This is a genomic window from Saccharopolyspora antiqui, from assembly GCF_052246905.1.
Lineage (GTDB): Bacteria > Actinomycetota > Actinomycetes > Mycobacteriales > Pseudonocardiaceae > Saccharopolyspora.
Genome location: NZ_JBQQBO010000008.1, coordinates 1 through 114,034, shown reverse-complemented (window position 1 = coordinate 114,034; position 114,034 = coordinate 1). Strand labels below are relative to the sequence as shown.

Annotated in this window: 106 protein-coding genes, 1 rRNA gene and 2 pseudogenes (1 of these 109 cut by a window edge); 52 read left to right on the top strand and 57 right to left on the bottom strand. The window is 69.2% G+C overall.

Features of this window, described 5'->3' with window-relative positions:
- The 3 genes from ACTWQN_RS15445 to ACTWQN_RS15435 form a co-directional block, all read left to right on the top strand.
- Positions 1–690, top strand: the 3' portion of a protein-coding gene (locus tag ACTWQN_RS15445) for a glutamate ABC transporter substrate-binding protein (protein ID WP_443204159.1). It extends 210 nt beyond the left edge of the window; 690 of the gene's 900 nt are visible here — the last part of the coding sequence; the start codon falls outside the window, past its left edge; it ends in the stop codon at positions 688–690.
- A gap of 249 nt (positions 691–939) precedes the next feature.
- Positions 940–1,590 (top strand): amino acid ABC transporter permease, encoded by a 651-nt coding sequence (locus ACTWQN_RS15440; RefSeq protein ID WP_443204158.1) that lies wholly within the window; start codon positions 940–942, stop codon positions 1,588–1,590.
- Positions 1,587–2,459, top strand: coding sequence for an amino acid ABC transporter permease (locus tag ACTWQN_RS15435; protein ID WP_443204157.1), 873 nt, complete (start codon positions 1,587–1,589; stop codon positions 2,457–2,459). The genes ACTWQN_RS15440 and ACTWQN_RS15435 overlap by 4 nt, the downstream gene beginning before the upstream one ends.
- Positions 2,460–2,560: 101 nt before the next feature.
- Here the strand turns inward: ACTWQN_RS15435 and ACTWQN_RS15430 are convergent, their stop codons facing one another.
- The 3 genes from ACTWQN_RS15430 to ACTWQN_RS15420 form a co-directional block, all read right to left on the bottom strand.
- Positions 2,561–4,015 carry a DHA2 family efflux MFS transporter permease subunit gene (locus ACTWQN_RS15430; RefSeq protein WP_443204156.1) on the bottom strand — a complete coding sequence of 485 codons (1,455 nt, stop codon included), beginning with the start codon at positions 4,013–4,015 and terminating at the stop codon, positions 2,561–2,563.
- 228 nt (positions 4,016–4,243) lie between these two features.
- Positions 4,244–4,609: an aromatic-ring hydroxylase C-terminal domain-containing protein gene (locus ACTWQN_RS15425; protein WP_443204155.1), complete on the bottom strand. Its 366-nt coding sequence runs from the start codon at positions 4,607–4,609 to the stop codon at positions 4,244–4,246.
- Positions 4,564–4,992: an FAD-dependent monooxygenase gene (locus ACTWQN_RS15420; RefSeq protein ID WP_443204312.1), complete on the bottom strand. Its 429-nt coding sequence runs from the start codon at positions 4,990–4,992 to the stop codon at positions 4,564–4,566. Before ACTWQN_RS15420 ends, ACTWQN_RS15425 begins: the two co-directional genes overlap by 46 nt.
- Before the next feature lie 17 nt (positions 4,993–5,009).
- Between ACTWQN_RS15420 and ACTWQN_RS15415 the strand changes: the two genes are divergently transcribed.
- Positions 5,010–5,177, top strand: coding sequence for a hypothetical protein (locus tag ACTWQN_RS15415; protein WP_443204154.1), 168 nt, complete (start codon positions 5,010–5,012; stop codon positions 5,175–5,177).
- Positions 5,178–5,315: 138 nt separating this feature from the next.
- On the opposite strand, the gene ACTWQN_RS15410 is transcribed toward ACTWQN_RS15415, so the two are convergent.
- The gene (locus tag ACTWQN_RS15410; RefSeq protein ID WP_443204153.1) at positions 5,316–5,933 is read right to left on the bottom strand and encodes a transporter substrate-binding domain-containing protein; all 618 of its coding nucleotides are present in this window, start codon (positions 5,931–5,933) and stop codon (positions 5,316–5,318) included.
- Between the two features lie 210 nt (positions 5,934–6,143).
- On the opposite strand from ACTWQN_RS15410, the gene edd reads away from it, so the two are divergent.
- Both edd and eda read left to right on the top strand, forming a co-directional pair.
- Positions 6,144–7,985: a phosphogluconate dehydratase gene (edd, locus tag ACTWQN_RS15405; protein ID WP_443204152.1), complete on the top strand. Its 1,842-nt coding sequence runs from the start codon at positions 6,144–6,146 to the stop codon at positions 7,983–7,985.
- 58 nt (positions 7,986–8,043) lie between these two features.
- A complete protein-coding gene (gene eda / locus ACTWQN_RS15400) occupies positions 8,044–8,667 on the top strand; it encodes a bifunctional 4-hydroxy-2-oxoglutarate aldolase/2-dehydro-3-deoxy-phosphogluconate aldolase (RefSeq protein WP_443204151.1) in 624 nt (207 codons plus the stop codon).
- 130 nt (positions 8,668–8,797) lie between these two features.
- On the opposite strand, the gene ACTWQN_RS15395 is transcribed toward eda, so the two are convergent.
- The 3 genes from ACTWQN_RS15395 to recA all read right to left on the bottom strand — a co-directional run bounded on the left by ACTWQN_RS15395 (position 8,798) and on the right by recA (position 11,304).
- A complete protein-coding gene (locus tag ACTWQN_RS15395; protein WP_443204150.1) occupies positions 8,798–9,457 on the bottom strand; it encodes an HAD family hydrolase in 660 nt (219 codons plus the stop codon).
- A 172-nt stretch (positions 9,458–9,629) separates the two neighbouring features.
- Positions 9,630–10,250, bottom strand: a complete 621-nt coding sequence (locus ACTWQN_RS15390; RefSeq protein ID WP_443204149.1) for a regulatory protein RecX — start codon at positions 10,248–10,250, stop codon at positions 9,630–9,632.
- Between the two features lie 13 nt (positions 10,251–10,263).
- Entirely contained in the window at positions 10,264–11,304 is a 1,041-nt protein-coding gene (gene recA, locus ACTWQN_RS15385; RefSeq protein WP_443204148.1) for a recombinase RecA, read from the bottom strand.
- A gap of 246 nt (positions 11,305–11,550) precedes the next feature.
- Here recA and ACTWQN_RS15380 point away from each other — a divergent pair, with 246 nt between their 5' ends.
- A complete protein-coding gene (locus tag ACTWQN_RS15380; protein ID WP_443204147.1) occupies positions 11,551–12,297 on the top strand; it encodes a DUF4383 domain-containing protein in 747 nt (248 codons plus the stop codon).
- An 84-nt stretch (positions 12,298–12,381) separates the two neighbouring features.
- Here the strand turns inward: ACTWQN_RS15380 and ACTWQN_RS15375 are convergent, their stop codons facing one another.
- Positions 12,382–12,576 carry a DUF3046 domain-containing protein gene (locus tag ACTWQN_RS15375; protein WP_443204146.1) on the bottom strand — a complete coding sequence of 65 codons (195 nt, stop codon included), beginning with the start codon at positions 12,574–12,576 and terminating at the stop codon, positions 12,382–12,384.
- 38 nt (positions 12,577–12,614) lie between these two features.
- Here ACTWQN_RS15375 and ACTWQN_RS15370 point away from each other — a divergent pair, with 38 nt between their 5' ends.
- Positions 12,615–12,746 (top strand): hypothetical protein, encoded by a 132-nt coding sequence (locus ACTWQN_RS15370; RefSeq protein ID WP_443204322.1) that lies wholly within the window; start codon positions 12,615–12,617, stop codon positions 12,744–12,746.
- Positions 12,747–12,751: 5 nt separating this feature from the next.
- Here ACTWQN_RS15370 and ACTWQN_RS15365 read toward each other — a convergent pair whose 3' ends face one another.
- Positions 12,752–14,572, bottom strand: coding sequence for an Hsp70 family protein (locus ACTWQN_RS15365; protein ID WP_443204145.1), 1,821 nt, complete (start codon positions 14,570–14,572; stop codon positions 12,752–12,754).
- Between the two features lie 166 nt (positions 14,573–14,738).
- On the opposite strand from ACTWQN_RS15365, the gene ACTWQN_RS15360 reads away from it, so the two are divergent.
- Complete coding sequence (locus ACTWQN_RS15360) at positions 14,739–19,310, top strand: ATP-dependent helicase (RefSeq protein WP_443204144.1); 4,572 nt, start codon at positions 14,739–14,741, stop codon at positions 19,308–19,310.
- A 29-nt stretch (positions 19,311–19,339) separates the two neighbouring features.
- Here ACTWQN_RS15360 and ACTWQN_RS15355 read toward each other — a convergent pair whose 3' ends face one another.
- From ACTWQN_RS15355 to ACTWQN_RS15345, 3 genes are all read right to left on the bottom strand, one after another.
- Positions 19,340–19,858, bottom strand: coding sequence for a GNAT family N-acetyltransferase (locus ACTWQN_RS15355; protein ID WP_443204143.1), 519 nt, complete (start codon positions 19,856–19,858; stop codon positions 19,340–19,342).
- Positions 19,859–19,943: 85 nt separating this feature from the next.
- On the bottom strand, positions 19,944–21,206 hold the full coding sequence (locus tag ACTWQN_RS15350; protein WP_443204142.1) for an MFS transporter: 1,263 nt from the start codon (positions 21,204–21,206) through the stop codon (positions 19,944–19,946).
- A gap of 35 nt (positions 21,207–21,241) precedes the next feature.
- Positions 21,242–22,009, bottom strand: a complete 768-nt coding sequence (locus ACTWQN_RS15345; RefSeq protein WP_443204141.1) for an SDR family NAD(P)-dependent oxidoreductase — start codon at positions 22,007–22,009, stop codon at positions 21,242–21,244.
- A 375-nt stretch (positions 22,010–22,384) separates the two neighbouring features.
- On the opposite strand from ACTWQN_RS15345, the gene ACTWQN_RS15340 reads away from it, so the two are divergent.
- From ACTWQN_RS15340 to ACTWQN_RS15325, 4 genes are all read left to right on the top strand, one after another.
- Positions 22,385–23,185 carry a DeoR/GlpR family DNA-binding transcription regulator gene (locus tag ACTWQN_RS15340; RefSeq protein WP_443204140.1) on the top strand — a complete coding sequence of 267 codons (801 nt, stop codon included), beginning with the start codon at positions 22,385–22,387 and terminating at the stop codon, positions 23,183–23,185.
- A gap of 123 nt (positions 23,186–23,308) precedes the next feature.
- Positions 23,309–24,124 (top strand): BtpA/SgcQ family protein, encoded by an 816-nt coding sequence (locus tag ACTWQN_RS15335; RefSeq protein WP_443204139.1) that lies wholly within the window; start codon positions 23,309–23,311, stop codon positions 24,122–24,124.
- 25 nt (positions 24,125–24,149) lie between these two features.
- Positions 24,150–25,661 carry an FGGY-family carbohydrate kinase gene (locus ACTWQN_RS15330; protein WP_443204138.1) on the top strand — a complete coding sequence of 504 codons (1,512 nt, stop codon included), beginning with the start codon at positions 24,150–24,152 and terminating at the stop codon, positions 25,659–25,661.
- On the top strand, positions 25,658–26,773 hold the full coding sequence (locus ACTWQN_RS15325; protein WP_443204137.1) for an aminopeptidase: 1,116 nt from the start codon (positions 25,658–25,660) through the stop codon (positions 26,771–26,773). The genes ACTWQN_RS15330 and ACTWQN_RS15325 overlap by 4 nt, the downstream gene beginning before the upstream one ends.
- Positions 26,774–26,872: 99 nt before the next feature.
- Here the strand turns inward: ACTWQN_RS15325 and ACTWQN_RS15320 are convergent, their stop codons facing one another.
- Complete coding sequence (locus ACTWQN_RS15320) at positions 26,873–27,643, bottom strand: maleylpyruvate isomerase N-terminal domain-containing protein (RefSeq protein ID WP_443204136.1); 771 nt, start codon at positions 27,641–27,643, stop codon at positions 26,873–26,875.
- Positions 27,640–28,086: an SAV_6107 family HEPN domain-containing protein gene (locus ACTWQN_RS15315; protein ID WP_443204135.1), complete on the bottom strand. Its 447-nt coding sequence runs from the start codon at positions 28,084–28,086 to the stop codon at positions 27,640–27,642. The genes ACTWQN_RS15320 and ACTWQN_RS15315 overlap by 4 nt, the downstream gene beginning before the upstream one ends.
- Before the next feature lie 317 nt (positions 28,087–28,403).
- On the opposite strand from ACTWQN_RS15315, the gene ACTWQN_RS15310 reads away from it, so the two are divergent.
- Complete coding sequence (locus tag ACTWQN_RS15310; RefSeq protein WP_443204134.1) at positions 28,404–28,973, top strand: GNAT family N-acetyltransferase; 570 nt, start codon at positions 28,404–28,406, stop codon at positions 28,971–28,973.
- Positions 28,974–29,067: 94 nt separating this feature from the next.
- Here the strand turns inward: ACTWQN_RS15310 and ACTWQN_RS15305 are convergent, their stop codons facing one another.
- Entirely contained in the window at positions 29,068–30,747 is a 1,680-nt protein-coding gene (locus ACTWQN_RS15305; RefSeq protein WP_443204133.1) for a DUF885 domain-containing protein, read from the bottom strand.
- A gap of 95 nt (positions 30,748–30,842) precedes the next feature.
- Here ACTWQN_RS15305 and ACTWQN_RS15300 point away from each other — a divergent pair, with 95 nt between their 5' ends.
- The 3 genes from ACTWQN_RS15300 (at position 30,843) to crtI (ending at position 34,307) form a co-directional block, all read left to right on the top strand.
- Complete coding sequence (locus tag ACTWQN_RS15300) at positions 30,843–31,511, top strand: DUF3153 domain-containing protein (RefSeq protein ID WP_443204132.1); 669 nt, start codon at positions 30,843–30,845, stop codon at positions 31,509–31,511.
- 202 nt (positions 31,512–31,713) lie between these two features.
- A complete protein-coding gene (locus ACTWQN_RS15295; RefSeq protein ID WP_443204131.1) occupies positions 31,714–32,841 on the top strand; it encodes a polyprenyl synthetase family protein in 1,128 nt (375 codons plus the stop codon).
- Positions 32,841–34,307: a phytoene desaturase family protein gene (gene crtI / locus ACTWQN_RS15290; protein WP_443204130.1), complete on the top strand. Its 1,467-nt coding sequence runs from the start codon at positions 32,841–32,843 to the stop codon at positions 34,305–34,307. Before ACTWQN_RS15295 ends, crtI begins: the two co-directional genes overlap by 1 nt.
- Positions 34,308–34,366: 59 nt before the next feature.
- Here the strand turns inward: crtI and ACTWQN_RS15285 are convergent, their stop codons facing one another.
- Entirely contained in the window at positions 34,367–34,732 is a 366-nt protein-coding gene (locus tag ACTWQN_RS15285) for an Rv2175c family DNA-binding protein (RefSeq protein ID WP_443204129.1), read from the bottom strand.
- Between the two features lie 171 nt (positions 34,733–34,903).
- Here ACTWQN_RS15285 and pknB point away from each other — a divergent pair, with 171 nt between their 5' ends.
- Together pknB and mptB are read left to right on the top strand one after the other, a co-directional pair.
- Positions 34,904–36,874 (top strand): Stk1 family PASTA domain-containing Ser/Thr kinase, encoded by a 1,971-nt coding sequence (pknB, locus tag ACTWQN_RS15280; protein ID WP_443204128.1) that lies wholly within the window; start codon positions 34,904–34,906, stop codon positions 36,872–36,874.
- A gap of 310 nt (positions 36,875–37,184) precedes the next feature.
- A complete protein-coding gene (gene mptB, locus ACTWQN_RS15275) occupies positions 37,185–38,759 on the top strand; it encodes a polyprenol phosphomannose-dependent alpha 1,6 mannosyltransferase MptB (RefSeq protein WP_443204127.1) in 1,575 nt (524 codons plus the stop codon).
- Between the two features lie 54 nt (positions 38,760–38,813).
- On the opposite strand, the gene ACTWQN_RS15270 is transcribed toward mptB, so the two are convergent.
- The 6 genes from ACTWQN_RS15270 to ACTWQN_RS15245 form a co-directional block, all read right to left on the bottom strand.
- On the bottom strand, positions 38,814–40,202 hold the full coding sequence (locus ACTWQN_RS15270; protein ID WP_443204126.1) for a class II 3-deoxy-7-phosphoheptulonate synthase: 1,389 nt from the start codon (positions 40,200–40,202) through the stop codon (positions 38,814–38,816).
- An 80-nt stretch (positions 40,203–40,282) separates the two neighbouring features.
- Entirely contained in the window at positions 40,283–40,759 is a 477-nt protein-coding gene (locus tag ACTWQN_RS15265; RefSeq protein ID WP_443204125.1) for a pyridoxamine 5'-phosphate oxidase family protein, read from the bottom strand.
- A gap of 64 nt (positions 40,760–40,823) precedes the next feature.
- A complete protein-coding gene (locus ACTWQN_RS15260; protein ID WP_443204124.1) occupies positions 40,824–42,287 on the bottom strand; it encodes an MFS transporter in 1,464 nt (487 codons plus the stop codon).
- A 199-nt stretch (positions 42,288–42,486) separates the two neighbouring features.
- Positions 42,487–43,512 (bottom strand): 6-phosphofructokinase, encoded by a 1,026-nt coding sequence (locus tag ACTWQN_RS15255; RefSeq protein WP_443204123.1) that lies wholly within the window; start codon positions 43,510–43,512, stop codon positions 42,487–42,489.
- A gap of 411 nt (positions 43,513–43,923) precedes the next feature.
- The gene (locus tag ACTWQN_RS15250) at positions 43,924–44,424 is read right to left on the bottom strand and encodes a polyadenylate-specific 3'-exoribonuclease AS (RefSeq protein WP_443204122.1); all 501 of its coding nucleotides are present in this window, start codon (positions 44,422–44,424) and stop codon (positions 43,924–43,926) included.
- Between the two features lie 45 nt (positions 44,425–44,469).
- The gene (locus ACTWQN_RS15245; RefSeq protein ID WP_443204121.1) at positions 44,470–45,228 is read right to left on the bottom strand and encodes a lysophospholipid acyltransferase family protein; all 759 of its coding nucleotides are present in this window, start codon (positions 45,226–45,228) and stop codon (positions 44,470–44,472) included.
- A gap of 184 nt (positions 45,229–45,412) precedes the next feature.
- On the opposite strand from ACTWQN_RS15245, the gene ACTWQN_RS15240 reads away from it, so the two are divergent.
- Entirely contained in the window at positions 45,413–46,180 is a 768-nt protein-coding gene (locus ACTWQN_RS15240; RefSeq protein WP_443204120.1) for an alpha/beta hydrolase, read from the top strand.
- Entirely contained in the window at positions 46,177–46,632 is a 456-nt protein-coding gene (locus ACTWQN_RS15235; protein ID WP_443204119.1) for a DUF308 domain-containing protein, read from the top strand. Before ACTWQN_RS15240 ends, ACTWQN_RS15235 begins: the two co-directional genes overlap by 4 nt.
- 74 nt (positions 46,633–46,706) lie before the next feature.
- Here ACTWQN_RS15235 and ACTWQN_RS15230 read toward each other — a convergent pair whose 3' ends face one another.
- The 5 genes from ACTWQN_RS15230 to ACTWQN_RS15210 all read right to left on the bottom strand — a co-directional run bounded on the left by ACTWQN_RS15230 (position 46,707) and on the right by ACTWQN_RS15210 (position 50,596).
- The gene (locus tag ACTWQN_RS15230; RefSeq protein WP_443204118.1) at positions 46,707–47,651 is read right to left on the bottom strand and encodes an ROK family protein; all 945 of its coding nucleotides are present in this window, start codon (positions 47,649–47,651) and stop codon (positions 46,707–46,709) included.
- Complete coding sequence (locus ACTWQN_RS15225; protein WP_443204311.1) at positions 47,645–48,016, bottom strand: hypothetical protein; 372 nt, start codon at positions 48,014–48,016, stop codon at positions 47,645–47,647. The genes ACTWQN_RS15230 and ACTWQN_RS15225 overlap by 7 nt, the downstream gene beginning before the upstream one ends.
- 14 nt (positions 48,017–48,030) lie before the next feature.
- Positions 48,031–49,248 carry an ArsA family ATPase gene (locus ACTWQN_RS15220; protein WP_443204117.1) on the bottom strand — a complete coding sequence of 406 codons (1,218 nt, stop codon included), beginning with the start codon at positions 49,246–49,248 and terminating at the stop codon, positions 48,031–48,033.
- A gap of 49 nt (positions 49,249–49,297) precedes the next feature.
- Positions 49,298–49,744 (bottom strand): SRPBCC family protein, encoded by a 447-nt coding sequence (locus ACTWQN_RS15215; protein WP_443204116.1) that lies wholly within the window; start codon positions 49,742–49,744, stop codon positions 49,298–49,300.
- A 63-nt stretch (positions 49,745–49,807) separates the two neighbouring features.
- Positions 49,808–50,596, bottom strand: a complete 789-nt coding sequence (locus ACTWQN_RS15210; RefSeq protein WP_443204115.1) for a metallophosphoesterase family protein — start codon at positions 50,594–50,596, stop codon at positions 49,808–49,810.
- A 253-nt stretch (positions 50,597–50,849) separates the two neighbouring features.
- Between ACTWQN_RS15210 and ACTWQN_RS15205 the strand changes: the two genes are divergently transcribed.
- Entirely contained in the window at positions 50,850–52,658 is a 1,809-nt protein-coding gene (locus ACTWQN_RS15205; protein ID WP_443204114.1) for an AMP-dependent synthetase/ligase, read from the top strand.
- A gap of 310 nt (positions 52,659–52,968) precedes the next feature.
- Here the strand turns inward: ACTWQN_RS15205 and ACTWQN_RS15200 are convergent, their stop codons facing one another.
- From ACTWQN_RS15200 to ACTWQN_RS15190, 3 genes are all read right to left on the bottom strand, one after another.
- Positions 52,969–54,258 (bottom strand): basic secretory protein-like protein, encoded by a 1,290-nt coding sequence (locus ACTWQN_RS15200; protein WP_443204113.1) that lies wholly within the window; start codon positions 54,256–54,258, stop codon positions 52,969–52,971.
- Between the two features lie 181 nt (positions 54,259–54,439).
- Entirely contained in the window at positions 54,440–55,411 is a 972-nt protein-coding gene (locus ACTWQN_RS15195; protein ID WP_443204112.1) for a C40 family peptidase, read from the bottom strand.
- 454 nt (positions 55,412–55,865) lie between these two features.
- Positions 55,866–57,227, bottom strand: a complete 1,362-nt coding sequence (locus ACTWQN_RS15190) for an NYN domain-containing protein (RefSeq protein WP_443204111.1) — start codon at positions 57,225–57,227, stop codon at positions 55,866–55,868.
- Positions 57,228–57,316: 89 nt separating this feature from the next.
- Here ACTWQN_RS15190 and ACTWQN_RS15185 point away from each other — a divergent pair, with 89 nt between their 5' ends.
- Positions 57,317–59,035: a DEDD exonuclease domain-containing protein gene (locus tag ACTWQN_RS15185; protein ID WP_443204110.1), complete on the top strand. Its 1,719-nt coding sequence runs from the start codon at positions 57,317–57,319 to the stop codon at positions 59,033–59,035.
- Between the two features lie 16 nt (positions 59,036–59,051).
- Here the strand turns inward: ACTWQN_RS15185 and ACTWQN_RS15180 are convergent, their stop codons facing one another.
- The 5 genes from ACTWQN_RS15180 to ctaE form a co-directional block, all read right to left on the bottom strand.
- Positions 59,052–59,477: a PPOX class F420-dependent oxidoreductase gene (locus ACTWQN_RS15180; RefSeq protein WP_443204109.1), complete on the bottom strand. Its 426-nt coding sequence runs from the start codon at positions 59,475–59,477 to the stop codon at positions 59,052–59,054.
- A gap of 116 nt (positions 59,478–59,593) precedes the next feature.
- Positions 59,594–61,246: a cytochrome bc1 complex cytochrome b subunit gene (gene qcrB, locus ACTWQN_RS15175; RefSeq protein WP_443204108.1), complete on the bottom strand. Its 1,653-nt coding sequence runs from the start codon at positions 61,244–61,246 to the stop codon at positions 59,594–59,596.
- Positions 61,243–62,370, bottom strand: coding sequence for a cytochrome bc1 complex Rieske iron-sulfur subunit (qcrA, locus tag ACTWQN_RS15170; RefSeq protein WP_443204107.1), 1,128 nt, complete (start codon positions 62,368–62,370; stop codon positions 61,243–61,245). Before qcrA ends, qcrB begins: the two co-directional genes overlap by 4 nt.
- The gene (gene qcrC / locus ACTWQN_RS15165; RefSeq protein WP_443204106.1) at positions 62,367–63,173 is read right to left on the bottom strand and encodes a cytochrome bc1 complex diheme cytochrome c subunit; all 807 of its coding nucleotides are present in this window, start codon (positions 63,171–63,173) and stop codon (positions 62,367–62,369) included. The genes qcrA and qcrC overlap by 4 nt, the downstream gene beginning before the upstream one ends.
- Positions 63,174–63,240: 67 nt before the next feature.
- The gene (ctaE, locus tag ACTWQN_RS15160) at positions 63,241–63,852 is read right to left on the bottom strand and encodes an aa3-type cytochrome oxidase subunit III (RefSeq protein ID WP_443204105.1); all 612 of its coding nucleotides are present in this window, start codon (positions 63,850–63,852) and stop codon (positions 63,241–63,243) included.
- A gap of 86 nt (positions 63,853–63,938) precedes the next feature.
- On the opposite strand from ctaE, the gene ACTWQN_RS15155 reads away from it, so the two are divergent.
- The 3 genes from ACTWQN_RS15155 to trpD all read left to right on the top strand — a co-directional run bounded on the left by ACTWQN_RS15155 (position 63,939) and on the right by trpD (position 66,256).
- Positions 63,939–64,358 (top strand): hypothetical protein, encoded by a 420-nt coding sequence (locus ACTWQN_RS15155; protein ID WP_443204104.1) that lies wholly within the window; start codon positions 63,939–63,941, stop codon positions 64,356–64,358.
- Positions 64,359–64,623: 265 nt separating this feature from the next.
- Positions 64,624–65,031, top strand: coding sequence for a response regulator (locus ACTWQN_RS15150; RefSeq protein WP_443204103.1), 408 nt, complete (start codon positions 64,624–64,626; stop codon positions 65,029–65,031).
- 166 nt (positions 65,032–65,197) lie between these two features.
- Positions 65,198–66,256: an anthranilate phosphoribosyltransferase gene (trpD, locus tag ACTWQN_RS15145; protein WP_443204102.1), complete on the top strand. Its 1,059-nt coding sequence runs from the start codon at positions 65,198–65,200 to the stop codon at positions 66,254–66,256.
- A 106-nt stretch (positions 66,257–66,362) separates the two neighbouring features.
- Here the strand turns inward: trpD and ACTWQN_RS15140 are convergent, their stop codons facing one another.
- The 3 genes from ACTWQN_RS15140 to ctaC all read right to left on the bottom strand — a co-directional run bounded on the left by ACTWQN_RS15140 (position 66,363) and on the right by ctaC (position 68,119).
- Entirely contained in the window at positions 66,363–66,647 is a 285-nt protein-coding gene (locus ACTWQN_RS15140; protein ID WP_443204310.1) for an Lrp/AsnC family transcriptional regulator, read from the bottom strand.
- A gap of 98 nt (positions 66,648–66,745) precedes the next feature.
- Positions 66,746–67,141, bottom strand: coding sequence for a cytochrome c oxidase subunit 4 (locus ACTWQN_RS15135; RefSeq protein WP_443204101.1), 396 nt, complete (start codon positions 67,139–67,141; stop codon positions 66,746–66,748).
- 42 nt (positions 67,142–67,183) lie between these two features.
- Complete coding sequence (gene ctaC, locus ACTWQN_RS15130; protein WP_443204100.1) at positions 67,184–68,119, bottom strand: aa3-type cytochrome oxidase subunit II; 936 nt, start codon at positions 68,117–68,119, stop codon at positions 67,184–67,186.
- A 268-nt stretch (positions 68,120–68,387) separates the two neighbouring features.
- Here ctaC and asnB point away from each other — a divergent pair, with 268 nt between their 5' ends.
- Together asnB and ACTWQN_RS15120 are read left to right on the top strand one after the other, a co-directional pair.
- Entirely contained in the window at positions 68,388–70,316 is a 1,929-nt protein-coding gene (gene asnB / locus ACTWQN_RS15125) for an asparagine synthase (glutamine-hydrolyzing) (RefSeq protein ID WP_443204099.1), read from the top strand.
- 108 nt (positions 70,317–70,424) lie between these two features.
- Complete coding sequence (locus ACTWQN_RS15120; RefSeq protein ID WP_443204098.1) at positions 70,425–71,186, top strand: SDR family oxidoreductase; 762 nt, start codon at positions 70,425–70,427, stop codon at positions 71,184–71,186.
- A gap of 144 nt (positions 71,187–71,330) precedes the next feature.
- Here ACTWQN_RS15120 and ACTWQN_RS15115 read toward each other — a convergent pair.
- Together ACTWQN_RS15115 and ACTWQN_RS15110 are read right to left on the bottom strand one after the other, a co-directional pair.
- Positions 71,331–72,620, bottom strand: a pseudogene (locus tag ACTWQN_RS15115) (alpha-amylase family glycosyl hydrolase); the annotation flags it as partial.
- Positions 72,605–73,627, bottom strand: a complete 1,023-nt coding sequence (locus ACTWQN_RS15110) for a LacI family DNA-binding transcriptional regulator (RefSeq protein ID WP_443204097.1) — start codon at positions 73,625–73,627, stop codon at positions 72,605–72,607. The pseudogene ACTWQN_RS15115 and the gene ACTWQN_RS15110, both read right to left, overlap by 16 nt.
- A 183-nt stretch (positions 73,628–73,810) precedes the next feature.
- On the opposite strand from ACTWQN_RS15110, the pseudogene ACTWQN_RS15105 reads away from it, so the two are divergent.
- From ACTWQN_RS15105 to ACTWQN_RS15085, 5 genes and pseudogenes are all read left to right on the top strand, one after another.
- Positions 73,811–74,503 (top strand): annotated as a pseudogene (locus ACTWQN_RS15105) (carbohydrate ABC transporter permease); the annotation flags it as partial.
- Position 74,504: 1 nt separating this feature from the next.
- On the top strand, positions 74,505–75,401 hold the full coding sequence (locus ACTWQN_RS15100; protein ID WP_443204096.1) for a sugar ABC transporter permease: 897 nt from the start codon (positions 74,505–74,507) through the stop codon (positions 75,399–75,401).
- A gap of 70 nt (positions 75,402–75,471) precedes the next feature.
- Positions 75,472–76,368: a homocysteine S-methyltransferase gene (gene mmuM, locus ACTWQN_RS15095; RefSeq protein WP_443204095.1), complete on the top strand. Its 897-nt coding sequence runs from the start codon at positions 75,472–75,474 to the stop codon at positions 76,366–76,368.
- A 132-nt stretch (positions 76,369–76,500) separates the two neighbouring features.
- Positions 76,501–77,691, top strand: coding sequence for a sialidase family protein (locus ACTWQN_RS15090; protein ID WP_443204094.1), 1,191 nt, complete (start codon positions 76,501–76,503; stop codon positions 77,689–77,691).
- 77 nt (positions 77,692–77,768) lie between these two features.
- Positions 77,769–78,506: an SAM-dependent methyltransferase gene (locus ACTWQN_RS15085; protein ID WP_443204093.1), complete on the top strand. Its 738-nt coding sequence runs from the start codon at positions 77,769–77,771 to the stop codon at positions 78,504–78,506.
- Between the two features lie 88 nt (positions 78,507–78,594).
- Here the strand turns inward: ACTWQN_RS15085 and ACTWQN_RS15080 are convergent, their stop codons facing one another.
- The 3 genes from ACTWQN_RS15080 to ACTWQN_RS15070 form a co-directional block, all read right to left on the bottom strand.
- Positions 78,595–79,791: a YncE family protein gene (locus ACTWQN_RS15080; RefSeq protein WP_443204092.1), complete on the bottom strand. Its 1,197-nt coding sequence runs from the start codon at positions 79,789–79,791 to the stop codon at positions 78,595–78,597.
- 131 nt (positions 79,792–79,922) lie between these two features.
- Complete coding sequence (locus ACTWQN_RS15075) at positions 79,923–81,386, bottom strand: alpha-amylase (protein WP_443204091.1); 1,464 nt, start codon at positions 81,384–81,386, stop codon at positions 79,923–79,925.
- A 144-nt stretch (positions 81,387–81,530) separates the two neighbouring features.
- Complete coding sequence (locus tag ACTWQN_RS15070) at positions 81,531–82,895, bottom strand: FAD-binding oxidoreductase (protein WP_443204090.1); 1,365 nt, start codon at positions 82,893–82,895, stop codon at positions 81,531–81,533.
- A 123-nt stretch (positions 82,896–83,018) separates the two neighbouring features.
- Between ACTWQN_RS15070 and ACTWQN_RS15065 the strand changes: the two genes are divergently transcribed.
- A complete protein-coding gene (locus tag ACTWQN_RS15065; protein WP_443204089.1) occupies positions 83,019–83,231 on the top strand; it encodes an RNA-binding S4 domain-containing protein in 213 nt (70 codons plus the stop codon).
- Positions 83,232–83,340: 109 nt separating this feature from the next.
- Here ACTWQN_RS15065 and ACTWQN_RS15060 read toward each other — a convergent pair whose 3' ends face one another.
- On the bottom strand, positions 83,341–83,706 hold the full coding sequence (locus ACTWQN_RS15060) for a HesB/IscA family protein (protein WP_443204088.1): 366 nt from the start codon (positions 83,704–83,706) through the stop codon (positions 83,341–83,343).
- A gap of 228 nt (positions 83,707–83,934) precedes the next feature.
- Here ACTWQN_RS15060 and ACTWQN_RS15055 point away from each other — a divergent pair, with 228 nt between their 5' ends.
- From ACTWQN_RS15055 to cobS, 4 genes are read left to right on the top strand one after another with little or no spacing between them, the layout of a single operon-like run.
- Positions 83,935–84,573 carry a DUF3043 domain-containing protein gene (locus tag ACTWQN_RS15055; protein WP_443204087.1) on the top strand — a complete coding sequence of 213 codons (639 nt, stop codon included), beginning with the start codon at positions 83,935–83,937 and terminating at the stop codon, positions 84,571–84,573.
- A 15-nt stretch (positions 84,574–84,588) separates the two neighbouring features.
- Complete coding sequence (gene cobU, locus ACTWQN_RS15050) at positions 84,589–85,134, top strand: bifunctional adenosylcobinamide kinase/adenosylcobinamide-phosphate guanylyltransferase (protein ID WP_443204086.1); 546 nt, start codon at positions 84,589–84,591, stop codon at positions 85,132–85,134.
- Between the two features lie 20 nt (positions 85,135–85,154).
- Positions 85,155–86,249, top strand: coding sequence for a nicotinate-nucleotide--dimethylbenzimidazole phosphoribosyltransferase (gene cobT, locus ACTWQN_RS15045; protein WP_443204085.1), 1,095 nt, complete (start codon positions 85,155–85,157; stop codon positions 86,247–86,249).
- A gap of 2 nt (positions 86,250–86,251) precedes the next feature.
- Positions 86,252–86,980: an adenosylcobinamide-GDP ribazoletransferase gene (cobS, locus tag ACTWQN_RS15040; RefSeq protein ID WP_443204309.1), complete on the top strand. Its 729-nt coding sequence runs from the start codon at positions 86,252–86,254 to the stop codon at positions 86,978–86,980.
- Between the two features lie 30 nt (positions 86,981–87,010).
- Here the strand turns inward: cobS and ACTWQN_RS15035 are convergent, their stop codons facing one another.
- Positions 87,011–88,114 carry a branched-chain amino acid aminotransferase gene (locus ACTWQN_RS15035; protein ID WP_443204084.1) on the bottom strand — a complete coding sequence of 368 codons (1,104 nt, stop codon included), beginning with the start codon at positions 88,112–88,114 and terminating at the stop codon, positions 87,011–87,013.
- Between the two features lie 155 nt (positions 88,115–88,269).
- Between ACTWQN_RS15035 and ACTWQN_RS15030 the strand changes: the two genes are divergently transcribed.
- Positions 88,270–88,566, top strand: coding sequence for a hypothetical protein (locus ACTWQN_RS15030; protein ID WP_443204083.1), 297 nt, complete (start codon positions 88,270–88,272; stop codon positions 88,564–88,566).
- 93 nt (positions 88,567–88,659) lie between these two features.
- Here ACTWQN_RS15030 and ACTWQN_RS15025 read toward each other — a convergent pair whose 3' ends face one another.
- Positions 88,660–89,409: a ribonuclease FAU-1 family protein gene (locus ACTWQN_RS15025; RefSeq protein WP_443204082.1), complete on the bottom strand. Its 750-nt coding sequence runs from the start codon at positions 89,407–89,409 to the stop codon at positions 88,660–88,662.
- Positions 89,410–89,418: 9 nt separating this feature from the next.
- The gene (locus ACTWQN_RS15020) at positions 89,419–90,666 is read right to left on the bottom strand and encodes an APC family permease (protein ID WP_443204081.1); all 1,248 of its coding nucleotides are present in this window, start codon (positions 90,664–90,666) and stop codon (positions 89,419–89,421) included.
- Between the two features lie 234 nt (positions 90,667–90,900).
- Here ACTWQN_RS15020 and ACTWQN_RS15015 point away from each other — a divergent pair, with 234 nt between their 5' ends.
- Together ACTWQN_RS15015 and ACTWQN_RS15010 are read left to right on the top strand one after the other, a co-directional pair.
- Positions 90,901–92,394, top strand: a complete 1,494-nt coding sequence (locus ACTWQN_RS15015; protein WP_443204080.1) for a leucyl aminopeptidase — start codon at positions 90,901–90,903, stop codon at positions 92,392–92,394.
- A gap of 101 nt (positions 92,395–92,495) precedes the next feature.
- Positions 92,496–92,996, top strand: a complete 501-nt coding sequence (locus ACTWQN_RS15010) for an OsmC family protein (protein WP_443204079.1) — start codon at positions 92,496–92,498, stop codon at positions 92,994–92,996.
- 200 nt (positions 92,997–93,196) lie between these two features.
- Here the strand turns inward: ACTWQN_RS15010 and ACTWQN_RS15005 are convergent, their stop codons facing one another.
- Positions 93,197–93,538 (bottom strand): oxidoreductase, encoded by a 342-nt coding sequence (locus ACTWQN_RS15005; RefSeq protein ID WP_443204078.1) that lies wholly within the window; start codon positions 93,536–93,538, stop codon positions 93,197–93,199.
- A 244-nt stretch (positions 93,539–93,782) separates the two neighbouring features.
- On the opposite strand from ACTWQN_RS15005, the gene lpdA reads away from it, so the two are divergent.
- From lpdA to ACTWQN_RS14975, 6 genes are all read left to right on the top strand, one after another.
- A complete protein-coding gene (gene lpdA, locus ACTWQN_RS15000; protein WP_443204077.1) occupies positions 93,783–95,153 on the top strand; it encodes a dihydrolipoyl dehydrogenase in 1,371 nt (456 codons plus the stop codon).
- Between the two features lie 54 nt (positions 95,154–95,207).
- The gene (gene sucB / locus ACTWQN_RS14995) at positions 95,208–96,950 is read left to right on the top strand and encodes a 2-oxoglutarate dehydrogenase, E2 component, dihydrolipoamide succinyltransferase (RefSeq protein WP_443204076.1); all 1,743 of its coding nucleotides are present in this window, start codon (positions 95,208–95,210) and stop codon (positions 96,948–96,950) included.
- A gap of 88 nt (positions 96,951–97,038) precedes the next feature.
- Positions 97,039–97,926: a TIGR01777 family oxidoreductase gene (locus ACTWQN_RS14990; protein WP_443204075.1), complete on the top strand. Its 888-nt coding sequence runs from the start codon at positions 97,039–97,041 to the stop codon at positions 97,924–97,926.
- A gap of 76 nt (positions 97,927–98,002) precedes the next feature.
- A complete protein-coding gene (gene lipB / locus ACTWQN_RS14985) occupies positions 98,003–98,734 on the top strand; it encodes a lipoyl(octanoyl) transferase LipB (protein WP_443204308.1) in 732 nt (243 codons plus the stop codon).
- 72 nt (positions 98,735–98,806) lie between these two features.
- On the top strand, positions 98,807–99,916 hold the full coding sequence (locus tag ACTWQN_RS14980) for a serine hydrolase (RefSeq protein ID WP_443204074.1): 1,110 nt from the start codon (positions 98,807–98,809) through the stop codon (positions 99,914–99,916).
- A 14-nt stretch (positions 99,917–99,930) separates the two neighbouring features.
- On the top strand, positions 99,931–100,422 hold the full coding sequence (locus tag ACTWQN_RS14975) for an ArsR/SmtB family transcription factor (RefSeq protein ID WP_443204073.1): 492 nt from the start codon (positions 99,931–99,933) through the stop codon (positions 100,420–100,422).
- 60 nt (positions 100,423–100,482) lie between these two features.
- On the opposite strand, the gene ACTWQN_RS14970 is transcribed toward ACTWQN_RS14975, so the two are convergent.
- Positions 100,483–101,427 carry an LLM class F420-dependent oxidoreductase gene (locus tag ACTWQN_RS14970; protein ID WP_443204072.1) on the bottom strand — a complete coding sequence of 315 codons (945 nt, stop codon included), beginning with the start codon at positions 101,425–101,427 and terminating at the stop codon, positions 100,483–100,485.
- 46 nt (positions 101,428–101,473) lie between these two features.
- Positions 101,474–102,073: a TetR/AcrR family transcriptional regulator gene (locus tag ACTWQN_RS14965; protein ID WP_443204071.1), complete on the bottom strand. Its 600-nt coding sequence runs from the start codon at positions 102,071–102,073 to the stop codon at positions 101,474–101,476.
- Between the two features lie 118 nt (positions 102,074–102,191).
- Here ACTWQN_RS14965 and ACTWQN_RS14960 point away from each other — a divergent pair, with 118 nt between their 5' ends.
- The gene (locus tag ACTWQN_RS14960) at positions 102,192–102,674 is read left to right on the top strand and encodes a hypothetical protein (protein ID WP_443204070.1); all 483 of its coding nucleotides are present in this window, start codon (positions 102,192–102,194) and stop codon (positions 102,672–102,674) included.
- On the opposite strand, the gene ACTWQN_RS14955 is transcribed toward ACTWQN_RS14960, so the two are convergent.
- Positions 102,658–103,458, bottom strand: coding sequence for a helix-turn-helix transcriptional regulator (locus ACTWQN_RS14955; protein ID WP_443204069.1), 801 nt, complete (start codon positions 103,456–103,458; stop codon positions 102,658–102,660). The genes ACTWQN_RS14960 and ACTWQN_RS14955 overlap by 17 nt on opposite strands.
- A 106-nt stretch (positions 103,459–103,564) precedes the next feature.
- Here ACTWQN_RS14955 and ACTWQN_RS14950 point away from each other — a divergent pair, with 106 nt between their 5' ends.
- From ACTWQN_RS14950 to ACTWQN_RS14940, 3 genes are all read left to right on the top strand, one after another.
- Positions 103,565–103,987: a VOC family protein gene (locus ACTWQN_RS14950; protein ID WP_443204068.1), complete on the top strand. Its 423-nt coding sequence runs from the start codon at positions 103,565–103,567 to the stop codon at positions 103,985–103,987.
- Between the two features lie 78 nt (positions 103,988–104,065).
- The gene (gene lipA, locus ACTWQN_RS14945) at positions 104,066–105,067 is read left to right on the top strand and encodes a lipoyl synthase (protein WP_443204067.1); all 1,002 of its coding nucleotides are present in this window, start codon (positions 104,066–104,068) and stop codon (positions 105,065–105,067) included.
- 157 nt (positions 105,068–105,224) lie between these two features.
- A complete protein-coding gene (locus ACTWQN_RS14940) occupies positions 105,225–105,959 on the top strand; it encodes a DUF4191 domain-containing protein (protein WP_443204066.1) in 735 nt (244 codons plus the stop codon).
- 85 nt (positions 105,960–106,044) lie between these two features.
- Here ACTWQN_RS14940 and ACTWQN_RS14935 read toward each other — a convergent pair whose 3' ends face one another.
- Positions 106,045–106,515 (bottom strand): RDD family protein, encoded by a 471-nt coding sequence (locus tag ACTWQN_RS14935; protein ID WP_443204065.1) that lies wholly within the window; start codon positions 106,513–106,515, stop codon positions 106,045–106,047.
- Between the two features lie 218 nt (positions 106,516–106,733).
- Here ACTWQN_RS14935 and glnA point away from each other — a divergent pair, with 218 nt between their 5' ends.
- On the top strand, positions 106,734–108,158 hold the full coding sequence (glnA, locus tag ACTWQN_RS14930; RefSeq protein WP_443204064.1) for a type I glutamate--ammonia ligase: 1,425 nt from the start codon (positions 106,734–106,736) through the stop codon (positions 108,156–108,158).
- A 126-nt stretch (positions 108,159–108,284) separates the two neighbouring features.
- Here the strand turns inward: glnA and ACTWQN_RS14925 are convergent, their stop codons facing one another.
- The 5 genes from ACTWQN_RS14925 to rrf form a co-directional block, all read right to left on the bottom strand.
- Positions 108,285–109,145, bottom strand: coding sequence for an SMP-30/gluconolactonase/LRE family protein (locus ACTWQN_RS14925; protein ID WP_443204063.1), 861 nt, complete (start codon positions 109,143–109,145; stop codon positions 108,285–108,287).
- A gap of 234 nt (positions 109,146–109,379) precedes the next feature.
- The gene (locus ACTWQN_RS14920) at positions 109,380–109,895 is read right to left on the bottom strand and encodes a GNAT family N-acetyltransferase (RefSeq protein WP_443204062.1); all 516 of its coding nucleotides are present in this window, start codon (positions 109,893–109,895) and stop codon (positions 109,380–109,382) included.
- A 21-nt stretch (positions 109,896–109,916) separates the two neighbouring features.
- Positions 109,917–112,958, bottom strand: a complete 3,042-nt coding sequence (locus tag ACTWQN_RS14915; protein ID WP_443204061.1) for a bifunctional [glutamine synthetase] adenylyltransferase/[glutamine synthetase]-adenylyl-L-tyrosine phosphorylase — start codon at positions 112,956–112,958, stop codon at positions 109,917–109,919.
- Positions 112,959–113,010: 52 nt separating this feature from the next.
- A complete protein-coding gene (locus ACTWQN_RS14910) occupies positions 113,011–113,763 on the bottom strand; it encodes a type 1 glutamine amidotransferase (RefSeq protein WP_443204060.1) in 753 nt (250 codons plus the stop codon).
- A gap of 132 nt (positions 113,764–113,895) precedes the next feature.
- Positions 113,896–114,012 (bottom strand): 5S ribosomal RNA (gene rrf / locus ACTWQN_RS14905).
- Positions 114,013–114,034 lie beyond the last annotated feature (22 nt).

Below are 114,034 nucleotides of genomic sequence, written 5' to 3'. Positions count from 1 at the left end.
CTGTTCGGGCTCAAGGGCCTCGACGGCGTGCCGCAGGGCTTCGATGTGGAGATCGCCAAGCTCATCGCGGGCAAGCTCGGCATCCCGCCGGAGCGGATCCAGTGGGTCGAGGCGCCCAGCAAGACGCGTGAAGAAGTGATCGAGCAGAACCGGGTGGACATGGTGGTGGCCACCTACACCATCAACGACGCCCGCAAGCAGCGGATCAGCTTCGCCGGACCGTACTACCAGGCCGGTCAGGACATCATGGTCAAGTCCGACAACACGCAGATCACCGGCCCGGAGTCGCTGCGGCCAACTGGCGCGAAGGTGTGCTCGGTGATCGGCTCCACCCCGGCTGAGAAGATCAAGGAGTACGTCGACGAGTCCAACCTGGTGCTCTTCGACGTGTACTCGAAGTGCGCCGACGCGCTGCGCACCGGTCAGGTGCAGGCGGTGACCACCGACAACGTGATCCTGCTGGGGCTGGTGGATCAGAGCGGCGGCCAGTTCAAGATGGTGAACAAGCTCTTCACCCAGGAGCCGTACGGCATCGGCATCAAGAAGGGCGACGCGAAGTTCTGCGAGTTCATCGACCAGACGCTCACGCAGGCCAGCCAGGACGGCTCCTACGCGAAGGCCTGGCAGTCGACCGCGGGCAAGGTCGCCCCGGAAACCCCACCGCTGCCGCAGTTGGACCCCTGCAGCTGACCGATCGCGAGAAGGGCCTGTCGCTGAACTCGTCTTGAGTGGCGGAACCTCAGACGCCGTCTCGACTCCGGATCCCCGACATCGTGCATGTCCGGGCTGACCTCGCGAGACGGCGCCTGAGAACCCGCGGCGGTGCAAGTGTCGTAGGTGGGCCAGGGGCTTCGCCGCTTCGAAGACAGACCAAAGACAGACACTAAGAGGGTGCTGACCGCGACGGACGGCACCCTCATCGCTTGGCCGGAGTGAATCGTGCAAGTCATCATCGACAACCTTCCGCTGTACCTCAACGGACTCGTGCGCACGCTGAGCATCTGCCTGTACGCCGGTGTGCTCGCGCTGGTCATCGGCATCATCGCGGCCGGTTTCCGGGTGTCGCCGCTGCCGCCGCTGCGCGCCACCGGGACCAGCTGGGTCAACGTGCTGCGCAACTGCCCGCTGACCGTGGTGCTGTTCTTCATGGCCTTCGGGTTGCCCGAGCTGGGTATCAACGGCTCGTACTTCTGGTTCGGCACCATCGGATTGGCGCTCTACACCTCGGCATTCGTGTGCGAGGCGATCCGCAGCGGCATCAACGCGGTGCCATCGGGGCAGGCCGAGGCGGCCCGTGCCATCGGGCTCACCTTCGGCCAGTCGCTGTCGCTGATCGTGCTGCCGCAGGCGGTCCGCACGGTCGTTCCGCCGCTGGGCAACGTGATCATCGCGATGATCAAGAACTCGGCGATCGCCGGGGCCTTCGGCGTCGGCGGTGACCTGTTCTCGGTCGGCGACACGCTGACCTCGGCACGCGGACTGGACGCGTTGCCGGTGCTGACCGGCGTGGTCCTCGGTTATCTGGTGATCACCATCCCGGCCGGGCTGCTGCTCGGCGTGATCGAGCGGAAGGTGGCGATCGCCCGATGACGAACGCGGTGCTCTACGAGACGCCCGGCCCGGTGGCCAAGCGCCGTTCGCTGCTGGCCAGCCTCGGCGTCGGCGCGTTGCTGCTGGCCGTGATCGCTTGGGTGCTGGTGCAGCTCGGCGCGCAGGGCCAGTTGACCGCCGAGAAGTGGGGCCCACTGCTCGACCCGACCAACGGCACCTTCGTGCCGCTGTGGAACCTGTTGGGCCAGGGCCTGGTCGCCACGCTCACCGCCGCGGTGCTGGCCATGGTGTTCTCCTTGGTCATCGGGACGTTGCTGGCGATCACCCGGGTCGTGAGCGCGCCCTGGTACCGCTGGGGCGTGGTCGGGGTGGTCGAGCTGCTGCGCGGTGTACCCGTGGTCATCGCGGTCTTCTTCGCCTTCCGGGTGCTGCCCTCGTTCGGGCTCGACCTGTCCGCGATGTGGTTCCTCGTCATCGGCCTGACCGCGTACAACTCGGTGATCATCGCCGAGGTCGTGCGGGCCGGGATCCTGGCGTTGCCGAAGGGGCAGAGCGAGGCCGCGTACGCGATCGGGCTGCGCCGCAGCCAGGTGATGACCTCGGTGCTGCTGCCGCAGGCCTTCCGGGCCATGCTGCCCGCGCTGATCAGCCAGCTGGTGGTGATCTTGAAGGACACCTCGCTGGGCTTCATCGTGTCGTACGTGGACGTGGTGCGGCAGGCGCAGGTGATCATCCAGAACCTGAACAACCCGATCCAGACCTACTTCGTGGTCGCGGTGCTGTTCATCGTCATCAACTACGCGTTGGGCAGGCTGGCCACCTACACCGAGCGGCGACTCAGCCGCGCCCGCAAGGGCAAGCTCGCGACGGTCGAGCTCCAGGACTCCGGTCTGGCGGCGGGCAACTGACCGGATTTCTTCAAGCGGAGGGCACCTTTGACCTTGGTCGAAGGTGCCCTCCGCTCATCGTCGTACCTGGAGAAGATCGCCGTAGAAGGCGAGTACCCGCGTCAACGGACATCGGCCCCGGCGGACAGCGATGCCGAGGGCTTCGAACGCCCGCTGACGAACAGCGATGCGATGAACGCGAGCACGCCGATGCCGCCCGCGACCACGAACGCGGTCCGCAGGCCCGCGCCATCGGGGGTGCCGGACGGGTCGGCGGCGGTGAGGGAGGCGACCGTGACGAACACGGCGATACCGAACGCGCCCGCGACCTGCTGGAGGGTGGCCAGGATCGCGCTCCCATGGGAGTAGAGGTGGTTGGGCAGCGCACTGAGGGACTCGGTCATCAGCGGGGTCATCATCAGCCCCAGCCCGGCCATGAGCAGGACGTGGACGCCGATCACCACGGCCAGCGGCGATCCCGGTCCTAAGGCGGCGAACAGCCACAGCGACACCGCCATGGCCAGTGCGCCGGGGATCACCAGCGGGCGGGCGCCGAAGCGGTCGAACAGCCGTCCCACCGGACGCCCGAGCAGGCCGAGCACCAGTCCGCCAGGGAGCACGGCCAATCCGGTGACGAAGGTGCTGGCGTTGAGGACTGTTTGGAGGTAAAGCGGCAGCAGGATCGCCCCGGCACCCATCAGGCACATGAACAGCAAGGCGCCCAGGACCAGCGCGACGACGAAGTTGCGGTTGGTGAACGGCCGCAGGTCGAGCAGTGCGCGGTCGTAGCGCTGCAAGCGGACCTGGCGCGCGACGAACCCAGCGAGGGAGGCGACCCCGACCACGATCGGGAGCCACGGTGCCACCTGCCCGCCGGACTCCCCGATGGCGGACAGTCCGTAGAGGACGCCGCCGAAACCGACAGCCGACAGCGGCACCGAGAGCAGGTCCAGCGGCACCGACCGCGTGTCGCTGTCCAATCGCATCCAGACCGCCCCGAGTGCCAACGCGAGAACCGCCAGCGGCAGCACGATCCAGAACATCCAGCGCCAGCCCAGGAAAGCAAGCACCGCACCACCGATCGTCGGGCCCACGGCGGGAGCGACGGCGATGACGATGGTAATCGTGCCCATCGTCGCGCCGCGTTTCTCGGGCGGCACGAGGCGCATCACCGAGGTCATCAGCAGCGGAACCATGACCGCGGTGCCGCACGCCTGGACCACACGCCCCACCAGCAGCGCCACGAAGCCCGGGGCGAGCGCGCTGAACAGCGTTCCCGCGCTGAACAGCGTCAACGAGGCGAGGAAGACCTGGCGCGGGGTGAAGCGCTCCAGCAGGAAGCCCGTAATGGGGATGACCACTGCCATCGTTAACAGGAAACCGCTGGTAAGCCATTGCACGGTGGCCGTCGAGACGCCGAGGTCGACCGTGAGGTCGCGCAGTGCCACGCTCAGGATCGTCTCGTTGAGGATCATCACGAAGGCCGAGGCGACCAGCACACCGATCAGCACGGGGGCTTGCGGTGCTGTGGTGTCGCGGTCCGAGTCCGCCGTCGCGGTACTCGCGGAGTCGATCATGGTGGAGCGCACCTCGCAGAAGTGGGTCAGGCTCGACCGCCGGCGCGGACCGCCGTTGAGCACAGGGTTGGAATACCGAGTCTGCTTACCCGGCGGCGAGTCGGCACGTGTTTTTCGCGGAGAGCATGCGAACTCACACCGGCGGCACGGGGACCGTACTGGCATTGCGCCTCTGCTACTGGATCCGACGGTGCGAGCGCGATGGCCGTTCAGGACTCATCCGCGGGATCAGGGGTGAAGGAGCTTTCCCCGAACGGCGGCCGAGGTGGTGGGGTCGGTGCCGCGCCAGGCCACCACGTCGTCGGGGCGGAGCAGCAGCCCTTCCCCCGCGTGCAGAAAGTCGACGTCGAGCCGATGAACCGGGCGTCCGCCCTGCTGCCAACGCCGCGGATCGTCGGCCACCGCGAGTGCCCATCCAGGACCACCCAGATCCACTGTGGACAATGTGTGGTCGGCGTCCAGCCAGCGGTGTGGGATTCGGGTGCCGACGCGTCCGGCCGGTGCGAAATCGGTGACCGGCTCGACCTCTCCGCCCTCCGCCGGGCCGCCTACGAGCGCTCCGGCCGGGTCCTGGAATCCGCCCGCAGCCAGCACGAACGGGTGCGCCAACGTCGGATCTGGCGCGGCTGCGAGCGGCTGCTCGACTGCTCGGCGGTGAACCAGCCCGCCGGGCGGCGCTCGGTGTCGTAGCTGTCCAGCAGCGCGGGTGCAGCGCTCCCGGACAGCACTGCGGCGAGCTTCCAGCCCAGGTTGTGCGCGTCGGCAATGCCAGTGTTGGCGCCGCTGGCGGCGAACGGCGGCATGACGTGCGCGGCATCTCCGGCCAGGTGCACCCGCGCCTGCGAGTAGCGGTCGGCAACGAGCATTTCCGGTTGCCAGGCCAGGACGCTCAAGATCTCCAGGTCCGACGCTGGCACCCCGAGCGCCGTGCGCAGCAGTGTCGGCCAGTCGCGATCGACCTCGCCGCCCGGTGCCATGAACACCCACCGCAGCGGTGCGCCCCTACCTGGCGAGGATCACCGCCGAAGGCAAGTACCCGCACTACATCCGGTGGGTCAACGAACCGAATTGCCTGGCCGAAGTGGTGACCTTCGAACAACAACTGGAATGGCAACTCGACGGCCTGCAAAACCTCGCCGACACCAACCGAAAACCCCGCTAGCAACGCCCGCACCACCACGGGGTTCACACGATAAGGGCCAGGTGAAGGGCACCTTTGACCGACTAAGCCGGTCAAAGGTGCCCTTCACTCATCACCTGAACGGAGCACCAGCGCGGGAACGGGATGGGCGGCCCGGTTCTAGCGCGGGGTGGCTTTGACTCCCGCGGCGCCCAGGGTTGCGTCGTAGGCGCGCTGCCACGAGCCGTCGGCGACCGCGGCGTCCAGCATCCGTTGCAGCTCCGCGGCCAGCATCCGGTCATCCGAGCTGATCACCAGGAACCGTCCGCCGTTGGTGACCACGTAAGGCCCGACCGCCGCCAACTGCGCTGTGTCGGCCGTGCCGCCCAGCAGCAAATCCACGTTGCCCGCCGTCACCGCATCCCGCAGCAACGTCGGCGGCAGCAGCCGGAACTGCACCTGCTTCAGCGGATCGAGACCGATGCGCTTGGCCAGATCGCGGGCGATCTCGACGTCGAAACCCCGGTACTCACCGGCTTCGTCGCGGGTGACGAACTGCGGCGCATCCGCCCGCACCCCGACCAGCAGCAGGCGCCGCTGCCTGATCTTCGCCAACGTCGGTGAAGTGTCCAACTCCACCGAATCCCCCACCGACGGAGGCGCACTCGGCGGCGCCGGTGCGGTCGGAGCGGGCCGGTTCTGCGGCGGCAGCGCATTCGGCTCGGGCGGCGGACTCGACGCGCAACCCGACAACACGGCGAGCGCGGACACCACCGCAGCGATCACGCGAATCCGCATGGCCCCTCTCCTCACTGCCGAACCAGCACCCATGATCGCGCACCCGGCACCGTGCCCGGGACCCGGATTCCCGCGCAGCTGTATCGATTTTGAAATCCAGACCGCACCCATTAGTGTGACTGCCGTCATCAGGCGCCAACGTCGTCGCCCGCATTTCAGGCAACACTCCCGGAATCGAACATGGCGGAATCGAACATGGCGGAGGCGAGCATGGCGTCGGCAATGCAGCACGTCGTCGAACAGGTCACCCAGCGCATCACCGACCGCAGCGCCGGAACCCGCACCGCCTACCTCGACCGCATCCGAGCCGCCGCGGCCGTCGGCCCAGCCCGCACCGAACTGCCCTGCAGCAACCTCGCGCACGGCTTCGCCGCATGCAGCGGCCCAGACCGGCTCGCGGTGCGCGGCGCCACCAAGCCAGGCATCGCGATCGTGTCCGCGTACAACGACATGCTCTCCGCGCACCAGCCCTACGCCGAATTCCCGGCCTGGATCAAGGACGCGGTGCGGGAAGCCGGTGGCGTCGCGCAGTTCGCCGGTGGCGTGCCCGCCATGTGCGACGGCATCACCCAGGGGCGCACCGGCATGGAACTGTCGCTGTTCTCCCGCGACGTCATCGCGATGGCCACCGCGGTAGCGCTCTCCCACGAGATGTTCGACGGCGCACTGCTGCTCGGCGTGTGCGACAAGATCGTGCCCGGCCTGCTCATCGGCGGGCTGTCCTTCGGCCACCTGCCGACCGTGCTGGTGCCCGCCGGGCCGATGCCCTCCGGGCTGCCGAACCAGGAGAAGAGCCGCATCCGGCAACTGTTCGCCGAAGGCAAAGCCAGCCGCGAAGACCTCCTGGAAGCCGAGTCAGCCTCGTACCACTCGCCCGGCACCTGCACCTTCTACGGCACCGCCAACTCCAACCAACTGGTCGTCGAAGTCATGGGCCTGCACCTGCCCGGATCGAGCTTCGTGCCACCCGGCACCCCGCTGCGCAAAGCGCTCACCGAAGAAGCCGCCCGCCGCGTCGTCCAAGGCGACTCGGACCACACCCCGATCGGCGAGATCGTCGACGAACGCGCCATCGTCAACGGCGTGGTCGCGCTGCTGGCCACCGGCGGCTCCACCAACCACACCCTGCACCTGGTCGCCATCGCCGCAGCCGCCGGTATCGAGTTGACCTGGGACGACTTCTCCGATCTATCCGCAGTCGTGCCCTCGCTGGCCAAGGTCTACCCCAACGGTTCTGCCGACATCAACCACTTCGCCGCCGTCGGAGGCGTGCAAACCCTCGTGGGCGAACTGCTCGACGCGGGCCTGCTGCACCACGACGTCAAAACGGTCGCTGGCCCCGGACTCGACCGCTACCGCCAACAACCGTTCCTCGAAGACGGCCAACTCGTGTGGCGGGACGCACCCGCGAAGAGCCTGGACCCGGACGTGCTGCGCGGCGTCGACGACCCGTTCGCACCTGACGGCGGCCTGCGGGTGCTCGACGGCAACCTGGGCCGATCGGTGATCAAGGTGTCCGCGGTCAGCGACCAACACCGCGCCGTGACAGCCCCAGCCCGGGTCTTCGACGACCAGCACGACTTCTCCACCGCATTCCAGGCCGGTGAACTCGACCACGACGTCGTGGTGGTGATCCGCAACCAAGGCCCGCAAGCCAACGGGATGCCCGAACTGCACGGACTGACCCCCGCGCTGGGCGTGCTCATGGACCGCGGCCACCAGGTCGCACTGGTCACCGACGGCCGGATGTCCGGCGCGTCCGGCAAAATCCCGGCAGCCATCCAATTGACCCCGGAAGCCAGCGCAGGCGGTCCGCTGGCCCGCGTCCGCGACGGCGACGTGATCCGGCTGGACGCCGACCGCGGCACACTCGAAGTGCTGGTACCCGACGACGAACTCGCCACCCGCGAGGACGCACCCGCCAACCGGGGCGCGCAGTTCGGCACCGGCCGCGAGCTGTTCGCCGCATTCCGACAGGCGGTCGGGCGCGCCGACCGCGGCGCCAGCGTGTTCACGCCCCTGCAGGCGCAACCCGCCGACGTGCCAGCATGACACCGAGGACCACCGCCGCAAGGCACTCGGCAAGCACCAGGGACGGACGAACCACCCCATGAACACTGCAGCTGACGTGCTGGATCTCGCCCCCGTCGTGCCGGTCGTGGCATTGGACGACGTCGCGCACGCGGTACCGCTGGCGCAAGCGCTGCTGCGCGGCGGAATCCGCACCATCGAGGTCACCCTGCGCACCCCCGCCGGACTGCCCGCGATCGAACGGATCGCCGCCGAGGTGCCCGACATGGTCGCCGGAGCGGGCACGATCACCGAGCCGGGACAGGCCAAGCAGGCCGCCGATGCCGGAGCCCGCTACCTGGTCACGCCCGGAACCACCGAGCGGCTGCTCGACGACCTCGACGCATCCGGCCTGCCGTACCTGGCTGGAGCGGGCACCGCATCCGAGGCGATGCGACTGGCCGAACGCGGCGCCACCGCGATGAAGTTCTTCCCCGCCGAGCCCAGTGGCGGTGTGCCGTTCCTGAAAGCGATCGCCGGACCGCTACCCGACCTGCGATTCTGCCCGACCGGCGGGATCAGCCCGCAGACCGCGCCGAACTACCTGGCACTGCCCAACGTCGGATGCGTCGGCGGATCGTGGCTCGCGCCGAAGGACCTGCTGGCCGCCGGTGACTGGGCCCAGATCGAACAGCTGGCCCGAGAAGCCGCCGCACTGCGCTGACCCCGCGCAGCAGGTCGGCCGACAGCGCATTTCCGCCGGGCACGTCGCTGCTCCCGCTGGCGCATCTGAAGGCGCTCCCGACCTGGGCACCTCCTCCGAATCGCGGTAGTCCCTGCCCCGCCAAGTCGGGTCAGGCGGCGATCATGGTCAGCGCTTCGGAAACCGAGTCGGCGACCGGGAATCCGGACGTTTCCAGCTTCTTGCGGTTCATCACGCCGGTGGTCACCAGCACGCAGCGGGTACCCGCCTGTTCGGCCGCGTGCGCATCGTCCAGCACATCGCCGATGAGCACCACGTCCTGGGCATCCAACCCCTGGGCCTCCAGGTGGTGGCGCAGGTGCTTGTCCTTCGATCCGCCGCCGATCTCAGCGCGAAGCCCGTCGACGCGATTGAAGAACGTGCCCAGCCCCATTTCGGTCACCAGCGGGACGAGCTCGTCGTGGAACCACATCGACAACAGCGATTGACTGCGGCCGGTACTCGCCCAATTCCGCAACGCATCCAGCACACCCGACGCAAGACCGCAGGTGTGCAGCAGTTCCCGATACGCGTCGTGGTAGAGCACATCGATGCGCGCCCAGTCCCGGTCGCCCAGCGGCCGTCGCAGCAGCCGCTCGTAGCACTGCAGCAGCGGGCGGCTGAACACCGCACGCCACTCCTCGATGTCGATGTGCTCGCGATCGAAGGCCGTGCAGACGCTGTTCACCGCCGAAACCACAGCGTGGTTGTCGTCGAGGAGCGTGCCGTTCCAATCCCACACGATGTGTCGCGCGTGAGCCAAAGCCGTCATGGGTGGTGACTCTACGAGCCCAAGACGACTTTCAGTACCATCGTCCCAATCTGAGAGACACGGCACACCGCCAAGCCAAACCCGCTGGGACGCCTTCTCGGTCCCAACCGATGCGCCTCGAACCCTGCGCGGTCATCAACGCGGAACGACCCACGCGTCCACTTTTGTCCCGTCACGGGGTTTCGAGATCGGGGTCCGAAGCGTCCTCACCGGAGCGCTCGATCTCTTCCCGCACCACTCGGAAAGCCAGGCCTTCGGCGTAGCCCTTGCGGGCCAGCATGCCCACCAGGCGGCGCATCGTCGCAGTCTGGTCCAAGCTCGTCATCGCGCGGAGCTTCCGCCGCACCAGCTCGCGCGCCCGCTCAACCTCCGCATCTGCATCCACAGTGGACAAAGCTGCCGCCACCAGTTGCTCCTCGACTCCTTTGCGGCGCAACTCGAAACCAAGGGCCTTGCGCCCGAGCCCCTGGTGCTGCTGGCGCGAACTCACCCACTCCTCGGCGAACGAGGCGTCATCGATCAGACCCGCATCGATGAATTTCTGCAGCACACCATCGGCGATGTCCTCGTCGATCCCCTTGCGCAGCAAGGCCTGCCGCAGCTCCGAGCGGCTGCGCGCACGGGCCGCCAGCAGCCGGTAAACCGTGTCGCGCGCCAACTGCTCGGGGTCGTCGGTCGGCTTGCGCGGCGGCTTCTCATCCGCCGCGCCATCCGCGACCTCGTCCATCGGGTGGTCGGGGAAGCGACCCTGGGCACCGCTACCCCGACGCGCACCGTCACCGTTCATCCGCACCAACGCTCCGGACTCAGAAGTCGACCGGCGCCGGTTCGGCGTTCTCCGCGTCCAGCGTCGCCCCGATGCCGAGCTTCTCCTTGATCCGCTTCTCGATCTCGTTGGCGACGTCCGGGTTCTCCCGCATGAACTTGCGGGCGTTCTCCTTGCCCTGGCCGAGCTGATCGCCCTCGTAGGTGTACCAGGCACCGGACTTGCGGATGATGCCCTGCTCGACGCCCATGTCGATCAGCGAGCCCTCCCGGCTGATGCCGGTGCCGTAGATGATGTCGAACTCCGCCTGCTTGAAAGGCGGCGCGACCTTGTTCTTCACCACCTTGACCCGGGTCCGGTTGCCGACCGCGTCCGAACCGTCCTTCAACGTCTCGATCCGCCGCACGTCCAACCGCACCGAGGAGTAGAACTTCAAAGCCTTACCACCGGTGGTGGTCTCAGGCGAGCCGAACATGACGCCGACTTTTTCGCGGAGTTGGTTGATGAAGACCGCCGTTGTTTTCGCGTTGTAGAGTGCTGAGGTCAGCTTTCGGAGGGCTTGGCTCATCAGGCGGGCTTGCAGGCCGACGTGACTGTCGCCCATTTCGCCCTCGATCTCGGCGCGTGGCACCAGCGCGGCCACCGAGTCGATGACGATGATGTCCAGCGCACCGGAGCGGATCAGCATGTCCGCGATCTCCAGCGCTTGCTCACCGGTGTCCGGCTGGGACACCAGCAGCGCGTCGGTGTCCACCCCGATCGCCTTGGCGTACTCCGGATCCAGCGAGTGCTCCGCGTCGATGAAGGCCGCAGTGCCGCCCAACTTCTGCGCGTTGGCCACAGCGTGCAGCGCCACTGAGGTCTTACCACTGCTCTCCGGGCCGTAGATCTCCACGATGCGGCCCCGTGGGTACCCACCGATCCCCAGCGCGACGTCCAGCGAGATGGAACCGGTCGGGATGACCTCGATCGGTGGGCGCGACTCGTCGCCGAGCCGCATGACCGACCCCTTGCCGTACTGCTTGTCGATCTGGGCGAGCGCGAGCTCCAGCGCCTTGCCCTTGTCCGGTGTCGCTGCCATCGGGGGTCCACCTCAGTCGAGTCGAACTGTCGTCGTCGTATCAGATCAGACGCTACGGGCAGGGACCGACAATCCGGCTCTGGGGTGCGGACGGTTCGATCCCGTGCCGCCCATCTTAGGCGAACGGATGTTCGATCATCTTCCCGACACGCCAACCCCGTCACCCGACCGTGTAACGGTGCGATCACCGATGCGGGGTGGACACTCGAAGGAGAAGTCGCCGCGGGCGCCTTGGGGGTGCCGATCATGCGCATGGACCGCTACCTTCCGCCCGACCATCCGCTGAGCCGGTTCTACCGCGTCGGGGCGGCCATCTTCGGGGCCTGCCTGCTGGCCTTCGGCGTGCTGGGCCTGGCCAACCAGGTACCGCTGTTCACCACCCGGGGCATCGACATCCTCGGGCTGTCCAGCAACGGCCTGCTCGCGGTGGTCTCGGTCGTGGTCGGCGCGATCCTGGTCGGTGCCGCGGCCTGGGGCGGGCCGGTCGCGTCCACCACCACCGCCGCGATCGGGGTGCTGTTCTTCCTGTCCGGGCTGATCAACCTGGGTCTGCTGGACACCCCGTGGAACCTGTTCGCCTTCAAGCTGCAGAACGTGGTGTTCAGCCTGGTCGCGGGCATGCTGTTGATGTTCCTCGGGTTCTACGGCCGGGTCAGCGGTGGGCTGCCGGAGGACAACCCCTACAAGCGCTACCGGCACCACGAACCGCCCGCCGAGGACGTGCCGGAGCAGCGGTTGGCCGATGAGCGGCGCATCGCCGAACTCGAACCGCTCTGCGAGGCCGAGGTCGCGGTCGCCGAGGGCCATCCCACTCCGCAGCAGGACCGGCTGGTGCGCTCGGCGGCGTGGCGGCACCTGCAGGAGGAGCGGCGCCGGGCTTACCAGCACTACCTGGACGCCGGGCGCACTCCCGAGCAGCAGATCAGCGCGCAGAACCTGTGGGCGGATTTCGAACCACCGAAACAGCAGCGGCCGGAAAAACCCGAGCCCTGACACCTCGGAAAGCGCGCGACGGAAACGTCTTTGGAGCCGAGACCGCGTCCGAGGTTCCGCCACCGCACCCGCGGAGCTTGTTCGTCAGCGTCGTTCGGCGGGTACTTCGAAGGCTTCGCAGACGGCCTGCCAGACCTCTTTGGTCGACAGCCCGGCGTCCAGCGCCTGGTCGACGGTGCGCCCGCCGAGGGTCGAGAACACGTGATCCTGGGAGAGCATCTCGGCGCGAACTCGGCCGAATTCCTCGGCCATGCGTTGGCGGAAAGCTGTGTGGCGCATCGACGACCAGCCTACGCGTCGCCCCGTACCCTGGTGTTGTGCTGCTGATGTTGCAGGCCGACCCCACCGGTTTGTCCACGCCGCTGGGGCAGGCGGTGATCGCGGCGGGGCTGCTGGCCGCGGTGGTGCTGGCGGTGCGGTTCCTCTGGGAGCACCGCAACCGCCGGTGAGCGCCTCAGGTGCCGGGCTGGATGGTGTCCTCGAACTCGTCGGCCATCTTGTTCGGGTCCAGTTCCTGCTTGTCGTTGGGTTCGAGCACCATGCCGACCAGCGGCCGGTCGTCGACGGTGAACACCAGGGTGCCGAAGTTGTCGCTGGTGACCGCTCGGTAGGTGCCGGAGAGGCCGTTGCCGCTCCACTGCGCCTCGACCTGGTCGCTGGTCACCCCGTTGAAGGTCAGCAGCAGGTCGGCGCGTCGCTGGGCGGCTTCCTGCGAGTCCAGTTGGGTGTAGATGATCTGGGTGCCTTCGTTGGGGTTGCCGATGGAGCAGGACACCACGGTTCCGCCAAGTTCCCGCAGGCCGGGCATGATGCGCTGCCAGCCGGGCGCGCAGTTGGAGTGCTCCGGCATGTCGCCGGCGAGGTTGCGCAGGCAGGCGGTGAAGCCCTTGGCGTCCTTGGTGCCGGGCTGTCGGCATTCGGCCGCGCTGGGTGTGCCGGGGGCGCCGGTGGTGCGCAGCACGATCGCGACGATGGCGACGAGCACCGCGACGGCTGCGACCGCGCCGAGGCCGATCAGCAGGTTGCGGTTGCGTCGGGAGTCGGGTTTGGCGGCTGGTGGTTGGAAGTGCGGTGGTGGTGCGACCACCGGGCGGGTGCGGACGGTGTCGGGTTCGCGGTATCCGGTTTGCGGTTGTCCGGTGTAGGGGATGCCGACCGGTCCGGGCGGTGTGTTGGGGCGGAAGTCCTGGGTCCACATGGCGGCGCCGTCCCGGGAGACGTGGTGGGCGCCGAGTGCGACCGCGGTTTCGGGCTGGTCGAGGGTGGTGGGCACGATCCGCAGTTGTTCGCCGATCAGGCTGGCGACCAGCGGTAGTCGGCTGGAGCCGCCGACGAGGTAGACCCCGGCGAGGTGTTCGGGTCCCATGCCGTTGGAGCGCAGCACGGCGGCGAGGAGTTCGACGCTGCGCAGCATGCTGGGTCGCACCAGGGCTTCGAGTTCGGCGCGGGTGACGAGCACGTCGCTGAAGGGTTCGGGCATCGGCACTTCGGTTTGCGGGTGCCTGGAGAGGGCTTCTTTGGCGGCGCGGACGTCTTCGCGCAGGGTGCGTTGGGCGCGTCGGTCGCCGGTGGTTTCCGGGCGCAGCAGTCGTTGCCAGCGTTGTGGGTCTTTGTTGGAGACCTGTCGTCCGACGTGTTCCAGCAGGGCTTGGTCGATGTCCAGGCCGCCGAGGTCGGAAAGGCCGTCTTCGGCGAGCACGGCGAAGCCGTTCTGGGTGGCGCCGACGATGGCGCAGTCGAAGGTGCCTGCGCCGAGGTCGTAGACGGCCAGTGCTTGGCCGGTGCCCAGGGCGCGGTCGGGGAACGAGGCGAAGTGCGCGGCGGCGGCGACGGGTTCGGGTACGAGGACCAGGTTGCAGTTGAGTCCGGCGAGTCGGGCGGCGGACAGCAGCACGTTGCGTCGGACGGTGCCCCAGCCCGCGGGGTGGGTGAGGCGGACTTCGTCGGGTTGGGCGCCACCGAGTTGTCGGGCGGTTTCTTCGGCGACCCGGTGCAGCACGGCGGCCAGTGCGTCGGTGACGGTGATGACGTTGTCGCCGAGCAGCAGGGTGCTTTCGTCGACGCGGCGCTTGGGGTTGGGTTCGAAGCGGGACGGGTCCAGTCGGGCGCGGCGTTCGGCGTCGCGGCCGACGATGATCGCGCCGTCTTCGGCGGCGAACACGGCGGATGGCATGGTGGCCGAGCCGTCGACTTCGACCACGCGTGGCGGTCGGCCGTGTGCGGACAGCACCGCGACGGTGTTCGAGGTGCCGAGATCCACTGACAGGACGCGCACCCGTTTCCTCCCACTGCCTACCACTGTTGATCCTTCTGGGTGGAATGCTGCCACGTCCGGCGCGGCGGTTTGCAGAGATCCCCCGCATTCGTCGGGTCGTGGCGCGTGGTGGCGCTCACGGTGCTGGCGCGGGCCCGGTGTCGGTGCGTTGGTCCAGCATGGAGGGGTGAGCGACGTGTTGGACCGCTTCTCCCCGGCCACCCGCGACTGGTTCCGCGGGGCTTTCGCCGCGCCCACCGAGGCGCAGCGCGGGGCGTGGGAGGCGATCGCCGACGGCGAGCACGCCCTGGTGGTCGCACCGACCGGCTCCGGCAAGACGCTCGCGGCGTTCCTGTCGGCGCTGGACAAGTTGGCCGTCGAAGGCGCGCCCGCGGAGCCGAGGCAGCGCTGCCGGGTGCTCTACGTTTCACCGCTGAAGGCGCTGGCGGTCGATGTGGAGCGCAACTTGCGCGCGCCGCTGGCCGGGATCCGGCAGGCCGCGCAGCGCCGCGGCAGCGCGCCACCGGACATCCGGGTCGGCATCCGCACCGGGGACACCCCGGCTGACCAGCGGCGTTCGTTCGCCCGAACGCCGCCGGACGTGCTGGTGACCACGCCCGAGTCGTTGTTCCTGCTGTTGACCTCGGCGGCGCGGGATTCGCTGCGCGGTGTCGAGACCGTGATCGTCGATGAGGTGCACGCGGTGGCGGGCACCAAGCGCGGGGCTCATCTGGCGCTTTCGCTGGAGCGGTTGGACGAGTTGTTGTCGCGGCCCGCGCAGCGGGTGGGGTTGTCGGCGACGGTTCGCCCGGTGGCGGAGGTGCGGACCTTCTTGGCGGGTGGTCGGCCGGTGCGCACGGTCCAGCCCGCGCATCCGAAGGAGGTCGAGGTCCGGGTCGAGGTGCCGGTGCCGGACATGGCGGAGTTGGGTGCGTCGACGGGTGAGGTCGAGGGTTCGGCGGCGGGTCCGCAGCAGCGCGCGTCGATCTGGCCGTCGGTGCAGGAGCGGATCCTGGAGCTGATCCGGCAGCACCGTTCGACCATCGTGTTCACCAATTCGCGGCGGCTGGCCGAGCGGTTGACGGCTGGGATCAACGAGCTCGCGGCCGAGGAGCCGGTGCCGATGTCGCGGTTCCCGGCGGAGGCGGTGGGTGGTTCGGGCATCGGCGGTGGTGCGCCGCCGGTGGTGGCCAAGGCGCACCACGGCTCGATGTCGAAGGAGCAGCGGGCGGTGGTCGAGGAGGAGCTGAAGTCGGGGCGGCTGGCTTGCGTGGTGGCGACCTCGTCGCTGGAGCTGGGCATCGACATGGGTGCGGTGGATCTGGTGGTGCAGGTGGAGACGCCGCCGAGCGTGGCTTCCGGGTTGCAGCGCATCGGTCGTGGCGGGCACCAGGTCGGCGCGGTGTCGCGGGGGGTGGTGTTCCCGAAGTTCCGGGGTGATCTGGTCGGTTGCGCGGTGGTTTCGGAGCGGATGGCCGATGGGTTGATCGAGTCGATCGCCTTTCCGCGCAATCCGTTGGACGTGTTGGCGCAGCACGTGGTGTCGATGGTCGCGATGGACAGCTGGCCGGTGTCGCGGTTGGCGGCTGTGCTGCGGCGGGCGGCGCCTTTCGCGGGGTTGCCGGATTCGGCGTTGCACGCGGTGTTGGACATGTTGGCGGGCCGTTATCCCAGCGAGGAGTTCGGTGAGTTGCGGGCCCGCATCGTCTGGGATCGGGTGAACGATGAGTTGCGGGCGCGGCCGGGCGCGCAGCGGCTCGCGGTGACTTCGGGCGGCACGATCCCGGATCGGGGGCTGTTCACCGTGACCACGCCGGGCGACGATGCCGCGGGCAAGGGCGGGGTGCGGGTTGGTGAGCTCGACGAGGAGATGGTCTACGAGTCGCGGGTCGGGGATGTCTTCCTGCTGGGCACTTCGGCTTGGCGGGTGGAAGACATCACCCACGACCGGGTCGTGGTGATACCGGCGCCGGGCGAGCCGGGTCGGATGCCGTTCTGGAAGGGCGATCAGCCGGGCCGTCCGCTGGAGCTCGGGCGGGCGCTCGGCGCCTTCGTCCGGGAGTTGACCGGCGCGGATGGCGCGGCGGCGCGGTCCCGCATCGCGGCCGCTGGGTTGGACGAGTGGGCCCAGGACAATCTGCTGTCCTATTTGGACGAACAGCGGCAGGCGACCCGGCACGTCCCGGATGACCGCACGATCGTGGTGGAGCGGTTCCGCGATGAGCTCGGCGATTGGCGGCTGGTGGTGCATTCGCCGTTCGGCGCCAAGGTGAACGGGCCGTGGGCGTTGGCCATCGGCGCGCGGATCCGCCAGCGGCGGGGGGTCGAGCCGCAGGTGGCGTCGTCGGATGACGGGATCGTGCTGCGGTTGGCGGATGCGTTGGACGATTCGGGCGCGGAGGTGTTGCCGACCGCGGAGGACGTGCTGCTGCCGCCGGAGGAAGTGCAGCAGGTGGTGACCGATGAGGTCGGTGGTTCGGCGCTGTTCGCGGCTCGGTTCCGGGAGTGCGCGGCGCGGGCGCTGCTGCTGCCGCGCCGGGATCCGCGTCGTCGTACGCCGTTGTGGCAGCAGCGGCAGCGGGCGGCGCAGTTGCTGGCGGTGGCGGCGCAGTACGAGCAGTTCCCGATCGTGCTGGAGGCGATGCGGGAGTGCTTGCAGGACGTCTACGACCTGCCCGGGTTGACCGAGCTGATGTCGCAGGTCGCGGCGCGGAAGGTGCGGGTGGTGGAGGTCGAGACGGCGACGCCGTCGCCGTTCGCGCGCAGCTTGTTGTTCGGCTACATCGGCATGTTCCTGTACGAGACGGATGCGCCGCTGGCGGAGCGGCGGTCGGCGGCGTTGAGCCTGGATTCGACGCTGCTGGCCGAGCTGCTCGGCTCGGAGGCGCTGCGGGAGCTGCTGGATCCGGCGGCGCTTGCGGAGATCGAGCAGCAGTTGCAACGGCTGTCCCCGCAGTGGCATGCCCGCGATGCGGAGTCGGCGATGGATCTGCTGCGGTTCCTGGGTGATCTGTCGACCGAGGAGGCCGAGGCGCGGGGTGTGCGACCGGCGTGGCTGGCGGATTTGGCGGAGCAGCGCCGGGTGCTGCGGGTGCGCATCGCGGGGGATCAGCGGTGGCTGCCCGTCGAGGATGCGGGCCGGGTCCGCGATGCGCTGGGGGTTGCGCTGCCGGTCGGTGTACCGGAGGCGTTCACCGAGCCGGTTGCCGATCCGCTGGGTGATCTGCTGATCCGCTACGCCCGCTGTCGTGGGCCGTTCACCGCCGACGCCGCGGCGCACCGGTTCGGGTTGGGGGTGGCGGTGGTGCACGGCGTGCTGGATCGGCTCACCGGTTCGGGTCGGTTGGTGCGCGGCGAGCTGCGACCGCTGGAGGCCGGTGGCGGCGGGGCCTTGGAGTACTGCGATGCCGAGGTGTTGCGGCGGTTGCGGCGGGCGTCGTTGGCTCGCTTGCGGGCCGAGGTCGAGCCGGTGGAACCGGCCGCGTTGGGTCGTTTTCTGCCGGTCTGGCACGGCATCGGCGCCCGGTTGCGCACCGCGCCCACGGTGGATGACGTGTATGCCGTGGTGGAGCAGCTCGCGGGGGCTCCGGTCCCGGCGAGCGGGTTGGAGTCGCTGGTCCTGCCCGCCCGGTTGCCCGGCTACTCCCCCGCGTTGCTCGACGAGTTGACCGCGACCGGTGAGGTCAGCTGGGTGGGTTCGGGTTCGCTGGCCGGTGGTGATGGTTGGATCGCGTTGGCGCCCACCGATGTCGCCGATCTGCTGTTGCCGGATCTGCCGGAGGAGCCGGGTTCGGATTCTCCGCTGCATCGCGCCGTGGTGTCCGCATTGGACGGTGGGGCGCTGTTCTTCCGGCAGTTGGCCGATCGTGCGGGCGCGGTGTTGCTGGAGCAGGGCGAGTCGGCGCCCACCGACGACCTGCTCACCTCGGCGTTGTGGGATCTGGTCTGGTCGGGGACGGTCACCAACGACACCTTGGCGCCGTTGCGGGCTTTGGTGTCCGGGCGCGGGGCGGCGCACAAGCCGCGCCGCAGCGCGCCGCGCGGTCGTTATGCGCGGTTGCGCGCTGGTCGGCCGTCGATGCCCAGTCGTGGTGGTCCGCCCACGGTGTCCGGGCGCTGGTCGCTGGCTCCGCAGCCTTCGGGTGATCCGACGCGGCGGGCGCACGCGCGGGCCGAGGCGTTCTTGGAACGGCATGGGGTGTTGACGCGTGGCGCGTTGGACGTCGAACGGGTCGTTGGCGGGTTTTCGGCGGTCTACAAGGTGCTTCGGGCCATGGAGGAGTCCGGTCGGTGTCGGCGCGGATATGTCGTCGAGGGTCTTGGTGCCGCGCAGTTCGCGGTGCCCGGTGCGATCGATCGGCTGCGCGCGATGTCCCGGGACGACGGCGACGGCGATGCGGTGGTGCTGGCCGCCGCCGATCCGGCGCAGCCCTACGGTGGGGCGCTGGAATGGCCTGCGGTGATGGGTGAAACCCGGCATCGTCCGGGGCGCAAGGCCGGTGCGCTCGTGGTGCTCGTGTCGGGCGCGGCGGTGTTCTACGTCGAGCGGGGCGGGAAGTCGTTGTTGTCGTTCACCGACGATGAGTCGGCTTTGCGCCGCGCCGCGGCGGGGCTGGCCCGCATCGTCCGGGACGGTTGGTTGGATCAGCTGGCGGTGCAGCGCGCCGACGGCGAGGGCGCGTGGGGGTCCCGTCTGGCGGCGGTGCTCACCGAGGCGGGATTCCGCGCCACTCCGAAGGGTTTGCGACTACGCGCCTGAGCAGCTGCGCGCCAGGCTGTGGCCGCCCGCTACAGCTGCATGAACGGCTCGGCGTAGCGGAATTCGCCGCGGATCGACGGCCGGTAGCTGGCCAGTGCGCGGACCTGGAAATGCGAGCCCCAGTCCGGCACCGGCGGTGTGATGCCGTAGGTCTCGGCGGGCTCGAAGCCGAACATCGGGTAGTAGTCGAGGTGGCCGAGCAGCACGACCATCGGCTCGCCGAGCGCATCGCCGCCGCCGAGCACCGCATGCATCAACGCGGCACCGACCCCCTGCCCCTGCAGTTGCGGCGGCACCCCGATCGGTCCGAGCGCCAGCACCGGGGTCTCGGCGACGTGGCCTCGGGTGCACACCACGTGTCCTGCGATCTCGCCGTCCCGCTGCGCTACCAGGGACAACTCGGGCAGCCAGGCATCGCCAGCCCGCAGCGCATCGACCAGGCCCACCTCGACCGGAACCTGACCCGGTGGCGTGGTCTTGGCGAACGCGGCCGAATGAACTGCGCGGATGGCAGCGACATCCGCGGGTGTCTCGCGTCGGATCAGCACGCGCCCACGCTGTCCCAACCGATCCGGAAGCGCAAACGATTTGTGCGGGCGGGTGGTGCTGCGGGCTGTGACGGGTCGTCCTCGCTCACGAGCTTTTGGCTTCGCGGCCCTGCTTCGGTGCGACGTACCAGATCGAGACGCCGACTCCGAGGTAGAGCAGGCACATGATCCACGACACGCCGACGTAGCCGATCGCGCCGGTGAACAAGGCCACGATCAGCGGTCCGGCGAGGGTGGACAGGCCCGCTCCCAGGTTCAGGATCGAGATCGCGGCACCCTTGTTGGACTTGACGAGGTTCGCGGTCACGGCGTCGAGGGGGATGTACCCGGCCATGCTGACGCCCCACGCGGTGCCAGCGATCAGCAGTGCCCAGTAGTTGTGGCCGAACAGTTGCGGGACGTAGAAGAACGCGATGACCGAGACCGCGCCGCCGAAGCCGCCGACGATGGAGATCGTCCGCTTCCAGCCGATCTTGTCGCCCGCGTGCCCGAAGACCAGGTTGAACACGATGTTGAGCAGGAAGATCGTGCCCCACACGCTCAACCACTCGGATGTGCTGTACCCGAGATCGGCGAGGTAGAGCGGCATGAAGATCGGGAACGCGAATTGGGGGAGCGTGTTGATGATGCGGATGACGAGCACGAGCAGCAGCCGCGGTTCCGCTTTGATGATCGTGACCAGCGATGCCAGGTCCTTCCACCGGCTGCCGGTGCTCGCGTGTCGGGGTTTCACGTCGTCGCGGTTGAGGAAGATCATCGCGAATGCGCCGAGTGCCGCCCACAGCAGAGTGGACCACAGCGTCGGGATGTTTCCGAAGTAGCGGATGAAGACGTCGGATCCGTAGGCGCCCACGACGCTCATCCCGCCGGCGAAGGCGAACCAGAACCAGCCGTACGCCGCGCTCATCCGGCTCGGTCGTGCTCGGTATGCGATCCAGACGAGGAAGGAGTAGGAGAACAGCGGATAGCTGAACCCCTTGATCGCGTAACCGGCGAACAGCGCCCACACGGCGTGCTGCTGCACCCCCACGCCGACGAACAAGCTCGTGCCGACCGCGAAGAAGACGAACGCGGCGAGCATCGTCTTCTTCGCTCCGAGGACCTCGAAGAGCACTCCGGAGAGCCAGGAGGCCAGCGAGACGCAGACGCCGTAGGTGGAGAACACGGCGGCGACGACGCCCAGGCTGATCCCCTGGGCGACCAGGTAGGGGCTGAGCCAGCTGACTTCGAGGCCGGTTCCGATCATGAACAGGAAGATCCCGAGGAAACCCCAGGAGATCTTCTTCGGGATCCCCGCTCTTTCGAGGACGGATCGCGGTGCTTCTTCAGCGGAGGCTGTGGTGGTCACGAGCAGCGCCAATCTTCGGGAGTTGGGTCCGCGGGCTACTGCGCTGTCCAGCCACCGTCTGCGGGCAGGATTACACCGGTGAGGTAGCTCGACTCGTCCGATGCGAAGAACAGGGCGATGTCGGCGATTTCCTCGGGAGTTCCCATGCGCCCCAGGAGGTTGTTGGAGAAGTGGGCTTCGTCCTCGGGGGTCTTGATCGCGTCGGCCATCATCGGGGTCCTGATGGATCCGGGGCAGATGCAGTTGACCCGCACGTTCTTTCGGCCGTAGTCGACGGCCCACACGCGCGTCAGCGCGACGAGTCCGCCCTTGGACGCCGTGTAGGCATCCGCGCCGGGCATTCCGACGATCGCGTTGATGGATGAGTTGTTGATGATCGACCCGCCGCCGGATGCGATCATGACCGGAAGGACGTGCCGGGTCACGTTCGCGGCACCGTCGAGGTTGATTTCGAGGATCTTCCGCCAGTGCGCGACGGGTGTGTTCAGCACCGAGGTCATCGTGTAGGTGTCGTTGGACGAATACCCGATACCGGCGTTGTTGAACAGCACGTCGAGGTGGCCGAATCGCTGGTGCACGGCGGCGATCGTGTCGGCCACGGCCTGTTCGTCGGAGATGTCGAGCTGGTAGAACGCGGCGGTTCGTCCCGCGTCGACGAGCTCGCGCTCCATGGCGGCGCCCTGTTCGCCGTCCCAGTCCAGCAGGGCGACGGATGCGCCCTCTTCGGTGAACCGCCGTGCCGCGGCGGCGCCCTGGCCGCTTGCCGCTCCGGTGATCACAGCGACTTTGCCGTGGAGTCTCATCCGTCGGGTCCTTTCGGGGTGGTGCTCGTGGGGCCTGGTGGTCCCGCGGTTCTCGACGCCTCAGCTGCGCCTGGCGCGTCCGGTGCGTCGGAATCTTGAAAACCTCGTGTTGTGAAATCACATTCGATGCTAGCTCGATGTAATCGGATCTCACAAGGGCCTGTCCGCGTCCCGCGTTGTCGCCAGCCCCTACGTCCTGCTCCGACTCGAATCTTCCCTGATAGGAAGAAGAAATTCGATAGACTGGACGCCGCCGAGAGGCAGGGCTTACCACTACGAGCCAAACAGCGCTAGAATGTGAGAAAATCACATCAGGCGCTCACTGCCCCACCGGCAGCCGGGGCGACGTCAGAGGAACGGGATGGAGAATTCGCGATGGCCGTCGATGCCAGCGAGCGCCAGAGACTGATCCGCGCGCAGGTGCTCGCGGAGGGCGAAGTCGAGTTCGGCGCCCTCGCGGCCGAGTTCGGCGTCTCCGAGATGACGATCCGCCGCGATATCGATGTTCTGGAGTCCAAAGGTGTGGTGCGGAAGGTGATCGGCGGCGCGATCGCCGCCGGGAAGGCCGCCGAACCGCCGTTCGAGGCTCGCGCCAATCTCGAAGCGGCCAGCAAGCAGCACATCGCCGAAGCCGTCGTCGCGCGGCTGACCACCCACGAGACCGTGATCCTGGACAGCGGCAGCACCGCCCTCGCCGTCGCTCGCGCGATCCGCGGCGCCAACCTGGAGCTGACCGTTGTGACACCGAGCATCCTGGTCGCCCTCGAACTGGCCGACGAGCCCGGCACCACGGTGCTCCTCGCCGGTGGGCTGGTCCGCCCCGGAGAGCTCAGCCTGATCGGCGCCGAAGCCATGGAGGCCTTCGACCGCTACAGCTGCGACACCTTCGTGATGGGCGTCGCGGGCATCGACGCCGAGCGCGGCTTCACCGACTACCACCGGGAGGAGAGCGCGGTGAAGCGGGCCGCGATCCGAGCGGCCGATCGGCTGATCGTCGCGGCCGACCACACCAAGTTCGGCCGCACGCACCTGGTCAACATCGCCGCCCTGGGGGCAGCGGACATCCTCGTCACCGACGGTGCCGCGCCCGAAGACGTCAGCGCCGCCGCAGCCGGTTCCGGCGTCGAGATCGTCACAGCGTCGACCACTCGGGTTCCCCGGGGTCTCGCGACGTGACGGCCCTCGGGTGCAGAGGGCTGAAACCGGTCGCCGCCAGGGCTGGACCGCCGACCAGCGCAACCCGCAACCGCGCACCCCGGTGCGCAGCAGTCGTCCCTAGGAAGAGAAAGCACGAAACCCATGACAACCTGGCTCAACGACGTTTTCGCCGCCCCCAAGCCGATCATCGCGATGCTGCACCTCTCGGCGCTGCCGGGCGACCCGGGCTACGACACCGAGGCGGGCATTTCCGCCATCGTCGACCGCGCCAAAGGTGAACTCGCGGCGTTGCAGGCCGGCGGGGTCGATGGCGTGATGATCTCCAACGAGTTCAGCCTGCCCTACCTCACCCAGACCGAGCCGATCACCGCGATCTCGATGGCGCGCATCATCGCCGAACTCCTCCCCGACATCGCCATCCCCTACGGCGTCAACGTGCTCTGGGACGGCCGCGCCTCCATCGACCTGGCGGTCGCCACCGGTGCGCAGTGGGTTCGGGAGATCTTCACCGGCGTCTACGCGAGCGACTTCGGCCTGTGGAACACCAACATCGGGGAGGTCGCACGGCACCGCCACCGCATCGGCGCGGACGACGTGAAGCTGCTGTTCAACATCGTTCCCGAGTCCGCGCAGTACCTCGCCGACCGCAGCCTGCAGTCCATCGCGGAGACCACCGTGTTCGCCGCACGCCCCGACGCGCTCTGCGTCTCCGGGCTCACCGCGGGCGCTCCGACCGACACCCAGTCGTTGAAGATCGTCAAGAATGCCGCCGGGAACGTACCGGTGTTCGTCAACACCGGGGTGAAGGCGCACAACGTCGCCGAACAGCTCGCGATCGCCGACGGCGCGGTGGTCGGCACCTACTTCAAGGAAGACGGCGTGTTCGAGAACCGGGCGAGCCTGGCCCGGGTGCAGGAACTGATCGGCGCGGTCCGCGACTTCCGCGCCACCCTGTAGCAACCCAACGAGCGGGGAGCTCCCGATGAGTGTTGTGCTCGGCGTGGACATCGGCACGTATGAAGCCAAGGGCGTTCTCGTCGATGAGGACGGTCGGATCCTCGCGCAGCATCGACGTCCGCACCGCGTCGCGGTCCCGCGACCCGGCCACCTGGAGCACGACCCGGAAACGGTGTGGTGGGGCGGATTCGTCGACGTCGTTCGCGCGCTGCTGGCCGAGCACGAGCGGACCGCCGGTGACCTCGCCGCGGTTTCCGTCAGCGGCATCGGGCCGTGCGTGCTGCCCATCGACCGCTGCGGTACGCCGCTGCGCAACGCGATCCTCTACGGGGTCGACACCCGCGCGGCAGCCCAGATCGACCAGCTCAACGAGGCCATCGGAGAAACCGAGATCCTCGAACGCTCGGGCACCTCGCTCACCTCGCAGTCGGCCGGACCGAAGATCGCCTGGATCGAGCAGTACGAACCCGACGTCTTCGCCCGCACGGCGCTGTTCCTCACCTGCCAGACCTTCATCGTCGGACGGCTCATCGGCAGGTGGGTCGTCGACCACGCGACCGCGGCCTACTACCACCCGTTCTACGACCAACGCACCCTCGACTGGAACCTGGCGCGAAACCCAGGTGCGCTCACCCGTGAACAGCTGCCCGAGCTGGGTTGGTCCGGCGACATCGCCGGTCGCATCACCAGCTCGGCGGCCGAAGCGACCGGACTGCGCACCGGCACCCCAGTGCTCGTGGGGGCGCCCGACGCACCGGCCGAAGCGCTCAGCGGTGGTGTTTTCGACGATCGGGACATGATGCTCATGTACGGCTCCTCGCACTTCGTGATCGAGGTGCTGGACCGTCCCAGGACGTCGAAAACCCTGTGGCCAGCGCCGTATCTGTTCCCGGACACCTACCTGCTCGCCGCTGGCACCGCCACGGCCGGAAGTTTCACCCGCTGGTACGCCGACCTGCTTTCCCCGGAGGCGGGCGGCAGCGATGCGCTCTACGCGGAGCTCGCCGAGCTCGCCGCCGCTTCCCCGCCGGGGGCGCGGGGACTGCTGGCCATTCCGTACCTCAGCGGCGAGCGGACCCCGCTGTACGACCCCGGCGCCCGCGGCGCGTTGCTCGGCCTGTCGCTGGAACACGACCGCGGCGATGTGGCCCGCGCGGTCGTGGAATCGATCGCCCACAGCGCGGCCGCCGCGTTGCGCACGTTCGACGAGCAAGGACTCCCGCCCCGGGTCATCCGAGCGATCGGCGGTGGCACCAAGAACCGGGTTTGGGTGCAGGCCGTCAGCGATATCACCGGCTACCCCCAGGAGATCGTCTCCGGTCCCGGTGCCGCCTACGGGGACGCGATGCTCGCGGCGAGCGCGGTCGGCATCCTCGACGGGCGTCGCGACCTCGGCCGTTGGGTCACCCCGACCACCGTGATCGAACCACGCCGCGAACTGGCGCCGCTCTACGCCCGCCAACGCGAGCTGTTCGAGCAGCTCTACCGCAGCACCAGACCAATAGTGACCGCCCTCGACGAGCTGAGGACCCCATGACGACCAGGACCAACCCGCAGCGCTGGACCGAGCTGGGCGAGCACATCGCCGACCGGTTGGCCGTGGCAGCGGATTCCCGGGTCAGCATCTTCGTCAACGACGCGGCCGCGCTCCCGGCCGCGAATGCGCTCATCCGCGTCGCGACCAGGTCGGGTGCCGCGGTGCAGACCGTCTACACCGGCGAATCCCTCGACCAGGAGGCACTGGCTGCTTACGACTTGGACCGGCTCGCCCAGCCCGCCCCGGTCGAGGAGGCCGCGATGACCTGGTCCGACGTGCACGTGTCCTTCCGGGCCATGCTCTGGCCCGATGCCGACGACGCGGCGATCGAGGACCTGCCGCAGCGGCTGGCGGCGATGCGCACCGCGAAAGGGCTGATCTCCACGCTGCGCTGGCAGGGCACCCGCTGGGCGGTCGTCCGCATTCCCACCGCTGCCTGGGCCGCGCACATCGGGGTGTCCGCCGAAATCCTCCTGGACGAGTTCTTCGCCGGTGCGCTCGACGATTGGGACGGCAACAAGAGGCGGTGGCAGCCGGTGGCGGACGCCCTCACCAACGGGAGCACGGCCACAATCAAGTCGGCCGACACCGACCTCACCCTCGGCATCGAAGGACGCCGTGGCGTCCTGTTCGCCGGGGAGGCGAACCTGCCGGACGGTGAGGTTGCCACCGCCCCGGTGGACGATCGCGTCGACGGCCACATCACCTTCCCCGGCAAGTCGATCTTCGCTGGCCAGCTGTTCGAGAACCTCCGGCTGGATTTCGAGCACGGCCAGGTCACCGACGTCCGAGCGACGGCAGGCGCCGATATCGCCCGCGCGCTGATCGGCACCGACCAGGGCTCGCGCCGGGTCGGTGAACTCGGCATCGGCCTGAGCGCGGTCGTGCGGCAGTGGACCGGCGACCTGTTCATCGACGAGAAGATCCTCGGCACCGTGCACATCGCCCTCGGCCGCGCCTACCCGGAATGCGGCGGGGTGAACAAATCATCGCTGCACTGGGACATTGTCAAGGACCTCCGCCACACCGCCGCCGGTGGCGGAACCCTGGCCATCGACGGCACCCCGATCATCGCCAACGGCCGCGTCGTGTGGCCGTCGCTGACCAGCTGACGCGTTGCGCCGTTGATCCGCGCGGTGCCGGTCGCCCGCCCGCAGCGGCGTGAACTGCGGGCGGGCGCCGAACGCCACGCGGCCGCTTCGCCGCCGGGTTCAGCGGGTGGCCAACTGCAGCAGGCCCCAGAGCTGCGCGATCGCATCCGGATCACCGCTGGTCTCCACCGCGCGATCCGGCAGCCGCCCCCACATCCACAGGTAGACCGCGGTCGCGTCACCACCGACCACCGCATCCGGCGTCGTGGTCGACACGTCCTCCGAGCTGATCACCGCAGACCCGTTCTGGTCGGCGGTGACCAGCCAGTTCTGCCCGGCCACGTAGACCCCGACCGAGCAGGGGCGCGTCGCGGTGATGCCGAGCGCGCGCAGCCGGTAGCCGAACCACAAGCGCAGCACCTCGTCGATGCCGTCGCCCGCCACGTCGGGCTCGATCGGCGTCGGCTCGATCCCGGCGGCGATCTGCACGTCCACCCGGTGCACCGTCGTGGCGTGCAGCATCCGGCGCAGCCAGAACCGCACGGTGTGCTCTTCCGGCCACCACGTCGGACACGGATCGTGCGGTGGTCGAGCGCCGAACTCGGCCAGCAGGTCGGCCAACCGAACGGCGAACCGGCTGGCCACCTCGCGCAATTCGGGCCGGTCCGGCAGGTCCCAACGCCGTTCGGCCTCGGTCGAACCCAGCCAGGACAGGGTGTCCTCGCACAGATCCCCCAGAAACCGCACGGTCTGCCCCAGGGTCCGTCCGGAAGCGCCCCACACTGGTGCGTCGATGTGCGCATCATGGGTCGCCGCGGTGAGCAGCTGTGCCTCGATGCCGAGCAGTTCCAGCATCCGGCCGTAGTCGAGCCCCACTTCAGTACCGTTCATCGCGCCACCCCCAACAAGCTCCGCCCGACGATGTCGAGGAACTCCCGGCTGCGCGCCAACAGCGCGTCGGCAGCCAGCCAGGTGATCGTCGGCACCCCGGCCTCGGCGGCCGCCCGCAGGTCCGAGCGCGCCGCGAAATACGCCGCCCATTCCCGCAGTTCGGGCGCGGCCCCGGTCAACAACGTCCACACGCTGGCTGGCCGGTCGGCCTCCCGCCGCCAGGAGCGCGCCACCACGATCGCGGTCGCGGCACGTAACGCGGCCACGTGCGCGGCCGCGAACCGGTCGCCCGGCCGGTCCGCCTCCGCCGCTTCGTGCAGGCAGGTTCGGGCGTGGAGCAGCAACGAGAGCGCACCGGCAGGTGTCTCGGCCTCGGGCGTTGGTTCGTGGTTCTCCACGGAGCGCCGCGGAGCCGGTATCGAGAGATCAGTGGAAAAAGACATCGGCGTTCTCCTCTGCACGACGAAGCCGTCCACGCCTGCCGCTGGGGAGCCCGGCAGGTCCGGCGGCAGGGTGCTTCCCCCACCCCACCGCCGGACTCGACGATCGAACTGGAGTTCATCGAACTCGCGTTCGAACATCCCCAGATTAGCTTGCCGGGGCGATCGACTCAAGCAATGCGCTCTAGCTCACCTGTTCGAGTAATGACCAGCGATGATGATCATTCGGGTGGCCGAATCCGACATCCGGCAGCGCCGACGCGATCGGCAGACCGGTTGCCGGAAAGACCGCGCGCCGCGAACGGGTTAGTGTTCGGGCCGTGACCGCCGCGCCATCCCCTCGTTGTGACCGGATCACCGAGCTGACCACCGACCAACTACGGGCACGACTTCCCGAGGCCCTGCAGATCTACGTGACCGCCATGGGATATCCGCCCACCACCGCCCAGCAGCGCGCCCCGATGTGGTCGGCGCACATGCTGCGCGCGGGTTGGCGCTGCATCGGCGCGTTCAGCGATCACGGCGAGCTCATCGGCATCGGCTACGGCTACCTGGGCGCCCCGGGCCAGTGGTGGCACGAGCAGGTCCGCCGCGGCCTGCTGGCCAGCGGCGGCGACACCGGGGGCTGGCTGGACGACTACTTCGAACTGACCGAGCTGCACGTGTACCCGGGCAGCCAGGGCGCCGGTCTCGGCGAGGAGATCCTGCGCCGCCTGCTCGCGCAAGCACCGGGTAGCAAGGTCCTGCTGTCCACCCCGGAGGGCCCGACGCGGGCGTGGCGGCTGTACCGTCGGGTCGGCTTCGCGGACGTGCTGCGCAACTACCGCTTCACCGGCGACCCCCGCCCGTTCGCGGTCCTCGGCCGCCAGCTGCCCCTCGAACCCCGCTGACACCGCCGCCCGTCACACGGACAGGTGGGCGCTGAAGGGCACCTTTCACCAACTAACTTGGCGAAAGGTGCCCTTCACCTCGTGATCGTCGTGATCACAGGAGGGTGAGTTGTTCGCGGAGGGTGTCCAGGCCCATGCCGCCCATCTTCAGGGCCTCGGTGTGGAACTCCCGCATGTTGAAGGCCGCGCCGTGGCGCTGCTTCGCCTCGTCGCGGGCCGCCCGCCAGAGGCGTTCGCCGAGCTTGTAGGACGGTGCCTGGCCGGGCCAGCCCAGGTAGCGGTCGATCTCGTCGCGGACCTGCGCCGGGTCGGTGATGGTCCGGCTCAGCATGAACTCCAGGCCTAGTTCAGGTGTCCAGCGCTCGCCCTCGTGGAACCCGGTACCAGCCGGGATCGCCAGCTCCAGGTGCATCCCGATGTCGACCACCACGCGCGCCGCGCGGAAGAGCTGGTCGTTGAGCATGCCGAGCAGGTCACCGTCGTCTTCGAGGTAGCCGAGCTCGCGCATCAGTCGTTCGGCGTACAGCGCCCAGCCCTCGCCGTGGCCGGAGACGAAGCAGGCCAGCCGCTGGAACTTGTTCAGCCGCTGCGCCTCGTGCACCGAGGTGGCGACCTGGAGGTGATGGCCGGGCACCCCCTCGTGATACACAGTGGACACTTCGCGCCAGGTGGGGAAGTCCTGCCGGTCGGCGGGCACCGACCACCACATCCGGCCGGGCCTGGCGAAGTCGTCGGTCGGGCCGGTGTAGTAGGCGCCAACACCACCGCCCGGCGGGGCGATCCGGCACTCCAGCCGCATCAGCGGATCCGGGATCTCGAAGTGGGTGCCGCGCAGGTCCTGCAACGCCTGGTCGGACAGCCCCTGCATCCACGCCTGGAACGCGTCCTGCCCGTGCACCTGGTAGCGCGGATCGGCGTCCAGCACCGCCGCGGCCTCGGCCAGCGTCGCGCCCGACTTGATCCGGTTCGCGATCCGCTTCATCTCCGCCTCGATGCCGGAGAACTCCTGCCAGCCCCACTCGTACGCCTCGTACAGGTCCAGGCGGGCGCCGGTGAAGTACCGCGACCACAACCGGTATCGCTGCTCGCCGACCGCGTCCTTCTGCGGCGCCTTCGGCAACAGCTCGCTGCGCAGGAAGTCCGCCAGTCCCGCATACGCCTCGGACGCCGCCTTCGCCGCGGTGTCCAGGTCGCGGCGCAGCGACTCGTCCACGCCGCCGGCCCGCGCGACCATCGCCGCGAAGAACGACTGCCCACCGCGCCCCGACCAGGTGTCGCACTGCTCCGCGACCTTGCTCACCTGCCGGGCCGCCGAGACGTTGCCGTCCCCGGCCGCGGCCAGCAGCCCGGCCCGCAGGCCCTGGACCGCCTCGGGCATCGCCGATAGGCGGTGGGCGATGGTGCGCCACTGCTCCGGGGTCTCCGTCGGCATCAGGTCGAAGACCTGCCGCAGTTCCTGCGCCGGGCTGGCGATCACGTTCAGCGACGCCATGTCCGCGCCGATCTCGTGCAGTTCCAGGTCGAGCCCGACCCGCTCGGCGAACACCGCCTGCGCGATGCGCTGCGAGTCGTCGACCGGCTCGGCCGCCTGCACCGCCGCCAGGCTGCGGCGGGCCAGCTCCGCGCGGGCCTGATGCCCGTCCGGCGAGTAGTCGGTCAGTTCTTCCTCGCGACCGGGCACGCCCAAATATGTTCCCGCGATCGGATCGAGCGCGACCAGCTCGTCGACGAACTGGTCGCTGATCTCGTGAACGCCGTTGTGGTCAACTCCCATGACGCAACGCTATCGCGTGGCCACGACTCGCACGCGCTACGGCAAAGGGGTATCGCAGTCGGCGAAAATGCCCGCTGGATGCGAAGATCGTCCAGGTGGAGGGCAAGACGCCGCGCGGCCACGCCGCGCTCCTGCTGGTCCTGATCACGGTGCTCGGCACCCTGCTCAGCGGTTGCCTGCACGTCAACGCCGCGCTGAACATCTCCGGCGACGACCTCGTCTCCGGCGAGGTCCTGGTGTCCACCCAAACCGCCGACGGCCAGGTGCCGTTCCGGTTGCAACCGCCGGACGACTTGGCCAACCGGGTGCGGGTCACGCCCTACGACCGGGACGGCCGCGTCGGTTCCCACCTGTCCTTCCACGACCTGACCTTCCAGGAGGTCGAGCAGCTCGGCGCGGCGCTGAGCCCGTCGGACTCCCGGTACCGGCTGCAGTTGTCCCGATCCGGCTCGCTGGTGATCTTCGAGGGTTCGGCGGATCTGACCCCGTTGGCCGACACCGACTCCGGGGTCGAGCTGAAGATCAGCGCGCCGGGCGAGATCACCAACACCAACGGGCAGGAGAGCGCGGGCACGGTCAGCTGGGTGCTGCAGCCCGGCGAGGTCACCGAGCTGTCGGCCACCTACCAGTTCGCCAACGCCACCGGCATGGACTGGATCGGCTGGGCGCTGCTGGTCGGCGGGCTCACCCTCACCGCCGCTCTCCTGGTGGCGGCGCTCGCGCTGCGCGCCCACCTGCGCCACCGCGCTGAGCTGAACGTGTGAGCTGCCGATCGAGCCCCGGAGCACGGAACGTCAGGCGCCCGCTGCGGAACCGAGGAACCGTGCGGCTCGTTCACGGGGCAAGACTGTGCGGAGCGCGCACGACCGGCGATGCCGTGACTACGTTCCGCAGCTGATCCGGTGACTGGGAGCGACCCGGCAGACCCGGGCGCCGCCGCCTGGCGGCATCGCGGAGGATGGAGGTGTGCCTCCATCACATTCGGCCATCGCGCAGGCAACCGGCAAGGACGCCGTCGTGGAATTCGACCTGCCCGGTCAGGTCCAGCAGACGTTGACCCACTACTTGCGGACCCGCCGCGCCGAGGCAACCGACCTCGACCCGGCGTTCGCGGCTGCCGTGGCCGAACTGGCCGAGTTCGTCCTCGGTGGCGGCAAACGGATCCGCCCTACCTTCGCCTGGTGGGGCTGGCGCGCGGCCGGTGGTACCGCCGAGGGCCCGGCGGCGAAGGCGATGCTGCGGGCGGCGAGCGCACTCGAACTGCTGCAGGCGTGCGCGCTGTTGCACGACGACCTGATCGACGAGTCGGACACCCGGCGCGGCAACCCGACCGTGCACCGCAAGTTCGAGCAGATCCACCGGGACGCGGGATTCGCCGGTGAGGGCCGCCAGTTCGGCGCGGCCGCAGCGGTCCTGCTCGGTGACCTGGCGCTGTCCTGGGCCGACGACATGCTGCACAGCGCCGGGATCGCACCGGACGCACTGGCCCGCGCACTGCGCCCGTGGCGCGCGATGCGCACCGAGGTGCTCGCGGGCCAGTACCTCGACGTGCTCGGTCAGTTCCGGGGCGACGAGACACCGCAGGCGGCACTGCGGATCTGCCAGCTCAAGGCTGCCTCCTACACCGTGCAGCGACCGCTGGAGCTCGGCGCCGAGGTCGCCGGGGTCGGTCCGGCCGCGCTGCGCGCGCTCAACCGGTTCGGCTCCGACATCGGCGTGGCCTTCCAGCTGCGCGACGACCTGCTCGGCGTCTTCGGCGATCCGAGCGTGACCGGCAAACCCGCCGGGGACGACCTGCGCGAAGGCAAGCGGACGGTGCTGGTCGCCGAAGCGGTCGCCACGGCCCGCGAACAGGCCGACCAGCCTGCCCTGGACCTGCTGCGCGGCGTGCTCGGCGATCCCGACCTGGACGAAGACCGCGTCGAACAGGCCCGGCTGGTGCTCACCCGGCTCGGTGCGGTCGAGGCCGTGGAGAAGCGGATCACCGAGCTGACCGGATCGGCGATGCTCGCGCTGCACACCGCCGGGCTGGCCGAACCGGCCGCGTCGCGGTTAGCCGAGCTGGCGATCGCGGTCACCGACCGCAGTCGCTGATGCGCACCGTCACCGGCCGCACCGACCACGTGGTGGTCGTCGGCGCGGGACTCGCGGGGCTGGCCGCCGCCCTGCACCTGGCCGGAGCGGGCCGACAGGTGACCGTGGTCGAACGCGCGGCGGTGCCCGGCGGACGAGCCGGGTTGCGCGAGCTCGCCGGGTACCGGATCGACACCGGTCCGACCGTGCTGACCATGCCCGAACTGGTCGACGAAGCGCTGCACGCGGTCGGCGAAAGCCTGGCGCAGCGCCTGGACCTGATCCCGCTGCACCCGGCCTACCAGGCACGATTCGCCGACGGCTCGGTGTTGGACGTGCACACCGACGGCGCGGCGATGGAGCAGGAGGTCCGGCGGTTCGCCGGAGCGGCCGAGGCGGCCGGATACCGGCGGTTGCGGCGCTGGCTGACCGAGGTGTACCGGGCGGAGATGCACCGGTTCATCGACGCGAACTTCGACTCACCGCTGGACCTGGTGTCGCCGGAACTGGCCCGGCTGGTCGCGCTCGGCGGCTTCGGTCGGCTCGGCCCGGCGATCGGCCGGTTCCTGCGCGACGAACGGCTGCGCCGGGTGTTCTCCTTCCAGGCGCTCTACGCAGGCTTGGATCCGCGCCGCGCACTCGCCCTGTACGCGGTCATCTCCTACATGGACACGGTCAACGGCGTGTGGTTCCCGCGCGGTGGCATGCACGCGGTCCCGACGGCGCTCGCCGACGCCGCAGCGGGCGCCGGGGTCACGTTCCGCTACCGCACCGAGGTGACCGGGCTGGAGCGGCGCGCCGACCGGATCACCGCCGTGCGCACCTCGGGCGGCGAGCGCATCGCGGCCGACGCGGTCGTGCTCACGCCCGATCCGCCGGTCGTGCGGGAACTGCTCGGCAACCGGCCGCGGCGCCGATTGCGCTGGTCGCCGTCGGCGGTGGTGCTGCACGCCGGAACCACTCGCCGGTGGTCCAGCGCCCACCACACGATCTCCTTCGGCGCGGCGTGGCACCGCACGTTCACCGAGATCATCCGCGACGGCCAGCTGATGAGCGATCCGTCGCTGCTCATCACCCGGCCGACCGCGACCGACCCGGCGCTGGCGCCCGCCGACCGCGAGCTGCACTACGTGCTCGCACCGTGCCCGAACCTGCGGACCGGGCCGATCGACTGGGACCGGGTCGGCCCGGCCTACCGCGACGAACTGCTGGACACGCTGCAGCGGCGCGGCTTCACCGGCTTCGGTGCCGCGATCGAGGTGCAGCAGCTGGTCACCCCGGCGGACTGGGCGGCCCAGCGGCATGCCGCCGGAACACCGTTCTCGGCCGCGCACACCTTCGCCCAGACCGGCCCGTTCCGGCCGCGGAACCTGGTGCGCGGTCTGACCAATGCGGTGCTCGCCGGTTCCGGCACGACGCCGGGTGTCGGTGTCCCGCCGGTCCTGCTGTCCGGCAAGCTCGCCGCACGGCGCATCACCGGTGGTTGATGCCGCGCACCGGCACCGCCACGCGGAACTAGTCCGGAGCAGCGCTGCGACGGCAGTCCTCAGAAGCCCATTGCCTGGGCCCTTCGCTTCACCTCACGGCCGCGGTCGCCGCGCAGGGCGTCGATCGGCGTGCCGGGCAGCGAGTCGTCCGGGGTGAACAGCCACCGGAGGATCTCGTCCTCGTGGTAACCGGCATCCCGGAGCAGGGTGATCGTGCCCGCCAGGCCCTTCACGACCGCCGTGTCGACGAGGAACGCGGTCGGCACGCCCAGCACGCCGTCCCGGCGCAAGGCGAGCAGGTGGCCATCACGGATTAGTTGGTGCACCCGGGTAACGGGCTGACCGAGCCGCTCAGCGACATCGGGCAGCGGGACGACCTCCACATCGGGAGCGAGCACATCCGGGGCAGCAGGGATCGCACTCACGCTGCACACCTTGCCACATGTGGGACCGCGATGCCGTGCACCGCCCGGGTTATCTTCGACCTACGATCATGATCGTGATGGGTCCCGAGTCCGAGCTGCGGAGGTGTCCCCGATGCCGCCCGCGCCACCTGCCACAATCGGGGTGGCAGATTACCCGGCGGTTGGCAGAAGATGACTCCTGAGACACGCTCCGGACGCGGCGCGAGCCTCGTCGGAGCCATGCTCGAACACCGGTACCGGGTGGATTCGCTGATCGCCCGCGGCGGCATGTCCACGGTGTACCGCGGCTTGGACACCCGGCTGGACCGGCCGGTGGCCATCAAGGTGATGGACGCGCGGTACTCCGGTGACCGGTCGTTCGTGGACCGCTTCGAACGCGAGGCGCGCTCGGCGGCCCGGCTGCACCACCCCGACATCGTCGCCGTCTACGACCAGGGCGTGGACCACGGGCCCGACGCCGATCACGTCTTCCTGGTGATGCAGCTGGTCGAGGGCTGCACGCTGCGTGATCTGATCATGGACCGGCGGGGTCGGCTACCGCTGCCGATGGCGCTGAGCGTGATGGCTCCGGTGCTCTCGGCGCTGGCCGCCGCGCACCAGGCAGGCATGGTGCACCGCGACGTCAAGCCGGAGAACGTGCTGATCGGCACCGACGGTTCGGTCAAGGTCGCCGACTTCGGGCTGGTCCGCGCCGCCGCCGAGGCCGGGACGACCAGCGGCAGCGTCATCCTGGGCACCGTCGCGTACCTGTCGCCGGAGCAGGTGACCACCGGCGCCGCCGACGCCCGCACCGATGTCTACGCGGCCGGAATCGTGCTCTACGAGATGCTCACCGGCAGCCCGCCCTACCTCGGCGACACCGCGCTGTCGGTGGCGTACCGGCACGTCAACGACGATGTGCCAGCGCCGAGCGAGCAAGTCCCGGACATCCCACCGGCCATCGACGACCTGGTGGTGCGCGCGACCCGGCGCGACCCGGCGCAGCGCCCGGACGGCGCCGAAGCCTTCCTCGCCAGGCTGCAGCAGGTGCGCGCCGAACTCGGCATCGCCCCGGTGTCGGTCCCGGTCCCGGCGTCGGAGGAGCGCACCGCGCGGATGGCGCCCGCCGATCCGCCGACCGAGCAGATCCCGGCCGTCCAGGACGCGCCCGCCGGTCCGCAGCGCACCCGCGCGATGCTGCGTCCCGCCACCTACGACGAGCACACGGATGAGATGGCGGCCGTCGACGCACCGCAGCGGGGGGAACGCCGACGCAGCAGGCGGACCGTGACGCTGTGGACGGTCGCGGTCCTGGTGCTGGCCGCGCTGATCGGCGGTTCGGCGTACTGGCTGGGACTGGGCAGCTGGGTCCAGGTCCCCCGGGTCGTCGGCGAGCAGGAGTTGGCCGCGCAGCGGGCACTCGAAGGCGTGGGCCTGACCGGAAACGTCACCAAGGAGAACGACAACACCGTGTCGGAAGGCGTGGTGATCAGCTCCTCGCCTGGGGAAGGTTCCCGGGTACGCAGCGGTGGCACCGTCGATCTGGTGGTCTCGCTGGGCAAGCCCAGGGTTCCGGCGATCCAAGAGGGCATCACGGTGGCCGAGGCGGAAAGCGCGATCCGCAACGCCAAGCTGCAACCCAAGCGCGACGAGTCCGGCGACCAGTACCACACCACCGTGCCCCAGGGCCGGGTCATCGGGGTCAACCCGGCGCCCGGGACCCAGCTGAACATCAGCGCCGAGGTCACCCTGATCGTCAGCAAGGGTCCGCCGCCGGTGCAGGTGCCCAACGTGCGCGGGATGAGTCGCGAGGACGCGTTCACCACGCTGAGCAACGCCGGGTTCGAGCCCTACGAGGCGGGCCGCCAGTTCGACTCCGGCGTCGACGGCGACCACGTGATCAGCACCGATCCGGCCATCGGCAACGAGGTCCTGCTGGTCGGACGGCCGCGCGTCGGCGTGGTGCTGTCGAACGCGATCACGGTGCCCAACCTCGGAGGCCTCCAGGTGGACGAGGCGCAACAGCAGGTCACGGCAATGGGCCTGACGCTGAGCGTCCAGTCGATCTTCCAGCGTCCGAACATGACGATCCTGTCCAACTTGTATCCGCTTTCCGGCAGCCGGGTCGCGCCTGGCACCACCATTTACGCGAGCGCGCTCTGAGCTCGTTGTTCCAGGTGAGCGGGACTCTCGCCCGGTTGTTCCGGTAGAGAGCTCCGCTCACCCGGCTACCAGCGGGTTAACACACGGGTTTCGTCGCGGACCGGCGCGCTACGCCCGGGTGAAAATTGCGCGATTCCCAATGTGATCCTGATCTCTTGTCGGCGCTGTAACGTTGCCAAGAAGCGGGGGTCTACCAGCGGCTACTTGGCCGCCGATGATCACCGAAAAGTGGGGCTCCCGACCGCGACACGGCCGATCTCGCCTGGTCACAGCGGGATCGACAGACGGTTGTGGAACTATTGGCAGCACAATGCCCCCGAGTGTTTCGATCGAGTCGGCTCCCGACTGGTCCGAACGGACCAACGAGACCACAGCCGACCTGTCCGGTCTGGGCGGACGTCGGCCGCGTCGTCCGCTTCCTTTGCGCACCATCGCACTCGGCGCGATCGGATCCACGTTGCTGCTGTTCGGCTCCTTCGGCGCTGGCGGAACACTCGTCCACGACCCGATCCTGGGCACCGGACCGCTGTCGGCGCTGCGCTACGGGCACGGCCGCGACGTGGCCATCGCGGTCGTCTACCTCGGGTTCGCGCTGCTGGTGTGGGCGTGGGTGCGGCTCGGCCGCGGCGTGATCGCGCAGCTGGTCACCTCGCGCGGGGTGCTCTGGGCGACCGCCGCCTGGCTCGGCCCGATACTCGTCGCGCCGCCGCTGTTCACCCGCGACGTCTACAGCTACCTCGGTCAGGGCCTGCTGGCGCTGGGTGGTCTCGACCCCTACGGCGTCGGCCCGTCCACGCTCACCGGCCCCATCCCGGAGAACGTGCACCCGACCTGGCAAACCACACCGGCGCCCTACGGTCCGCTGTTCATCGGCGTGGCCAAGGGCGTGATCCTGCTGGCCGGTCACGACGTGATCGCGAGCGTCATCGTGATGCGGTTGGTGCTGCTGGGCGGCCTGGTGATGCTGATCTGCGCGCTGCCCGGCCTGGTCCGCCACCTCGGCGGACGGCTGACCGTCGCGCTGTGGCTGGTCGCGGCCAGCCCGATGACCGTGGTGCACCTGGTCGGCGGTCCGCACAACGACATGCTCATGATCGGGCTGCTGGCGGTCGGCACGTTGCTGATGCTGGACGGCAAGCACGTCGGCGGGATCGCGCTGGTGTCGGCGGCGATGGCCATCAAGGCGACCGCCGGGTTGGCCCTGCCGTTCCTGGTGTGGTTGTGGGCGTCCCGGCTGCCGGGCCCGCTGTGGCAGCGGTTCTGCCGCGCCGTGTTCCCGGCGCTCGGGGTGTTCGTGGTGGTCTTCGGCGCCTGCACGGCGCTGGCCAAGGTCGGTTTCGGTTGGCTTTCCGCCCTGTCGGCACCCGGCATGATCGTCAACTACCTGTCCGCGCCGACCGCCGTCGGGCAGGCGCTGTACAGCCTGGTTTCGCTGTTCGGCGAGACCAACAGCTGGCCGTTCGTGGGCACCACCCGCACGCTCGGCTCCCTGCTGCTGGTCGTGATCCTCGCCTGGAACTGGTGGCAGGCGCGGGTCGGCGGCACCGAGGCGGTGCGCCGGGCCGCGATCGTGCTGTGCTGCGGCGCGCTGCTGTCGCCCGTCGTCCTGCCGTGGTACCTGACCTGGGGCCTTGCCCTCGGCTGCGCCTTCGCCTGGACGCCCCGCGCGCTGTCCTACGTGGTCGGCGCCTCGATCGCGCTGGTGTTGGCCTACTACCCCGACGGCGAGCAGGCGATGTACAACTGGCCGTTCGTCGCGGTCGGCATCGGCGCTGCCGTGCTCGGCTCGCTGTCCCTGGTCCGCTTCGACCCGCTGGGCCTGAGCAGCACCTTCGGTGGCCTGTCGCGCACCGTCCCGACCGGCCGCGAACCGCAGCGTTCCTGACCAGGACAGCAAAAGGGCCCGGAACCGCGTCCGGGCCCTGCTGCCGCCGTTCGGTCAGCCGCGGAGCATCTCCGCGACCAGGAACGCCAGCTCCAGCGACTGCTGGGTGTTCAGGCGCGGGTCGCAGGCGGTCTCGTAGCGGCCCGCGAGGTCGGTGTCGGAGATCTCCTGGGCGCCACCGAGGCACTCCGTGACGTCCTCGCCGGTCAGCTCGATGTGAATGCCGCCGGGGTGGGTGCCGAGCCGGTTGTGCACCTCGAAGAAGCCCTGCACCTCGTCCACCACCCGGTCGAAGTGCCGGGTCTTGTAGCCGGTGCTGGATTCGTGGGTGTTGCCGTGCATGGGGTCGCACTGCCAGATCACCTGGTGCCCGGAGGCGGTGACCTTCTCCACGATCGGCGGCAGCACGTCGCGCACCTTGCCGTTGCCCATCCGGCTGACCAGGGTGAGCCGACCGGGCTCGTTGTTCGGGTCCAGCCGCTCCACGTACTCGACGGCCTGCTCGGGGGTGGTGCCCGGCCCGATCTTGAGGCCGATCGGGTTGGAGATCAGCTCGGCGAACGCGATGTGCGCGCCGTCGAGCTGGCGAGTCCGCTCCCCCACCCACAGGAAGTGCCCGGACAGGTCGTACAGCCGCGGCTTCTCGCGGGTGTTGTCCAGTCGCAGCATGGCGCGCTCGTAGTCCAGCACCAACGCCTCGTGGCTGGCGTAGAACTGCACCGAGTGCAGGCTGGAGTCATCCACCCCGCAGGCCGACATGAACCGCAGGCCGCGGTCGATCTCGGCGGCGACCGACTCGTAGCGCTCGCCAGCTGGCGAGTTGAGCACGAAGTCCTTGTTCCAGTCGTGCACCTTGGTCAGCGCCGCCATCCCGGCACTGGTCAGCGCGCGGGAGAGGTTCATCGCGGCGCTGGCGTTGGCGTAGGCGCGGATCAGCCGCGACGGGTCGTGGCGGCGCGCGTCCTCCGCGGCGACCAGCGAGTTGATCATGTCGCCGCGGTAGGACGGCAACCCCAGCGCGTCGTTGTCGCTGGACCGGGGCTTGGCGTACTGACCGGCGATCCGGCCGACCTTGACCACCGGCATGCTCGCGCCGTAGGTGAGCACGACCGCCATCTGCAGCAGGGTCCGGATGTTGCCGCGGATGTGCGGCTCGGTGTTGTCCGCAAAGGTCTCCGCGCAGTCACCGCCCTGCAGCAGAAAGGCCTGGCCCCGGGCGACCTCAGCGAGGTGCTGGCGCAACTGGTCCACCTCGGAGGGAACGGTCACCGGCGGAACGCTCTCCAGCACCTTCCGGACGTTCTTGGCCTGGTCCGGGTCCGGCCACTGCGGCTGTTGCATGGCGGGCCGGGACAGCGCGTCGTCCAAGCGGGCGCGCATTTCCGGCGGTAGCGGCGGCAACTCGGGCAGCTCGTCTACGGGCACGTCGACGGTCCAATTCACCCGTCCAGAATAAGCGCTGTCCGCCACTCGTTTTACTTCGGGCGAGCCGTCCGCGTCGCGGATGCCCAGCGGACGTCGATTCAGTAGGCGCCGCCGAGTTTGCGGTGGTCCCAGCTGATCGTCCGGGTCGGGGTGAAGCGCAGCCCGACGCGTTTGGCCGCCCTCGCCCGCAGCCCAGCGCGGGCCTGTTCGTCCGACACCAGCCCGTTGGGTGACAGCGAACCGTAGCGCTGGGCCAGGCTCAGGCCGATGCGCTCGACGTCTGCCGGGGATTCCAGGACCTGGACGTCGCACTCCAGCGAGACGCCGCGCAGTTCGCCGTATTCCGCGCCGGTCTCCAGCAGCAGCGTGGCCCGCGGGTCGCGGCGCAGGTTCAGCGTCTTCTGCGACCTGCCGTAGGACCACACCTCGATCACCGGGCCGTCGGGTACGAACCACATCGGCACCAGGTGCGGTCGCCCATCGGATTTCACCGTGGCCAGCACCACGATCCGGCGCTGGTCGATGAACTCGACTATCTCCTCGTCGGACATGGTGATCTGGCCGCGCCGCGACATGTCTGCTCCGGTTTCCGTGCGGTTGCTCGCTCCCGCCGATCTTCAGCCGCGAGCCGCCGACTCGTCAACGGGCAGCGCTGGCCGCCTCGCGCTCCCAGGCGTCCGCCACCGCGTCGGCGTCGTAACCCACCGGCTCCCAGCGCTTGGCCAGCAACGCCACCAGCCCCAGCAGCGGGGCGAGCGCGATCACCCAGAACACGCCGCTGCCCAGGGCCGAGCTGAGCACCGGGAAGAAGAACAGCGCCAGCGTCGAACCGACCCGCAGGGTGCCCTGGTTGAAGCCGATCCCGGTGCCGCGCATCGTCGTCGGGTAGCTCAGCGAGGCGAAGCTCATGAAGTGCGCGCCCGGCCCGCAGGCCTGCGCGAACATGAACGCGCCCAGCGCGAAGATCGCGAACAGCACGTACGCGGTGGCCGACGGCTTGCCGATCAGCGCCAACACCACCAGCGACGCGAGCTGCACCGCGAAGCCGAGGAAGGTCATCGTCCAGCCACCGACCTTGTTGGCCAGCCGGATGCCGAGCAGACCACCGGTGACGGCGAAGACCAGGTTGAGCACCAGCGAAGCCGTGATCGTGTTCAGCGCGCCCTGGGAGAGGATGCTCGCGATGATGATCGGCAGCCCGTAGGCGACCGCGTTGTAGCCGAAGGTCTGGGCGAGACCGATGATCAGCGCCTGCGCGGTCCGAGCCCGGTAGCGGCGGTGGAACAGCTGCGCGAACTCCCGCAGGCCGCGGCGCTGCGACTGCGGCTTCGCGAGCTCCGCGTCAGCAGCGACGACCGCGTTGACCCCGTAGGACTTGCGCAGGATCTTCGCGGCCCGCGCCAGATCGCCCTGGTTGGCCGCCCAGGACGGCGACTCGTTCATGTACTTGTTGCGCACCAGCAGGATCACCAGTGCGGGCAGCGCGCCGAAACCGACGGTGAACCGCCACAGCAGGCCGTGCTGCTCGTCGGGCAACGCGAAGTAGAGCAGCATGATCACCAGGTAGCAGCCGCTGGTCGCGACGTACCAGGCGGGCGACCACGCCGCGGTTCGCGAACCCTTGCTGCCCTTGCCCTTCAGCCGGGAGAACTCGGCCAGGAACGCCATGGCGACCGGGATGTCCATGCCGACCCCGATGCCCATCAGGAACCGGCACAGGATCAGGATCTCCATGTTCGGCGCCAGCGCGCAGCCGATCGCGGAGAGCACGAAGAACAGCATGTCCGCCATGAACACCCGGTAGCGACCCAGCCGGTCGACCAGCAGGCCGCCGAACCAAGCGCCGAAGATCGCGCCGACGCTGATCGACGCGGTGACCGCACCGGCCTCGGCGGGCGAGAGGCCGAACTGCTGCTTGATGTCGGTGATGCCGTAGGCCAGCGAGGTGAGGTCGTAGGCGTCCAGGAAGATCCCGCCGAGCGCCAGCAGCACGATCATCTTCGCGTGGCTGCCCCGTGCCGCACCCGAGTTGACCAGTTCGGTGACGTCCCGAGCCGAGCGGATGAGCACTGGCTCACGCTCGGCGACCGGCTGCGTGGACACGGTGGTTCCCTCCGAGTTCGTTCGATCACTGCTCGCGGGACCGCACCGCAAGCCACTGAAGTCGCGAGGAATTAGCCTAACCGGCCCAAAACCACCGTCCACATGATGGAACGCGCCTGGTCAGGTGATGAGTGAAGGGCACCTTTGTCCGGGTAAGCCGGTCAAAGGTGCCCTTCACTCGAATAATTTCCCCTGGGGGTCAGCCGAAGAGGACTTCGGCTTCGGCGAGGCGTTCCGGGGGCACCGTCTTGAGGGTTGCGGTTGCGTCGCTCAGCGGGACGCGGACGATGTCGGTGCCGCGCAGCGCGACCATCTTGCCGAAGTCGCCTTCGGTGATCGCGTCGATGGCGTGCAGGCCGAAGCGGGTGGCCAGCACCCGGTCGTAGGCCGTCGGCGTACCGCCGCGCTGCACGTGGCCGAGCACCACGGCACGCGATTCCTTGCCGGTGCGCCCGGCGATCTCGTCGGCCAGCCAGGTGCCCACGCCGCCCAGCCGGACGTGCCCGAAGGCGTCCTTCTCACCGGTCAGCAGCAGCTCCTTGCCACCTTCCGGGACCGCACCCTCGGCGACCACGATGATCGGCGCGTACTGCCGTTCGAAGCGCTGCTGCACCCAGTCGCAGACCCGCTCCACGCTGAACGGCTGCTCCGGCACGAGGATGACGTTGGCGCCACCGGCCAACCCGGAGTGCAGTGCGATCCACCCGGCGTGCCGCCCCATCACCTCGACCACCAGCGCCCGGTGGTGCGACTCCGCAGTGGTGCGCAACCGGTCGATGGCCTCGGTGGCGATGTGCACCGCGGTGTCGAAACCGAAGGTGTAGTCGGTGGCGTCCAGGTCGTTGTCGATCGTCTTGGGCACCCCGACCACCGGCACGCCGTCGTGGGTCAGCTGCTCGGCGACCCCCAGGGTGTCCTCGCCGCCGATCGCGATCAGCGCATCGATCCGGTGCTCGTCGAGCGTGGCCCGGAGCTTCGCGACCCCGTCGTCGACCTTGTACGGGTTGGTGCGCGACGAGCCCAGGATGGTGCCGCCCCGGTTGAGGATCTCCTCGACCGCGTCGAGGGTCAGCGGCATGGTCAAGCCTTCCACCGGCCCCAACCACCCGCTGCGGAATCCCAGGATTTCGTGCTGGTGCACCGAAATCCCCTTGCGGGTCACCGCGCGGAGCACCGCGTTGAGTCCGGGGCAGTCGCCGCCCCCGGTGAGCACTCCGACACGCATTCCAGCAGGCATTGCCTTTGCCGCCTCCTAAATCGAACCCGTCGAGAGGTGATCCACGTCTCCCCTGCACAAGCGTGGCACGAACTGGATCGGTGCAGCAAGTGCCCCGGTAGTCGGCGTGGCCAGCCGTCGAACACCAATCGCCTCGGCCTAGAGCTCGCGCGGTTTGGGCGTAGCGGGGCTGGTCGTCAGGCAAGCGGCGTCAGCCGCTTCCCACCACCCTCGCAACTCGCACCGCCGCAAGTTCTCAGTGCCTGTCTTTGAAGTGGTCGTGTCGGGCCTTGCACCTCGGGTGAGGTGGGCGATTTCGCGCGAAATCGCCCTCTCCCACGCGGGGCGGGTGGCGATTTCGCGCGAAATCGCCAGGTCTGCCACCCGCACCGCCACGCAAACCAACCCCCGCACACTCTCCTATTCGGGGTAGCCGCGTTTGCGGCGGGTCTCTTCGATCACCTTCCAGCGTTCCAGGTTGTGCTTGGCGTCGGCGAGTGCGTCGTGCGCGTTCTCCGGCGCCGACGGCAGTTTCGGCTTTCCGACGTCTTCCCAGCGCTGCCGCAGGTCACGGGTGAACTTCGGGATCCGCGACGGCAGCATCGGCATCGCGCCCCACAGCTGGGCCAGCGCCACGTGGTCGTAGGCGGCGTACCAGGCCCACAGCTCGATGTTCCCACGGCGCGCGGTCAGGAAGGCGTAAAGGTCTTCGCGGATCCGGGCGCGGGAACGCCAGCACGGGTCCGCGGGCGGCGGCAACTGCGGCAGCACGTGCTGCCGCACCCAGGCACCGGCCCGAGCAGCGTCGAACTCGGTGGAAACCGCGTAGAACTCGCGGCCGGACTCGTCGACCATCCCGATCGACACCAGTTCGATGGTGCGTCCGTCCTCGATGAACTCGCAGTCGTAGAAATACCGCACCGAGCAAGGGTAGGTGGCCGCCGAACCAGCAGCCGGTGCGGGCTGTCAGCCGGCCTTGGAACGGGGCAGCCGACCCTCGCCGGGCCGCTGCGACGGGCTGGTCCAACCCGCCACCTGCTTGCCCTGCGCGGCCAAGTCGTCCTTGATCTTGGCGGCGTAGACGTCGACGTACTCCTGGCCGGAGAGCTCCATCAGGGCGTACATGATCTCGTCGGTGATGGACCGCTCCACGAACCGGTCACCGGCCATGCCCTCGTAGCGGGAGAAGTCCAGCGGCGGCCCGACCTTCACCAGCACCCGGTGCGGGTACCACATCTTCGAACCGATGGGATTGACCTTGTCGGTGCCGAACATCGCGATCGGGATCACCGGCGCCCGCGACTCCAGCGCCATCCGCGCCACCCCGGTCTTGCCCTTGTACAGCCGACCGTCCGGCGACCGGGTGCCCTCCGGGTAGACGCCCAGCAGCTTTCCCTCGCTGAGCAACCGGATCCCGGTGTCCAGTGCGGCCTGCGCGGCGGCGCCGCTGGAGCGGTCGATCGGCACCTGGCCGACACCGGAGAAGAAGTACTTCTTGAACCGGCCCTTGATGCCCTTGCCGGTGAAGTACTCGCGTTTGGCCAGGAAGGTCACCCGGCGCGGCATCATCAGCGGCATGAAGAACGAGTCGGCGACGGCCAGGTGGTTGCTGACCAGGATCGCGCCACCGGTGGTCGGCACGTGCTCGACGCCTTCGACCTTCGGGCGGCAGAACAACTTCATCACGGGCCCGAGCAAGAGGTGCTTCATCACCCAGTACAACACCGCGCCGCCGCCTCCTTGCCCCGCCGAGTTCCCTGCTCAGCCTACGGAGGCCGGACAACCCGCACAATGCGACCTTCGACAGGGGTTCGCAGTATCGCGCATCGGCGATTACCCCGCCCCAATCGTCGGCCGCGCATGCGACCATGAAGCGGTACTGGCACGCCGACGGTGTTGGGAGGCTGCGGTGCCCGTGCTCTCCGGCGCCGAACCGTTCGCGCACGACGGATCGGAGGACATCGGTGTGCTGCTCTGCCACGGTTTCACCAGTACCCCGCAGAGCATGCGGGCCTGGGGTGAGCATCTCGCGGCGGAGGGCTGCACGGTCCGCTGCCCGCGACTGCCCGGCCACGGCACCCGCTGGCAGGACCTGAACCAGACCGCGTGGCGCGACTGGTACGACACCGTGGACGCCGAGTTCGACGAGCTGCGCGGCCGGTGCCGGTCGGTGTTCGTCTTCGGGCAGTCGATGGGTGGCACGCTCGCCCTGCGGCTGGCCCAGCAGCACCCGGACATCGCGGGGATCGTGCTGGTCAACCCGTCGGTGACAACGCTGCGCAGGGCCGCCCGCCTGCTCCCGGTGCTGTGCCGGGTGGTCCCGGCGGCGAGCGGGATCACCGGCGACATCGCCAAGCCCGACGGCTTCGAGCTCGCCTACGACCGGTTGCCGCTGCGGGCGATGGCCAGCCTGCAACAGTTGTGGCGCGTTGTGCGCGGCGAGCTGGGCCAGGTGCGCCAACCGCTGCTGCTGTTCCGGTCGAACACCGACCACGTCGTCGAGCCGGTCAACTCCGCGATCGTGCTGGACGAGGTCCGCAGCTCCGATCTCACCGAGGTCGTGCTGACCGACAGCTTCCACGTCGCGACCTTGGACCATGACGCCCCGACGGTGTTCAGCGGTAGCGTCGAGTTCTTGCAACGGATCCACCGCGAACGGGCCGAGGAAGTCGTATGAACACGCGCCGCGACAACGCCGACGGGCCGGAGGACATCGACGCCGCATTCGCCGAGATAGTCGCCGACCTGGAACGCGACTCGACGTTCGCGCGCTGGCCCGAGGACACCGCCGACCGGGCCGACGACACCGCCGAGGACGTGGTCGAACCGCAGACGCGGGACGAGCCCGACTCGGGGCCGCGGGACTGGTCGGCGGCGCCCGACGAGGAAGAAGAGCACTTCGTCCCGCCGGAACCGCCGCCGCTGCCCACGCCGCGGCTGCCCACGCTCATCGGGATCGCGGTGATCGTGGTGGGCGTGGTGCTGCTGTTGGTGCCGGGCCTGGCGGGGATGTCCAGCACCATCACGCTGCCACTGGGGCTGGTGCTGATCAGCGCGGGCATCGGCTGGCTCCTGCTGCGCCTGCGGCAGGGACCGCCGAACTCCGACGACGACGGCGCCCAAATCTGAGCCTTTCGCGCGAAATCGCCCGCGCACAGCCCGGAGTGAGAACGGCAGGTGCCGACCCGCGGTCACGGGTCAGGTCAGGTCAGGTGCGGGGCATCGGTGATGATGCGTTCGCGGGCCAGCGCCGCCGCTCCGACCATGGCCGCCGGATCGCCGTAGTGCGCGACGCCGACCCGTGCCAGCGGGCGGTGCCCGGCTCCAGTGACGGCCGCTGCGTAGTGCTCGCGGGCTTCGTCGAGGAACAGCGGCGCCGAATCGGAAACCCCACCGGAGATCACCACGACCTCCGGATCGTAGACGTCCGCGACCAGCGCCAGGCCCTCGCCGAGCCAGCGGGCCAGTTCGGCCATCGCCCGGCGGGCGACCGGATCGCCCGCCTCGGCGGCCCGCGACACCGCGACGCCGGTCAGTCCGATCGCGGGCAGCATGCTCGGCTCCCCCGTCACCCGCCGGATCTCCGCCGCCGTGGCGGCCAGCGCCGTGCCGCTGCAGTACCGCTCCCAGCAACCGCTCTTGCCGCAGGAGCACGGGCGACCGTCCGGGACCACGCGCAGATGTCCCAGCTCCGGCGCCACGCCGTAGGCACCGCGGAAGACCTCACCATCGATCACCAGGGCGCCGCCGATACCCGTGCCGATGGCCACCAGTGCGGCGACCCGAGCCCCGGCGGCGGCACCGAAGCGCTGCTCGGCGACGGCGGCGGCGTTGGCGTCGTGCTCCAGGACCACCGGCAGGCCGAGCCGATCGGCGAGTTCGTCGGCGACCGCGACGTGCCGCCACGCCAGGTGCGGCGCGAAGCGCACCACCCGGCGGTCCTCGCTGACGAACCCGGCGACCGCCAGCCCGACCCCGGCCACCGGGTAGTGGTCGGACAGCGCGCGGACCGTGGTGGCGATCGCCGCGTTCAGCTCGGCGCTGGTGGCGGGCGTCGGAACGCGGCGGGTTTCCAGGATCTCGCCGTGCGGATCCACCACGCTCGCCCGCACGCTGGTGCCGCCGACGTCCACTCCGACGGTCAGCAACGCGGCACGGCCCCGGTCTTTTCCTCGGACAGCACTCGGCCGTCCACCCGCTGCACCCGGATCCGCTGCACCTTCGGCGCCGCAGGCTCCTCGGGACTGTCCTCTTCGGACTCCGCTGGACGCTGGTCGGCCAGCACCTGTCGCAGCGCCTGCACGATCCCCACCAGCTGGTCGTTGAGCTCGGGGCGTTGCCCGCGCAGCAGCGCCACCACCGCGCACAGTGGACACCAGCCGCAGCCGGTCCCGCTGTCGGCTTCGGCGGTCGCACCGCAGCCGCGCAGGTATTCCTCGGCCTTGCCGGCCAGCGCGTCGAGCAACAGGCGGAGCTCGTCGAGGAGCTGGTCGTGCCGGGATTCGTCGCGCATCTCGTTCACCCGTCTCACCGCATCCACTGGTCGGGGTCGGGCCGGAACCGCACGGTCAGCCCATCGTCACCGGCGACTGCCGACGTCACGATGCACCGCCGCAGCACCGCGGGCAGCGCGACCAACCGCCGACGGCCGTCGACGGTGATCGCCAGTTCGTCGCCGATCCGGGCCAGATCCAGGTCCGCGGCCGGGTGCAGCGGCAACGCGATCCGCAGCGCGTACTCCGAATCCAGCGTTCGCCCGCCGCCGCTGACCTGCATGATCGGCATGGTCGGCCGGTTCTCCAGCGGATCGGCGTCGGCGTAGAGCTCGTCGCCGAGGGCCAGCAGCGCATCCGAGCCCACCGGCTCGGCGGCCCGGTGCTCGACGGTGCGCACCGGGAGTTCCGTCGAGGCCCGCAGCGCGTCGAGGACCTTCGCCTGCTCGTAGCGGCGAGTGCGCAACCAACCGGCCGCAATGCCACGCGCCGAGCCCGGATTCGGCATCACGCGGTTGGCGATCAAACCGTCCACCCGGATCTGCTGCAGCGCCAAGGCGGTCAGCGTCCGGCGGGTCTCGGCCGCCACCACGGACTCCGGGGTGAGCACTAGCCGCACGCCGGTCCCGGCATCGGTGAGCATGTCCTTGAGCGCGGCGAGCTGTTCCGCGAGCCGCCCCAGACCGTCGGCCACCGAATCCCAGCGCTCGACGTGTTCGCTGCCCGCGATACCGGCCAGCAGTCCGCGCACGGCCCGGCGGTGCGCCGGGAACAGCCGCTCCAGGTATCCGGACAGCGACTCGGGCAGCGCCAACAGTCGCAGCGTCTCGGCGGTCGGGCCGCAGTCGACGATCACGGTGTCCCACAGCCCGCTCGCGGCGAGCCGGTGCACCTCGGTGAGCGCGAGCAGATCCTCCACACCGGGCAGCACGGTCAGCTCTTCCGCATCGACCTCGCCGACCCCGGCGCCTTGCAGCATGGTCCGCAGGTGTTCGCGCAGTTCCCGCCAGGTGTCGTCGACCAGCGCGCGGGTCTGCACCTCGGCGGCGTGCAGCACCGCGCGCGAGGCGTCCAGCCGAACTTCCCGCGGCTGCGCGGTGAGGTCGACGCCGAGCGCATCGGCCAGCGAGTGCGCGGGATCGGTGGAGACCACGAGCACCTTGCCGCCGTCTCCGGCGACGCGGGCGGCGGTGGCGGCGGCGAGGGTGGTCTTGCCCACGCCACCTTTTCCGGTGAACAGCAGGATTCGCAACGGCTCGTCTCGGTGGGTCTGGGGCGGATGCGCTCTGGTCGGCGTCGTACTAGTCGTCGGCGTCCTCGACGCGGCGCTTTAGCTCCTTCAGCGCCGTGTCCATGATCATCTTCTCGGCTTTGCGCTTGAACAGGCCGATCATCGGGATCGCCAGGTCCACGGCAAGGGTGTAGGTCACCTCGGTGCGATCATCGGCCAGCGGAGTGAGCCGGTAGCTGCCGCGCTGCGCCTTCTGCACCTGTCCCTCGGTGAGGTTCCAACTCACCGACAGCCCGTCGGGCGCCCAGTCGTAGACGTTGACGTAGGTGTCCTTGACCACCCCGGCGTCCAGGATGAAGCGCACCTGCTCCGCATTGCCGCCCGAGGTGCGCGAGAGCACCTCGATCTCCTTCACCGCTTCCGCCCACTCCGGGTAGGCGGCGAAATCCGCGATGACTGCCATGATCCGCGCAGCGGGGGCCTCGATCACGATGGACTGGGTGGACTGATCGACCATGCGCCGCAGGTTACCGGGTGCGGGTGGCGGTAGCGGCGAAGAGGAGCCCGGTTTTTCCTCACTTCACCACTGGATCGCATACGGTCGGCCGGTGCGCTTGAAGTGCCCGACGTTGACGCACTCGGTGCGCCCGATGCGCATCCGCTGCGCCAGTGGCTGGTGCACGTGCCCGAACAGCGACCAGCGCGGCTGATCAGCCTCGATCCGCTCGACCAGCGCGGGCGAGCCGTGCTCCGCCCGACGCGCTACGACGTCGTAGGTCAACTCCGGCACGGCAGGCGGCAGGTGGGTGCACAGCACGTCCACTTTGGGCAGTGCGGCCACCGCCGCGTTGTACTCGTCCTCGGGTCGCAGGTACGGCACCCAGGCGGCATGCCGTCGCAGCGTCACGCCCGGCGGCAGCAGCGTGCCGCCGACGAAACCGAAGGTCAGGCCGCCGATTTCGACGCTGTCGCCGTCCAGGACGTGGATTCCCGCGCCGACGAACTCCGGCCACAGGCGCGGCGCGTCGACGTTGCCGGGGGTGGCGTAGGTCGGTGCGGTCATCGCGGCGAACAGTTCGGCGTACTGCTCGCGGACCGCGTTCTCCACCACCTCCGCCGGGTCGGTCAACCCGGCCCACAGCGAGCGCACGTAGGCGCCGAACTCCGGTCCGCGGCGGCTGCGGCGCAGTTCGGCGAACCGCGCCACCTTCTCCGGGCCGAACACCCGGCCCAGGATTCCCTTGCCGTGGTCGTGGTAGTCGACGAAGTCGATCAGGTCGCCCAGCACCACGAGCGCGTCGGCGCCGTCGCCCGCGCGCTTGAGGGCCTCGACGTTGCCATGGACGTCCGAGACGACGTGGACACGCAACTCAGGCTCCCATCCGCCGACAACTCCTACCTCGAACCTAATCCGTTCCGGTGTCGCAGCGCACCGCCCGTCGTGCGCTGATCTGTGCCGATCGGCTGCGAGGCGGTACAAGCCCCCGACCGGCGGCGCGACGTCGATCGCGAGTACCACTACGCTGTGTTGACTGCTGCGGCCCGATAACGAGGACTACCGCTCAGTAACTATCGACGTTAGGTTGTGCCCCACTAACTGGCGTGTTTTCGGAGGTTTCGACGTGCGAGAGTTCAGCGCACCCGCCACGACGACTGTGGCCGAGGACGAGAACCTCACCGACATGGTGTGGGCCAACGCGGAGCGCTTCGGGAGCACGGTGAGCTTTCGGCGCCGGGTGGACGGCACCTGGGTCGACGTCACCGCGGCCGACTTCGCCGCGCAGGTGCTGGCCGTGGCCAAGGGCCTGATCGCCGTCGGTGTGCAGACCGGCGACCGGGTCGCCCTGATGTCGCGGACCCGGTACGAGTGGAGCCTGCTGGACTTCGCCATCTGGGCGGTCGGCGGCATCACGGTGCCGATCTACGAGACCTCTTCGGCCGACCAGGCGGAGTGGATCCTCACCGACTCCGCGGCCAAGGCCGTGATCGTGGAGACCGAGGCGCACCGCGCCGAGGTGGACAAGGTCGTCGACCGGCTCTCCGAGATCTCGCACATCTGGCAGATCGAAGGCCCCACCGACGGCGGAGCCGCCGGTGTGGTGGACGAGCTGACCGCGCTCGGCGCGGAGGTCGACGACCGCGACGTGCACCTGCGGCGTCGCGCGGTGCGCGCCGAGGACACCGCCACGCTGATCTACACCTCGGGCACCACCGGCAGCCCCAAGGGCTGCGTGCTCAGCCACCGCAACGTGCTCGCCGAGGTGCGCGCGGACATCCAGGCGTTCCCGGAACTGATCCGGCCGGGCAACTCGATGCTGATGTTCCTGCCGATGGCGCACGTGCTGGCCCGCGCCATCACGGTGATGAGCGTGTACGCGCGCGTCACCCTCGGTCACACCAGCGATGTGAAGGAGCTCGTCAACGACCTCGGTTCGTTCCGGCCGACGTTCGTGCTGGCGGTGCCCCGGGTGTTCGAGAAGGTCTACAACACCGCGAAGCAGAAGGCCCACAGCACCGGCAAGGGCCGGATCTTCGACCTCGCCGAGGACATCGCGGTGGAGTTCAGCCGAGCCCACGACGCGGGCGGCGCGGGCCTGTCGCTGAAGCTCAAGCACATGGTGTTCGACAAGCTCGTCTACGGCAAGCTCCGGGCGGCGCTCGGCGGCCGCTGCATCGCGGCGGTTTCCGGCGGCGCGCCGCTGGGCGAGCGGCTCGCGCACTTCTTCCGCGGCGTCGGGGTGCCGGTGCTGGAGGGTTACGGGCTCACCGAGACGACCGCGGCGTGCGCGGTGAACGTGGAGGACGCGTTCAAGGTCGGCACCGTCGGCAAGCCGATCGCGGGCACCTCGGTGCGCATCGCCGACGACGGCGAGGTGCTGATCAAGGGCGACGTGGTGTTCCAGCAGTACTGGAACAACCCGACCGCCACCAAGGAGTCCATCGTGGACGGCTGGTTCCACACCGGCGACCTCGGCTCGCTGGACGACGAGGGATTCCTGCGGATCACCGGCCGCAAGAAGGAGATCATCGTCACCGCGGGCGGCAAGAACGTCGCCCCGGCGGTGTTGGAGGACGCCCTGCGGGCGCATCCGCTGATCAGCCAGTGCATGGTGGTCGGCGACCAGAAGCCGTTCATCGGCGCGCTGGTCACCCTGGACCCGGAGTTCCTGCCGTCCTGGCTGGCGAACAACTCCCGCCCGGAGAACACCCCGGCCGCCGAGTTGACCGACGACCCGGACCTGCGGGCCGAGGTGCAGAAGGCGGTCGACGAGGCCAACAAGGCGGTGTCCCGGGCCGAGCAGATCAAGCAGTTCCGCATCCTGCCGGAGGACTTCACGGAAGCCACCGGCGAGATGACGCCGAGCCTGAAGCTCAAGCGCAACAAGGTAGCCGAAAACCACGCAGCCGAAATCGAAGCCATCTACTCCTGATCCGCCTTCGAACTCATCTCGCTTTGCGGTGCAGGTAGCGGAACCTCAGACGCCGTCTCGCTCCGGGATCCCCGACATCATGTATGCCAATACACCACGTCGAGGCTGTCCTCCCGAGACGACGTCTGAGAACCCGCGGCGGTGCAAGCGCCGTACGTGGGCTAAGCGGCTGCGCCGCTTCAAAAAACAAGACCACCCAGGCCGCTCGCTCCGTACGGCGGCGCGGGGATCTCGTTCGGGTGACAGGTGAAGGGCACCTTTCGCCAACTTACTTGGTGAAAGGTGCCCTTCACCTCGACCTGATCGTGGTTCAGGTGAGGGTGCGGGGTAGTTGGGTTCCCCAGGCGGCGATCAGTTGTTGGGTGGTTTGGCCGGTTACCTCGCGGACGGCGCGGTCCGCGGCGGTTTGGTCGTTGGTCGCCGCGACGCGGCGGTAGAGCTCCACCACGCGAGGCTCGCCGAGGCGTTCGGCGAGGTAGTGGATCACTGACCAGGATTGCTGGTAGGCGAGGTCCAGGCGGCGGCCCGCTTGGTGGAACTCGCCGTCTTCGGGCAGTTTCGCGGGCGGACCGGCTTCCCGGACGTGGCGGACCAGGTCCGGTGCGATGTCCTTCGGCGCCACGCCGCTGTTGCGGTAGCCGACGTAGTCGGCGAAGCCTTCCAGCATCCACATCGGCGCACCGTCCACTGTGTCCGCGCGCGCCGCGATGTGCGTGATCTCGTGCCGCAGCACCACGCGCAGCGCGATGTCGGAGAGCTGGTTCGCGGTCTTCGGGTTGAGCACCACGCGGGGACCTTCCACCCGACGTGTCGCGGTGTTCACCCGATCGGCCACCGCGACCGCCGCGATGCCGTCCACCGCGAACTGCGGCCCCACCAGCGACCGCAGCTCCTCCTGGGACTCCGGGAGCAGCACACCGACCTGCTGCGACCAGCCTGGGCCCCACACCTCCGTCACGTCGGCCACCGCGGCATCCAGCTGCCGGGAGACGCGCTCGACCGATTCCCGCTGATGGCCGATGATCAAACCGTTGGCGGTGCGCTCCACCTGGCAGGGCCCGAAATTCCACGGTCCGCGCCAGGTCGTGCGTTCGGCGGTCTCGTCGTCGGTGAGGTACCAGGAACCGCCGCGGCGGGCGAACACGTACCCGAGCGGGCGTTGGGTCGGCACGCTGTCCACCCCGGCCAGCGCGTAGCGCAGCTCGACCGGCGGCGCCCAGGTCTCGTCGGCCTCGGGCATCGGCGGTCGACTCCCGGTCGTGGCGTCGAGTTCGTAGGACCACTCGGTGACCGGGATCGTCGCGAGGTTGCGGAACAGCTCGTGCTGCCGCTGTTGGAAGTCGTGCGGCGCCTTGGGGTCCACTGTGGCCACGAACGCCGCTTCGTCCCCGGCCCGCACCGCCGCGGCCCGCTGTTCCAGCAGGTTGCGCACCGCGACTTCGGGCGGCTGCGCTGAGAAGGCCAGCCCGGTCTGCCCGGTGATGTGCACCGATCCGGGCGGCGATTCCGATGCTGGCAGCGAAATCGCGGTCACCCCGGCCAGCACGGCACCGGCAGCACCGGCGGCCAACCACCCCCGAAACTTCCCCGAGCCAGGCACAGGGCGCATCGTAAGCCGGATCACATGACCGGACCCAACCGCCCTCACCCGGTAACCGCGGCATGCCACCCGGTTCGGGTGGACGGCCACTTCGCGTGGTGAAAGGCGGTTTCGCGCCCGACGACCAAAGACGCTCTCGGGGCCGACACCCGATGGCACCGACCCCGAGAGCGGAAGTCGCTCAGCCCGCGACGCGGCGGATCGCCGTCACGCTGCCGATCTTCTTGTAGTCGGTCACCTTGACGACGTCACCGGTGGTCGGCGCGTGCACCGCCTTGCCGTTGCCGATGTACATGGCGACGTGGCTGACCGGGCTGTAGTAGAAGATCAGGTCGCCCGGTTTGAGCTGGCTGGCCGACACGCTGTGGCCCTCGGTGACCTGCGTCTTGGTCGAGCCGCCGATGGTCACACCGGCCTTCTTGTAGGCCCAATACATCAGACCGGAGCAGTCGAAGCTGCTGGGCCCCTTGGCACCCCACACGTACGGCGAGCCCTGCGCGCCCAGCGCGGCGTTGACCGCCGCGACCGCCGCTCCGGCACCGGCGATCGAGCCAACGCCGGTTTCGCCGTCGGTGAGCAGCGAGTCCTGGTCCTCGCCGCTGAGTTCGGCGTAGCGCTCCTGGACCTTGTCGATCTGGTCCTGCATCGCTTCGGTCTTCTGCTTCAAGTCCTCGGCGATGCGGGCGGCGTCCGCCTCTGCCTGGACGGCCCGGTTGCGGGCGTCCTGCGCGGTGCGTTCGGCGGTCTCGGCCTGCTCGGTGGCCGAGGCCAGCGCCTTGACCGCGTCGTTGTTGTCCTTGGCCAGCACGTCCAGCGCGGACGCGCGGTCCAGGAAGTCATCCGGGGTTTCGCTCACCAGCAGGGCCGACAGCTTGTTCAGCCGGGCGCCCTGGTAGGAGGCGTGGGTGAGCCGGTCGACCTGGCCGCGGAACCGCTCTTCCTCGGCTCTGGCCTGGTTGGCGACGCCTTCGGCCTGCACTGCCTCCTGGTTGGCCCGGTCGAGCTCGGCCTTCTTGGCGTCGTGGTCGTCTTCGGCCTTCTTCTTGTCCTCGACGAGCTGCTCGGCTTGGTGCTGGAGATCCCGCACCTGCTTCGCCGCGTCCGAGGCGTTGTCGGGGAGTTGTGGGTCTGCAAGCGCTGGGCCGGAAGTCATGCCGACGACGGCAGCGACCGCGGTTGCGGCCAGGGCTCCTCGCAGAGATCGCTTAAGTCGGTGCGACGCCACGTCGCGCACTGCTCCTTCTGCTTCTCCACCCGCTCACCGACCGAATGCCCCCGTATCCGGACCGGCCCGACTCCCCGACAAGCCAGTGCAGCGGTGCCTCGCGGGCCACCCGGTCTGGGCAACTGATCGCCACGAGGTCCCGAGTAGGTTACGAAAGGTGAGCCGGAAGGTCCAGAAGCGGGTCGAAAAATTTGTGCATTACTGCACAAGACCTCTAACGGAGGAGAGTCGTGCGCTCACTGTGACGGATCATCCAACTCTCCTACCTGGAATTGTGAGAATCAGACTCACTCGATCGAGAGATCCACGCCGTCGCGTTGATCAATTATGAGATCGGCCACGCACCGCGGATCGGCAGGCGGTCGGTTGCGTCGGCAAGCTGCTAGACGCGGTTCAGCCGCGCCAACAACATCGCGGACGAAACCGCATACGCGCCGCGCCGACGGACCGAGGTGGCCACCGCGCGATCCGAGGTCGCCACCACCACCTGCCGCCCCTTCGGCTCGGCGGAGACCAGATCCCGGATCACGTCGTCGGCCTGCACACCGGGCTCGCTGAACAGCACCCGCACCCCGCGCGGCCCGGCCGTGGGCACCGCCAGCACATCAGCGCCGTCGAAGACCACGGTGACCTCCGCGCCGGTGCGCGCCGCCAACGCGGCCAACTGGTGGGCCAGCCGATCCCGCTGATCGGACAGCGGCAGCTCCGGATAGCCGGTCTTGGTCACGTTGTAGCCGTCGACGATCAGGTGCACGGCGGGCAGCGCCAACAACCGGTCCAACGCGGCAACGTCGGGAACCTCGCCGGTCGAACCGGAATGCGCCCGCACCCGCTGCACGACGTCCGCGGGCCGCGGCCCGCTGCCGCTGCTCGCCCCGAACTCGCGCCGCAGCCCGCCCACAGCGCCCTCCAACGTCTCCAACAGCAGCGCGAGCCGCACCTCGTCGCCCTGCCGGGCCTCCCGCGCGGACTGCCGCGCCACCTCCACCTCGGCGCTCGCGCGGTCCGCGCGCCGCCGCTCCTCCACCGCTCGCGCCCGCTCCCGATCCCGCTCCGCGGCGATCTCCTCGATCGCCTTCGTGCGCTCCGCCCGCCCCTGCTCCAGCTCGCCGCGCGCGTGCTTGGCGGCGTCCTTGGCCTCCTTGAGCCGGGCGCCCTGCTCGCGCAGCCGCTTGCGCAGGCGATCCGCCTCCGCGCTGTTCTCGTCGCCGACCCGGTCGGCTGCCTGCCGCGCTTCGCCGAGCTCGCGGCGCAGCCGCGCGATCTCGGCAGTCAGCCGCTCGGCACGGGCCGTCGCGGAATCCCGCTCGGTGCGCAGCTGTCCCTGCTCGGCGCGGAAGCCGATGAGCTCCACGTAGTGCGGCGCGATCGGCGAGCCGAGCAGCACCGCGGCCGCGGCGACCACCATCGGGTCGCCGTCGTCCAGGGCGAGCGCCGCCGGGCGGTGGTGGTGGCACCAGTCCACGACGGCGGTGCGGAACACCCCGGAGTCGCGGAGCGCGGCGATCAGCGCCGGTTGGCCCAGCTTCGCCCGTTTGGCGGGAGCGAAGCGGCACACCGGGCGCAGCTGCGCGGGCACGTCCGACGGGCGCATCGCATCCAGTGCGTCAGCGGCGAGTTCCGCCAGTCGCAGCCGCAGCGGCCCCGGCAGCGCCTCCCAGTCGATCGGCGAGCCACCACCGTTCTGCTGCGCACTGTCCACAGCAGACTCATCGGGGATGGGGCGGTCGGCTGACCCCGGCATCGGTGGCACCACCCCCCCAGGCTAATGGCCGAGGTGCCCGGATCCCGCATCCGCCGGGCTGTCGGTAGCCGGACGTAACGTGATCGTCGATGTCCGCGCACCCCCAGCTGTCCTTCGACGAGATCACCACCACCGAGGAAGTCCCGCTGCACGCGGTGACGTTCGTGGTAGTCGACCTGGAGACCACCGGTGGCGACCGCAGCGAGGACGCGGTGACCGAGATCGGTGCGGTCAAGGTCCGCGGTGGCGAAGTGCTCGGCGAGTTCGCCACCCTGGTCAACCCGGAACGCGGCATTCCGCCAGCGGTCGTGTCGATCACCGGCATCACCGAGGCGATGGTCGTCGACGCACCGCGCTTCGCCGCGGTGCTGCCCGCGTTCCTGGAGTTCTGCCGGGGCAGCGTGCTGGTGGCGCACAACGCCCCGTTCGACATCGGATTCCTGCGCGCCAACTGCGAGCGCCTCGGGCTCCGGTGGCCGAAGCCGCAGGTCGTCGACACCGTCCGGTTGGCCCGCCGGGTGCTGACCAAGGACGAGACGCCCAACTGCAAGCTCGCCACGCTGGCCCGCGTGCTGCACGCCCGCACGGTCCCGGTGCACCGCGCGCTCGACGATGCCCGCGCCACGGTGGACGTGCTGCATTCGCTGCTGGAGCGGGTCGGCCCGCTCGGGGTGCGGACGCTGGAGGACCTGCTCGGCCACTTGCCGGACGTCACGCCGCAGCAGCGCCGCAAGCGGGGCCTCGCCGACGCGCTGCCGAACTCGCCGGGCGTCTACCTCTTCCGCGGCCCGAACGACGAGGTGCTCTACGTCGGCACCGCTACCGACCTGCGGCGGCGGGTCCGGCAGTACTTCACCGCCGGTGAGCGGCGCAGCCGGATCAAGGAGATGGTGGCGATCTCCGAGCGGGTGGACCACGTCGAATGCGCGCACCCGATGGAGGCCGAAGTCCGGGAGCTGCGGCTGCTGTCCGCGCACCAGCCGCGCTACAACCGGCGCTCGAAGTTCCCGCAACGCGCCTGGTGGGTGGTGCTCACCGACGAGCCGTTCCCCCGCCTGTCGATCGTGCGAATCCCGAAACCCGACGCGCTCGGGCCCTTCGGCTCCCGGCACGCCGCCGCCGACGCCGTCGAGGCGCTCCAGTCGGTCACGACCGTCCGGCGGTGCACCGAACGCATCTCGGCGCGCGAACCCGGCGGTCGCCCCTGTGCCCTGCACGAGCTGGGCCGCTGTGGCGCGCCCTGTGCGGGCCGTCAGAGCGCCGCGGAGTACGAACCGGCGGTCATCTCCATCCGGGACGTCGTGCGCGGCCACAGCGGCGATCTGCTGGAGCGCCTGCGGGGTGAACTCGACCGGCTGTCGACCGCGCAGCGCTTCGAGGACGCCGCGGTGCACCGGGACCAGCTCGCGGCGCTGGTGCGCTCGCTGGACCGCGGGCAGCGGCTGGCCGCCCTCACCGGTGTGCCGGAACTCGTCGCGGCCCGGCCGGACGGGCGCGGCGGCTGGCACCTGTCGGTGATCCGGCACGGCCGCCTCGCTGCCGCGGGCACCGCCCGGCGCGGGATCCCGCCGATGCCGATCGTGGACCTGTTGCTCGCCTCGGCCGAGACCGTCATACCTGGTGCGGGGCCGCTGCACGGCACCACCGCCGACGAAGCGCGGGTCGTCTACCGCTGGCTGATCACCGGTGGTACCCGCCTCGTCCGCTGCGACACCCCGTGGACCGAGCCAGCGGGTTCCGCCGGTTCCTGGCGGACCTGGCTGGAGAAGGCCACCACCGGCCGCACCCCGTACGCCGCGATCGACTGACTCGGCAACGCCACGGCTACGCGGCCATGTCGAAGGCGGCGATCACCTTGGTCGGCCGGATGCGGACGACCAGCTCCCCCGGCACCCCGTTGCGACGACCGAACTCCTCCGCTCGGTCCCGTCCCATGTAGCGGCCGCCGATCTCGGTAGCGGTCCGCAGCAACTCGGCGGGGTCCTCGGAGGTTTCCGCGATGCCTTGGACCTGGACGAATCCGTACGGCGGTTCGGGGAGGTCCGCGCACAGCACGACGCGCGGATCGCGGAGGATTGCGCGGCCCTTCGCGGTGTTCTTGCCGGTGTTGAACACGATCTCGCCGCCGTCCAGCACGAACCACACCGGGGCCACCAGCGGCCGCCCGTCGCTCGCGATGAAGCCGAGCAGGCCCGTGCGGGTACCAGCTTCGAGGAAGGCGCGGATTTCCGGATCATTGATCGACGTCACGCCCGCAACCGTAGTTGCGCCGCACCGACCGCGCGATCCCGCTGCACGAGCAGCAACGAAGCCCGGCCAGCAACGAGGCCCGGCACCCTTCGGGGTACCGGGCCTCGATCAGCTGCTCACTCGGTGGGCTGCTGGGGCTTGCCCGCGGTCAGCTCGCGCTCGGTGAGCTCGCGGATCTCGTCGTCCTGCCGAGCGCGCTCCAGCGCGTGGGTCTCCTCGGCCGGGTCCGGCTTCAGCAGGCTGCCGGGCACCGGGTGACCGGCCGCGCCGAGCTTGTTCATCTTCTTCGGCACCGGAGCGCCCTGGTAGGGCAGCGGCACCGGGTGGCCGTGCTCGTCCACCGGACCCAACGGTTGGTGGACCTCGATGAACTCGCCGTGCGGCAACCGCTTGATGATGCCGGTCTCCACACCGTGCTCCAGCACCTCCCGGTCGCTGCGCTGCAAGCCCAGGCAGATCCGGTAGGTGAGGTAGTAGGCGATCGGCGGCAGCACCAGCAGGCCGATCCGGCCCGCCCAGGTCATCGCGTTCAGCGAGATGTTGAACTCGTACGCGATGATGTCGTTGGTGCCCGAGATCATCAGCACCGCGAAGAACGCCAGCGCCATCGCGCCCAGCGACGTCCGCACCGGCACGTCGCGCGGCCGCTGCAGCAGGTTGTGGTGCGCGTTGTCCTTGCTCAGCTTCCGCTCGATCAGCGGGTACAGCGCCGCCGTGGTGAAGATCGCGCCCATGAACAGCACCGTCGGGAAGAACACCGCCGGGATGGTGAACGGCCCGAGGTAGATCTCCCAGGCGGGCCACAACCGGCTGGAGCCGTCGGTCCAGATCATGTACCAGTCCGGCTGCGATGCCGCGGAGATCTGCGACGCCACGTACGGTCCGAGGTTCCAGATCGGGTTGATCTGGAAGACCCCGGCCAGGATCGCGCAGACCCCGACCACCATCGCGAAGAAGCCGCCTGCCTTGACCGCGAACACCGGCATGATCCGGACGCCGACCACATTGCGCTCGGTCCGGCGCACGCCCGGGAACTGGGTGTGCTTCTGGTACCAGACCAGTGCCAGGTGGACGGCCACCAGGCCGAGGATCAGGCCGGGCAGCAGGAACACGTGGAACAGGTAGAACCGCGGGATCAGGTCGGTGCCGGGGAACTCCGAACCGAACAGGATCCAGTGGATCCAGTTACCGACCACCGGGATGGACATCACGATGCCGGAGGCGATCCGGACACCGGTGCCGGAGAGCAGGTCGTCGGGCAGCGAGTAGCCGGTGAAGCCCTCGAACATGCCCAGCACGAACAGGCCGATGCCGATCATCCAGTTCGTCTCACGCGGGCGCCGGAACGCGCCGGTGAAGAAGATCCGGAACATGTGCACCACCATCGACGCCATGAACAGCAGCGCCGCCCAGTGGTGCAGCTGGCGGGCGAACAGACCGCCGCGGACCTCGAAGGAGATGTTCAGCGCGCTTTCGAACGCCCGCGACATCTCGACGCCGCGCAGGTTGGTGAACACCCCCTGGTATTCGACCTCCTGCATCGAGGGGTCGAAGAAGAACGCCAGGTAGGTGCCGGTGACCAGCAGCAGGATGAACGTGTAGAGCGCGATCTCGCCGAGCAGGAACGACCAGTGCGTCGGGAAGACCTTGTTCAGCTGCCGCCGCAAGCCGGGGGCCAGCCGGTATCGCGAGTCGAGCTCGTCGGCCGCATTCGCGACCTTGCGGTACACGGCGCTGTCCCCCTTCGTTGGCGTGGTGATCGAACTCATGACTTACGCTCCCAGTACGCCGGACCGACGGGCTCGATGAAGTCGCCTTTCGCCACGAAGTAGCCGTCCTCGTCCACCGTGATCGGCAGCTGGGGCAGGGCACGCGTGGCCGGGCCGAACACCGGCTTGGCAAAGGTGTTGACCACGTCGAACTGAGACTGGTGGCACGGGCAGAGCAGCCGACCGGTCTGCTGCTCGAACAGCGATGTCGGGCAGCCCAGGTGGGTGCAGATCTTCGAGTAGGCGTAGAAGTCGCCGTAGTTGAAGTTCTCCTGCCCCTTGCGCTTGATGGGCTTGCTGCCGGGGCGCAGCCGGATCAGCATGACCGGCGCGTCGCCCTTGCGCATCGAGGAGATCAGCTCCTCCTCGCTCTGCCGCATAGACTCGCGGAACGGGAAGACGGTCTCGAAACCGCCCGCGTCGATGTCCTCCGGGCGCAGCAGCGAGACGTCGTGCGGGTTGCCGGTGTCGCGGCGCAGGTAGGTCTTCTCGCCGTTCTCCGACAGCCACCCGGTGTGCAGCAGGGACGGCTGCCCCTTCTCCGACCACGGGTTGCGGATCATGCCGCCGAGGGCGAACACACCGGCGCCGATGCCGAAGGCACCGACCCCGAACCCGGCGGTGCGCTTGATCATCGACCGGCGGGCGATGCCGCTGCGGGTGCCCGCGTCGGCGAGCAGCGCGGCGGTGGTCTGCCGGTCGATCTCGCTGGAGCCGTGCCCGTCGTGCCGCTGCTGGACCGCGACCTCGTGCGGGATGAACTTCTTCTGGTACTGCACCACGCCGATGCCGACGGCCAGGATCGCCAGGCCGAAGAAGAATCCGATCAGCGGGTTGTACAGCGAGTAGATGAAGTGCTCGCGCGGCTCGGTGGACGGCTGGTAGCTCCACGGCCAGAAAATGAACACCCCGATGAACGCCAGCGCGGACAGCCCGGCCAGCGTGAACCAGGCGGCGACCGACCGCTCCGCGCGCCGCTCGGCGCGGGTGTCCTTGACCGGCCAGTTGTCCCGGTACTCGATGAGTTCTACGTCGTCGAGGGCCAACCCCAGCCGGACCTTCTCGTCCCGGCTCATCTCGGCCAGTTCGGCCTCGGTGTATTCCTTCTTCTGCTGCTCACTCATGCCCTGGCTCCGATCCACAGGGTGAGGCCGATCAGTGCGCCGAGTCCGACGACCCAGGCGATCACCGTCTCCGGTCCCGGCCCGTAGCCGCCGAGGTCGTTGCCGCCGGGGTTGTTGTTCCCGTTCGTCACGGACTTGACGTAGGCGATGATGTCTTTCTTCTCTTCCGGGGTGAGCTGCCGGTCCGAGAACTTCGGCATGTTCTGCGGGCCGGTGAGCATCGCCTCGTAAATCTCCTGCTCATTGGCCTCGTTCAAGTTCGGCGCGAACTTGCCGGAGGACATCGCGATGCCGCGTCCGGTGAAGTTGTGGCAGGACGCGCAGTTGAGCCGGAACAGCTCGCCACCGCGAGCCGGGTCAGACCCCTGCAGCGCCGCACCGGTCTGCGCCGGGCTCTCCGGGCCACCGCCGTAGGTCTGCACGAAAGCGGCCAGCGCGTCGATCTCTTCCGGGTTGAACTTCGGCGGCTTGCGCACCGCCTGCGCTTCCTGCCGGACCATCGGCATCCGGCCGGTGGAGACCTGGAAGTTCACGGCGGCCTCACCGACGCCGACCAGACTGGGCCCGCGGTCCTGGACGCCCTGCAGGTTCGCGCCGTGGCAGGTGATGCAGGCGTTGTTGTAGAGCTGCTCGCCCTGCCTGACCAGAGCCGGGTCCGCAGCGGCGTGCGCGGTCTGCGGCTCGGGAGTCACGACGGTGTACAGCCCACCGGCACCCACCAGCGCGATGCCCAACGCCAGTACACCGGAGATCCGCCGCTTGAGCTTCGAGCCCGCGCGGTTCCGTTTCTTAGTGGTGGTCATGAGTGCGGCAACCCTTGCTGTCCGGTTCGGGGAGTTCGGTTTTCAACCTCGTTCGAAGAAGAGCCGATCACGGGACGAGGTAGATCACGGCGAACAGGCCGATCCACACGATGTCCACGAAGTGCCAGTAGTACGACACCACGATGGCTGCGATGGCCTGGGCTGGCGTGAACTTGCTGAGCTTCGTCCGGATGATCAGGAAGACGAACGCGATCAGGCCGCCGATGACGTGCAGCCCGTGGAAGCCGGTCGTCATGTAGAAGACGGTTCCGTAGGCCGACGACGCGATCGTGGTCGCGTGCTCGGTGATCAACTGGAAGTACTCACCGGCCTGCCCGAGCACGAAGATCGCGCCCATGATCAGCGTGACGACGTACCACCGTCGGAGGCCGAAGACGTCACCGCGCTCCGCCGCGAACACGCCCCACTGACAGGTGAACGAGGAAGCCACCAGGATGATCGTGAACGGGAGAGCGTACGGGAGGTTCAAGTGAGTGGGCGGTGGAGGCCACTCGCCCTCGTTCTGCGCCTTCACCGTGAAGAACATGGCGAAGAGCCCAGCGAAGAACATCAGCTCGCTGGCCAACCAAACGATGGTGCCCACGCTGACCATGTTCGGCCGGTTCAGCGAATGCACGCGTTGACTGATTGAGGGCGCTGCCGTTGTCACGCGACGCATTATGTCTTGCACGTTTTCCGCTCGCGCCTTCGGGTCCGGACGTCTGCCGCAGGGGTGATCGGATCGCGACCTGGAGGTGACACAACGTGAGAGGCATCCGGGCGCGCTGGTCCGCCCGCCGAGCCCGCAACAGGCCTGTGATCAGCGTCGATGATGCCGGGCTGCGGGTCGTCGTGACGGCCTACGACGAAACCGAGGCGGCCTCCGCCGCGCTGGCCCGCGCTGAGCACTGGCAACCCGAACTACCTGCGGTGCTGCGCCACCACCTGGCGCTGCCGGAGCGCTCGATCGAGCCCGCCCGCGAGATCCTGGCCGCCGACGGCTGGCGACTCCGCCCAGGTGGGCGGGGCGCTGAGCACGCCGGGGCGGGTCTGAGCGCCCTGGTAGCCCTGCGTGTCCAGCGGCTCGACGCGTTGCGTTGCTCACAGGAGGGCTCCCGGATGGCCGGGCTCGCCCAGCGGCACGACGGCCAGGTCTTCGGCTGGGACGCGCTGCAACCCACCTGAGCGCCGGTTCTCGACCGCGTCCGGCGGTGGGATCGGCGACATCGGGTGCGCCGCGATTGGCCACGCCGGGGCGCTCGAATTGATCAATTCACGTGGGCGGCTGCGGTTCCGCCCGGTCGGGCCGATAGCATGCGAGGTTGTTCGGCGGTCCCACCGCCCCATCCGGCGCCGACCACCCAGGAGGTGTCATGAGTGGCGATCTCCGCGCGTTGCTCGTGAAAGCCGACCGGGTGCGGGTGTCCCGCAGCGCACTGAGGAGCCAGTGATGAGCACACCGACCACGAACGTTCTCGTGTTCAGCCATCGCCCCGAGGTTCGGGAGGCGATCATCACAGCGATCGGGCGCCGCCCCGCCCCCGACCTGGGTCGGCTGCACTACATCGAGGTCGGCACCGTCGCCGACGTGCTCAGCGAGGTCGACGCCGGGCACGCGGACCTGGTGATCCTCGACGGCGAGGCGCAGCCAACCGGCGGCATGGGCGTGTCGCGGCAGCTGAAGAACGAGATTGCGCAGTGCCCGCCGGTGGTGGTCGCGGTGCGCCGCAAGGACGACCGATGGCTGGCGACCTGGTCGCAGGCCGACGCGGTCCTGGTGCACCCGCTGGACCCGCTGGCCGCGGCCGAGACGGTGGCCGAGGTGCTGCGCTCCCGGGGTAATCCAGTACCGGCCTGAACGGGCATTGCGGGATGATTTGCGCAAGCGGTGCGGGTCGCGCAACCGTAGATCCGGGCATACCTGAACGCGCGGCTGCCCGGTCCGCACCGGGACGTCCGGGGTGCTGGTCGAGTCCCGCACCGCGTGCGGCTGACGGCGCTTTCTAGACGACGGAGCGGAGATCGTGGCAACCACGGCGGGAAACTGGGCGGGATTGCTGGGCAGTCTGGTCGCGGGTGAGGACCTCTCCGCGACGGACACCTCCTGGGCGATGGACCTGATCATGGCCGGTGAGGCCACCCCGGCGCGGATCGCGGCGTTCGTGGTCGCCCTGCGCGCCAAGGGCGAGACTCCCGCCGAGGTCCGCGGCATGGCCGACGCCATGCTCGCGCATTCCCGTCGCCTGGAGATCACCCAGCGCGCGGTGGACGTCGTCGGCACCGGCGGCGACCGCTCCGGCAGCGTGAACATCTCCACCATGACCTCGATCGTGCTCGCCGCCTCCGGGATCACGGTGGTCAAGCACGGCAACCGGGCCGCGTCGTCGAAGTGCGGCACGGCCGATGTGCTGGAAGAACTCGGCGTCGCCATCGATCTGGCACCCGAGGGCGTGCGGCGCTGCGTCGAAGAGGTGGGCATCGGGTTCTGCTTCGCGCCGGTGTTCCACCCGGCGTTCAAGTACACCGCCGGGCCGCGGCGCGAAATCGGCATCCCGACCGCGTTCAACCTCCTCGGCCCGCTGACCAACCCGGCACGCCCAGCCGCCGGGCTGATCGGCTGCGCCGACCGCCGGATGGCGCCGGTGATGGCCGAGGTGTTCGCCGCCCGCGGCTGCTCCGCACTGCTGGTGTGCGGCGACGACGGCATGGACGAGATCACCACCACCACGAGCAGCACGGTGTGGGTGGTGCACGACGGCACGGTCCGCGAAGACCGGATCGACCCGCAGGAGTTCGGCATCGCGCTCAGCCGCCCGGAAGATCTGCAGGGCGGCGACGCGGCGGTCAACGCGAAGGTGGTCCGCGAACTCCTGGCGGGCGCCAAGGGCCCGGTGCGGGACGCTGTGCTGATCAACGCCGCCGGTGCGACCGCTGCCTACGACGGCCCCGGAACCGATCTCAGCGGCCAGCTCAGCGCCGGTTTGCAGCGGGCCGCGAACGCGATCGACTCCGGCGCAGCGGCGGACCTCCTCGACCGCTGGGCGACCCGCTCCACGGCCCTGCGCGCCCAACTCGGCGCCTGAGTACCTGCGGGCGATTTCGCTACCCGCAAACGGCACGAGTTCAAGGACAGGCGCTGGAACCGCTACCGCGTGCGGGAAAACCGCGCGACTCCAACGGTTCCGGGTGCTACTCCTCTTCGAGGCCGATGGAGAAGGCGGCCTCGGTGTCCCGGCGGGAGTAGGACCGGAACGCGATGTGGGTGTCCGTGTCCAGGACGCCTTCGACCTTGTTGATGCGGCCCGGCACGATGTCGGCCAGGTTCTCGTGGCGCGGCACCCGCAGCACCGCGATCAGGTCGACGTCGCCAGCGCAGGAGTAGACCTCGTCGACGCCGTCGAGGTCGGCGATCTCCTGGGCCGCCTCGGCGAGGCGGTCGGCGGCGGTCTGGATCAGCACGATCGCGGTGATCACGACGAGAACCTCCTGCTGCGGCACGGCACTGGAAAAGATCCTAAACCGCGGCAAGGCCCCTAGTCCGGTGGACCGGGGCCTGCTCGCGGTGTCTGTTGTCAGTGGTTCTGGCCGGTGTGGTACTCGAACACCAGCCCGGCGACCATGATCAGCACGATGCCGACGGCGATCACGATCATCCACACGTGGAAGAACGCCAGCGCGATACCGGTGAAGGCCGCGGACGCCGCCAGGCCCACCGGCCAGTAGCTGCCCGGGCTGAAGAAGCCCAGCTCACCGGCTCCGTCGCTGATCTCGGCGTCCGGGTTGTCCTCGGGCCGGTCCTCGATGCGGCGAGCCACGAACGAGAAGTAGCTGCCGATGATCAGGGACAGCCCGCCGACCAGGATCAGCGCCACGGTGCCCACCGGCTCCCTGGACCAGACCCCGTACACGACCGCGGACAGGAAGAAGAAGATGGTGATGAAGTTGAAGATCTTCGATTCGACCTTCATGGAGTCCTCGCTCTCACGCCGTACGCCCTGCCGAGGGCACCCCTAGTTGGTCGTCCCGGTTGCGCCGGAGGGGATTCCGCCGGTGCGGTCGGTGTTGAACGGAACGCCGGTCACCGCGTGCGGCGTGCAGAGCTCGCCGCAGTTCATGACGCCCAGCGCCTCGGATGCGGTGTAGGGCTGACCGGTCTGCGGGTTGACCTGCGTCCGCAGCTGCATGTACCGGTCGAACTTGTCCGGCGACAACGCCCTGACCTCGAAGTTCATCATCGAGTGGTAGGTGCCGCACAGCTCGGCGCACCGGCCCACGAAGGAACCCTCGCGGTCGATGGTGTTCTGGAAGACGTTGTCCTGGTCGTTCTTCTCCGGGTACGGGAAGGTGTCCCGCTTGAAGTGGAACTCCGGCACGAAGAACGAGTGGATGACGTCGGTGGAACTGATGTGGTACTCGATCCGCTCCCCGGTGGGCAGGACCAGCAGCGGGATCTCGCTGCTGCTGCCCACGGTGCGGACCGGCTGCCCGTCCGGCGTCCGGTAACCCGGGTAGTTGAACTCCCAGTTCCACTGGAATGAGATCACGTTCACGGTCTGGTCCGGCTTGCCCGGCTTGGCCAGCACGTAGTTCTGGGTGACCGCCGTGAAGTAGAACAGCACGACCACCAGCACGAACGGGATCGCGGTGTAGATCAGCTCAAGCGGCAGGTTGTACTGGAACTGCCGGGGCAGCTCCTCGGTCTTCTTGCGGTGGAAGGTGACCGACCAGAAGATCAGTCCCCACACCAACACACCCACCGCGAGTGCCGCGATGACCGACCAGGTCCACAGGTTGCGCATCGCATCGGCCTGCGGGGTGACTCCCTGCGGCCAGCCGAAACGCAGGACCTCGTCGGTCGTGCACCCCGTGGCCGCGACACCAATCAGGCCGATCAGACCAGCGACCTTGACCAGCCGTGGCACTCGGGTCCCCTCCTTCAGGCCCACTGCGCGACGCCTCCTCGTGCAAAAAACTCACCGCTGCGGCCTGGTTGACCCGTGGTCCGTCCGAAGACGACACCGGGGATCTGCCGCCGGAATCCTGCGCAGAGCCTAGCCCAGGTGTAGCCGCGATACTGCTGCGGGGGCGTCGATCGCGGACGGTCGCGGATTGCAGCCACGCGCGTGCAGCGCGCGGGTGAGCGGACGGCATACTGGGGCGCAGCCTTGGGGGGCTGAAGACGACACCGCCGACTCGAAGAGGTGCACCAGACGCGTGTGCGGCCTGCTTGGACTTATCTGTCCCACCGAAGAGAACGCCGGCTTTGCCGTTAACGCCGTGGCCAATGCGCTGCCGTGTCAACGACACCGGGGACCGGACGAGAGCGACACCTGGCACGGCGGTGAGGTCGTCTTCGGCTTCAACCGACTGTCGATCATCGACCTTGAGCATTCCCACCAGCCGTTGACCTGGGGCCCACCGGAGCGGCCGCGGCGCTACACCATCATCTTCAACGGTGAGATCTACAACTACCTGGAGCTGCGCGCCGAGCTGATCGAGCGGTTCGGGGCCCGGTTCAACACCGACGGCGACACCGAGGTGATCGTCGCCGCCTACCACTACCTGGGCACCTCGATGGTCGGGCGACTGCGAGGCATGTTCGCGTTCCTGGTCTGGGACAGCGAGCGCCGCGTGGTGTTCGGGGCTCGTGACCCGTTCGGCATCAAGCCGCTGTTCTACGCCGCCGGACCGGGCGGGGTGGCCTTCGCCAGCGAGAAGAAGAGCCTGCTGAGCCTGGCCAACACGCTGCGGATCGCCGAGGAGCTGGACCACAGGGCGCTGCAGCACTACCTGGTGTTGCAGTACGTGCCGGAGCCGGAGACGCTGCACCGCCAGGTCCGCCGCATCGAGTCGGGCACCTCGTTCACCGTCGCCCCCGGCGGCCAGCTGGTCACCGAGCGGTACTTCCAGCCGAACTTCCGCTCGCGGCCGGTCAACACCGACGCCGACGCGCGTCGGCTGCACAACGAGATCGTCGACGTGATGCGCGACTCGGTGGCGAAGCACATGCGCGCGGACGTCACCGTCGGATCGTTCCTCTCCGGCGGCATCGACTCCACGGCGATCGCGGCGCTGGCCAAGGAGCACAACCCGAACTTGATCACCTTCACCACCGGTTTCGAGCGGCAGGGCTACTCGGAGGTGGACGTGGCCGCCGAGTCGGCGGCGGCGATCGGGGTCAAGCACGTGGTCCGCACCGTCTCCGCCGAGGAGATGATGGACACCCTGCCGCTGATCGTCTGGTACCTGGACGACCCGGTGGCCGACCCGGCGCTGGTGCCGCTGTGGTTCATCGCCCGGGAGGCCCGCCAGCACGTCAAGGTGGTGCTCTCCGGTGAAGGCGCCGACGAGCTCTTCGGCGGCTACACGATCTACCGCGAGCCGCTGTCGCTGGCGCCGTTCGAGAAGGTGCCGGGGGCGCTGCGCAAGGCGATGGGCCGGGTGTCCACCGCGATCCCGGAGGGCGTGCGCGGCAAGGACCTGCTGCGCCGCGGCGCGCTGAGCCTGGAGGAGCGCTACTACGGCAACGCGCGCATCTTCCGCGACGATCAGCTGCGCCATGTGATGCGCAGCTTCGATCCGGGGGTGTCGCACAAGGACGTCACGGCCGGTCCGTACCGCACCTCGGCGAACTGGGACCCGGTGACCCGGATGCAGCACGTGGACCTGTTCACCTGGCTGCGCGGCGACATCCTGGTGAAGGCCGACAAGGTGACCATGGCCAACTCCCTGGAGCTGCGGGTGCCGTTCCTGGACGCGGAGGTGTTCCGGGTCGCCAGCACCGTCCCGCTGGAGCAGAAGATCACCCGGGAGACCACCAAGTACGCGCTGCGCCAGGCGCTGACCCAGGTGGTGCCCGCGCACGTGCTCAACCGGCGCAAGCTCGGGTTCCCGGTGCCGATCAAGCACTGGCTGCGCGACGAGATGCACGACTGGGCGCGCAACATCGTCCAGCAGTCGCAGACCGATCACCTGCTCAACCGCACCGCGGTGCTGCAGTTGCTGGAGGAGCACCGCTCCGGGGTGCTGGACCACAGCCGTCGCCTGTGGGCGCTGCTGGTGTTCATGCTCTGGCACGGCATCTTCATCGAGGGCCGCCTGTCGCCCGAGGTCCCCGAGCCGCACTACCCGGTGCGACTTTGATCCCAGCGTCGCGGACGGCCCGTTCACCACTGCGGTGAGCGGGCCGTCCTGGTTCGCGCTGTCACATCGGCCGCGGGTGTTTCGTCCTGTCTGCGACGACAGGAGGGCATGATGCGGATTCTCGTCACCGGGGCGACCGGGATGCTGGGGCGGCAGGTGGTTCCGGCGCTGCGCGAGGCCGGGCACGATGTGGTGCGGATGAGTCGCCGCCCGGCACCGGAGGGGGACACGGCCTGGCGGCGGGCGGATCTGGCCACCGGCGAGGACTTGGCGCACGCGGTCGGTGACGTCGACGCGATCGCGCACCTGGCGTCCAGCCCGTACCGGGGGAAGTACACGCAGCAGACCGATGTGGCGGGCACCCGGCGGCTCTGCGCGGCCGCCCGGCGGGCCGGGGTCGAGCACCTGCTGTACGTGTCGATCGTGGGCATCGACGGCGTTCCGTGGAAGTACTTCAAGCAGAAGCTGGCCGCCGAGGAACACGTGCGCGGTGGCGTGCCGTGGTCGATCGTCCGGGCCACGCAGTTCTACCCGGCGATCGACATGGTACTGACGGCGGCTGCCCGACTTCCCCTGCTGCCGGTTCCTTCGAAGGTCCTCGGCCAGCCGGTCGACACCGCGGTGGTGGCCCGCCGGGTGGCCGAACGCCTCGCCGACGGCCCGGCGAAGGAGATCGCGAACGTCTGCGGCCCCGAGGTGCTGACGTTCCAGGAACTGGCCGACACCTGGCTGGCAGCGCGAGGGCGCCGTCGCGCCACGTTGCCGCTGCACGTCCCAGGAGCCCTCGGCAAAGCCTTCCGCGCAGGCGAACTGACCCTGCCGAACAACCCAACACCAGGCCCAACCTGGCGCGAATGGCTGGAAACGTGATCATCCAATGGCGAATTCGCCCGTCCCGCTCCTTGAGCGGCTGGTACGCGCACTCGGAGTCGCGCTCGTCGTGCGGTTCGATTCCAGGACTTCCGCCGATCTGGTCGTGAGTGCGAAAACCGGCTCCAGCCCAATGCCGGGTAGTTAGTGGTGTTGGGGTGGGGGTGGTGTGGGTGCGGCTCCTGGTAGAAGGAGGGTCGACCACACCGTGGTTTCGGCTGGTAGTTGTCCGTTCCAGTTCGGGGTGGCGTCGCTGCGGTGGAGGAGGCGTCCCGGTAGGTCCAGCTCGACCGGTGCGGCGCCGAAGTTGGTGGCGCACGTGAAGCCTGGCTCGCGGCGGAAGACCAGCACGCCGTCGGGGGCGTCCAACCACTGCAACGCGCCGTCGCCGAGCGCCGGATTCTCCCGCCGCAGAGCCAAAGCGTCGCGATAGGTGCGCAACACCGAGTCGTCGCGGGCGTCCTGCGCGGCGACGGTCAGCTGCGCCCACTCCCCCGGCACCGGCAACCAACTGGCCGCCGAGCTGAACCCGAACGGCGGGTGCTCGCCGGACCACGGCAGCGGCACCCGGCAGCCGTCCCGGCCCCGCTCGGTGCGACCGGAGCGCTCCCAGATGGGATCCTGCCGGGCCTCGTCGGGCAGGTCCAAGACCTCGGGCAGCCCGAGTTCCTCGCCCTGGTAGACGTAAACCGAGCCGGGCAGCGCGAAGCTGAACAGCGCCGCCGCGCGGGCTCGACGCGCACCCACCGCCCCGTCGCCGTAGCGGGTCACCGGCCGCTGCACGTCGTGGTTGCCGAGCACCCACGTGGTGGTGGCGCCCACCTGGGCGGTGGTGGCCAGCGATTCGTCCACCACGGACCGGAAATCCGCCGCCGACCACGGCGCCTCCAGCAGCGCGAAGTTGAACGCCTGGTGCAGCTCATCGGCCCGGACGTAGCGGGCCAGCCGCTCGCTGGTCGACGCCCACGCCTCCGCCACCCCGACGCGCGCGCCCTGGTAGGAGTCGAACAACTGCCGCCAGTCGCGGTAGATCTCGTGTACCTCGTCCTGGTCGAAGTACGGCAGTTCACCGCGCCCGAGCAGGGAAATCTGCTTGTGCAGCCCGGTGTCCGGCAGATCCGGGTGCTTGATCATGCCGTGCGCGACGTCGATGCGGAACCCGTCGACACCGCGGTCCAGCCAGAACTTGAGCACCTTCCGGAAGTCCGCGCGCACCTGCTGGTTGCGCCAGTTGAGGTCGGGCTGCTGCGGGGCGAACAGGTGCAGGTACCACTGGCCGTCCGCGAGCCTGGTCCACGCCGGACCGCCGAAGATGGATTCCCAGTCGTTGGGCGGTAATTCGCCGCCCGCGCCGCGGCCGTCCCGGATCACGTACCGGTCCCGCGCGGCGTCGCCGGGCGCGGCCGCCAGCGCCTGGTTCAGAACGCCTGGGTGGACTCGCGGATTACCAGGCTGGGGCGGAACATGCGGCTGAAGCTGGTCGAACCGCGCCCCGGTTCGTCCGGGTCGAGCTGCCGGGCGAGTTCGTCGACCGCCGCGGCCGCCATGTCGTGGATGGGCTGCGCCAGCGTGGTGAGCGCGGGTTGGCAGTACGCGGCCAGCGGGATGTCGTCGAAGCCGACCACCGAGATGTCCTCGGGGGTGGCCAGCCCGCGGCGCTTGGCCTCCCGCATCGCGCCCAGCGCCATCACGTCCGAGGAGCACAGCACGGCGCTCGGTCGCGGGCCGTCCAGCAGTCGACCCATCGCCTCGGCGCCGCCCTTGGCCCCGAACGGCGCGTGCGCGACGAGGTCGGTTTCCGGTTCGATACCAGCCTCTTCCAGCGCTGCCGTCCAACCGGCCCGCTTCAGCCGGGACGGCAGCGCGCGGGCCGGGCCGCTGACGAACCCGATCCGGCGGTGGCCGAGTTCCAGCAGGTGTCGCGCGGCGGTGTAACCCGCGAGGTGCTCGTCGACGGTGATGTCCGGGACGTCCAGGCTCGGCGCTCCGCCGTTGACGAACACCATCCGCACGCCTTCGGCGCTGAGCTTCTCGTAGTAGCTGCGGCTCTTGCGCTCGTCGTTGTCCGGATTGGCGATCTCCGGCGAGACGAAGATCATCCCCTCGACACCGCGAGCCACCAGCATCCGGACGTATTCCCGCTCGGTCATCGCGGCATGCGTGTTGCACAGCAGCGATGCGTATCCGGCCAGCGAGGCGCGGGTTTCCAGCGCTTCGGCGAAGGCCGGGAAGACCGGGTTGGACAGTTCCGGCACCAGCAGCCCGACGACGCCGGTGCGGCGCAGCGCACCGGCACCGCGCGCGGTGTGCGGCATCTGGTTGAGCACTTCGAGCACGCGCTGCCGGGTCTCCTCCTTGATGCCCGCCTTCCGGTTGAGCACCCGGCTCACCGTGGACACGCTCACCCCTGCCGCCTGGGCGATATCGGCCAGACCCGCCACTGCTCACTCCTCCGCGCTGGGACCATCTGCTGCGGCAATCCTGCACATGACCGAAAGATTTTGCAATCGACTATCGGAACATGGTGTCGATACGAGCTTCATTTGTACCGGAACACCTTGACTTACATCACATTTCAGGTATGCAATCTAGCGCCAGAGATTCGCAAATCTTTGCAAACAGGAGGATCGTTCTGGCCGATGCTGGTGCGCACGCTGATCTGGACCTTCGCGTGCGTGTTCTGCCACTACACGATCGGCCTGGCGCTGGCGATGCTGCTCAACCGGCAGTTGCGGCTGCGCGGGCTGTACCGGGTGCTGCTCATCGTGCCCTGGGCGGTGCCGGTGTTCATCAGCGCGTTCGCCTGGCGGTACCTGTTCAACTCGGAGTACGGGCTGATCAACTGGGCGCTGGAATCGGTCGGGCTGCCCGCGCAGGTGTGGCTGGGGCAGTCCGATCTCGCGCTGGTGTCGGTGATCATCGTCAACGTCTGGCTGGGTGTGCCGTTCATGATGGTGGCGCTGCTGGGCGGCCTGCAGGCCATCCCGCCGGAGCTGCACGAAGCCGCCGAGATGGACGGGGCGACGCCGTGGCAGCGGTTCGTGCACGTGACGCTGCCGGGGCTGCGCCCGGTGTCCGGCACGGTGGTGCTGCTCGGGGTGATCTGGACGTTCAACATGTTCCCGGTCATCTACCTGATCACCGGCAACAACCCGCACACCAGGATCCTGGTCAGCTACGCGTTCGAACGGTTCTTCTCCGGGGCGACCAGGGATTACGCCATCGCCTCGACGTACGGCGTGCTGGTCCTGTCGATTCTGCTGGTGTTCGCGACGATCTACCGCCGCGCGATGCGCAGGCAGGGGGAGGTGCTCTGAGTTGACCATCGACGCAGCTTCGCTGCGGGCGACATCCGCGGCAGCCGAACCGAGCCGCAAGCGACGGCGGTCCGCTGCGGCCAGCGTCGGCCTGCACGGCGCGCTGATCGTGGCTTCGCTGATCGCGGTGTTCCCGGTGTTCTGGGTGCTGGTGGTCTCGTTCAAACCGGACGCCAAGGCGATCGAGGCCACCCCGACGCTGTTCAACGAGTCCAGTTTGGACAACTACTGGAACGTGCTCTCCGGCGCGAAGGGCGCTTTCCTGAGCTGGTTCGGCAATTCGGTGCTCATCGCGGGGCTGACCACGGTGCTCGGCGTGCTGCTGGCGGCCACCACCGCCTATGCCGTCAGCCGGTTCCGCTTCCCCGGTCGGCACTGGCTGCTGCTGTCGTTCCTGGTGGTGCAGATGTTCCCGTTCGCGGTGCTGATCGTGCCGCTGTACAACATCCTGCTGAGCCTGGGCCTGCAGGGCAGTGCGTTCGGACTGGTGCTGGTGTACTGCAGCACGGCGATCCCGTTCCGCACGTTCATGTTGAAGGGCTACTTCGACGGGATTCCCAGCGACATCGACGAAGCGGGCCGGGTGGACGGGCTGTCGCCGTTCGGGGTGTTCTGGCGATTGGTGCTGCCGCTGGCGAAGCCGGGGTTGGCGGTGACGGCGTTCTACTCGTTCATCGTGGCCTGGAGCGAGGTGGCGTTCGCCTCGGCGTTCCTGTCCGCCGAGGACCGGTCGAAGACGCTGGCGGTTGGCCTGCAGGTGTTCGTGCAGCAGAACCGCGCGGAGTGGGGTCATCTGGCCGCCGCGTCGGTGCTGGTGGCGGTGCCCGCGATGATCGTGTTCTACCTGGTGCAGCGGTTCCTGGTCAGCGGCCTGGCAGCGGGCGGTGTGAAGGGCTGACGCACCGGCTCGCGGCTTGGTCACGCGTGGTGACCACGGGAATCGCGCCGCCGACACTAGGCTGGTCGGTATGAACTCGTTCAGCCTCAGCGGCCCTCCGATGATCCTGGACGGCGGCCTGGCCACCGAACTGGAGGCGCACGGCCACGACCTGTCCGACGCGTTGTGGTCGGCGCGCCTGCTGGTGGACTCCCCGGAGGAGATCGTCGCAGCGCATGCGTCGTTCTTCCGGGCGGGCGCGTCGATTGCGACGACGGCGAGCTACCAGGCGAGCTTCGAGGGGTTCGCGGAGCGCGGCATCGAACGGGCCGATGCGGCGAAGCTGATGCGGCGCAGCGTGGAACTGGCCCGGCTGGCGGGCGATGTCGAGCCGGGTCGGTACCGCTGGGTGGCGGCGTCGGTCGGCCCGTACGGCGCGACGCTCGCCGACGGTTCGGAGTACCGGGGCCGCTACGGGCTGACCAAGCGCGAACTGCGCGCGTTCCACCGGCCGAGGCTGGAGGCGCTGGCCGAAGCGCGCCCGGACGTCTACGCGCTGGAGACGATCCCGGACATCGACGAGGCGGAAGCACTGGTGGCCGAGGTCACCGAGCTGGACGTGCCAGCATGGCTGTCGTTCACGATCAGCGGCCTGCGGACGAGGGCGGGACAGCCCTTGGCGGAGGCGTTCTCGGTGGCCGACACCGACGCGATCATCGCGGTCGGCGTCAACTGCTCGGCGCCGGACGACGTGCTGACCGCGATCGAGATCGCCCGCGAGGTGGTCGACAAGCCGATCGTGGTCTACCCGAACAGCGGCGAGGGTTGGGACGCGCAGCACCGCGCCTGGACGGGCCGGTCCCGCCTGTCGGCCGAGCAGGCCAGGAGTTGGCGCGCGGCGGGCGCGCAGCTGATCGGCGGCTGCTGCCGGGTGCGGCCCGAAGACATCGCGGCGGTGGCGGACGCGCTGACTGCGCCGGGCGCCTGAACCCGGGTGCGCCGAATCGCCGATCCGGGCAAATATTTACCGGGCAATTCATCGGAAAGTTCTTTTCCGACAAGCCGGTTTGCGGTGGAATGTCGTATCCGTTCGTCGGCGAAGGGACACGGCATGCGTCGGATGGCGAAGCTCGCAGGGGCGGCAACCGCAACGGTGTTGCTCTGCCTGGGCGCGGCCCAGGCGTTCGCGACCAACGAACCGCTGGAGATCACCGGGACGACGGTGTTCACCAAGGGCGAGGGCGGCTACAACTGCTTCCGCATCCCGGCGCTGGTGCGCACCCAGGACCGCGCCGCGCTGCTGGCGTTCGCGGAGGGCCGACGCGGCGACTGCGACGACACCGGCGACATCGACGTGGTGCTCAAACGCTCGACGGACGATGGACGGACGTGGCAGGCGCTGGAACTGGTCGCCGACGGCGCTGGCGACACCCGCGGGAACCCGGTACCGATCGTGGACCGCGGCACGGGTCGAATCACGTTGCTGACAACGCACAATCCGGGTTCGGACTGCTCCGGCAGCGGCTGCACCAGAACGCCTTTCCTGCAGCACAGCTTGAACCCGCAAGGTACGCAGTGGACGGCACCGGTGGCGCAGCCGCAGTTGACGAAGCCGGCGTGGAACACGTGGTACGCCACCGGTCCGGGCCACGGCCTGCAGATGACGCGCGGCGAGCACGTCAACCGGATGGTCGCGGGCATCAACTTCGAAGGCGACGGCGGGGTCAAGGGAGCGGGCATCGTCCACAGCGATGACGGCGGCACCACCTGGCAGGTCGGCGCGCTGGACGACCGGACCGGCGAGCCGATCAAACCGCAGGAGCTGAGCCTGCTGGAGACGGTCGACGCGGAGCTGTACGCGGCGGCGCGCAACCAGGACAACTCCGGTACGACGATCGCCGAAGGCAACCGGGCCCACGCGGTCAGCGCCGACGGCGGAGCTACGTTCCGGGAGCCGTTCTCGCTCGTGCCGGAACTGAGCGGCCCGGTGGTGCAGGGCTCGGTGGTGCGGCTGCGCGCCACTACGGCCGGAGATCCCAACAACCTGATCCTGTTCTCCGGGCCGTACAACACGGACCCGAACATGGACCACCGCCGCCACACGATGCGCATCCGCACGTCCTCGGACGAGGGCGCGACGTGGCAGGAGGTCGGCACGGTCGTCGACGCCACCTGGGCGGCCTATTCGGATCTGATCAACCTGGGCGGCGGCTGGGCGGGCCTGCTGTACGAGGCGGGCGCTCCGGAGTCGGAGGACGCGAACCAGACGATCCGCTACGCGAGGTTCAGCGAGAACGACCTGGCCCGCTGAGCGCGAAAACCAGTTGGCAGGCCCCGGGTTGGCGCCCCAAGCTGGTGCGCATCCGAGCGATGCACCGGGGGAAGCCGATGACGGAACCGGAGTTCGACACCGAGGGCCTGTTCAATGACGACTACCTGCACTTCTACGGCGAACTCATAGATGCGCGCAGTGACGGCGAAACCGAGCTGATCTGGAACCTGCTGGGGTTGGAGCCGGGCACCGAACTGCTCGACCTGGCATGCGGCCACGGACGGCTGGCGAATCGGCTCGCGGCGCGCGGCTGCCAGGTGACGGGACTGGACTACACCGAGGTGTTCCTGGAGCACGCCCGCGCGGACGCCGAAACCCGTGGCGTGCAGGTCGAATACGTCCTGGGTGATATGCGCGAGCTGTCCTGGATCAACCGGTTCGACGCGGTGATCAACTGGTTCACCGCCTTCGGCTACTTCTCCGACGAGGAGAACCGGCGCGTGCTGGAGCAGGTCCACAACGCGCTGCGGCCGGGCGGGAAGTTCGTCCTGGAGCTGAACAACATCGTCAACCTGCTGCCCCGCTACCAGGCCAGCGTGGTCTGGCAGGTGGGCGAGGACATGGCGATCGACCAGCACCGCCTGGACCCGGTCACCTTCCGCTCCGTCGTGGAGCGCACGCTCATCCGCGACGGCCGGGTCCGCCGCGTGCGCTACTCGGTGCGCTTCTTCGCCTTCCCGGAACTCCGCGACTGGCTGCGCCAAGCGGGCTTCCGCGAAGTCGAAGGCTGCGGCGAAGACGGCGGCCCGCTGACCGCGGAGCACCGCCGGATGATCGTCGTCGCCCAACGCTGACCCCGGTTCGGGTGAAGGGTGAAGGGCACTTTTCGCCAAGTATGTTGGTGAAACGTGCCCTTCACCTGGACACGATCGGTGTGCTGCGCTACTTCAGGACGTCTGCCGGGATGGCGTAGCCGCGGACTCGTTGCGGGTGGTCTCCGACCGGGACGCGGGCGAGTTCGCCGCCTCCGGCGAAGTCCACGACGGACACGTCGTCGCTGTCGCTGTTCGACAGGACGCAGTAGCGGCCGTTGGGGGTGGTGGCGGCCCAGTAGGGCTTTTTGCCGGTCGGCACCAAGGAATCGGTCGTCAGGCCGGGTAGCGAGATGATGGCCGCGTAGTCCGAGACGGTTCCGGCGTCGCAGAGCTTGGTGTTGTCGCCGTTGCTGGCCAACCCGTGGTGCGCCGAGTCCAGCGGGTACTCGTCCCGCCGCAGCTTCTCGGCCGCTTCGGACAACGGCAGGTGCACGGTGCGGGTGATCCGCTTCTCCACCAGGTCGTATTCGATGAACCCGTGGTGGAAGGACAGCTGCGCGTACATCGTCCGTCCGTCCGGCAGCACCAGGAACGGCCGGATCCCCACCCCGAAATCGATCACGTCGGTAACGGCCATGCTGGCGGTGTCCACAATGGTCAGCCACCGGTTCCCCTTGAGCCCGTCGAGGGCGGGCTCGTCGGGCATGATCACCCGGCCGATGGTGGCGTTGTACAGCGTTCGGCCATCGGCGGAATACCGGTTCTCGTGCGGGAAATCCCCGGTGGGGAAGCTGGCCACGATGCCTCCGGTGGCCGGATCGAGCATGTCGACCACGTTGGCCGTGGTCGCGGAGACGGCGAGCCGGGAGCCATCCGGCGACAGCGCCATGTGATCGGACCGGTAACCGCTGACCTCGGTGCGCCAAACCTGTCGACCGGTGGCGATCTCGAAGGCCGACACGTCCCCGAGGCTCGGCCGCGAGACGTACATGGTCCGGCCATCCGGCGCCACCGCGATGTCATCGACGAGCTGGTCGTGCCCCTCACCAGCGGTGTTGCGGATGACCAGCATCGCGGCGTGCTCGTCCGGGGTCATCTCGGCCAACCGCTGCGCCAGGTCTGGCACCACGTTGATCTGCTGGTACTTGCCGAAGTGCTCGGCGTCGAGCAGATCGACGGTGCCGTCCCAGTTGTTGCCGACGAACATGACGTCTCGGCGCTGCTCGGCAACCGCCGGAGCCACCGGGACGACACCCAACGCGACCAGCGCCGCAGCACCGATCGCGCCGAGTCTGGAAAGCCTTCTGCCGCGTGGAGTTCTCATCCGAACCGCCCTTCTGCCGCAAGCGGGATCAATCACGTCTACCCACCCAAACGAACATGAGGCCGATTCAGATATGGCTGACCCGCGGATCTCCCCGGGAAACAACCCGAACAGACCCACGGGTCCCGACGTCAGCCGAGCTTCGCGCTCCCATTCAGTGCGGCACGGTGCAGTGCGACACCGGAGTTGGCCGCGACGGTCGCGGTGAACGTGCCGTCCGCGCCGACGTCCACCGCCTGGCCGGTGCACGCGCCGCCCGAGACCTCGCCGGTCAGCACGTCGCAGTAGGTCCCGGCGGGCAACGACGTCTGGAAGGTCCGCGACAGCTCGCCGCCTTCCCGGTTGATCACGACGAACCCGGCGGCACCGCGCCCGAACGCGATCTGACCGCCGCCGTTGTCCCACCAGTTGTTGAGCTCGGCGCCCTGCACCGCGCCGTGGAACCCGGCCATCCCGGCGATGATGGCGCGCCGGTGCTCGCACACCCACACCGAGTTGTCGCAGCTCGCCGCCTGGGTCGTCCCATCGGCAGCGGCGGGCGGCCCGGCGTCGGAGTTGTCGAAGGCGAAGCTGGAGATCAGCTGCGGAGTGCCGTAGGGGTAGGCGAGTTCGAAGGCGACGGCGAGGTCGTAGGCGACACCGTCCTTGTAGGTCAGGATCGGTGAGCTGCGCTGCGTGTCGTGGTTGTCGATGAACACCACGGCTTGGTCGCCGGGCAGCGACATCTGCTGCGGCAGGTTCGCAAGCCCAGCAAGGGAACCGTTCTTGAACGCGTTGGCGACCACGCCGTAGTAGCCGAACTCGGTGACGTCGCCGTTGCCGGTGTACTCGCCCGCGGTGGTCGTGCCGTCGGCGATCACCTCCTGGAAGACGTAGGGCTGCTGGCCTGTTCCGGGCACGGGCTGCAGCCCCCCGAAGATCGCGGCGACGTCCTCCGGCGGCATGTGCTTGACGCCGTCCACCCGGAACCCGGACACGCCGAGGCTCACCAGGTCGTTGAGGTAGGCCCGCTCGGTGTTGCGCACGTATTCGGATTCGGTCGCGAGGTCGGCCAACCCGACGAGCTCGCAGTTGCGCACTTCCCACTTGTCGTTGTAGTTGCTGATGTCCCGGCGACAACCGTGGAAGTCGGGGTCCGAATAGACGCCCGGGTAGTTGTACTTCTCGTAGGTCGAACCGCCGCTACCCGGCCCGTTGCCGCCGGAACCGGTGCCGCTCATGTGGTTGACCACCGCGTCGGCGTAGATCTGCACCCCGGCGGCGTTGCAGGTCCGCACCATCGCGGCGAACTGCTCGCGATTGCCCCGGCGGGTCTGCAGCTGGTAGCTCACCGGCTGGTAGTCCTGGTACCAGGGATAACCCGCACCGGCGAGCACCACGTGCTCCTGCGGCGGCGAAACCTGGACCGCGCCAAAACCCTTGGGGCCGAGGAAATCCGTGCATTCCTGCGCGATGGAATCCCAGGGCCACTGGAACATCTGGACGATCGGTCCGCGCACCGGGGCGGTGGCGGGCGCCGCTTGGGTTCCCATCGCGGCGGGCACCAGAGCCGAGCCGGTGAGCACCGCGGCGAGCACCAGAAACGGTAATCGCATGACAACCTCCTCTGCGCTGAGCAGGTCGCCTACGATCACATTTTCTTGCAGTTGTTAAGTCAATACGCCATCTGAACCAGGCGCGAGCTGCCCAAATGCTTGCAAATTATTGCAACAATTGACAGATGGTCCACTTCGGACAGATCAAGCATCGGCCGGGAGCACGTTGTGCCAGCGGTGGAAGGCATTGCGCGGGTCGTACTCCGCCTTGAGCCGGGCCAGTCTGCGGTAATTCTGCTCGCCGAACCCGGCGATGACGCGGGCCTGCCCCTCGTCGCCGATGAAGTTCAGGTAGACCGCACCGGTGGTGTAAGGCCGGAGGTCCTCGCGCAGCGCCCGCGCCCATTCCCGGGCCCGCACGTCATCGGCCGGGTCCTCCCACAGCCCGAAGGGGTGCACCACCCACGGTGCGGACCGGTTGGCCATCGGCCACCGACCATTCGCGCGGGCGACCGCACCGCCCCACGGGAACAGCACGTGCTGCGACGGCGACGGCACCACCATGTCAGCCGCGCGGGCGCAGAACAGGCCGACCGCCGCATCGGGCAGCTCTCGCAGGTACTCCGCCGACCAGTAGTTCCGGTAGCCCGGCGGATTGTCGAGCATGCACTGCAACTCGGCGTACGGCAGCTCCGCGATCAGGCTGCCAGCCGGTCGCAGCGCCAGCAGCGGTTCGATCCGGCTGCGCAGCTCGGTCTCCGGGCCGGCGCAGGTCACCAGGATCGCGCAGGCGAGCGATCCGACCAGCGATCCGGGCACGAAGTCCTCGGCAGGGGCGGTCACGAACAGCGCGCCACCGCCGATGTCGTCCGGCGCGTCCGCCATCAGGTCCCGGTAGGTCCGCACCACTGCCGATGCTTCCTCCGGTGGCCACAGCATCAGCGCCGCGGAGAACACCGGCAGCTCGTGCAGCCGGAAGGTGAACGAGGTGGCGACGCCGAAGTTGCCCCCGCCGCCGTGCAGCCCCCAGAACAGCTCGGGATTCTCCGCATCGCTGGCAACCACCCGACGACCAGCCGCGGTGACCAGCTCGACCGCCAGCAGGTTGTCGCAGGTCAGGCCGCACTTCCGCTCCAGCCAGCCGGACCCGCCGCCGAGCGTCAGCCCGGCGACCCCGGTCGTGGACACCCGCCCGCCGGTGGTGGCGAGTCCGTGGGGTTGCGTCGCCTGGTCCACATCGCGCCACAACGCGCCGCCGCCGACCGTCGCGGTCCGCGCCTCGGGATCCACCGACACCGAGTTCATCGCCCGCATGTCGATCACCAGGCCGCCGTCGACGGTGCTCGCCCCCGACACGCTGTGGCCACCGCTGCGCACCGCGACCTCGACGGAGTTCTGCTGCGCGAACGTCAACGCGGCCGCCACGTCGGCCGGATCCAGGCACTGCGCGATCAGCCGGGGCCGCGCCCGAACGGCACCGTTGAACAGGGCCCGCGCCTGTTCGTAGGCCTCGTCGTCGGGCCCGAGGACCGAACCCGTCATCCGCAGCTCGCCGACCATGTCCGTCATCGCACCCGCCCCCGCGCTGACGCTAATTCGCGGACGCCGCAAACGGCCAGAGAACTTCGGCCCCGCCCGCTGCGCCCGGAGGGGGATCGTCCGCGAGCGGGGCGGGCAGCGGACAATGGCGGCATGCGCGAAGTGGAGATCCGGGACGACATGATCCGGCTCGGGCAACTGCTGAAGCTGGCTGGCCTCGTCGAACACGGAGCAGAGGCGAAGGCACTGCTGGAAGACGGCCAGGTCGAGGTCAACGGAACGGTCGAAACCCGCCGCGGCAAACAACTCGTCGACGGCGACGAGGTACTACTCGGCAACGAAATCGTCCGAATCGTGACCCGCTGAAACCGCCAGGTCGGCGGCTCGTGAATAGCTAACCGGAATCTTCACCCAGGACAGCAAGAAGGCCGGTGCCCTGCGGACACCGGCCAAATGCCAGATCGGCGTTGCGCCGTCAGTGGAACGAGTCGCCGCAGGCGCAGGAGCCGCCCGCGTTCGGGTTGTCGATGGTGAAGCCCTGCTTCTCGATGGAGTCGACGAAGTCGATCACCGCGCCCTGCAGGTACGGAGCGCTCATCCGGTCGACGACCACGCCGAGACCCTCGAAGTCCCGTCGGGCGTCGCCGTCGAGGCTGCGCTCGTCGAAGAAGAGCTGGTAGCGCAGGCCCGCGCAGCCGCCGGGCTGGACGGCGATGCGCAGGTGCATGTCGTCGCGGCCCTCCTGGTCCAGCAGGGCCTTGGCCTTGTGGGCCGCCGCGTCGGTCAACGTGACACCGTGGGCGGGCGCCTCGCGCTCGGTCGTGGTGTTCGGGGCGGTCATGGACTCTCCCTAGAGGTCTCGCTCATCCGATTCCGGCGTGACGTACAACCACACCCGGAACCGGGCTATTCCCACGGGCGCCGCCCGGGGGCCTGTGTTCGGTCTTCTGCTGCCCATGGTGACACAGTCACGGGCCGAGCTGGTGTGATGCGGCTTGCGTATGTCGGATCCAGCCCGGCTGTCCGGTCTGGTGCAGGCCTGTACCAGGGCGTCGAATACCCTGGAGGAGTGAGGTTCCTTCGCCGTAGCAGCGCTGAGCAGACCGCCACCGACGAGTCCGACACCGAGACTGGTGCGTCTGCGGCGGAGCATGCCGCCAACCGCACGCCGAAGAAGGGCAAGCCGACTCCGAAGCGGCGGGAGGCCGAGGGCAAGCGGCGCGGCCCGGTCCCGCCACCGCCGAAAACGCAGCGGGAGGCGATCAAGCGGTCCCGCGGCAACAAGGAGGAGCGCCGACAGGCGGCGAAGGAACGCCGCGAGCGGATGATGCAGGGCGACGACCGCTACCTGATGCCCCGCGACAAGGGCCCGGTGCGGGCCTACGTCCGCGACCTGGTCGACACCCGGCGCCACCTGATGGGCCTGTTCATGCCGCTGGTGCTGATCGTGTTCGCCACCACCCTCGCGCAGAACCTGGTGGTCCAGCAGTACGCGACGCTGGCGTGCATGGTGCTGCTGGTGATGATGGTCGTCGAGGGCAGCCTGCTCGGCCGGTACGTGAACAAGCAGGTCCGCGCGAAGTTCCCGGACGCCAAGGACCGCCCGTTCTCGCTGGGCTGGTACGCCTTCACCCGCGCCATGCAGATCCGCAAACTGCGCGTCCCCCGCCCCCGCTACACCCCCAAAGACATCGCCAAACTCGGCTGAACGCCGGAGGTTTCGGTGGGATTGCGGACGTTTGTGCTCGGTGGGGCGCGGTCCGGGAAGTCCGCGCATGCCGAAGGGTTGTTGGCCGAGTCCGCGCCGGTCACCTACATCGCTACCGCTCGGCAGGATCCGGCAGACCGCGAGTGGGCCGAGCGGATCGCCGCGCACGTGGCCCGTCGGCCGGACACCTGGCGCACCGTGGAGGCCGGGGACACCGACTCGCTGCGTCGCTTGTTGGCCGATGCCGGTTCCGAGGCGTTGATGCTGGTGGATGACCTGGCGACCTGGCTGACCGGGGCTCTCGACGACGCCGGGGCGTGGGAGCGCGATCCGGCCGCGCTCGAAGTGGTGACCGGGCATTGCGCCGCGCTGGTCGATGCCGTCGCCGGGTGCGCGGCGCGGTTGGTGATCGTTTCCGCGGAGGTCGGCCTCGGGGTCGTACCGGCCACCCCGTCTGGAAGGCTGTTCCGGGACGAACTCGGCTCGCTCAACGCCCGGCTCGCCGACGTGTGCGACGAGGTCGTCCTGCTCGTCGCCGGACAGCCACTCCGGCTGCGCTGAACCGACACGGAGGTTTTCGCTTGTCCACCGACCAGAACGAGTCCGGCCCGATCGGGTTCCCGCCGGTACCGGCGCCGGATGAGCAGGCCCGGCGGCAGGCGGTCGCCCGGCAGGAGCAGCTGACCAAGCCCGCCGGTTCGCTGGGGCGACTGGAGGAACTCGGGATCTGGGTCGCGGCCCGGCAGGGCAACTGCCCGCCGCGCCCGTTCGCCCGCCCGCGGGTGATCGTCTTCGCCGGGGACCACGGCATTGCGGCGCAGGGCGTGTCGGCCTATCCCAGCGAGGTCACCGGCCAGATGGTCGGCAACTTCCTCAGCGGCGGTGCGGCGGTGAACGTGCTGGCCGCGAACGCCGGGGCGACGGTGCGCGTGGTGGACATGGCCGTCAACACCGACACCCCGCCGGTGGTCTCCGCGCACAAGGTGCGGCGCGGGTCGGGTGTGATCGACCGGGAGGATGCCCTCACCGCAGCCGAGGTGGACGCCGCGATCAGCGCGGGGCGCACCATCGCCGACGAAGAGGTGGACTCCGGCGCCGATCTGCTCATCGCCGGTGACATGGGCATCGGCAACACCACACCGGCCGCGGTGCTGATCGCCGCGCTCACCGGAACCGAGCCGGTGGCGGTCGTCGGTCGTGGCACCGGCATCGACGACAACGCATGGATGCGCAAGACCGCCGCGATCCGGGACGCGCTGCGCCGCGCCCGCAAGGTGCTCAACGATCCGGTGGCCCTGCTGCGGACCTCGGCCGGGGCCGATATCGCCGCGCTGACCGGGTTCCTCGCGCAGGCGGCGGTGCGGCGCACCCCGGTCCTGCTGGACGGCGTTGTGGTGGGCGCGGCGGCGCTGGTCGCCGAGGAACTCGCGCCCGGCTCGCGGCAGTGGTGGCTGGCCGGGCACCGCTCCGCCGAACCGGGTGGGCCGCTGGTGCTCGACCACCTCGACCTCGTCCCGGTCCTCGACCTGCAGATGCGGCTCGGTGAGGGCTCCGGGGCGTTGACCGCGCTGCCGGTGATCAACGCCGCGGTGCGGGTGCTCGGCGAGATGGCCACCTTCGCCCAAGCCGGTGTCGTCAGCCGCACCGAAACCGAGGCGACCGGCTCAACGCCGTGACGTTGGACGGTCTGCGCCTGGCGGTGTCGTGGCTGAGCGTGCTGCCGGTGTCCGCGCAGCGCGTCGACGACCGCACCTGCCGACAGGCGATCTCGTTCGCTCCCCTGGTCGGCGCGCTGGTCGGCGGGTTCGGGGCTGTCGCGCTGTGGGCGCTGACCGCGCTCGGTGCCCCCGCACTGCTGGCCGGACTGCTCACCGTCGCGGTGTTGGTGCTGGTCACACGCGGCATGCACGTGGACGGCCTGGCGGACACGGTGGACGGCCTGGGCTGCTACGGGCCGCCGGAGCGCGCGCTGAGCGTGATGCGCGACGGCGGAGCCGGGCCGTTCGCGGTGGTCGCGCTGATCCTCGTGCTCGGCGTGCAGGCGGCCAGCCTCGCCGAACTGGCGAACGCGCCGGTCACGGTCGTGCTCGCCTGCGCGGTGGGTCGCGCGGGTTTCGTGCTGTGCTGCCGCACCGGGGTGCCCGCCGCGCGGCCGGAAGGCATGGGTGCGCTGGTTGCGGGCAGCCAACCCACCTGGCTGGTCGCCGCTTGGTGGCTTGCCCTGTTCGCGGTCGCCGCGCTCGCCTTCGGCTGGCCCGTCGCGGTCGCGGTGGCCCTCGCGGCCGTCCTGCTCGCCGCGCTCACCTGGCACGTCCGACGCCGCTTCGGCGGCATCACCGGAGACGTCCTCGGCGCCGCCTGCGAACTCGCCACCACCGTCGTGCTGGCAGGCGCAGCCATCGCCTGACCCACCCGTTTCCGAGAAATGGAAAACCTGTTAGCTGAGCTTGGCCATCCAGCCGTGGGTATCGGCGCCCGTGCCGTGCTGGATGCTGGTGAGGCGCTCGCGCAGCTTCATCGTCATCTCGCCCGGCTGCCCGTTACCGATGGTGAACTCGCCGTCGCGGTGCTTCACGTGACCGACCGGGGTGATCACCGCGGCGGTACCGCAGGCGAAGACCTCGGTGAGCTCACCGGTGGTGGCCTTCTTCTCCCACTCCTCGACGGTGATCCGCCGCTCCTCCACCTGCATGCCGAGCTCCTTGCCCAACTCCAGCAGCGACGAACGGGTCACGCCGGGCAGCAGGCTGCCGCTGAGCGCCGGGGTCGCCAGGCGGGCGTCGGAACCCGACCCGAACACGAAGAACAGGTTCATGCCGCCCATTTCCTCGACCACGTGCCGCTCGCACGCGTCCAGCCAGACCACCTGGTCGCAGCCCTGCTCCACGGCCTCGGCCTGCGCGGCGAACGAGGCGGCGTAGTTCCCGGCGAACTTCGCCGCGCCGGTGCCGCCCGGCGCGGCGCGCACGTATTCGTGGCTCAACCACACCGTGACCGGCTTGACACCACCGGCGAAGTAGGAACCGCACGGGGAGGCGATCAGCGCGTAGAGGTAGGCGTTGGACGGGTGGTTGACCCCGAGGCCGATCTGGGTGGCGATCATGAACGGTCGCAGGTACAGCGCGCTCTCCTCGGCGGTCGGCACCCACGCCCCGTCGACGGCGACCAGCTCGCGCAATGACGCGAGGAACAGCTCCTCGGGCAGCTGGGCCATCGCGATGCGCTGCGCCGAACGCTGGAACCGCCGCGCGTTCTCGTCGGGCCGGAACGCCGCGATCGAACCGTCGGGCTGGTGGTACGCCTTGAGACCTTCGAAGATCGCCTGCGCGTAGTGCAGGACCGAGGTCGCCGGGTCGAGCTCCAGCGAGTGGTAGGGCTCGACGGCGGCGTCGTGCCAGCCGCGCTCCTCGGTCCACTTGATGGTCACCATGTGATCGGTGAAGTACCGTCCGAATCCCGGATCCGCCAATACGTCCGCGCGGCGCTCGTCGCTGGCCGGTAGCGGGTTCGGGGTCCGGGTGAAAGACAGCGCTCCAGTCATGCGCGTACCGTATCGCGCGCTTCAGAGCAGTGGAAACCGGATCTCCATAAGTTGGTCGTCCAAATATCCGGCCTCCGCTTACTGCCCGCTCAATGATCACAACCGATCGTGACGCACCGCCCTGGAACCGGTACTCCGGCGCATATGATGTGACCATGACGCAAGCCCAGAACACCCCGGTCCCGGTGGGGCCCACCACGACGTCGCAAGACGCACTGGCCGCCACCCTGGCGGCGTTGCTGCCGTTGGGCGGCGGCATGTTGATCATGCTCGGTTATGTGTGGATCGGTGTTTTCGGCGCGATCCTCGGCGTCGCCGGTGCGGTTGGCTGGGCGTTCTGGTGGCGCAACAAGCGCAAGGCGTTCTTCCCCGAGGACCTGCGCGGCGGTTCGGTCGGCGGCATCGGAGCACTCGTCGCCGTCATCGGGCTGCTGCTGTTCATCTCCATCTGAGCGCCCGCTTCCGAACCGCTGGCGATTTCGCGCGAAACCGTCCACTTCCCACTACGGGACGCGGCGATTTCGCGCGAAATCGCGACGGCCCCGCTACTGGCCGATCAGCAGTCCGTCCGGGAGGGACGGTAGCGCCCACTTCGGATCCGGTCGGGCGTCGCAATAGGTGCCGTCGAACGGGAACCGGCCCGCCTCGGCCAACTCGATCATCCGCTCGCCCTCGGCCTGCAACCTGCTCAGGTGACGATCGCCGAACCGGCCGGCGGCCAGCGCACCGGCCACTTCGTCCTCGTCCTTCCAGGACCAGCACCCGTCCGGGAACACCTCGACGTCCAGCACCCCGTCCACGCGCCGGACACCGGTCGCATCCCTGCCCAACGGCACTTCCAGGTTGACGTACCAGTTCCGGAAGGTGCCGTCGGGTTCGAAGAACCACCACACCGACGCCCAGCGGTGCTCGAACACCAAGCGCAGCGTCGAGGTGCCGCGCCAGGTCGACTTGGCGGGCACCCGAGGCCCGCTGAAGCGTTCGAACAACGGCATCTGGCGCGGCGAGCGACCATCCGGTGAGGTGGTGATCCGGATCGACGTGCCATCCAGCACCCAGCAGAGCAGCTGGTCACCGTCGTCCTCGACGACCCGTGCCGGATGGACGGTGCCCAGCGAGCCGTCCAACCGCCAGAAGCTGTAGAGCACTTCCTCGCCAGGCGCCCAGTTCAGCGATTCAGCACAGTTCAGCGATTCAGCACGGTTCAGCGATTCAGCCCAGTTGCTCGATTCAGCCCAGTTCAGCGATTCACCAGTGGTTTTCAGGGCAATTTTGCCGACACTCGGTTTGAGCATGACCCCGCCTTAGCTCCAATGACGGGACAGCCCTCCCGTCACCAAAGGACCGATTACTACGACTGCAAGCGTCGCAAGCATCGCAGAAATCGGCATGCTCATCGCCAGCACGACGGACACCCCCATGCCCAGGCACGCCATCCGCATCGGCCAGGTGCGGCCCTCGGCCAGCAGCACCCGCGCCGCGGCGTTCGCGAAGGCGTAGTGCACGAGCAGGCAACACACCGCGAAGGCCATCGCCGAAACGGGCGGCACCAGGAGTGCGACCGCCACCGCGGCGACACCGGCCGTCACATCCAACAGGTACGGCGTCCCGGCACTACCGGTTCGCCCCAGGGCACGCGGCAGGTCGCGGTCGTGCACCAGCGCCAACGCCGTCGAGCGGAACGACTCCAGGGCGCCGAGCAGCACCGGCAGCAGCGCCACCGCCGCGCCAACCCCGACCAGCGGCGCGAGGTCGGCCGCCGCGGCGGCGGTCAGCACGTCCCGGATCGGGGTCGGCGACAGCGCCAGCCGCGACCAGCCGAGTTGGTGCACCAACGCCGCCGTCACCGCCGCGAGCAACACGGTGAGCGCGGCGAACGAGATCACGGTGCCGCGCCGCATCGCCGACCAGGCGAACCGGTCCTGCTCCGAGGCGGGCGCGGTCAGCCGTTCGAAGCCGAGGTAGGCGAAGAACAGCACACCGGCCGCACCGGTGATGCCGACCGCGCTGTCGCTCAACGGCCGTCCAGCCGGAATCGGCGGAACCGGGTCGATCGCGAAGCACGTGACCACCACGAGGCCCAGCACCGCGACGGTAAGCACGAGCCACAGCCACGCGGCGCCGCCCCTGATCCGCAGCCCGACCGTCGCCGCCAGCACGACCAGCAGGATCGCCACCGCCGCGACCTGCGGCGCGGCCGCCGGTAGGAAGAACTCGCCCAGCACTCGCGCGATCGCGGCCATCGCGGCGACCTGCCCGGCCAGGTAAGCGCTGGCCCCGATGCGGGCGGGCAACACACCCATCCGGTCCCGCACGCACGCGTAGGTCGGGCCGGGACCGCGGTAGGCCACCGACTGGTGCGCGGTCGCCAGTGCCGCGCATGCCGCGGCCAGCAGCGCCACCAGCAGGCCCAGCGGCAGCCACGGACCGGCTGCCGCGGCCGCGGGCGCCGGAGCCACGAACACACCCACGCCGAGCATCCCGCCGAGCGCGAGCGCGATCGCACCGGTCCCGGAGGGGAGCTGGTCGCCCGATTCCACCTGTTGGGCCACGCGACCACCCTTACAGACGAACGTCGGCACGTGCAGCCGCCTGTCGGCTGACACATGGCGACGGGTCTCCCCCACGGTCAGGTTATGCGACGCCGGGCAGTGCGCGGCGCGCACCGATGCACACCGCCACGCCTTACCGACGTCCTGGTCGGTTTTACCGTCGCCGGGCGTTCTAGAGTGCGGAGAGCTTTGCTGACACCGCAGTGTTGACGCCGTGACCCGGAGGATGACCACGTGACGACCCCGAAACTCGCCCTGACCGACACCGCGGTGGCCAAGCTGACCGTTGACGCGCTGGTCGTCGGAACCGTGCAAGGCAGCGACGGCCTACAACTCGTGCCGGGCGCCGATCAGGTCGCGACCGCGTTCGACGGGGACCTGGTGAAGGTGCTCACCTCGCTGGGCGCGACCGGCAAGGCGGACGAGGTCGTCAAGCTGCCCGCCAGCGGCAAGCTGCGCGCCGACATCCTGGTGGCCGTCGGCCTGGGCAAGCCTTCGGCCGACGGCGGCGTGTCCGGCGAAGCGGTGCGCCGGGCCGCCGGTGCCGCCGCCCGCGCGCTGAGCGGCGTCACCCACGCCGCGACCACGCTGTCGGCGGTGGACCTCTCGGCGACCGTGCAGGGCACGGTGCTGGGCGCTTACGCCTTCACCACGTACAAGTCGCAGTCCGGCGACGAGCCGGTGTCCGAAGTGGACTTCGTGGTCGCCGATGCCAAGGCCGACGCGAACTTGCACGCGCTGAAGGGCGCCACGGCGATCGGCGAGGCCGTCAACACCGCCCGCGACCTGATCAACACACCGCCCAACGACCTGTTCCCGGCGTCCTTCGCCGAGCGCGCCGCCGAACTCGCGCGCGCCGCAGGCCTGGAGGTCGAGGTGCTCGACGACAACGCGCTGCGCAAGCAGGGCTTCGGCGGCATCCTCGGCGTCGGCGCCGGTTCCGCCCGCCCGCCCCGGCTGGTCCGGTTGCGGCACAAGGGCCCGAAGGCGGCCAAGAAGGTCGCGCTGATCGGCAAGGGCATCACCTTCGACACCGGCGGCATCTCGCTCAAGCCCGGCGCGAACATGGAGGAGATGACCTCGGACATGTCCGGGGCCGCCGGGGTGATCGCCACCATGCTGCTGGCCGCCCGGCTCAACTACCCGCTGGAGATCATCGCGACCGTGCCGATGGCCGAGAACATGCCGTCGGGCAGCGCCTACCGACCCGGCGACGTGCTGACCATGTACGGCGGCAAGACCGTCGAGGTGCTCAACACCGACGCCGAGGGCCGGCTGATCCTGGTCGACGCGATCACCCGCGCCTGCGAGGACGATCCCGACTACCTGGTCGAGACCTCCACGCTCACCGGCGCGCAGGTGGTCGCGCTGGGCAAGCGCACCCCCGGCGTGATGGGCAGCGAGGACTTCCGCGACCGGGTGGCGCGGCTGTCGCAGGCCGTCGGCGAAGGCGGCTGGCCGATGCCGCTGCCCGAGGAGCTGCGCGGCGACCTGGACTCCAAGCTCGCCGACCTGGCCAACATCACCGGACACCGCTGGGGCGGCATGCTGGCGGCGGGCATCTTCATCGAGGAGTTCGTCGCCGACGGCGTGCAGTGGGCGCACCTCGACATCGCCGGTCCGTCCTACAACACCAGCGCGCCGTGGGGCTACACGCCCAAGGGCGGCACCGGTGTCCCGGTGCGCACCATGGCGGCGGTGCTGGCCGACATCGCCGATCAGGGCTGATCGGGTGCGCTGAGTAGTCCTACTCCGTCGCGGTTGCGTATTTGTGATCTGAAACTCAAATGGATCGCCACGACACCGCGGCGGAGTGCAACCATGGGTCGATGACCGAATCGACACTGGACGCACCCACCGCGGTCCGGCACGGCTATCGGGTCGACGTGGTGTGGACCGGCAACACCGGGCAGGGCACCAGTTCGTACCGCAGCTACGAACGCACCCACGAGGTGCGCGCGGCGGGCAAGGACGCCATCGATGCCTCCGCGGACCCGGTCTTCCTGGGCGAAGCGGACCGCTACAACCCGGAAGAACTGCTGGTCGCATCGCTGTCGCAATGCCACATGCTCTGGTTCCTGCACCTCGCGGCGGACTGCGGCGTGGTGGTCACCGGCTACCACGACCAGGCGCGCGGGATCCTCACCGAGAACCCTGACGGCTCCGGGCAGTTCGAAGCCGTGGAGTTGGCACCCGAGGTCACGGTGGCCGACCGGGCCAGCGTCGACGTGGCCGAAGCACTGCACGAGCGGGCCCACGAACTCTGCTACATAGCCAAGTCGGTGACCTTCCCGGTCAACTGCACCCCCACCACCCGCATCGCCAACTGAAGTGCCTGCCCTTGGGCTCCTTCTGCGTAGCGGTGCGAGTGGAACCTCAGACGCCGTCTCGCAGAGAACATTCAGTGGCCGGAGTCTGAGAACGCGCGGCGGCGCAAGTGACGAGAGTGGGCCAAGCGGCTGGCGTCGCTTCAGGGACAAGAACAAGGACGACAGGCTCCGAGGTCTGATCGCACGGCGATCCCCGGCGATCAGTCGGCCGCGCGGCGGGACCGGTCGCGGAGGATGCGCTGGCGGGCCTGGTAGTCCCGCATCCGCTGCGGGTAGCCGACCTTGGCCACCTCGTACAGCGGGATGCCGATCCGGCGGGTCAGCCGGTGCGCCGCAGCAGGTCCGTCCACCCGCCGCCGGGTCCACTCGCCGTCGTGCGCTATGAGCATCAGCGTCGTCTCGGTCACGGTGGTCCGCGGCTCCAGATATCCCTCCACGCCCCGGCGTTGCGCGGACCAGCTGATCAGGTGCTCGGCATCGGCCGAACTCGCACCGCGCACCCCACCGGAACGTCGCCCGCGGAACCGATCGAACAGGCCCACCGCACTCGCCTCCCGTCCTGGGGATGGAAACAGCAGCCGTGCATTCGATGATGCCACCGCCGACATGGGGTGGGCGTGAAAAACGATCACCTGCGGTTGTGATGCTCGACAGGTGCAGCGCAGATCACCCGGCCCACGTCGCGTCGGCGCGTCGTGTGGTGACAAGATGGCTCTCAGGTGCCCCGTGACCTTTACGTCCGATGACACCGTCAGCTAGTCAATGTTGCCTGTCGAGGAGTGCGAAGTGACCGACACGTCCGCCGATCTGGTCATTCTCGGCGGCGGTTCGGGCGGCTACGCCTGCGCCTTCCGCGCGGCCGAGCTAGGCCTGTCCGTCGTCCTTATCGAAAAGGACAAGCTCGGTGGGACCTGCCTGCACCGAGGCTGCATTCCGACCAAGGCGCTGTTGCACGCTGCGGAGATCGCCGATGCCACCCGCGATGCCGACCAGTTCGGTGTGCGCGCGGTGCTGGAAGGCATCGACATCGACGGGGTCAACAAGTACAAGGACGACATCGTCGCCGGTCTCTTCAAGGGGCTGCAAGGCCTGGCCAAGGCGCACAAGATCACCCTCGTCGAAGGCGCCGGAACCCTGGTGGACGCCAAGACCGTCGAGGTGGGCGGTACCCGCTACACCGGCAAGAACGTGGTGCTGGCAACCGGTTCCTACTCCAAGACGCTGCCCGGCCTGGAACTCGGCGGCAAGATCATCGCCAGCGAGCAGGCGTTGAACCTCGACTTTGTCCCCGAGAAGGTCGTCGTGCTCGGCGGCGGCGTGATCGGCGTGGAATTCGCCAGCGTGTGGCGGTCCTTCGGCGCTGACGTGACCATCGTCGAAGCCCTCCCGCACCTGGTCCCCAACGAGGACGAGTTCGCCTCCAAGCGGCTGGAGCGCGCCTTCCGCAAGCGCGGCATCAAGTTCAAGACGGGTGTGAAGTTCACCGGCGCGCAGCAGACCGCGAGCGGCGTCTCGGTGAGCGTGGAGAACGGCGAGACCTACGACGCCGATGTGCTGCTCGTCGCGGTCGGACGCGGTCCGAACACCGCGGGGCACGGCTTCGAGGCCGCCGGGGTGCACATGGAACGCGGCTTCGTCCGCACCGACGAGCGGCTGCGCACCAACGTGCCGGGTGTCTACGCCCTCGGCGACATCGTGCCCGGCCTGCAGTTGGCGCACCGCGGCTTCCAGCAGGGCATCTTCATCGCCGAGGACATCGCCGGGCTGAACCCGCAGCCGATCGACGAGGCGGGCATCCCGCGGGTGACCTACTGCCACCCCGAGGTCGCCTCGGTCGGCCTGACGGAGGCCGCGGCCAAGGAACAATACGGTTCGGTGGAAACGTTTACCTATGACCTGGCTGGAAACGGCAAGAGCCAGATCCTCAAGACCCAAGGCGCGGTGAAGCTGGTCCGCGCCACCGACGGCCCGGTGGTCGGCCTGCACCTGGTCGGCGACCGCGTCGGTGAGCTCATCGGCGAGGCGCAGTTGATCTACAACTGGGAGGCGCTGCCGGAGGACGTGGCTCCGCTGGTGCACGCCCACCCCACCCAGACCGAAGCGCTGGGCGAGGCGCACCTCGCCCTGGCCGGCAAGCCGCTGCACGTGCACGGCTGACGTCGGCGCCACAGTCAGCCAGCACCCCGCCACACCACGAGGAGTCAGCAACAGATGGCCTTCTCCGTTCAGATGCCGGCACTCGGCGAGAGCGTGACCGAGGGAACGATCACCCGGTGGCTCAAGCAGGAAGGCGAGACCGTCGAGGTCGACGAACCCCTGCTTGAGGTCTCGACCGACAAGGTCGACACCGAGATCCCGTCACCGGCCGCCGGTGTGCTCCAGCGCATCATCGCCCAGGAGGACGACACCGTCGAGATCGGCGCCGAGCTCGCCTTGATCGCCGACAGCGGCGAGGCAGCGGCCCCCGCACCGGCACCGGCCGCCCCCGCAGCAGCTCCCGCCGAACAGCCGGTCGCCGAGCAGCCCGCGCCCCCGCAGCCGGAAACCCCGGCTCCGGCCGCCCCCGCTGGTGGCGCGGCGGGCACCGAAGTCAACATGCCCGCCCTCGGCGAGAGCGTCACCGAGGGCACCGTGACGCGGTGGCTCAAGCAGGTCGGCGAGACCGTCGAGGTCGATGAGCCGCTGTTGGAGGTCTCGACCGACAAGGTCGACACCGAGATCCCGTCGCCGGTTGCCGGCACCCTGCTGGAGATCGTCGCTGGTGAGGACGACACCGTCGAGGTCGGCGCCAAGCTGGCCGTGATCGGTGCCGCGGGCGCGGCTGCCGCCGCTCCGGCCGCACCGCCAGCGCCCCCGGCCCCGCCTGCTGCTCCGGCCCCGCCCGCACCTGCACCTGTGGCTCCGTCTGCGCCAGCTCCCGCCGCCACTGCTCCGGCACCTCCCGCGCCTGCGGCCCCGCCCGCGCCAGCTCCCGTCGAGCAGGCTCCGAACGGTGGTGCGCCGTACGTGACGCCGCTGGTGCGCAAGCTGGCCAACGAACACGGCATCGACCTGTCCGCGATCAGGGGCAGCGGTGTCGGCGGCCGGATCCGCAAGCAGGACGTGCAGGCCGCGATCGACGCCAAGCAGGCCGCCCCGGCACCAGCTGCCGCCACCGCCGCCCCGGCTGCGGCCGCCGCGCCGAGCGCCCCGGCGCCGGTGGTGGTGGAGCCTTCGGAGGAGGCCAAGGCGCTGCGCGGCACCACGCAGAAGATGTCCCGGCTGCGCCAGCTGCTGGCGCGCCGGATGGTCGAGTCGCTGCAGACCGCGGCGCAGCTGACCACGGTGATCGAGGTCGACGTGACCAAGATCGCCCGGCTGCGGGAGCGCGCCAAGGCGGGCTTCGAGGCGTCCGAAGGTGTCAAGCTCTCGTTCCTGCCGTTCTTCGCCAAGGCGACTGCCGAGGCGCTGAAGCTGCACCCGAAGCTGAACGCCTCGATCGACGAGGAGAACAAGCAGGTCACCTACCACGGTGCCGAGCACCTGTCGGTCGCGGTGGACACGGAGCGCGGCCTGGTCTCGCCGGTCATCCACGACGCCGGGGACCTCAACCTTGGCGGGTTGGCCCGCAAGATCGCCGATCTGGCGGCGCGGACCCGGAACAACAAGATCAAGCCCGACGAGCTCTCCGGCGGCACCTTCACCATCACCAACACCGGTAGCCGCGGCGCGCTGTTCGACACGCCGATCCTGAACCCGCCGCAGGTGGGCATGCTCGGCACCGGCGCGGTGGTGAAGCGCCCGGTCGTGGTCGCCGACGAGAACGGCGGCGACACGATCGCGATCCGCTCGATGGTCTACCTGGCGCTGTCCTACGACCACCGGCTGGTCGACGGCGCGGACGCCGCGCGCTTCCTGGCCACGGTCAAGCAGCGGCTGGAGGAAGGCGCCTTCGAGGCCGACCTGGGCCTGTGACACCGTCGTGAGTGCGCAGTAGCGCTCCAGTGCTGCTTCGCACTCACGACACTCGCACCTTTTCGCCCAGTGCGGGACGATTCTTGCTATGCGCGTGGTTGTCGCCGGTTCGTCCGGGCTGATCGGCACATCTCTGGTGGCGGCGTTGCGGCAGGCCGAGCACGACGTGCTCCGGCTGGTCCGCAGGCTCCCGGCCGCCCCCGACGAGCGGGGTTGGGATCCGGAGACCGGCAAGATCGATGCGGATGCGCTGGAGGGCGCCGACGCGGTCGTGAACCTGTGCGGCGCGGGCATCGGCGACAAGCGCTGGACGCCGGAGCGCAAGCGGCTGCTGGTGCACTCCCGGGTGCGGCCGACGGAGGTGCTCGCCGAGGCCGTCGCCGAACAGGGCGTACCGGTGCTGGCGAACGGTTCCGCGGTGGGCTACTACGGCAACAGCGGTTCGAAGCCGGTGACCGAGTCCGGCGAACCGGGCACGGATTTCCTCGCCGACCTGTGCCGCCGCTGGGAGGCCGCGACCGAGGCGGCGTCCCGGGCCGGTGTCCGCGTGGTGCTGTTGCGCAGCGGCCCGGTGCTCTCGCCCGCCGGTGGGTTGCTCGGCCAGCTCCGACCGCTGTTCGCGATGCTGCTCGGTGGCCGACTCGGCGATGGAACCCAGTACCTGCCGTGGATTTCGCTGGACGACGAGGTCGCCGCGATCCGCTTCGTGCTGGACCGGCCGGAGATCTCCGGTCCGGTCAACCTCACCGGCCCCGCACCGGTCACGAACGCGGAGTTCACCCGAGCGCTGGGCGAGGTGCTGGGCCGGCCCGCGCCGTGGATCGTGCCGGGCTTCGCATTGCGGGCCGTGCTCGGCGAGATCGCCGAGCAGGCCTTGGGCGGGCAGCGCGCATTGCCGACGATGTTGGAAGCGCACGGCTTCACCTTCCAGCATCCGTCGGTCGGGTCGGCGCTGGCGGCGGCCGTTTCGTCGTGAACCGCACGGTTCGCACGGGCGCTTCGAGTTCGTCCGGTCGGCGCGGGCGTAGCCTTGCCGCGTGAGTCGTGCCAATATGTCGTGCCGCGCATCCACAGCCGCAGTGGAAGTGCGTGACCTGGGAACCATCGATTACCTCTCCGCCTGGGACCTGCAGCGCGAGCTGGCCACCGGCCGCGCCGAGGAGCAGAATCCGGACACCGTGCTCTTGCTGGAGCACCCGTCGGTCTACACGGCGGGCAAGCGCACCACACCGGAGGACCGGCCGACGGACGGCACGCCGGTCATCGACGTGGACCGCGGCGGGAAGATCACCTGGCACGGACCTGGGCAGATCGTCGGTTACCCGATCCTGAAGCTGGCCGACCCGATCGACGTGGTCGATTACGTGCGCCGGTTGGAGCAGGCGCTGATCTGGGTGTGCGATCAGTTCGGACTCGAAGCGGGCCGGGTCGACGGCCGCAGCGGGGTCTGGCTGCCCGCCGACGACGCGCGCCCTGAGCGCAAGATCGCCGCGATCGGCATCCGGGTGCAGCGCGGCGTCACGATGCACGGACTGGAGTTGAACTGCAACGCAGACCTCAGCTCGTTCGACCGGATCGTGCCGTGCGGCATCAGCGACGCGGGCACCACTTCGCTGAGCCTGGAAACCGGTCGGACGGTCACCGTCGCTGATGCGTTGCCGCTGGTGCGGCGGGCGGTGCTGGAAGCGTTGGACGGCGTGCTGCCGGTCGCCGAGCGCAACATCCCGCGCAGGCAGGCGACGGCCGCGGGCGTGACGCTCGCACTGGATCCGAGCCTGCGCTGATCCGGATCGACTGACAGATCTACACCACTCCTCTAGTATTCCAGAATTACGGACTACTAGAGGAGTGATGTCATGCCGTTGTCCCGTCGCAGCCTGCTGGCCGCCGCCGCAGGGGTGGCGCCGCTGCTGCTGATCGCGCCCAGCGCAGTCGCCCAGTCGCCGCCGAGCCAGCCGGACCTGGCGACCCCGGAGGGCTGGCTGACCTGGCTCAGCACGCACCGCGATCAGGTCGGCATCGTCGTCGACGACGGGCGCGGGCAGCGACTGGTGCACCGTCCGAACGCCGCCGAGCCGCTGGCCTCGGCCGTCAAGGTCGTGCACCTGGCCGCCTATTCGATCGCCGTCGCCAAGGGCCGGTTGGACCCCGCGGAGCAGATCCGCGTCGGCGACTGGGAGCGGTTCTACGTGCCGCTCGACGGCTACGCGCACGCGAACGCGCTCAAGTACCTCGGCATCCCCACCGACCCCACGGGCCTGTTCGCGGCCGATCCGGAACACCGCGTGGCGCTCGACGACATGGCCTCGGCCATGATCATGTTCAGCGACAGCGCCGCACCCGACTACCTGCGCAACCGGCTCGGCGATGCCGCATTGCAGCAAGCGGCCGCAGCGGGCGGCTGGTCCCGCCCGGACATCCGGTCCATGTGCGCGGAGTACCTGTTCCTGGCGCTGCCGGAGCTCGCGCCGCCCGCACAGCTGCCGACCCCGGCCCGGCGGATCTTCGGCTACGCCCTGGAACGCCGCTTCAGCAACGACGCCGAACTGCGCAAGCGCATGCTGGATCGGCTGCTGCGGGGCAGCCTGCCGCCGTACGAGCAGCAGTGCGAGTGGGGCTCGGACACGATGTCGGCGACGGCGGCGCAACTGGCCGCGCTGCACCACGCCGTCGCCACCGGCGTCCTCCCGGCCGAGACCGCCCGCACCCACCTGGAACGACCGCTCAGCGGCAACCTGCCGCCCGGCGTGCTGGGGATCGGCATCAAGGGCGGCAGCCTGCCCGGGGTCCTGACCTGCGGGATATCGGTGCGGCGGCAGGACGGCACCGTCGCCTCGGGAGCCCTGCTCTCGCACGGCGACATCACGCTGGACCAGCTCGGCACGGGTGACCCGGGGTTGCCGCTGCTGCTGGCCATCGAAAACCCGCAGTGGCGGGACCGGTTCGCGCAGACACTCACCGGCTGAGGCAAGCTCGACCGGTGACATCGGAGGACTTGCACCAGCGGATCGCGGCACTCGAAGAACGCGTTGCGGCACTGGAAGGCCCGCGGCGCGCCGACTCGGTCGAACCCAGCGGCGGTGTCGTGCAGTACGAGGGCAACCTGGTCGAACCGGTCGAACTGGAGTGGCGGATCCAGGTCGACCCGGCCTGGGTGCTCGCCATGGACGACGGCCCGCGCGCCGATGTGCTGGCCGCGCTCGGGCACCCGGCGCGCGCCGCCATCGTGCGCCTGCTGGCGCAGGAAGGCGCCCAGCCCGCCGCGGCCCTGCAGACCGCGGCGGACCTGGGATCCACCGGCCAGCTCTACCACCACCTGAAGAGCCTGACGTCCTGCGGCCTGGTGGAACAGGACAAACGGGGTTCCTACCGGCTACGCCCCCAAGCCACGATCCCGGCCCTGATCCTGCTCACCGCGGCCTCCGACATCGCAGGTCAACTCCACCCCGACCGCACCCACCCGTTCAGGTGAGAGGTGAAGGGCACCTTTGACCGGCATAGTCGGCCAAAGGTGCCCTTCACCCGAAAAAAATCAGAGTTGTGGGGCGATTTCGGATGCGACCAGGTCGAGGTGGTCCAGATCGGTCAGGTCCAGCACCTGGAGGTAGAGGCGGGTGATGCCGGTGCGCTCCCGCCAGGTGCCGATCTTGTCGACCGCCTCGGCGGGAGTGCCCGCCAGCCCGGCGGCGCGCAGGTCGGCAACCTCCCAGCCGATGGCCTCCGCCCGGCGGGCGAGCTCCGCTTCGTCCTTGCCCACGCACAGCACCAGAGCGACGGAGCGCACCACTTCGCCCGCGTCCCGGCCGATCGCCGTGCACGCCGCGCTCACCCGCTCGAACTGCTCGGCGGCCGTGTCGACGTCGGTGAACGGCAGGTTGAACTCGTCGGCGAACCGCGCGGCCAGTTCCGGAGTGCGCTTCTTGCCCTTCCCGCCGATCAGCACCGGTGGGCGGGGCCGCTGCACCGGCTTGGGCAGCGCGGGCGAGTCGGCCAACTGGTAGTACTCGCCCTGGAATCCGAAGGTCTCACCGGGCGGGGTGTCCCAAAGCCCGGTGATGATCTCCAACTGCTCGGTGTAGCGGTCGAACCGCTCCTTCAACGACGGGAACGGGATGCCGTAGGCGGTGTGCTCCTCCTCGTACCAACCGCTGCCGAGGCCGAACTCGACGCGCCCGCCGGACATCTGGTCGACCTGGGCGACGGAGATCGCCAACGGCCCGGGCAGCCGGAAGGTGCCAGCCGACATCAGCGTGCCCAACCGGATCCTGCTGGTCTCGCGGGCCAGCCCGCCGAGCGTCACCCATGCGTCGGTCGGGCCGGGCTCGCCGGTCACCGATCCCATCTTCAGGTAGTGATCGGAGCGGAAGAAAGCGTCGTAGCCGGTTGCCTCGGTGTGCTTGGCCACCCGCAGCAAGTCGTCGTAGGTCGCGCCCTGCTGGGGCTCGGTGAAGATCCGCAACTTGAAGTTCTCACTCACGGCTCCCGAGGCTAGTAGCAAGATCTGCCCGACGCCGCAAACCGGCTCAGGTCGTTCGCAAGCCGATGAGGACCCGCTCCACGCACTCCCCGATGTCGGCGCGGGCCTGCTTGGGCGATCCGGATCCGGCGATCGCGGTGGCCCCCGCCGACAGCGCGCCGAACATGACCCGGGACAGCGCCTCGATCGGCAGCGGGTCGATCTCACCCGTCTCGACCAGCGCCGTGACCACACCGCGAACCACGCCGAAGGTGTGGGCCTCCTCGGCCGCCCGCCAGCGATCCCACCCCATCACCGCTGGCCCGTCCTGCACCACGATGCGCTGGTAGGACGGTTCGAGGCAGACCTCCAGGAAGGCCCGCAGCCCAGATCTCGTTGCCTCCCACGGACTTCCGGTGCCCGAGATGACCTCGGCCAGCCGGGCGACCACGTTGGTCTCCACCGCGTCGAAGGCGGCCTCGAACAGCGCCTGCTTCCCGCCGAAGTGGTGGTAGAGGGCGCCTTTGGTGACGCGGGCGCGCTTGGCGATCCCGTCCAGCGAGGTGCCCGCGTAGCCGTGTTCGGTGAACAGCTCCACGGCGGAGTCCACCAGTGCCTGCCTGGTGCTTTCCGAGTACTCCACGCGTCGTGGTCGAGCTGTCGCCATGTTCACAACCCTATGACATACCGACGGTACGCAGCCGTGGTACCTTCGGTGCACCAACATACTCTCGGTATGCCGCACACCTGGGGTATCACCCCGGTCCGACCCCGGAGAGCCGAACATGAGTTGGAACGACTTCCACCAGCGGCAGCACTCGATCCAAACGGTGCTCGACAACGCTCGCCGAAGCCCATCCGAGGCCGTGACCCAGGTGCCCGCACCCTTCACCGACTCGGCCGAACTGCTGCGCGCTCTGCACTACAAGTGGAACCAGCAGCTGACCGGCCGCATCGAGGTCGCACTCGCCGCGACCGAAGACGCCCCGCACGACGACCGCGTCCAGTCGGTCACGGCGGCGTGGCGCCAAACCGCCGCGGCCAACGCAGTGCTGCGCGACGTGCTCGACCAGCACAGCGCGCATCCCGCGCTGGAGGCCTGCGCGGCAGGTGAGCAACGGATGCTCGCGCTCGCCGCCGGACTCGCCGAGCACACCGAGCCCGCCAAGGACATCGCCCGCGTCGGCATGGCCTTCCTGCAGCTCCTGCGCGCCACGCCCAGCGACCCGCGCGGTGGTTGGCGGCGCAAGCTCATGCCGAGCTTCTGAGTTCCACCCATCGCCGCGTTTCCACGTCGGCCGGCGCCTGGACCAGCACCGTCGTCGAGTCGTCCGGCTGCAACAGCGAACACGTGAACCGCAGGCGATGGCCCCCGGACAACACCGTGACCGGCCAACTGCCGAACTCCCGCACCGCTCGACAGCTCCACCAGTGGTCCAGATCCGGACGCAGCTCGCGCAAGCGCTCCATCACACCGGAATCGTCCGGGTACCGATCGGCGCGCACTCGGAAGCGGAGGAACAGCTCATAGAGGAACCGCTCCTCGGGCACCAGCATTTCCTCCAGCCGATGACTGCTCGCCAAGGTCAGCAAGAGATTCGGTCGACCGGAAAGCGCAGGCTCCGGCCATACCGCCGCGTAGGCGGCGTTGCCCGCCAGCACGTCGTACCGCCGGTTCAGCACCAGCGCCGGGGTCAGCGGCCAACTGTCCAGCATCGGCCGCAGCCACTCGACCGCCCCATCATCTTCCGCGGCATCGTCGGCCACGTAGCCCCCGAGTGCCAGCAGGTGCCGCCGCTCGTCGCGCGCCATCCGCAAGGTGCGGGCCAGCGCCTCCAGAACCTCGCGCGAGGTCTGCACCCGCCCCTGCTCCAGCCACGTGTACCAGGCCAGACCAACCCCCGATGCCGCCGCGACCTCCTCGCGGCGCAGTCCCGGAGTTCGGCGCCGACCGGTGGTCACGACCCCGAAATCGGCCGGATCGACGTGCTCCCGGATTGCGCGCAGGAACGCGCCGAGTTCCCGGCGCCGGAAGTCCGCTGCGGTCGTCACGACGCCAGCCTATGACCTGGGGTCACCGCATAGATCCGCTGCTGGCTGGGATGCACTGCGGCGACCACGCTAGGCGCCGTCCACCCCGAACCGGAAGGAACGGCCCGTGTCCCAACAGCTTTGGCGCCGCAACCCAGACTCCTCGAACCTGCCCGAACCCCGGTCGTTCGTGCGCGTGTTCGTCGCCCCGGAAGAACTTGAATCCACCACTGCCTGGTACGAACGGCTGCTCGGTGTCGAGCGCGACATGGTCATGCCTTACCCGGAGAAGGACCTCGCGCTCAACGCGGTCGGCAGCTTCCTGATCATCGCTGGAACCGACGAGTCGCTGGCCCCGTTCCGCCAGACCGTCGGGACCCTGCTGGTCCCCGACATCGGCCCCTACGAGCAGCGCTTCCAGCAGGAGGGGCTGGAGTTCGTCCAGCAGCGGTTCCGGGCCCCGGTCGGCGAAGGATTCACCGTCCGCCACCCGGACGGCACGGTGATCGAGTACGTCCACCACCGGCCCATCGCCGACGAGCTCGGCTGATCGCCTGCGGCGTCGGCCCAGGTGGTGACCGTTCTCACCCTTTCGGACCGGGGAGATCGAAGGCGTAGCCTGGGCGTCGTGACTGTCGCGCCGGAGGGTCGGAAGCTGCTGCGGCTGGAGGCCCGCAACAGCCAGACGCCGATCGAGAAGAAGCCGTCGTGGATCAAGACCCGCGCACGGATGGGCCCCGAATACCAAGAGCTCAAGGGTCTCGTCCGCCGCGAGGGCTTGCACACCGTCTGCGAAGAGGCGGGCTGCCCCAACATCTTCGAATGCTGGGAGGACCGCGAGGCGACCTTCCTCATCGGCGGTGACCAGTGCACCCGCCGCTGCGACTTCTGCCAGATCGACACCGGGAAACCGGCCGAACTCGACGTCGAGGAGCCGCGCCGGGTCGCCGAGTCGGTGCAGGCCATGGGCCTGCGCTACTCCACGGTGACCGGGGTCGCCCGCGATGACTTGGCCGACGGCGGCGCCTGGTTGTACGCCGAGACGGTGCGGGAGATCCACGCGCTGAACCCGGGCACCGGTGTGGAACTGCTCATCCCGGACTTCAACGCTGAACCCGACCAGCTCGCCGAGGTGTTCGGCTCCCGGCCGGAGGTGCTCGCGCACAACGTGGAGACGGTGCCGCGGATCTTCCGCCGCATCCGGCCGGGCTTCCGCTACGAGCGGTCGTTGAAGGTGCTCACGATGGCCCGCGAGGCGGGGCTGGTGACCAAGTCGAACCTGATCCTGGGCATGGGCGAGACCCCGGAGGAGGTGCGCCCGGCGCTGCAGGACCTGCACGACGCGGGCTGCGACATCATCACCATCACCCAATACCTGCGGCCCAGCGCGCGGCACCACCCGGTGGACCGGTGGGTCAAGCCGGAGGAGTTCGTGGCGCACACCGAGGCCGCCGAGGAGATCGGTTTCCCCGGTGTGATGGCGGGCCCGCTGGTGCGCTCCAGCTACCGGGCCGGCCGCCTGTACGCCAAGGCGACCGTGCACCGCGGCATGCCACTGCCGGACGACCTCTCCCACCTCGCCCAAGCGGGTACCGCCGCCCAAGAAGCCAGCAGCCTGCTCGCCCGCTGATCTTTTCCCGAGTGAGGGGCACCCGTGACCAAGTAACTGGGTCACGGGTGCCCCTCACGCTTCAGCTGACGGTGTGATCAGGGATGGAGTTCACGGGTCGGTTACGCATCCGGACCGCCGCTGCACCTGGTTGAGCCAGCGCCGTATCCTGAAAACCATGGCCAAGCAGGACCAGGACAAGGCAGCCAAGAAAGCGGCGGCCAAACAGCGGCGCCAGGCGACTCGGGGCCGCATCAAGCAGATCTTCGAGGCGTTCAAGATGCAACGCCGGGAGGACAAGCTGCTCGTCCCGCTGATGCTCGGGGCGTTCCTCGGCGTAACCGTCGTGGTGTTCCTGGTGGGCATGATCTGGAACGTGCACTGGGTGTTCCTCCCGGTCGGCCTGGCTTTCGGTCTGTTGGCCGCAGTGATCATCTTCGGGCGGCGGGTGCAGGCCAACGTCTACCGCAAGGCCGACGGACAGCCCGGTGCGGCCGGATGGGCGTTGGACAACCTGCGCGGCCGGTGGGTGCTGAACCAGGCCGTGGCGGGCACCGCCCAACTCGACGCGGTGCACCGGCTGATCGGTCGGCCCGGCGTCGTGCTGGTCGGCGAGGGCGCCCCGCACCGGGTCAAGTCGCTGATGTCGCAGGAGAAGAAGCGGGTCGCCAGGCTGGTCGGCGACACCCCGATCTACGAGATCGTGGTCGGCACCGAAGAGGGTCAGGTCCGGCTGAGCAAGCTGCAGCAGCGGATCATGAAGCTGCCTCGCAACATCGGCCCCGGCCAGATCGACTCGATCGAGAACCGGTTGGCGGCGCTGGCCAGCCGCGGCAACGCGATGCCCAAGGGTCCGATGCCGCAGGGTGCCAAGATGCGCAACGTGCAACGCGCCGTCCGCCGCGCGAAGTAGGTCCCGACCGCGAGCGCAGTTCATCCGCAGGAATGTGAGAAGCGGGCCCGGGATCAACTCGGGCCCGCTTCTTCGTGGGCTTGGCTCAGCGGCTGAGGACGATGGTGCCGCTGAGGCGGTCGTGCCAGGAGCGGCCGTCGAAGTTCCACACCACCGCCGGGATGATCAGCAGCGTCAGCCCGCAGCGCAGGATCGCGCGCAGCGGCCCCACCATGCCGGTGCTGTCCATCCGCGCGACCCAGATCCGCAGCATCGCCATGCCCGGCGTGACGCCGAAGAACGACACCGGCACGACCGTGATCACGAACCAGGTCAGCAGGCTCCAGTCACCGGGGTAGTTCGGCACCGTGAACGCGGCGGTGACCAGCGCCGCCAGCACGATGTCGATCAGGAACGCCAACGCGCGTCTGCCCAGCGGCGCCGCGGACCCGGGACCGTCCTCGGGCAGGCCGAGCTTCTCGCCGCGCCACTTGGGCCGCACCTCGTCCGCCTGCTCCCGCGCGTGGTTCAATGCGCCTTTCGGGCCGTCCAGCCACGAGCCGATGACTCTTCGCACGTCATCCAGGGTACGGTGCCACACCAGTGCTGCCGTCGGAGCACCACTGTCGGCCGGTTCGCGCAACCCCAGCCACCCGAACAGGTGGCAGTTAACGCCCACGAAACATTCAAGTGACGGCAGGGCAACACCCATGACATACCGTGGGCGCCGAGCCGGCGACGGAATCTTGGCATGGCGTCGGTGAGCTGTACGAGTGCGTGAAGGAGCCACCGAGGTTGTTCAAGAATCCTGACGAGGTCCTGCGCTTCATCGCTGATGAAGACGTGAAGTTCGTCGATGTCCGGTTCTGCGATCTACCGGGCGTGATGCAGCACTTCACGGTTCCCGCCGCGTCGTTCGACCAGGATGCGTTCACCGAGGGACTGGCCTTCGACGGCTCCTCGGTGCGCGGCTTCCAGTCGATCCACGAATCGGACATGCTGCTGCTGCCGGACCCCTACACCGCGCGGGTGGACCCGTTCCGTGCCGAGAAGACGCTGATCCTGAACTTCTTCGTGCACGACCCGTTCACGCTGGAGCCCTACAGCCGCGACCCGCGCAACATCGCGCGCAAGGCCGAGCAGTACCTGGCCGAGTCCGGCGTGGCCGACACCGCGTTCTTCGGCGCCGAGGCCGAGTTCTACATCTTCGACTCGGTCAAGTTCGGCGAGGACGCCAACAAGACCTTCGCCGAGGTCGACTCGATCGAGGGCTGGTGGAACACCGGCCGCGACGAGGACGGCGGCAACCGGGGCTACAAGACCCGCTACAAGGGCGGCTACTTCCCGGTCTCCCCCTACGACCACTTCGCCGATCTCCGCGACCAGATGGTCCAGCAGCTGATCGGCTCGGGCTTCACCATCGAGCGCGCGCACCACGAGGTCGGCACCGGCGGACAGGCCGAGATCAACTACAAGTTCAACACGCTGCTGCACGCGGCGGACGACTTGCAGCTGTTCAAGTACGTCATCAAGAACACCGCCTGGCAGCACGGCAAGACCGCGACGTTCATGCCCAAGCCGCTGTTCGGTGACAACGGTTCCGGCATGCACACCCACCAGTCGCTGTGGAAGGACGGCAACCCGCTGTTCTACGACGAGTCGGGTTACGCCGGCCTGTCGGACACCGCGCGCTACTACATCGGCGGCATCCTGCACCACGCGCCGAGCCTGCTGGCCTTCACCAACCCGACGGTGAACTCCTACCACCGCCTGGTGCCGGGCTTCGAAGCCCCGGTGAACCTGGTGTACTCGCAGCGCAACCGCTCCGCGTGCATGCGCATCCCGATCACCGGTGCGAACCCGAAGGCCAAGCGGGTCGAGTTCCGCTGCCCGGACCCGTCCGGCAACCCGTACCTGGCGTTCGCCGCGATGATGATGGCCGGTCTGGACGGCATCAAGAACAAGATCGAACCGGCCGAGCCGATCGACAAGGACCTCTACGAGCTGCCGCCCGAAGAGGCCAAGAACGTGCCGACCGTGCCGGACAGCCTGGCCAAGGTCATCGACAACCTGGAAGCCGACCACGACTTCCTGCTGGAGGGTGGCGTGTTCACCCCCGACCTGATCGAAACCTGGATCAGCCTGAAGCGGGAAGATGAGATCGACCCGATCCGGCTGCGGCCGCACCCGCACGAGTTCGCGCTGTACTTCGACGTGTGATCCGCTGGACCGCTCGGTGAGCGGGGTGGGGACTTCGGTTCCCACCCCGCTTGCTTTTTCCCGCCAGGCGGTAGCATCCGGTGTTATTAGCGCAGAACCGCAGCGAATGGCGGTGCCCTGGCCGGATCAGATCCCCTGCCACGGCGAGATCAGCGCACCGACGGTGCCGGGTTTGAACCGCAGCAGCGAACCGGCGTATGGGTCGGCGAGCAGGGCGTGTTCGTCGTAGCCGAAGCACGCCGAGGTCACGTACATCTCCTCCAGCCGCGAGCCACCGAAGGTCAGGCTGGTGATCCGCCTGGTCGGTGCCCACAACACGGTTTCGAGGTCCCCGCTGGGCGCGTACCGGTGGATCCGGCCGGTCCAGTGCATCGCGACCCACACGCAGCCTTCGGCATCCACCGCGATGCCTTCCGGGCTGCCCTCGGATTCCGCGCACACCACCCACTGCCGCCCGGCGATCGCCCGCGCCCGTTCCACGTCGTAGTCGTAGACCCAGATGGTGCGCGTGTCGACCAGGTACATCCGGCGGCCGTCCGGACTCCAGGCCAGGCCACCCGCGCCGGTCACACCGTCGACCAGCAGCCGAGCGCGGTCGCTTTCGAGCACGTACAGCGCGCTGGCGCGCAGGTCGCGGGCATGCGTCAGGGTGCTGGCCACGAACCGTCCAGCCGGGTCGCAGGCGCCGATGTTCATCCGGTCGCCGTTGCGCACCTGCACCACCGGTTCCAGCGCGGCACGCCCCAAATGCACCCGCGCGAAACCGTGCCCGGCGGCGGCGATCAACTGCCCGTGCCTGGTGGCCCCCAGCGCGGTCACGACACCCGGCAGCACCCGCACTTCGTCGATACCGGAATCCCGGTGATAGGTGTGCAATTCGCGGCGCAAGAAATCCACCCAATGCACACAATTGAGCGCCGACATCCACAACGGGCTCGCCCCGCACAGCGCCTGCCGATCGACGAGCAGCTCGAAGTCCACGGACATCGACTCCTCCAGCATCGCCGACCACGCCTGCCCCTGATCGTCGAGGCTACTGGCGAATTCGAAAACTCGGGACCGCCGACCGGGTTCGCCAAAAAATGTCCAATGCGGACAACACAGCAGCTGCGTTGCCCCACGATGCATCGTCCGGACGAATCTGATTGCCGCCATCGCGGGCAACCGAACAATTGCCGACAACTTTGTCCAAATAGTCCACAACACACGCTCCGGCGCAGGTCAACTGCCCGAAACCGGCGGAATTTCCCGAACGAAGCAAACCCGGTCGTGCCCCCGGCCATCGTAATTCTGGTGCACCGGTACCCCATCGATTTCGGCATCACCCGGAACCAACTGGAATCCCATGCGCCGGTGAAAACCGATCGATCCGGTGTTCGCCGGGGAGGTGATGCAGTGGACGCGGCTGCGCCCGGCACGGGAAGCGACGTCGAAAAATGCGGTGTAGAGCTGGCGCGCGAGTCCCCTCCCGCGCAGCGCCGGATCGACGCCGACAAAGTGGATGTAGGCCTCCGCCGGGTGGTCGAAGGACAGGAATCCGACCAGAAAGCCCACCATTCGACCGTCCTGCTCGGCGACGAAGCTCGTGCCGGAGAAATGCTGCAGGAACAACCGCGGCACCAGCAACGACAATTCGCGGGCCGCCGCCGGGGCGCGGGAATCCGTCCACCACGACTCGATCGCCGCCACGATCCGCAGATGGTCGCGTTCTTCGGCCTGGCGCAGCTGATCGGTCACGGCACCCACCCTAGGCGGCGGTCACGAGTCGTAGAAGACCCGCTCGACCACCGCGCGGGCGCGCCGCGTCACCCGGAGGTAGTCGTCGACGACCTCACCGGTGTCCACCCCGGCCGGATAGCCCAGAGCCGCTGCCACCGCGCTGAGTTCCCGTGTCTGCTTGGGAAGCTGATCGCCGGGCTTGCCTCGGACCAACATCACCGCGTTGCGCACCCGCATCGCCAACGTCCACGCCTCGATGAGCTCGTCGGCGTCACCGGCAGCCAGCAGGCCGACGCCGGCTGCGGCGCGCAGCCCGTCCACCGTCGACGTGATGCGCAGTTCGCCGAACTCGTGCGCATGCCGCAGTTGCAGGAGTTGCAGCGTCCACTCCACGTCGGCCAGACCACCGCGGCCGAGCTTGGTGTGCGTGGCCGGGTCAGCGCCGCGTGGCAGCCGCTCGGAATCCACCCGCGCCTTGATGCGGCGGATCTCCCGGACCTTCGACTCGTCCAGCCCACCGTCTGGATATCGGATCGGATCGATGGCGTGGCAGAACCGCTCCCCCAGGTCGGCGTCGCCCGCGACCGCACGCGCCCGCAGCAGGGCCTGCGCCTCCCACACCTCGCCCCAACGCCGGTAGTACGACAGGTAGGAATCCAGGGTCCGCACCGGCGCACCCCGCCGTCCCTCCGGCCGCAGATCGATGTCGACTTCCAAAGCCGGATCCTGGCTCGGCGCACCCAGCAGGCGCCGCACCTGCTCGACGACCGCAGTGGCGAACCGAACGGCCGTGGTCTCGTCGGCGCCGCCGACCGGCTCGCACACGAACAACACATCAGCGTCGGAACCGTAACCGAGTTCGGCGCCGCCCAGACGCCCCATGGCGATCACCGCGATCCGCGCCGGAACCTCCGCCGCGGACCGGCTGGCCACATCTCGCACGGACACGTCCAGCGCCGACTCCAGCACCGCCACCCAGATGCTGGACAGCGCCCGGAACACCTCTGCCGGTTCCGCCAGACCGAGCAGGTCACCGCACGCGATGCGCAGCAGTTCGTGCCGCCGCAGCGAACGCGCCGCCGACACCGCCCGCTGCGGATCCGAATACCGCGCCACCGCACTGCGCAGCGACGCCGCGGCCTCCATCGGATCGCGTTCGGCCAGGGCGGGCGTGTCCGACAACAACCGCAGCACTTCCGGGGCACGCACCAGCAGTTCCGGCACCAGCTTCGAGGTGCCCAACAACTGCGCCAACCGTTCGGCGACCACGCCTTCGTCACGCAGCAGCCGCAGGTACCACGGCGTTTCGGCCAACGCCTCGGACACCTTGCGGTACGCGAGCAGGCCGCCGTCCGGATCCGGGGTGCGCGCCAGCAGATCCAGCAACATCGGCAACAACGTGCCCTGGATGCTCGCCCGCCTCGACACCCCCGACGTCAACGCCCCGATGTGCCGCAGGGCGCCTTCCGGGGACGTGTAGCCAAGCGCTGCCAGCCGCTCGACAGCCGCCGAGGTCGTCAACCGCAGCGCCGCAGTCGGCACCTTCGCGACGGCTTCCAGCAGCGGACGGTAGAAGAGCTTCTCGTGCAGCCGCCGAACCCGGTTGCCGTGCCTGCGGAATTCCGCGACCAGGGCCTGCGCGGCGGTGTTGCGACCGGAGGAGCGCAGGCCGACCGCGCGGGCGAGCACGCTCAGCGCGTCGCTGTCGTCGAACGGCGGGAACAGGTGGGTGCGACGCAATTGCCGGAGCTGCAACCGGTGCTCGACGGTGCGCAGGAACCGGTAGGAGTCCACCAGGTCTGCGGCGTCGGAGCGGGCCACGTAGCCGCCCTCCCCCAACGCCCGCAACGCGTCCAACGTGGACTTCGGCCGCAGCGAATCGTCGCTGCGCCCGTGGACCATCTGCAGCAGCTGCACGGCGAACTCCACGTCCCGCAGCCCGCCGCGCCCGAGCTTGAGCTCGCGCTCGACCAGCTCCAGCGGAACGTGGTCCTCGACCCGCCGCCGCATCGACCGGACGTCCGCCACAAAATCCTCGCGTTCCGCGGCGGTCCACACCAAGGGCTGCACCGCATCGAGGTAGCGCACGCCGAGCTCTTCGTCCCCGGCCACCGGACGCGCCTTCAACAGCGCCTGGAACTCCCAGGTCCGGGCCCACCTCCGGTAGTAGCTGAGATGCCCGTCCAGGGTGCGCACCAGGGCCCCGGCCTTGCCCTCGGGACGCAATGCGGCGTCGACCTCGAAGAAAGCCGGGCTAGCGATTCGCATCATGAGGCTGGCCAGCCGAGTCGCGACCGGGATGTCCGACTCGCTGTCAGCGACGAACACCACGTCGACGTCGCTGACGTAGTTCAGCTCCCGGCCACCGCATTTGCCCATCGCGATCACCGCGAGCCTGGGTACCTCGGCCACACCGGAGCGCTGCAGTTCCGCCACGGCCACCGACAGAGCGGCCCGAAGCGCGCCCACCGCAACGTCCGACAACGTCGCGGCGACGTTCTCGTACGGCATCGTAGGTAGCGACGGTTCCACGACACTCGCCATGTCGTGGCCAGCGACGTCCAACAGCAATCCTCGATACGTGCCGCGCAGCGCACGCACCGCATCGACTCCGTGCAGCTTCGCGACCGGGCCGCCCGCCGTCCCCGGCACACCGCCGCCGTCCGCGCCCACCGCGGTCAGCAGCACCGACGTGCGTTCCGGGAGCGTGTTGGGCTGCACCGCGTCCGAGCGCAGGCGGCGCCAGTCGGCCGGGTGTGCCACGAGGTGATCAGCGAGCGCCGTGGACTCACCGAGCACGCCGAACAACCGGCCACGCAGCCCGACATCGTCGGCCAGGGCGCCCGACAGCTCCGCCCAGGCCGAATCGGCGACGTCTCGGAGCCGGTCGAGCGAGTGCAGCGCCAGATCGGGATCCGGGGTGCGGGACAGCGCGGCCACGATCGGCTCGGCTCCCTCCGGGCCGAGGTCGGACCACCAACCGGCTCGTCTCAGTTGGGCCTCGGCACGTGGCGCATCGCTGAAGCCGTAGCGTGCGGGAGAAGGCACCGAACCCGATCGCGTCGAGTTGCTGTTGGCCATGTTCGAACCGTAGTCCGAACCGGATGCCGATGAAGAGCCAGCCTTACGACAATCACGCCAGCGGTAGGAACCTGGTGGTGCTGCGTTCCTCCGGCGGGGTGGCGACCAGCCGCACGAAGCGTTCCGCGACCGGCTGCCACGTCTCGGCGAGATCGGCGTGGAACTCCGCCAGGTGCTCCGGCTCGAACTGCCCGGGGCGGGCGGTCGCCGCCGTATCGGAGGAAAGCCGAGCCCACTCCAGCACGATGTCCGGCGTGGTCTCGATGTGGAACTGCAGCCCGTATGCGCAGTCGCCGACCCGGAACGCCTGGTTGTCGCACTTCGGGGAGGATGCGAGCAACTGAGCCGATGGCGGCAGAGTCGTGATCTCGTCGGAATGGAACTGCAACACGTCAGGCGTCAGCGGCAGTGGACCGAGCAGTGGATCCGCTGCCGCGGCATCGCGCTTCGCGACCAGGAGCGTGCCAACCTCGGGTCCTTTGCGCGCGGGACGTACCTGTCCACCGGTCGCGGCGGCGAGCAGCTGGGCGCCGAGGCAGATCGCCAGGACCGGAATCCGCTGGGCAACCGCTCTGCTGAGCAGGCCGCGAACTCCGGCCAACCAAGGATGATCGGCGTCGTCGTACGCGCCCATCTCACCGCCGAGCACAACAACGCCCTGATGGTTGTCGAAATCAGTGGGCAGCTCTTGTTCAGCCGGGAGGACGACATCGAGATCCGCACCGGCCGCCAGCAGCCATTCGCCCAACTCACCCAGCGGATCCAGCTTCGATGGCTGGACGACGAGAACCCGCGTACCACTCATGTCCGTGAGCGTACGTGTTGATGACGCGTTCACCCAACGAGGTTAGGGTCAATATTGTGATCTATTGGAAAGCAAAAGGAGGGGCTTCCTGTTCCGTTGCCGGAACGGGAAGCCCCTCCTTTTTGTGTTGTGTGTCGGTGGTGCCTTACTCTCCCACACCCTGTCGAGTGCAGTACCATCAGCGCTGGGGAACTTAGCTACCGGGTTCGGAATGGGACCGGGCGTACCCTCCCCGCCATCGCCACCGACAACCCCTCACACCCCCACCACC

What these genes read in the sequence shown, in the direction of transcription:
- ACTWQN_RS15435 (WP_443204157.1), top strand. Translation starts at nt 1,587, where the DNA reads ATGACGAACGCGGTGCTCTACGAGACGCCCGGCCCGGTGGCCAAGCGC.
- ACTWQN_RS15430 (WP_443204156.1), bottom strand. Translation starts at nt 4,015, where the DNA reads ATGATCGACTCCGCGAGTACCGCGACGGCGGACTCGGACCGCGACACC.
- ACTWQN_RS15420 (WP_443204312.1), bottom strand. Translation starts at nt 4,992, where the DNA reads ATGGCACCGGGCGGCGAGGTCGATCGCGACTGGCCGACACTGCTGCGC.
- ACTWQN_RS15410 (WP_443204153.1), bottom strand. Translation starts at nt 5,933, where the DNA reads ATGCGGATTCGCGTGATCGCTGCGGTGGTGTCCGCGCTCGCCGTGTTG.
- edd (WP_443204152.1), top strand. Translation starts at nt 6,144, where the DNA reads ATGGCGTCGGCAATGCAGCACGTCGTCGAACAGGTCACCCAGCGCATC.
- eda (WP_443204151.1), top strand. Translation starts at nt 8,044, where the DNA reads ATGAACACTGCAGCTGACGTGCTGGATCTCGCCCCCGTCGTGCCGGTC.
- ACTWQN_RS15395 (WP_443204150.1), bottom strand. Translation starts at nt 9,457, where the DNA reads ATGACGGCTTTGGCTCACGCGCGACACATCGTGTGGGATTGGAACGGC.
- recA (WP_443204148.1), bottom strand. Translation starts at nt 11,304, where the DNA reads ATGGCAGCGACACCGGACAAGGGCAAGGCGCTGGAGCTCGCGCTCGCC.
- ACTWQN_RS15380 (WP_443204147.1), top strand. Translation starts at nt 11,551, where the DNA reads ATGCGCATGGACCGCTACCTTCCGCCCGACCATCCGCTGAGCCGGTTC.
- ACTWQN_RS15375 (WP_443204146.1), bottom strand. Translation starts at nt 12,576, where the DNA reads ATGCGCCACACAGCTTTCCGCCAACGCATGGCCGAGGAATTCGGCCGA.
- ACTWQN_RS15345 (WP_443204141.1), bottom strand. Translation starts at nt 22,009, where the DNA reads ATGAGACTCCACGGCAAAGTCGCTGTGATCACCGGAGCGGCAAGCGGC.
- ACTWQN_RS15340 (WP_443204140.1), top strand. Translation starts at nt 22,385, where the DNA reads ATGGCCGTCGATGCCAGCGAGCGCCAGAGACTGATCCGCGCGCAGGTG.
- ACTWQN_RS15335 (WP_443204139.1), top strand. Translation starts at nt 23,309, where the DNA reads ATGACAACCTGGCTCAACGACGTTTTCGCCGCCCCCAAGCCGATCATC.
- ACTWQN_RS15330 (WP_443204138.1), top strand. Translation starts at nt 24,150, where the DNA reads ATGAGTGTTGTGCTCGGCGTGGACATCGGCACGTATGAAGCCAAGGGC.
- ACTWQN_RS15325 (WP_443204137.1), top strand. Translation starts at nt 25,658, where the DNA reads ATGACGACCAGGACCAACCCGCAGCGCTGGACCGAGCTGGGCGAGCAC.
- ACTWQN_RS15320 (WP_443204136.1), bottom strand. Translation starts at nt 27,643, where the DNA reads ATGAACGGTACTGAAGTGGGGCTCGACTACGGCCGGATGCTGGAACTG.
- ACTWQN_RS15315 (WP_443204135.1), bottom strand. Translation starts at nt 28,086, where the DNA reads ATGTCTTTTTCCACTGATCTCTCGATACCGGCTCCGCGGCGCTCCGTG.
- ACTWQN_RS15305 (WP_443204133.1), bottom strand. Translation starts at nt 30,747, where the DNA reads ATGGGAGTTGACCACAACGGCGTTCACGAGATCAGCGACCAGTTCGTC.
- crtI (WP_443204130.1), top strand. Translation starts at nt 32,841, where the DNA reads ATGCGCACCGTCACCGGCCGCACCGACCACGTGGTGGTCGTCGGCGCG.
- pknB (WP_443204128.1), top strand. Translation starts at nt 34,904, where the DNA reads ATGACTCCTGAGACACGCTCCGGACGCGGCGCGAGCCTCGTCGGAGCC.
- mptB (WP_443204127.1), top strand. Translation starts at nt 37,185, where the DNA reads ATGCCCCCGAGTGTTTCGATCGAGTCGGCTCCCGACTGGTCCGAACGG.
- ACTWQN_RS15265 (WP_443204125.1), bottom strand. Translation starts at nt 40,759, where the DNA reads ATGTCGCGGCGCGGCCAGATCACCATGTCCGACGAGGAGATAGTCGAG.
- ACTWQN_RS15255 (WP_443204123.1), bottom strand. Translation starts at nt 43,512, where the DNA reads ATGCGTGTCGGAGTGCTCACCGGGGGCGGCGACTGCCCCGGACTCAAC.
- ACTWQN_RS15235 (WP_443204119.1), top strand. Translation starts at nt 46,177, where the DNA reads ATGAACACGCGCCGCGACAACGCCGACGGGCCGGAGGACATCGACGCC.
- ACTWQN_RS15225 (WP_443204311.1), bottom strand. Translation starts at nt 48,016, where the DNA reads ATGCGCGACGAATCCCGGCACGACCAGCTCCTCGACGAGCTCCGCCTG.
- ACTWQN_RS15215 (WP_443204116.1), bottom strand. Translation starts at nt 49,744, where the DNA reads ATGGTCGATCAGTCCACCCAGTCCATCGTGATCGAGGCCCCCGCTGCG.
- ACTWQN_RS15195 (WP_443204112.1), bottom strand. Translation starts at nt 55,411, where the DNA reads ATGACTTCCGGCCCAGCGCTTGCAGACCCACAACTCCCCGACAACGCC.
- ACTWQN_RS15190 (WP_443204111.1), bottom strand. Translation starts at nt 57,227, where the DNA reads ATGCCGGGGTCAGCCGACCGCCCCATCCCCGATGAGTCTGCTGTGGAC.
- ACTWQN_RS15185 (WP_443204110.1), top strand. Translation starts at nt 57,317, where the DNA reads ATGTCCGCGCACCCCCAGCTGTCCTTCGACGAGATCACCACCACCGAG.
- qcrB (WP_443204108.1), bottom strand. Translation starts at nt 61,246, where the DNA reads ATGAGTTCGATCACCACGCCAACGAAGGGGGACAGCGCCGTGTACCGC.
- qcrA (WP_443204107.1), bottom strand. Translation starts at nt 62,370, where the DNA reads ATGAGTGAGCAGCAGAAGAAGGAATACACCGAGGCCGAACTGGCCGAG.
- qcrC (WP_443204106.1), bottom strand. Translation starts at nt 63,173, where the DNA reads ATGACCACCACTAAGAAACGGAACCGCGCGGGCTCGAAGCTCAAGCGG.
- ctaE (WP_443204105.1), bottom strand. Translation starts at nt 63,852, where the DNA reads ATGCGTCGCGTGACAACGGCAGCGCCCTCAATCAGTCAACGCGTGCAT.
- ACTWQN_RS15150 (WP_443204103.1), top strand. Translation starts at nt 64,624, where the DNA reads ATGAGCACACCGACCACGAACGTTCTCGTGTTCAGCCATCGCCCCGAG.
- ACTWQN_RS15135 (WP_443204101.1), bottom strand. Translation starts at nt 67,141, where the DNA reads ATGAAGGTCGAATCGAAGATCTTCAACTTCATCACCATCTTCTTCTTC.
- ACTWQN_RS15120 (WP_443204098.1), top strand. Translation starts at nt 70,425, where the DNA reads ATGATGCGGATTCTCGTCACCGGGGCGACCGGGATGCTGGGGCGGCAG.
- mmuM (WP_443204095.1), top strand. Translation starts at nt 75,472, where the DNA reads ATGAACTCGTTCAGCCTCAGCGGCCCTCCGATGATCCTGGACGGCGGC.
- ACTWQN_RS15090 (WP_443204094.1), top strand. Translation starts at nt 76,501, where the DNA reads ATGGCGAAGCTCGCAGGGGCGGCAACCGCAACGGTGTTGCTCTGCCTG.
- ACTWQN_RS15085 (WP_443204093.1), top strand. Translation starts at nt 77,769, where the DNA reads ATGACGGAACCGGAGTTCGACACCGAGGGCCTGTTCAATGACGACTAC.
- ACTWQN_RS15080 (WP_443204092.1), bottom strand. Translation starts at nt 79,791, where the DNA reads ATGAGAACTCCACGCGGCAGAAGGCTTTCCAGACTCGGCGCGATCGGT.
- ACTWQN_RS15075 (WP_443204091.1), bottom strand. Translation starts at nt 81,386, where the DNA reads ATGCGATTACCGTTTCTGGTGCTCGCCGCGGTGCTCACCGGCTCGGCT.
- ACTWQN_RS15070 (WP_443204090.1), bottom strand. Translation starts at nt 82,895, where the DNA reads ATGACGGACATGGTCGGCGAGCTGCGGATGACGGGTTCGGTCCTCGGG.
- ACTWQN_RS15065 (WP_443204089.1), top strand. Translation starts at nt 83,019, where the DNA reads ATGCGCGAAGTGGAGATCCGGGACGACATGATCCGGCTCGGGCAACTG.
- ACTWQN_RS15060 (WP_443204088.1), bottom strand. Translation starts at nt 83,706, where the DNA reads ATGACCGCCCCGAACACCACGACCGAGCGCGAGGCGCCCGCCCACGGT.
- ACTWQN_RS15035 (WP_443204084.1), bottom strand. Translation starts at nt 88,114, where the DNA reads ATGACTGGAGCGCTGTCTTTCACCCGGACCCCGAACCCGCTACCGGCC.
- ACTWQN_RS15030 (WP_443204083.1), top strand. Translation starts at nt 88,270, where the DNA reads ATGACGCAAGCCCAGAACACCCCGGTCCCGGTGGGGCCCACCACGACG.
- ACTWQN_RS15025 (WP_443204082.1), bottom strand. Translation starts at nt 89,409, where the DNA reads ATGCTCAAACCGAGTGTCGGCAAAATTGCCCTGAAAACCACTGGTGAA.
- ACTWQN_RS15010 (WP_443204079.1), top strand. Translation starts at nt 92,496, where the DNA reads ATGACCGAATCGACACTGGACGCACCCACCGCGGTCCGGCACGGCTAT.
- sucB (WP_443204076.1), top strand. Translation starts at nt 95,208, where the DNA reads ATGGCCTTCTCCGTTCAGATGCCGGCACTCGGCGAGAGCGTGACCGAG.
- ACTWQN_RS14990 (WP_443204075.1), top strand. Translation starts at nt 97,039, where the DNA reads ATGCGCGTGGTTGTCGCCGGTTCGTCCGGGCTGATCGGCACATCTCTG.
- lipB (WP_443204308.1), top strand. Translation starts at nt 98,003, where the DNA reads ATGTCGTGCCGCGCATCCACAGCCGCAGTGGAAGTGCGTGACCTGGGA.
- ACTWQN_RS14980 (WP_443204074.1), top strand. Translation starts at nt 98,807, where the DNA reads ATGCCGTTGTCCCGTCGCAGCCTGCTGGCCGCCGCCGCAGGGGTGGCG.
- ACTWQN_RS14965 (WP_443204071.1), bottom strand. Translation starts at nt 102,073, where the DNA reads ATGGCGACAGCTCGACCACGACGCGTGGAGTACTCGGAAAGCACCAGG.
- ACTWQN_RS14960 (WP_443204070.1), top strand. Translation starts at nt 102,192, where the DNA reads ATGAGTTGGAACGACTTCCACCAGCGGCAGCACTCGATCCAAACGGTG.
- ACTWQN_RS14940 (WP_443204066.1), top strand. Translation starts at nt 105,225, where the DNA reads ATGGCCAAGCAGGACCAGGACAAGGCAGCCAAGAAAGCGGCGGCCAAA.
- ACTWQN_RS14925 (WP_443204063.1), bottom strand. Translation starts at nt 109,145, where the DNA reads ATGTCCGTGGACTTCGAGCTGCTCGTCGATCGGCAGGCGCTGTGCGGG.
- ACTWQN_RS14915 (WP_443204061.1), bottom strand. Translation starts at nt 112,958, where the DNA reads ATGGCCAACAGCAACTCGACGCGATCGGGTTCGGTGCCTTCTCCCGCA.
- ACTWQN_RS14910 (WP_443204060.1), bottom strand. Translation starts at nt 113,763, where the DNA reads ATGAGTGGTACGCGGGTTCTCGTCGTCCAGCCATCGAAGCTGGATCCG.